General features: G+C 34.5%; 81 protein-coding genes. 33 read left to right on the top strand and 48 right to left on the bottom strand.

Features of this window, described 5'->3' with window-relative positions; all coding sequences use genetic code 11:
* The 3 genes from A8L32_RS21145 to A8L32_RS21135 form a co-directional block, all read right to left on the bottom strand.
* Window positions 1-199 (bottom strand): endonuclease domain-containing protein (locus A8L32_RS21145; RefSeq protein WP_143525188.1); only part of this gene is annotated, 199 nt, incomplete at its 3' end.
* 184 nt (window positions 200-383) lie between these two features.
* Window positions 384-2,837: a beta-galactosidase GalB gene (gene galB, locus A8L32_RS21140; RefSeq protein WP_071797495.1), complete on the bottom strand. Its 2,454-nt coding sequence runs from the start codon at window positions 2,835-2,837 to the stop codon at window positions 384-386.
* Window positions 2,838-2,961: 124 nt separating this feature from the next.
* Complete coding sequence (locus A8L32_RS21135) at window positions 2,962-4,491, bottom strand: sulfatase family protein (protein ID WP_066633160.1); 1,530 nt, start codon at window positions 4,489-4,491, stop codon at window positions 2,962-2,964.
* Between the two features lie 374 nt (window positions 4,492-4,865).
* On the opposite strand from A8L32_RS21135, the gene A8L32_RS21130 reads away from it, so the two are divergent.
* The 6 genes from A8L32_RS21130 (at window position 4,866) to A8L32_RS21105 (ending at window position 13,634) form a co-directional block, all read left to right on the top strand.
* Window positions 4,866-6,158, top strand: a complete 1,293-nt coding sequence (locus tag A8L32_RS21130) for a cytochrome b N-terminal domain-containing protein (protein WP_066633157.1) — start codon at window positions 4,866-4,868, stop codon at window positions 6,156-6,158.
* Between the two features lie 4 nt (window positions 6,159-6,162).
* Window positions 6,163-6,639 (top strand): QcrA and Rieske domain-containing protein, encoded by a 477-nt coding sequence (locus tag A8L32_RS21125; protein WP_158027272.1) that lies wholly within the window; start codon window positions 6,163-6,165, stop codon window positions 6,637-6,639.
* Entirely contained in the window at window positions 6,640-8,940 is a 2,301-nt protein-coding gene (locus tag A8L32_RS21120) for a multiheme c-type cytochrome (protein ID WP_066633152.1), read from the top strand.
* Between the two features lie 314 nt (window positions 8,941-9,254).
* Entirely contained in the window at window positions 9,255-11,183 is a 1,929-nt protein-coding gene (locus tag A8L32_RS21115; RefSeq protein ID WP_066633150.1) for a peptidylprolyl isomerase, read from the top strand.
* 15 nt (window positions 11,184-11,198) lie between these two features.
* The gene (locus tag A8L32_RS21110) at window positions 11,199-12,056 is read left to right on the top strand and encodes a hypothetical protein (protein WP_066633148.1); all 858 of its coding nucleotides are present in this window, start codon (window positions 11,199-11,201) and stop codon (window positions 12,054-12,056) included.
* A 210-nt stretch (window positions 12,057-12,266) separates the two neighbouring features.
* Window positions 12,267-13,634, top strand: coding sequence for a site-specific integrase (locus A8L32_RS21105; RefSeq protein WP_143525187.1), 1,368 nt, complete (start codon window positions 12,267-12,269; stop codon window positions 13,632-13,634).
* Window positions 13,635-13,799: 165 nt separating this feature from the next.
* Here A8L32_RS21105 and A8L32_RS21100 read toward each other — a convergent pair whose 3' ends face one another.
* A complete protein-coding gene (locus tag A8L32_RS21100) occupies window positions 13,800-14,150 on the bottom strand; it encodes a hypothetical protein (protein WP_066633143.1) in 351 nt (116 codons plus the stop codon).
* Between the two features lie 435 nt (window positions 14,151-14,585).
* Between A8L32_RS21100 and A8L32_RS21090 the strand changes: the two genes are divergently transcribed.
* Window positions 14,586-14,885 (top strand): hypothetical protein, encoded by a 300-nt coding sequence (locus tag A8L32_RS21090; protein WP_066633140.1) that lies wholly within the window; start codon window positions 14,586-14,588, stop codon window positions 14,883-14,885.
* Between the two features lie 49 nt (window positions 14,886-14,934).
* On the opposite strand, the gene A8L32_RS21085 is transcribed toward A8L32_RS21090, so the two are convergent.
* The 3 genes from A8L32_RS21085 to A8L32_RS21070 form a co-directional block, all read right to left on the bottom strand.
* Window positions 14,935-15,582, bottom strand: coding sequence for an endonuclease domain-containing protein (locus A8L32_RS21085; RefSeq protein WP_066633138.1), 648 nt, complete (start codon window positions 15,580-15,582; stop codon window positions 14,935-14,937).
* A gap of 155 nt (window positions 15,583-15,737) precedes the next feature.
* Window positions 15,738-17,174: an SH3 domain-containing protein gene (locus A8L32_RS23680; RefSeq protein WP_198931829.1), complete on the bottom strand. Its 1,437-nt coding sequence runs from the start codon at window positions 17,172-17,174 to the stop codon at window positions 15,738-15,740.
* Window positions 17,175-17,200: 26 nt separating this feature from the next.
* Window positions 17,201-17,749, bottom strand: coding sequence for a hypothetical protein (locus A8L32_RS21070; protein ID WP_143525186.1), 549 nt, complete (start codon window positions 17,747-17,749; stop codon window positions 17,201-17,203).
* A gap of 526 nt (window positions 17,750-18,275) precedes the next feature.
* On the opposite strand from A8L32_RS21070, the gene A8L32_RS21065 reads away from it, so the two are divergent.
* Entirely contained in the window at window positions 18,276-19,910 is a 1,635-nt protein-coding gene (locus tag A8L32_RS21065) for a LamG-like jellyroll fold domain-containing protein (protein WP_066633133.1), read from the top strand.
* A 60-nt stretch (window positions 19,911-19,970) separates the two neighbouring features.
* On the opposite strand, the gene A8L32_RS21060 is transcribed toward A8L32_RS21065, so the two are convergent.
* Both A8L32_RS21060 and A8L32_RS21055 read right to left on the bottom strand, forming a co-directional pair.
* Window positions 19,971-20,558: a tyrosine-type recombinase/integrase gene (locus A8L32_RS21060; protein WP_066633131.1), complete on the bottom strand. Its 588-nt coding sequence runs from the start codon at window positions 20,556-20,558 to the stop codon at window positions 19,971-19,973.
* A gap of 123 nt (window positions 20,559-20,681) precedes the next feature.
* Window positions 20,682-20,894: a hypothetical protein gene (locus A8L32_RS21055; RefSeq protein ID WP_066633129.1), complete on the bottom strand. Its 213-nt coding sequence runs from the start codon at window positions 20,892-20,894 to the stop codon at window positions 20,682-20,684.
* A 20-nt stretch (window positions 20,895-20,914) separates the two neighbouring features.
* Between A8L32_RS21055 and A8L32_RS21050 the strand changes: the two genes are divergently transcribed.
* Together A8L32_RS21050 and A8L32_RS21045 are read left to right on the top strand one after the other, a co-directional pair.
* Entirely contained in the window at window positions 20,915-21,253 is a 339-nt protein-coding gene (locus A8L32_RS21050; protein ID WP_066633127.1) for a helix-turn-helix domain-containing protein, read from the top strand.
* A 251-nt stretch (window positions 21,254-21,504) separates the two neighbouring features.
* Complete coding sequence (locus A8L32_RS21045) at window positions 21,505-21,765, top strand: helix-turn-helix domain-containing protein (RefSeq protein WP_066633120.1); 261 nt, start codon at window positions 21,505-21,507, stop codon at window positions 21,763-21,765.
* Window positions 21,766-21,770: 5 nt separating this feature from the next.
* Here A8L32_RS21045 and A8L32_RS21040 read toward each other — a convergent pair whose 3' ends face one another.
* The 4 genes from A8L32_RS21040 to A8L32_RS21025 form a co-directional block, all read right to left on the bottom strand.
* Window positions 21,771-22,625: a hypothetical protein gene (locus A8L32_RS21040; RefSeq protein ID WP_066633119.1), complete on the bottom strand. Its 855-nt coding sequence runs from the start codon at window positions 22,623-22,625 to the stop codon at window positions 21,771-21,773.
* 6 nt (window positions 22,626-22,631) lie between these two features.
* Window positions 22,632-23,078 carry a T9SS type A sorting domain-containing protein gene (locus tag A8L32_RS21035; RefSeq protein WP_075591454.1) on the bottom strand — a complete coding sequence of 149 codons (447 nt, stop codon included), beginning with the start codon at window positions 23,076-23,078 and terminating at the stop codon, window positions 22,632-22,634.
* A gap of 105 nt (window positions 23,079-23,183) precedes the next feature.
* Complete coding sequence (locus A8L32_RS21030; protein ID WP_158027271.1) at window positions 23,184-26,129, bottom strand: sensor histidine kinase; 2,946 nt, start codon at window positions 26,127-26,129, stop codon at window positions 23,184-23,186.
* Between the two features lie 32 nt (window positions 26,130-26,161).
* Window positions 26,162-26,917 carry a LytR/AlgR family response regulator transcription factor gene (locus A8L32_RS21025; RefSeq protein WP_066633111.1) on the bottom strand — a complete coding sequence of 252 codons (756 nt, stop codon included), beginning with the start codon at window positions 26,915-26,917 and terminating at the stop codon, window positions 26,162-26,164.
* A 215-nt stretch (window positions 26,918-27,132) separates the two neighbouring features.
* Between A8L32_RS21025 and A8L32_RS21020 the strand changes: the two genes are divergently transcribed.
* Complete coding sequence (locus tag A8L32_RS21020; RefSeq protein ID WP_066633108.1) at window positions 27,133-27,966, top strand: hypothetical protein; 834 nt, start codon at window positions 27,133-27,135, stop codon at window positions 27,964-27,966.
* A 126-nt stretch (window positions 27,967-28,092) separates the two neighbouring features.
* Here the strand turns inward: A8L32_RS21020 and A8L32_RS21015 are convergent, their stop codons facing one another.
* The gene (locus tag A8L32_RS21015) at window positions 28,093-29,460 is read right to left on the bottom strand and encodes a hypothetical protein (RefSeq protein WP_143525185.1); all 1,368 of its coding nucleotides are present in this window, start codon (window positions 29,458-29,460) and stop codon (window positions 28,093-28,095) included.
* A 1,665-nt stretch (window positions 29,461-31,125) separates the two neighbouring features.
* On the opposite strand from A8L32_RS21015, the gene A8L32_RS21005 reads away from it, so the two are divergent.
* From A8L32_RS21005 to A8L32_RS20995, 3 genes are all read left to right on the top strand, one after another.
* Window positions 31,126-32,484: a peptidylprolyl isomerase gene (locus tag A8L32_RS21005; RefSeq protein WP_066633096.1), complete on the top strand. Its 1,359-nt coding sequence runs from the start codon at window positions 31,126-31,128 to the stop codon at window positions 32,482-32,484.
* A gap of 36 nt (window positions 32,485-32,520) precedes the next feature.
* The gene (locus A8L32_RS21000) at window positions 32,521-32,925 is read left to right on the top strand and encodes a hypothetical protein (protein ID WP_066633093.1); all 405 of its coding nucleotides are present in this window, start codon (window positions 32,521-32,523) and stop codon (window positions 32,923-32,925) included.
* A gap of 260 nt (window positions 32,926-33,185) precedes the next feature.
* Window positions 33,186-34,682 (top strand): OstA-like protein, encoded by a 1,497-nt coding sequence (locus tag A8L32_RS20995; protein WP_233145514.1) that lies wholly within the window; start codon window positions 33,186-33,188, stop codon window positions 34,680-34,682.
* Between the two features lie 121 nt (window positions 34,683-34,803).
* Here A8L32_RS20995 and tpiA read toward each other — a convergent pair whose 3' ends face one another.
* The 5 genes from tpiA to A8L32_RS20970 all read right to left on the bottom strand — a co-directional run bounded on the left by tpiA (window position 34,804) and on the right by A8L32_RS20970 (window position 39,680).
* Window positions 34,804-35,559 (bottom strand): triose-phosphate isomerase, encoded by a 756-nt coding sequence (gene tpiA / locus A8L32_RS20990; RefSeq protein WP_066633087.1) that lies wholly within the window; start codon window positions 35,557-35,559, stop codon window positions 34,804-34,806.
* A 33-nt stretch (window positions 35,560-35,592) separates the two neighbouring features.
* A complete protein-coding gene (locus A8L32_RS20985) occupies window positions 35,593-36,819 on the bottom strand; it encodes a BT_3928 family protein (RefSeq protein WP_066633085.1) in 1,227 nt (408 codons plus the stop codon).
* 3 nt (window positions 36,820-36,822) lie between these two features.
* Window positions 36,823-37,386 carry a DUF1599 domain-containing protein gene (locus A8L32_RS20980; RefSeq protein WP_066633083.1) on the bottom strand — a complete coding sequence of 188 codons (564 nt, stop codon included), beginning with the start codon at window positions 37,384-37,386 and terminating at the stop codon, window positions 36,823-36,825.
* Window positions 37,387-37,640: 254 nt separating this feature from the next.
* Complete coding sequence (locus A8L32_RS20975; protein WP_066633081.1) at window positions 37,641-38,234, bottom strand: hypothetical protein; 594 nt, start codon at window positions 38,232-38,234, stop codon at window positions 37,641-37,643.
* Window positions 38,235-38,459: 225 nt separating this feature from the next.
* Window positions 38,460-39,680: an ammonium transporter gene (locus tag A8L32_RS20970; RefSeq protein WP_198931828.1), complete on the bottom strand. Its 1,221-nt coding sequence runs from the start codon at window positions 39,678-39,680 to the stop codon at window positions 38,460-38,462.
* Window positions 39,681-40,048: 368 nt separating this feature from the next.
* Between A8L32_RS20970 and A8L32_RS20965 the strand changes: the two genes are divergently transcribed.
* The 5 genes from A8L32_RS20965 (at window position 40,049) to A8L32_RS20945 (ending at window position 44,208) form a co-directional block, all read left to right on the top strand.
* Window positions 40,049-40,501, top strand: coding sequence for a C-GCAxxG-C-C family protein (locus tag A8L32_RS20965; protein WP_066633075.1), 453 nt, complete (start codon window positions 40,049-40,051; stop codon window positions 40,499-40,501).
* Window positions 40,502-40,588: 87 nt separating this feature from the next.
* Window positions 40,589-41,818 (top strand): tryptophan synthase subunit beta, encoded by a 1,230-nt coding sequence (trpB, locus tag A8L32_RS20960; protein ID WP_066633072.1) that lies wholly within the window; start codon window positions 40,589-40,591, stop codon window positions 41,816-41,818.
* Window positions 41,819-42,024: 206 nt separating this feature from the next.
* A complete protein-coding gene (locus A8L32_RS20955) occupies window positions 42,025-42,570 on the top strand; it encodes a glutathione peroxidase (RefSeq protein WP_066633170.1) in 546 nt (181 codons plus the stop codon).
* A 148-nt stretch (window positions 42,571-42,718) separates the two neighbouring features.
* A complete protein-coding gene (locus A8L32_RS20950) occupies window positions 42,719-43,756 on the top strand; it encodes a threonine aldolase family protein (protein ID WP_066633070.1) in 1,038 nt (345 codons plus the stop codon).
* A 44-nt stretch (window positions 43,757-43,800) separates the two neighbouring features.
* Entirely contained in the window at window positions 43,801-44,208 is a 408-nt protein-coding gene (locus tag A8L32_RS20945; RefSeq protein ID WP_066633068.1) for an acyl-CoA thioesterase, read from the top strand.
* A 46-nt stretch (window positions 44,209-44,254) separates the two neighbouring features.
* Here A8L32_RS20945 and A8L32_RS20940 read toward each other — a convergent pair whose 3' ends face one another.
* Window positions 44,255-44,551 carry a putative quinol monooxygenase gene (locus tag A8L32_RS20940; RefSeq protein WP_066633066.1) on the bottom strand — a complete coding sequence of 99 codons (297 nt, stop codon included), beginning with the start codon at window positions 44,549-44,551 and terminating at the stop codon, window positions 44,255-44,257.
* Between the two features lie 219 nt (window positions 44,552-44,770).
* On the opposite strand from A8L32_RS20940, the gene A8L32_RS20935 reads away from it, so the two are divergent.
* Together A8L32_RS20935 and A8L32_RS20930 are read left to right on the top strand one after the other, a co-directional pair.
* The gene (locus tag A8L32_RS20935) at window positions 44,771-45,625 is read left to right on the top strand and encodes an AraC family transcriptional regulator (protein ID WP_066633063.1); all 855 of its coding nucleotides are present in this window, start codon (window positions 44,771-44,773) and stop codon (window positions 45,623-45,625) included.
* A gap of 31 nt (window positions 45,626-45,656) precedes the next feature.
* The gene (locus A8L32_RS20930) at window positions 45,657-46,088 is read left to right on the top strand and encodes a MarR family winged helix-turn-helix transcriptional regulator (protein ID WP_066633061.1); all 432 of its coding nucleotides are present in this window, start codon (window positions 45,657-45,659) and stop codon (window positions 46,086-46,088) included.
* A gap of 15 nt (window positions 46,089-46,103) precedes the next feature.
* Here the strand turns inward: A8L32_RS20930 and A8L32_RS20925 are convergent, their stop codons facing one another.
* From A8L32_RS20925 to A8L32_RS20885, 9 genes are all read right to left on the bottom strand, one after another.
* A complete protein-coding gene (locus tag A8L32_RS20925; protein WP_066633058.1) occupies window positions 46,104-46,913 on the bottom strand; it encodes a glycine betaine ABC transporter substrate-binding protein in 810 nt (269 codons plus the stop codon).
* Between the two features lie 56 nt (window positions 46,914-46,969).
* Window positions 46,970-47,767, bottom strand: coding sequence for an SDR family NAD(P)-dependent oxidoreductase (locus A8L32_RS20920; RefSeq protein WP_066633056.1), 798 nt, complete (start codon window positions 47,765-47,767; stop codon window positions 46,970-46,972).
* A gap of 8 nt (window positions 47,768-47,775) precedes the next feature.
* Entirely contained in the window at window positions 47,776-48,228 is a 453-nt protein-coding gene (locus A8L32_RS20915; protein WP_066633053.1) for a hypothetical protein, read from the bottom strand.
* A gap of 234 nt (window positions 48,229-48,462) precedes the next feature.
* On the bottom strand, window positions 48,463-49,128 hold the full coding sequence (locus tag A8L32_RS20910; RefSeq protein WP_066633051.1) for an NAD(P)H-dependent oxidoreductase: 666 nt from the start codon (window positions 49,126-49,128) through the stop codon (window positions 48,463-48,465).
* Between the two features lie 180 nt (window positions 49,129-49,308).
* A complete protein-coding gene (locus A8L32_RS20905) occupies window positions 49,309-50,181 on the bottom strand; it encodes a B12-binding domain-containing radical SAM protein (protein ID WP_066633048.1) in 873 nt (290 codons plus the stop codon).
* Between the two features lie 211 nt (window positions 50,182-50,392).
* On the bottom strand, window positions 50,393-50,860 hold the full coding sequence (locus A8L32_RS20900) for a hypothetical protein (RefSeq protein WP_066633046.1): 468 nt from the start codon (window positions 50,858-50,860) through the stop codon (window positions 50,393-50,395).
* A 63-nt stretch (window positions 50,861-50,923) separates the two neighbouring features.
* On the bottom strand, window positions 50,924-51,796 hold the full coding sequence (locus A8L32_RS20895) for a hypothetical protein (protein ID WP_066633044.1): 873 nt from the start codon (window positions 51,794-51,796) through the stop codon (window positions 50,924-50,926).
* Between the two features lie 94 nt (window positions 51,797-51,890).
* Window positions 51,891-52,247 (bottom strand): LytR/AlgR family response regulator transcription factor, encoded by a 357-nt coding sequence (locus A8L32_RS20890; RefSeq protein WP_066633042.1) that lies wholly within the window; start codon window positions 52,245-52,247, stop codon window positions 51,891-51,893.
* Window positions 52,248-52,404: 157 nt separating this feature from the next.
* Window positions 52,405-53,481, bottom strand: a complete 1,077-nt coding sequence (locus A8L32_RS20885) for a phospholipase D-like domain-containing protein (RefSeq protein ID WP_066633040.1) — start codon at window positions 53,479-53,481, stop codon at window positions 52,405-52,407.
* A gap of 198 nt (window positions 53,482-53,679) precedes the next feature.
* Here A8L32_RS20885 and A8L32_RS20880 point away from each other — a divergent pair, with 198 nt between their 5' ends.
* The 3 genes from A8L32_RS20880 (at window position 53,680) to A8L32_RS20870 (ending at window position 58,951) form a co-directional block, all read left to right on the top strand.
* Complete coding sequence (locus A8L32_RS20880) at window positions 53,680-54,879, top strand: DUF6786 family protein (protein WP_066633037.1); 1,200 nt, start codon at window positions 53,680-53,682, stop codon at window positions 54,877-54,879.
* 72 nt (window positions 54,880-54,951) lie between these two features.
* Window positions 54,952-56,976 carry a DUF3857 domain-containing protein gene (locus tag A8L32_RS20875; RefSeq protein WP_066633035.1) on the top strand — a complete coding sequence of 675 codons (2,025 nt, stop codon included), beginning with the start codon at window positions 54,952-54,954 and terminating at the stop codon, window positions 56,974-56,976.
* A 76-nt stretch (window positions 56,977-57,052) separates the two neighbouring features.
* A complete protein-coding gene (locus tag A8L32_RS20870; RefSeq protein WP_066633033.1) occupies window positions 57,053-58,951 on the top strand; it encodes a DUF3857 domain-containing protein in 1,899 nt (632 codons plus the stop codon).
* A 373-nt stretch (window positions 58,952-59,324) separates the two neighbouring features.
* Here the strand turns inward: A8L32_RS20870 and A8L32_RS20865 are convergent, their stop codons facing one another.
* The 8 genes from A8L32_RS20865 to A8L32_RS20830 all read right to left on the bottom strand — a co-directional run bounded on the left by A8L32_RS20865 (window position 59,325) and on the right by A8L32_RS20830 (window position 74,226).
* Window positions 59,325-61,673: a glycoside hydrolase family 2 TIM barrel-domain containing protein gene (locus tag A8L32_RS20865; RefSeq protein ID WP_066633032.1), complete on the bottom strand. Its 2,349-nt coding sequence runs from the start codon at window positions 61,671-61,673 to the stop codon at window positions 59,325-59,327.
* Between the two features lie 31 nt (window positions 61,674-61,704).
* Entirely contained in the window at window positions 61,705-63,183 is a 1,479-nt protein-coding gene (locus tag A8L32_RS20860) for a sulfatase family protein (protein WP_066633026.1), read from the bottom strand.
* Window positions 63,184-63,327: 144 nt separating this feature from the next.
* Entirely contained in the window at window positions 63,328-64,662 is a 1,335-nt protein-coding gene (locus tag A8L32_RS20855; protein ID WP_066633023.1) for a sulfatase, read from the bottom strand.
* Window positions 64,663-64,688: 26 nt separating this feature from the next.
* Window positions 64,689-66,506: an alpha-1,3-galactosidase-related protein gene (locus A8L32_RS20850; protein ID WP_066633167.1), complete on the bottom strand. Its 1,818-nt coding sequence runs from the start codon at window positions 66,504-66,506 to the stop codon at window positions 64,689-64,691.
* A 40-nt stretch (window positions 66,507-66,546) separates the two neighbouring features.
* On the bottom strand, window positions 66,547-67,425 hold the full coding sequence (locus A8L32_RS20845) for a sialate O-acetylesterase (RefSeq protein WP_158027270.1): 879 nt from the start codon (window positions 67,423-67,425) through the stop codon (window positions 66,547-66,549).
* 126 nt (window positions 67,426-67,551) lie between these two features.
* Window positions 67,552-68,694, bottom strand: coding sequence for a hypothetical protein (locus tag A8L32_RS20840; protein WP_066633019.1), 1,143 nt, complete (start codon window positions 68,692-68,694; stop codon window positions 67,552-67,554).
* Window positions 68,695-68,711: 17 nt separating this feature from the next.
* Complete coding sequence (locus A8L32_RS20835; protein ID WP_066633017.1) at window positions 68,712-70,631, bottom strand: FAD-dependent oxidoreductase; 1,920 nt, start codon at window positions 70,629-70,631, stop codon at window positions 68,712-68,714.
* Between the two features lie 313 nt (window positions 70,632-70,944).
* Window positions 70,945-74,226: a ligand-binding sensor domain-containing protein gene (locus tag A8L32_RS20830; protein WP_083631441.1), complete on the bottom strand. Its 3,282-nt coding sequence runs from the start codon at window positions 74,224-74,226 to the stop codon at window positions 70,945-70,947.
* A 459-nt stretch (window positions 74,227-74,685) separates the two neighbouring features.
* On the opposite strand from A8L32_RS20830, the gene A8L32_RS20825 reads away from it, so the two are divergent.
* The 6 genes from A8L32_RS20825 (at window position 74,686) to A8L32_RS20800 (ending at window position 83,832) form a co-directional block, all read left to right on the top strand.
* The gene (locus tag A8L32_RS20825; RefSeq protein WP_075591451.1) at window positions 74,686-76,398 is read left to right on the top strand and encodes a hypothetical protein; all 1,713 of its coding nucleotides are present in this window, start codon (window positions 74,686-74,688) and stop codon (window positions 76,396-76,398) included.
* A 147-nt stretch (window positions 76,399-76,545) separates the two neighbouring features.
* A complete protein-coding gene (locus A8L32_RS20820; RefSeq protein ID WP_066633007.1) occupies window positions 76,546-78,186 on the top strand; it encodes a hypothetical protein in 1,641 nt (546 codons plus the stop codon).
* A 300-nt stretch (window positions 78,187-78,486) separates the two neighbouring features.
* Entirely contained in the window at window positions 78,487-79,053 is a 567-nt protein-coding gene (locus A8L32_RS20815; RefSeq protein WP_066633004.1) for a hypothetical protein, read from the top strand.
* A gap of 31 nt (window positions 79,054-79,084) precedes the next feature.
* The gene (locus A8L32_RS20810) at window positions 79,085-80,197 is read left to right on the top strand and encodes a hypothetical protein (RefSeq protein WP_066633001.1); all 1,113 of its coding nucleotides are present in this window, start codon (window positions 79,085-79,087) and stop codon (window positions 80,195-80,197) included.
* A 101-nt stretch (window positions 80,198-80,298) separates the two neighbouring features.
* Window positions 80,299-80,835 carry a hypothetical protein gene (locus A8L32_RS20805; protein ID WP_066632998.1) on the top strand — a complete coding sequence of 179 codons (537 nt, stop codon included), beginning with the start codon at window positions 80,299-80,301 and terminating at the stop codon, window positions 80,833-80,835.
* Between the two features lie 468 nt (window positions 80,836-81,303).
* Window positions 81,304-83,832 (top strand): glycoside hydrolase family 2 TIM barrel-domain containing protein, encoded by a 2,529-nt coding sequence (locus tag A8L32_RS20800; RefSeq protein ID WP_066632996.1) that lies wholly within the window; start codon window positions 81,304-81,306, stop codon window positions 83,830-83,832.
* A 96-nt stretch (window positions 83,833-83,928) separates the two neighbouring features.
* Here the strand turns inward: A8L32_RS20800 and arfB are convergent, their stop codons facing one another.
* From arfB to A8L32_RS20785, 3 genes are all read right to left on the bottom strand, one after another.
* Window positions 83,929-84,330 (bottom strand): alternative ribosome rescue aminoacyl-tRNA hydrolase ArfB, encoded by a 402-nt coding sequence (arfB, locus tag A8L32_RS20795; RefSeq protein ID WP_066632994.1) that lies wholly within the window; start codon window positions 84,328-84,330, stop codon window positions 83,929-83,931.
* Window positions 84,323-84,997, bottom strand: a complete 675-nt coding sequence (locus A8L32_RS20790; RefSeq protein ID WP_066632992.1) for a PrsW family glutamic-type intramembrane protease — start codon at window positions 84,995-84,997, stop codon at window positions 84,323-84,325. The genes arfB and A8L32_RS20790 overlap by 8 nt, the downstream gene beginning before the upstream one ends.
* Before the next feature lie 94 nt (window positions 84,998-85,091).
* Window positions 85,092-86,975, bottom strand: coding sequence for a methyl-accepting chemotaxis protein (locus A8L32_RS20785; protein ID WP_066632989.1), 1,884 nt, complete (start codon window positions 86,973-86,975; stop codon window positions 85,092-85,094).
* A gap of 134 nt (window positions 86,976-87,109) precedes the next feature.
* Here A8L32_RS20785 and A8L32_RS20780 point away from each other — a divergent pair, with 134 nt between their 5' ends.
* Both A8L32_RS20780 and fabG read left to right on the top strand, forming a co-directional pair.
* Complete coding sequence (locus A8L32_RS20780; protein ID WP_066632986.1) at window positions 87,110-87,835, top strand: SIR2 family NAD-dependent protein deacylase; 726 nt, start codon at window positions 87,110-87,112, stop codon at window positions 87,833-87,835.
* Window positions 87,836-87,962: 127 nt separating this feature from the next.
* Window positions 87,963-88,709, top strand: coding sequence for a 3-oxoacyl-[acyl-carrier-protein] reductase (fabG, locus tag A8L32_RS20775; RefSeq protein ID WP_066632983.1), 747 nt, complete (start codon window positions 87,963-87,965; stop codon window positions 88,707-88,709).
* 159 nt (window positions 88,710-88,868) lie between these two features.
* Here the strand turns inward: fabG and A8L32_RS20770 are convergent, their stop codons facing one another.
* Window positions 88,869-90,374, bottom strand: coding sequence for an alpha-L-fucosidase (locus A8L32_RS20770; RefSeq protein ID WP_083631440.1), 1,506 nt, complete (start codon window positions 90,372-90,374; stop codon window positions 88,869-88,871).
* A gap of 430 nt (window positions 90,375-90,804) precedes the next feature.
* Between A8L32_RS20770 and A8L32_RS20765 the strand changes: the two genes are divergently transcribed.
* Window positions 90,805-92,334, top strand: coding sequence for a helix-turn-helix transcriptional regulator (locus A8L32_RS20765; protein WP_143525184.1), 1,530 nt, complete (start codon window positions 90,805-90,807; stop codon window positions 92,332-92,334).
* A gap of 55 nt (window positions 92,335-92,389) precedes the next feature.
* Here the strand turns inward: A8L32_RS20765 and A8L32_RS20760 are convergent, their stop codons facing one another.
* From A8L32_RS20760 to A8L32_RS20725, 7 genes are all read right to left on the bottom strand, one after another.
* Window positions 92,390-93,139, bottom strand: coding sequence for a carbohydrate-binding family 9-like protein (locus tag A8L32_RS20760; RefSeq protein WP_066632974.1), 750 nt, complete (start codon window positions 93,137-93,139; stop codon window positions 92,390-92,392).
* Window positions 93,140-93,392: 253 nt separating this feature from the next.
* Complete coding sequence (locus tag A8L32_RS20755) at window positions 93,393-95,174, bottom strand: arylsulfatase (protein ID WP_066632971.1); 1,782 nt, start codon at window positions 95,172-95,174, stop codon at window positions 93,393-93,395.
* 298 nt (window positions 95,175-95,472) lie between these two features.
* Window positions 95,473-95,865 carry a hypothetical protein gene (locus A8L32_RS20745; protein ID WP_066632965.1) on the bottom strand — a complete coding sequence of 131 codons (393 nt, stop codon included), beginning with the start codon at window positions 95,863-95,865 and terminating at the stop codon, window positions 95,473-95,475.
* An 81-nt stretch (window positions 95,866-95,946) separates the two neighbouring features.
* Window positions 95,947-96,411, bottom strand: coding sequence for a protease complex subunit PrcB family protein (locus tag A8L32_RS20740; protein ID WP_075591449.1), 465 nt, complete (start codon window positions 96,409-96,411; stop codon window positions 95,947-95,949).
* A gap of 24 nt (window positions 96,412-96,435) precedes the next feature.
* Window positions 96,436-97,128, bottom strand: coding sequence for an ABC transporter ATP-binding protein (locus A8L32_RS20735; RefSeq protein WP_066632959.1), 693 nt, complete (start codon window positions 97,126-97,128; stop codon window positions 96,436-96,438).
* The gene (locus A8L32_RS20730) at window positions 97,115-98,062 is read right to left on the bottom strand and encodes a hypothetical protein (protein ID WP_066632957.1); all 948 of its coding nucleotides are present in this window, start codon (window positions 98,060-98,062) and stop codon (window positions 97,115-97,117) included. Before A8L32_RS20730 ends, A8L32_RS20735 begins: the two co-directional genes overlap by 14 nt.
* 21 nt (window positions 98,063-98,083) lie before the next feature.
* Window positions 98,084-98,523, bottom strand: a 440-nt coding sequence (locus A8L32_RS20725; protein WP_066632955.1) for an RDD family protein, incomplete at its 5' end; no start/stop codon positions are given.

Below are 98,523 nucleotides of genomic sequence, written 5' to 3'. Positions count from 1 at the left end.
CTCCATCTAATTCTATGGCAAGCTTTAACTCCGGACAATAGAAATCAAGTACATATTTTCCAACAGAATACTGTCTTCTAAATTTTAATCTGCAAACTTTCTTTCCTTTCAAATAATTCCACAGTTCACATTCCGCAGGAGTTGAGTTGTTCCTTAATTGTTTTCTTTTTTTTATAAGTTCAGGCCGGTTACTTTTCATGGTAGTTTTATTTGTTATAATTTAAAATACAAAAATATATCGAACCACCTCCCCTCCGCGTCGCGGACGGACTCCTCCTTAATAAGGAGGAGAGCCTGATTACATAACTTCTAAATTTTAAAACAATAAAAAAACCGCAAGCATAATAAAATACACTTGCGGTTTGTAAAACATTTAGTATGCTCTATTTCGTACTAATAATAAGTTCTGCCTTTTTTAAACCTTCCGATTCAGCTATCAGCTTAACTTCTCCTGTTTCTCCTTCTAAAGAGCGAATTACCACTAAAGCCATACCGTTAAATACCTTTCGGGTAGTAGCTTGAAAAGATTCAAGATTAGTCGCATCGCCATTACCCACTGCAATAATTTCGGCAGGTCCTGTTATGCTGTATGTAACGCTATTATGCGTACGCGGAACCATTAATCCTTTTTTGTCGGCAATTTTAACCGTTACAAAACTTAGGTCTTGTCCATCAGCACTTATTTCATCGCGGTCGGCACTTAACTGAACTTTATAAGCAGCTTTGGTGGTTTTTACTTTTTCTTCGGCCCATTTTTTACCATTTTTATAAGCCACCACTTTTAATTCACCTGGTTGATATTTTACTTCGTCCCAACGTAAACGGTATTCATATTCGCCTTTCTTTTTGCGACCTAATGATTTTCCGTTTAAGAATAATTCTGCTTCATCGCCCGAGGTATATACAAATACAGGAGTTACTTTACCTACGCGTTCTGGCCAGTTCCAATGTGGTAAAATATGTGCCATTGGTAATTCTGGACGCCACTTAGCTTGGTATAAATAATATCTATCCTTAGGGAATCCACATAAGTCAACAATACCAAAGTATGAACTACGTGGCGGAATGTTATTACCCATTTTTTCTAATTGAGCTTTCATTTCAGCTCTTTGTTTAGGATCGGTAAAGTTTAATAGATTGGTTTTATCCTTGTTATAAGGTGTAGGTTCACCAATATAATCAAAGCCAGTCCATACAAACTCACCAAACACCCACGGATATTTATCCTGTGCTTCAAATTCAACATCGGCACGATATGCCCAGTTAGGCGCTGTAAAATCGTAACTACTTACTTGAAAGAATCCACCATTACCTTTAAACTTATCTTCTGAAACAGGGAAAAAGTATTCTCCTCTACTACTGATGGTAGATGCTGTTTCACTTCCGTAGATAGGTAAATCTGGGTTGGCCTTACGCACCTCTTCGTATAAATGTGGTTTGTAATTTAAGCCAAATACTTCTGCTGTTTTTTCGAAACCATTGGTGGTAGCTTCTGGTCGGCTACAACCAAACGTAGTTGGGCGAGTATTATCTTCATCTCTGATAATATCAGCCAACATAACGGCCATTGGCGCATCGTTACCAGAACGTAATTCAATCATTTCGTTACCAGTACTCCACATTACCACGCAAGGGTGGTTTCTATCTCTGCGAACCATGTTGCGTAAGTCGCGCTCGTGCCAAGTACCAAATAAATGCGCATAATCATTATCCACCTTTTTCTTTTCCCAAACATCAAAAGCTTCTACCTGTACTAAAATCCCCATACGATCGCATAAATCTAAAAACTCAGGTGCAGGAGGATTGTGCGCAGTGCGAATGGCATTGGTTCCAAAGGATTTTAAAATTTCAATTTGACGTTCTGCCGCGCGAGTGTTAAAAGCCGCTCCTAAAGGACCTAAATCGTGATGCTGACATACGCCATTCATCCTGATTTTCTTTCCGTTTAAAAAGAAACCTTCGCTGGTGTATTCGATTTCGCGCACACCAAAAGTACTTTCATACGTATCCAATACCTTTCCATCTTTTAATAAAGAGGTTTTTAATTGGTATAGATGAGGACTATCCAGATTCCAAAGACTCGGATTCTGTAATTCTACTTCTGCTTTTAAGGCTGCATTTTGTTTTGTTTCGGCAACTAAGTTTCCATTATCATAAATCTGATATAAAACCTCAAAATCGTCAGCATCACCACCATCAACTTCCGTTTTAACCTGAACTGTTGCTTTATCTTTGGCAACAGCTGGTGTAGATACGAAAACACCCCATTCAGCTATAGCTACTGGGCTTGTTTTTAGTAAACGAACGTTGCGATAAATTCCTCCGCCAGGATACCAACGCGACGATTCTACCTTGTTATTTAAACGAACCGCAATAACATTTTCCTGTCCAACCTTTAAGTAACGGGTTATCTCTAGCCTAAACGAAGAATAACCATAAGCCCATTCGCCTACATATCCACCATTTACCCAAACTTTGGTATTAGACATTGAGCCATCAAACTCTATAAAAACACGTTTTCCAGCATCTGTAGCTTCAGAAGTAAAGGCTTTACGATACCATCCAATACCTGCCCAAGGTAATTTTCCTGTTCGGTTAGGAAGGTCATCTCTAAAAGGTCCTTCGATACCCCAATCGTGCGGTACATTTAAAACCCTCCAATCCGAATCGTCAAAGTCTACTTCATCCATATCTTTGGGTTCCGCTTTGGTAGTTCCATCTGGCATTGTTCCAAAGCGAGCAAATTTCCAGTTGGAATTAAAATTAACGATATCGCGGGCAGACAAATGAATACTTCCCAGCAATAAACATATAATTATTAGAAATTTTTGTGTCATATTTAGATCTTGTTCTTGTGTTAGCATTTACACTATGTACATCATTTTCTTCACTGTTGAAGGGGAGAGCCTAAAAACCTTTTTCGTTTTCCGGTCTCCCTTCTCCTTGTTCCTTCTTCCGATCTTACTTTTTAAACTGTTCGTATTCTGGATTTACTTTAGCATCTCTAAAACGTGGTCTATCTTTCCACATCTCATAGGTTGCTTTAAGCTGAATGGCCGATTCTGGATATTGCACTTCCAAATCATTTTCTTTCAACCACTCATCCATCACCATGCGATGCTTTTCAAGCTCGGCTTTAAACGCTGGGTCTTTAGCCAGGTTATTCATCTCGTATGGGTCTGCAGCTATTTCATATAACTCCTCTTGCGGGCGAATGCCAAACCAATGTTCTTCTTGATAAGGTGTTAATTTACCCTCGGCATATAAACGATGCATATCCTTTACCATGGCTTGATGGTCGCGATAACCTGCTTGCATCATTGGTCTGTCTAAAAAGAAATTACGGATATAACGGTATTTATCTGAACGTACCGTGCGAATTCTATCAATGGTATAATCGCAGCGGTCGCGAGCTCCAAACACATATTCGTTTGGTGTAAATCCTTTAGCAAATAAATCTTGCCCATCGTAATAATCGGGAATTTCAGCACCCCCCATAGCTAAAGTAGTTGCCGTAACATCTAACAACGAAACTAAGTCATTACGCACCGTTCCTGCTTTTAAGGCAGGATGATTTCCTTTTACCATTAAAGGCACCAACATTCCATCCTCGTAACAAAACTGCTTATGACGTAACGAAGTATTACTTCCGTGGTCGGAGAAAAAGAATACAATGGTATTCTCCAACTCGCCATCTACTTCCAGTTGTTTTAATATCTCTTCTACCTGCACATCCGAACCTCGGGCTGCGTTATAATGGGTTGTCCATGCCTTACGTTGCGATTTTACATCTGGAAAATAAGGCGGCAATGGCACATCATTATCGGCTAACTTCTCACCTTCGCGTACATATTTATAATCACGCTTACCACCCATAATCTCTATTTGTCCAAACCAAGGCTGGCTCTTGTCTTTGCGTGCCGTCCAAACATCCTTTGTCCACGATAAAGTATGTTCAGCATGATTTCCTTGCCAACCATTCATGCCTGCCACATAATCGGGCATATTACCCACATCGTATAATTTGGTACGGTCGTAATGAAAGTTATAATCATCCTTACCACTATTAAAGGTAAAATAACCCGCCTCTTTCATCAGTTCAGGCAATGTCTTGATATACTCAGGTAGGTTTATCCTCAATTCTTCAGGAACCACTTTCCCATTCTCTGTTCTGCTCGAACGATGGTTATGCGTGCCTGTTTTAGTTTGCATCACCCCAGTAATTATGGCTGAACGACAAGGTGAACATACTGGTGACATGGCATACGCTCGATTAAATAAAACTCCCTTCGAGGCAAATTTATCGATAGCAGGTGTATGACCTTGGTTGATAGAATCGCCATAACATCCCATAAATGGAGACAAATCTTCTGCAAAAATCCAAAGTACATTGGGTTTAGCTTGCGTATTTTCTTTAGGTGGGTTTGCACACGATACAAAAACCACGGATAATACCAACAGCAATATGAAACTGAGCGCTTTTAACTTCATTGTGTTTATTTATGTTTGACTTTACTTTAAATAATTTGTACTCATACAAAGATGCTGAAAGAATGGGCACGCTATGTACCTTGGGGTAAAATAGATGTACCCGTTTGTTCAATAACATGGAATAGAAGGCAGAATAAACAGTTTATAGTATGCAGCCTGTATTAGTAATAACCAAACACCAATGACTATTGACTAATTACCTGTATTAGTAATAACCAAACACCAATGACTATTGACTAATTAACTAATAGCTCCAATTACAAGGTACTAATATCCACCAGTACATGTATTACACCCGCAACTACAAAAGCTCTTTTGTATTCAAAGCATTTTGACTTTCTTTGTGCATCAATACAAACATCAGATATTCTGAAATGACTAAAAATAATTCAGGAAATAGACTTCCATCATCTATTGAAAAGTTTATACTTCACCTTCATCCTCCAAAAATAGATAAGCGAGCTCTAAAGTTTACCCGAACTTTTGGACTGGGAGGTATTAACGCTTTGCTTTTTGTAATACTATGCTTCACGGGTTTAGTGCTTCGTTTTTCGTACGTTCCTACGGTGCAGCATGCATACGATTCTATTGTAGCCTTACAGTCAGATACTGTATTTGGTCAGTTTATTCGTAATCTGCATCATATTTCCGCTAAACTAATGGTGATAGTTTCCTTTTTACATTTAATCAGAACCTATTATTCGCAAGCTATTTATAAAAAAAGAGCCGAAAACTGGATATACGGTTTAATCATGATGTTTATGGTGATTGTTTCTTCCTTTACTGGATATCTTTTGCCATGGGACCAATTGGCCTATTGGGCGGTGACCGTGATTACACAAATCATAGAATATGTACCTTATATTGGTCACCCAATAGCTAATTTAGTAAGAGGTGGCGAAACAGTAGATGGAAATACTTTATTGAATTTTTACAATTTACATACGGGAATCGTCCCTATTGTGTTTATCTTTTTAATGAGTATGCACTTTTGGCTGGTTCGTAAAGCTGGAGGAGTGGCTCTTCCAGAGATAGATAAGTCTAAAGCAGAAAGAGTGTTTGTTATTCCTAACTTATTGTGGTTAGAGATTATGGTAGCGGCCTTATTAATTGCTGGTTTATTTGTATTCTCCACTTTTTATCATGCCCCATTGTTAGAACAGGCTAATCCTTTAAACAGTCCTAACCCAAGTAAAGCACCTTGGTATTTCTTAGGTGCGCAAGAATTGTTATTACACTTACATCCGTTTTTTAGTGCAGTACTTCTTCCATTGGCCGTTGGTATTTTCTTTTTCTATTTGCCTTATTTTAAATATAGTAATCTAAATACTGGCGTGTGGTTCAACTCTGCACTGGGTAAGCGAATGACTATTCACTCTGCCATTTTCTCCTTTGTATTTACCTTTGTTTTAACCTATTTACTAGAGCATTTTCTACATTTCGACCTTTGGTTTGCGAGTTTAGGAAGTTGGTTTGCTACTGGTTTGGTACCCTTTTTAATTTATACCATTCCATTTATAGCTTATTTATGGTATTGGAAAACCAAACATGGTGCAAAAACAGAAGAAATAGTAATGACCATTACTACCATATTAATGTCATCTTACATATGTATGATGCTTATTTCTCTTTTATTAAGAGGCAAGGGTATGTTAATGATTATCTAACACATTGAAGACACAAGTAATGAGTTTCGATAGAAGAAAATTTATAAAACGATTAATTATAGCCGCTGCAGCCATCGAAGGTTTTTTCCTGATTAAAGGAGGCGTGAGTAAAGTTAGTCATATAGAAAAAAAGAAAGAGCTATTTAACGCAGGTAATGTAAATACTTTCCATAGTAATAAAACCTATCCGTTTGTTACAGGACAGTTTTTCTTACGAAGATTTAAAGATGGTGGCTTTTTAGCCATGTCGGTAAAATGCACGCACTTGGGTTGTATAGTAGACTCTAACCTAAAAACAGGCGGTTATAACTGTCCGTGCCATCGTTCGCAGTTTAACCAATTTGGAGAGGTATTGGCAGCGCCTGCTACCCGACCACTGGATTACTTTCCTATCACCATTGAAAACGGTGAGTTGTTGATTGACACATCCGCCCCTGTAAAGAGAAAATCTTTTGATAAATCGCAATTAACTTACGCATAAATGGAGAATCGTAATAAAATAGAACGCATCAGTTTTATAGCCATGCTTGTGGCTATTGTTACTGTTCCAGCATATATGTTAATCAACACCTATAGCGACACGCCAGATACTTATCATGATAATGAAGCTAAGTATGTTGGTCGTGAAACTTGTGTTGAATGCCATTTGAACGAATATAACGAATGGGAAGGCTCGCATCATGATAAAGCCATGGAGCACGCTAATGACTCCACCGTATTGGGAGATTTCAATAATCAATCTATCGAATACAACGGCATGACACATCGCTTTTATAAGCGAGATGGAAAATTCTTGGTTGAAACCGATGGTGAGTCTGGCGAACTAGAGGAGTTTGAAATTAAATACACTTTCGGTTTTTATCCACTACAGCAATATCTAGTGGAGTTTGATAGAGGAAGATTACAAACCCTAGCGCTTACGTGGGATTCTAAAGATAGTGCTTGGTACCACATGGCTGAGGTTATTTATACGGACGAGATGATTGAAAGCGATAACTGGTTGCATTGGACCAATCAAGCACAAAACTGGAACGGTATGTGTGCCGATTGTCATTCTACCAACTTGGTTAAAGGCTACGATGTTGAAAATGACACCTATAATACTACATGGAGCGAGATTGATGTGAGCTGTGAGGCTTGTCATGGACCTGCATCTAAACACCTTGATTGGGCAGCTAAAGCAGAATATGCCAGAGATGAGCATAACAACTTTGGATTGGAGGTTAAAACCAGTGGCATCGACAATAAGGAATATGTAGATCTTTGTGTTAGATGTCATACACGCCGTGGTTCATTATCCGATTTTGAGCACAGCGCAGATATTTATAATCATACAATTCCTAATTTACCTTCGGGCGAAAATTATCATATCGATGGTCAGATACTAGATGAAGATTACGTATATGGCTCCTTTACACAAAGTAAAATGTTTATGCGAGATGTGCAATGTAACGATTGTCATAACGTACATAGTACCGAGCGTTTATTCGAAGATAACAGATTGTGTACCCAATGTCATCGTGCCGACGATTACGATACCTACGATCATCATTTCCATAAGGATTATGGTGCTACTGGAGAAGCTGTTATTGCAGATGACGGTGTTAAATTCGAAGTAGGCGAAGGGACAAGGTGTATCAATTGTCACATGCCTGCGCAATTTTACATGGGTGTTGATTATCGTAACGATCATAGCTTCCGCATACCTCGTCCTGATTTAACAGAAAAGTTGGGAACGCCTAATGCTTGCAACCAATGTCACCCTAAAGAAGGTACTCAATGGGCTATTGATTATGTGAAAAAATGGCATGGAATTGGTCGCCCTGCACAATATGGAACAGCATTTAAAGAAGCTCAATCTGGAAGCCAGAAAGGTTTTGAAGAGTTAGTTCATATCTATAATGACGAGGTATATCCTGAAATTATACGCGCTACAGCCATCCAACAATTAGGAATGCATTACCAAAGCCAATCGAAGGATATTTTATTAAAGGCTTTGCATAATTTCAATGGTCATATTCGTTTTAATGCCTTACAAAATTTGGTTGTTGATGATAATAAATCCTTAAATGCCGTATTAGATTTACTGAACGACCAAACAAAATCAATTCGTGTAGAATCTGCAAGCAAGTTAAATGCTGTTCCGCAAGATCAAATACCGAGTAAATATAGAGAAGCGCTAAAAAATGCTAAAAAAGAATATCTGGGAGCGTTAAAATACAGTGCAGATTTCCCTACAGGTAAATTTAATTTAGCCAACTTCTATTACAACAATCAGGATTTAGACAAAGCTGAGGAGTTTTATAAAAGGGCTTTAAAACAAGACAAAGAGTTACATGCTATTAAAATTAACTTGGCTCTATTGTATAACAGTAAAGGTGAACATCAAAAAACAGAGTTATTGCTAAAAGATTACCTAGAGCATATGCCTGAAGATGGTAACACGCTATTTACTTACGCCTTGTTTTTATCTGAACGCAAGCGATATGACGAATCAATGGAGTATCTGCTTAAAGCAGCTCAATATTCGCCCAATAATGCTCGTTTGATGTACAACATTGCAATGATGTACGACTTTAAAAATAACTTGAAGGATGCAGAAGATTATCTAAACAGAGCATTAAAACTAAATCCTGATGAAATGAGTTACCATGTGGGCTTACTTAACTTATACATGAAATATAAGGAAACCGCTAAAAGCAAAAAGGTAGCGCAGGAAATACTAACTAAATTTCCTAACATTCCAGATAAAGAACAAATACAAGCTATTATAAATCAATAATGGTGTAATACTAGTATTACCATGAATTAAAACTTATCATTTCACGTTAATACTCTTCTTCTTTGTTGTAAAAAATCAATGTAGCCATGCTATGTATCATTTTTGCATCTTGAACAAGAGCATTAATTCTAAAAATATTTAAGATTTACTTCATCATAAAATAGGTATTATTTAACTAGACTTTAACAGCCCGTTAACTTTTGTTTTTCGGGCTTTTTTGTTTTCTTTAGAGCCCCAAACAAGGGCCTTATACAATAATATAATCCCCTTGTTTGTTTTATAGATAAAATTCCATTTTATAAGTTGTAAGAAAAATGAAACTAAAAAAGTTTATTTCACTATCATTCACCGTTTTAATAACGGCATCTTGTTTTGCTCAAACACCTCAAACCTTGGTTAAAATAGAAGATGAAAATTATTCGATTGAGGAATTTGACTTTATTTATAACAAAAACAACGAGTATACCCAAGAGCCCAAAAGCAGAAAGGAATACATTGAGCTTTTTGTAAACTACAAACTTAAGGTACATGAAGCTGTTGCTCAAGGCTTGGATACTTTGCCATCATTTACAAAGGAATTTAATTATTATAAAGATGAGTTAGCAAAGCCTTACTTATCGGATAAAAAAGTAACAGAAAGCTTGATTCAGGAAGCTTACGACAGGTTAACACAAGAAGTTAATGCAAGCCACATATTAATAAAACTGGCTCCATCTCCGAGTCCTGAAGACACACTGAAAGCATACAATAAAATCAGTTCAATAATAGAAGAATATAACAATGGTGCTGATTTTAATGAACTAGCAAAGAAATACTCTGAAGACCCTTCAGCTAAACAAAACGGCGGTAAACTTGGATTTTTTAGTGGTTTTATGATGGTTTACCCATTCGAGTCTGCTGCGTTTAATACCGAGGTAAATCAGATATCTCCAATCACACGCACTGCTTTTGGTTACCATGTGCTTAAAGTGCACGAAAAAAGAGCCAATCGTGGAGAATTAAGAACGGCACATATCATGCAAATGTTTCCTCCTAACTCACCTGCTGATATTGTAAAAAACAAACGTGCTAAAATAGATTCCATTTACCAATTGGTTTTAAGAGGCGATGATTTTGGAGCTTTAGCTAAACAATATTCTGAAGATAGAAACAGTGCGAATAAAGAAGGAGAACTTCCTTGGTTTGGAACAGGCAGAATGATTCCTGAATACAGCGAACCAGCTTTTGAACTAGATAGTGTAAATAACATCTCAACGGTTATACAAACACCATACGGTTTTCATATCATCAAATTATTAGAGAAAAGAGGCGTAAAACCTTTTGATGAAATGAAAGAAGAAATCACCAACCGCATTTCTAAAGACGAAAGAGCTTACCAAGGTAAAAAAGTGGTGATTACCCGATTAAAAAAAGAATACAGCTATCAGGAAAATACCGAAACAATTGACGACTTAAAAGCAATCGTTAAGGACAACAGCTTAAGCAACGATCAATTATTTGAGAACTTAAGTAAGGAGGATAAAGTATTAGCTTCGATGAACGGTTGGGAATATAAAACGGTTGATTTAGTAGATGCGCTAAAAGAAAACAGACAGTTTACCCAAAACAAAAGAGGCAGCTTAATCGATAAACAAATCACTTCTATTTTAGAAGAGGAGATTTTAGCTTTTGAAAAATCAAAATTAGAAGAAAAATACCCTGAATACAAATACCTATTGAGCGAATACCACGATGGCTTGCTTATTTTTGAAATCAGCCAAAAAGAAATATGGAATAAAGCCATTCAGGATAGTACTGGTATAAGCAACTATTATTCGGCTCATAAATCGGATTACTTCTTCCCTGCCAAGTTAGATGGAAAGGTATTTTTTACGAATGACAAAAAGGAATTAACTGCAGCAAAGAAAGTTATTACCGCCAATAAAGAAATAACTACAGATAGTTTAAAGCAACTTTATCCTAACGCTAAAGTTATGGAAGGAGTTTTTGAACAAGGTGAATACAAGGCTGTAGACAAACAAATATGGAAAATTAAAAAGTCGCAAGGTAAAATAGACGACGATTTTAAATACCTTTGGGCTTTTGGTGAGCTAATTGCTGCCAAACAAAAAGAATTAGAAGAAACACGTGGTCAAGTAATTGCTGACTACCAAACTCAAATTGAAAAAGAGTGGTTAAAGCAATTAAATAGCAAATACGCACCCGTAGTTAACACGAAGGCATTAAAACACAGTAAAAAGTAGATCAAACAACATAACATGCGTACCCTATTTCGATTATCTTTATTAACGATAGCAACATTAGCTTGCTTGTTTTCGTGTAAAACTGTTTCACAGGAGGAAGTATCTAAACCTCTTGCAAAAGTGGATGATCGTATACTAACATTGAGCGATTTAGAAAAAGCGATACCGCATAACTTAAGTAAGAATGACAGCGTAGCTTTTACACAGAACTACATTAATCGCTGGGTTAAATCGCAACTATTGCTGCGTAAAGCTGAGCTTAATTTAACTCCCGAAGAAAAGGATTTAGAGCAAATATTAAACGATTATAGAGCTTCTTTATTGATTCATAAATATCAGCAAAAGCTGATGTTGCAAAAATACACTCCGTTGATTACCACTCAAGAGATTGAGGCTTATTACAACGAAATGAGTGTCAACTTTAAGCTGAATGAACATATCATACAAGGTATATTTATTAAGGTTCCGCTAAATGCACCAAAGCTTAACAAGCTTAAGCAATGGTATCGTTCTGAAAATCCAGAGGATTATATACGCCTAGAGGAATACTGTTATCAAAATGCTCAAAAATTTGATAACTTTTTGGACAGATGGGTAGCGCTACACGAAATTTCGGAGCTATTACCCAAGCCAATGCCTAATCATCCTCAATTTTTGGATTACAATAAATTTTACGAAACTAAAGATAGCACTTCTCATTATTTGGTATCTATTAGAGCTTACCATAAAATGGAAGAAGTAGCACCTGTTAACTATGTAGAGGATAAAATCAAGGCTATCTTACTCAATAAAAAACGTCTGGAATTCATTCAAAATCTTGGAGATGAATTATATGATGAAGGATTAAAACAAAAAGTAATTAAATTCTATTAATTTTATACTGTTGATTTTAAACATTTCACAAAAATAGCAAAACTCTATATAGTAATACATTACAATTATAGACTCCGAATATTTTGCAACTAAATTTGCAACTAATTATCATTTTTTTCGTATTTTGCAACCAAAATTTGCAACCGTTGCACCCAAATTAATAGGTCATATATTTTAAATTATTCCATTTACTTAATTTGGTTGTCATAATTGAAAACTAATAAAATTATGGGCAAACATTTAAATTTTGGTAACTTATCCTTCTACCGCAAAAAAAACGATATAAAAGAAGATGGCACTTTCGAAATATTTATTCGTTACAATTACAGCTTAGATGGTAAATCATTTAGAGCAACCAAAACCACAAAGCAATTTTTATTAGAATCAGAATTTCAATTACTAAAATATGAAAAACTAAAGGGGCAAACTGCAAAGAAGCTTTATGAAATTTTTGACCAATTTAAACTTACAATTGAATCTATTAGAAATCGTAAAGGGGTGTGTTCGATTGAAACTTTTAAAAAATTTGAAGTAGGTGAAATTTTTGAAGAAGATAAAGACCCTGCGGATAGTTTTGATTATTGGGAAAATAGATTTTTGCTCGGTACAAAACCAACATCATCCAGACAATACGGTTCTAACCTAAAGCATTTTAAAAAGTTTCTTTATTTATGCCCTGACTTCATTTATAAAGGATTTTACCATATTATTGATGACAGAAGGATTTTAACCGAATACAAGAACTATATACTTCAATTTAATTCAACTGAGCTATTCAATACGATGGTGAATAAATTAACCACTACAAAGAGGTTTCTTAATAAGATTTATAAAACAAGAGGATTACCTCTACTTCAGGAAAAAATTCCTTCTTTAAAAAACGAAAAAGAGCAGTTAACATTGATAGATGAAGAAGTGAAAATTTTAATAAATTTTGATATTGATAGTATTGATGATGATACAATAAGAGGTAAAAAAGGAAACCCACGAATACGAAGAATAATTTACAAAACATTTCAATCAATAATTAAAATAAACACCTTGTTATCTTTACGAATTAGTGATAACAAGACCATAAAAAAACAACATATCGATTTTTCTGATCCTGAATTTACGGTTATAAAAGTTTACGATAAAAAAAGCAATTCGGATTACAGAGATGTTGTTATTAAAAATAATAAAATGCCAGAAGTTATTAATGAGCTTAAAAAGTTAGTTAAAAATGCTAATGAAGATGGTTTTTTATGGTGGGGAAAATTTCTAGAAAAGACCAGTAAATACGACCAATACCTGAAAGACTATGCTAAATTATGTGGTTTAAATCGTGAAGTTGAATATTACAATACTTATGTTAATGGTGAAACAATCGTACAAAAAGGTAAAGTTTCGGAATTAATTACGAGTCATGCCTTTAGGCGATACGCAATACACAATAACTTAAACGACACTTTTAAAGGTAATATTAAACAAGTTCAAGCGTATAGTGGTCATAAATCACTTGATACTATGACAAAATATTACACAAAAAAATCTAGCGTATCCGACCAAAAGAAAGCTTGGAATAATTTAGAAGAGTAATTGTAAAAATGACAACGTCCCAATAAAATTACTAATGTTTTATCTGAATAATATATAAAAAGCACACCAAACTAATGATGTGCTTCCTACCGATTCCCAAATCGATAATCATCCTAAATCATATCTTACTATCAATTTAAAACAATTAAATTGAATAATCAACACCTACCTCTTCACAACCTCGCTCACCCAAATAAAGGTATCGATCGTATGATAATGAAATTCGTAATTACCGGTCACAATCCTCCCAACCTGTAATCCTTGCTCAGGAAGCTCATTTAAAATACCAAGTTGTTCCTTTAATGGTGTTCGGTGTTCTTGATTTAAAATCAAATCTCTGTAATAAAACTCACCTCTATCCGAACTATAACTAATTTCAGCTCGCAGAACAATCCGATATCGATCGTCAAATGTGAGAACAACATACTTCGAGCATAACTCTTTCTCACCGAATGATAACCCATCATGCACAGCAGAATCAGCTACAGTTACTACATCTTCCCAAAGGTTATACATCGATTTCCATTTTAAATTAACAAGCTACAAACTTAATCATCTTCCACATAAATCATATCCAAAATTCCTGTCCCATCAATATCGTTAAAGGCTACAAACACTCATTTTTATATTATTTTATAAAATCACACTTCCGGAATTCACAATTTATTTTCTCAAAATTTTTAGCTACTTGAAAATTGGGCAACCGAAATAATATTTCAGGAATTTTTCTTTTGAAAAAAATCTTCATGTTGCACCCCTTGGTATATAAAGTACCACCCCCTCCCCCGGGGTGGGGCATCGGATACGATAGTATCCCCCATTGTACGGTCAATGCCACATTTTAAGTAGATTGTACAACCCTACCTATTGTAATTGTATCTCCCATTAAAAAAAGTATTGTCCATCTCTGTCCCAAAACAAATACCTCAGTATTTATATATAAAAACTAAGATGAAAAATACTTATTGCATTAATGGCTGTATCGAATCATTTGATGAGATGATTCTTGATTTCGATAATATTCACACCAAACAGAAAATGGTCTCTGTAGGTCAGAAACTACTCTTTGTCCAAGATACAGGTATCATCCCAGTTGTTCTTAACGAAATTAGCAGGAATGGTGAATATATTTACCTTAAGATGAACAGTTGCATTGATGGGGAAGAGATCCACGCTTCAAACTCCACAAAAGATATTCCGTGGGGTTGGTGTATATACTCCCTTGGTTATTTGAAAGATATAGTTTTTTAATAATATTGCAGGTAATTGATAATAAATCACCTGCAATAATTTAATTTCCTTATTCTTTAAGATTATTCATAATATTCTCCACAACCAAGCCACAGTCTTTTCGTATCTCTTGACCAGTATAACGAAGAACAACGAATCCTAAACGCTGTAATTCTCTATCAATGTTACGATCTCTTAATGCCTGCTTTTCGGTTACGTTGTGATAAGTATGACCATCGGCATAGATACAAAGCTTTACCTCATCCTGTTCAATATAGAAATCAGGAATAGTTAATATGGTATCAAAGTCAATCTCTTTAGGAAACTCATAGAAACTACCATCTTTGTTAAATCTACGTTGCATGACAACTTCAATTTCGTTTTTCCGCAGTTCTAACAAAAGGTTTCTTTCTAGTGGACTATCGCAAGTAACAATGCATGAATAGCATTCTTTCCATTTAAACTTGCATGCATTACACATTTTCCAGTTACTCTGCTTATCCCAAAACTTTTTTATTATTTGAGCTTCCTCACCAGAACAGTTAAATGTATCTGAAATCCTAGATAAACCTGTTGCATCATTAATTTGATTCGTGATATCTGTTAACGCTTTTTCTGATACAATTTTCGAAACCTCCCAATTATCAAGCTTTATGGATATTTTGTATTCGTCTTTTTTTACTAGTTCAATTTTTACTGGATTGTTATTTGTTGCCATATTAAATTTTAGTTACGTATTTATCAATATTAAAATCCTTCAAATCTGAATCATTTCCTAAATATAATGAATAGTGAGGATGCTCTGCTTTACTTCTTTTACCAATCAGTATCCATCGACAACTATTTTTTTGTAGAGTTCATATTATAATAGGGTTAATAATCCTCAATAGGTTGGTGTTTTCCATGAGGACTATTTCGGCAAAAACTGGAAGTAAGTGAACTAATTGTAGAATCATTTTTTCCACAATATTTGCAGGAATATTTACTTTGAACTTTTCCACCATAAGGCTGATGTTTTCCTAATGGACTTATTCTACAAGTACTTGATGTTAATGAACTAATAGTTGAGTCACTTTTCCCACAATATTTACAGTAATATTCTTTTGCAATTTCGCCGATATACGGTTGATGTTGACCTTCTGGATTAACCCTACATGATCCAGATGTTAATGAGCTTATAGTAGCGTCTTTTTTACCGCAATATTCACAGAAAAATTCAGTTTCACCCTTACCTTCATACGGTTGATGCTTTCTATTGGGACTGTACCTACAAGAACTCGATGTTAAAGAACTTATGGTAGAATCCTTCTTACCACAATATTTACAGAAAAATATATGATTAGATTCCCCAATATATGGCTTATGCTTACCACTTGAATTATTCCTACATGCTCCTGATGTCAATGAACTAATCGTTGCATCCTCTTTGCCACAATATTTACAACAAAATTTAAGTGAATCTTTCCCTTCGTATGGTTGATGCTTTCCATTAGAACTGTACCTACAAGAACTCGATGTTAAAGAACTTATGGAAGAATCATTTTTTCCACAGAATTTGCAATAAAAAACTACTTCTTTTTCAACAGTGCTTTCATTATCTACAATTTTTTCCTTTTGCGATGTAGAATAACTCCTTGATGAGCTTTTAGAATTCACATTTGTTGAATGGTGGTGATTTCCAAAATCTGTATCCTGATTATTGATACTTGATTGGTCATCAACTTTATTTGAGGCATCTGAAGCATAATCAAAATTACTGAACGTATCAGAAGAGTAACTTCTTTTTCTTATAAATAGTTTCCTTAATAGAAAAACTGCTCCAGTAATATAAACAATCCAACGCCACCAAACAGTTTTAGTGTTTTTCTTTGTTTGAATATATTTACTAGCTACAAAACCATTACTTCTATTCTCAAGTGATATTTCAGACCAACCTTCTTGCGCTGAAACTACTTTTACAGTATCACCCTTTTCCAATATAAAGACAACAGGATAATCTGTACCTGCACCTTCTCTAACATTTAAAGTAGTTGCATTAACACTTGAAACAATCTCAACACTAGTTCTATTTACGGAGTCAAGTTCTTGAATAATGAACATTATACATACATAAATAAATATATGAATAGGAGGTTTGATATTGAATCTCAGCCTCTTTCTTACCCAAGGAACTGTATAAATCCCCATCAGTATAAAAACTAATGCAAGACCTCTTATCTCATTTGATGTATCCTCAATTAAGTAAAAGAATCCATTTATTATTGCCAATAAGCCGAAAAGCCAAAGTGTGAAAGCTTTTAAAATGGTCATATTTGATGTTTATTTTATTTATTAAATCATTTCGTCCAATTAAATAAATCTAAGGCATTTTTATCAAGTAGAGCACTTTTCAAATCACTAAAATGAGTTTTTCTACCACCTTTAATTTGGAAATAACTTGGGTGTCTAAAGTTTAAAATTAATCGATCATTATGCTTATAGCATACTTCATTCAGCTTTTCAATTTCATCTCCATACAAATGGCAATATGACCGGAAAGTTATGTGATTACAAAGTACTATGTTTGGGTTTATTAACTCAATTTGTTCAATTAACAATTCTTTATCTTCGATTGCAAAACTAAATATTTCTCCATCATTCGATTTTGTCTTGTTATCACATTTCTTTTTAATATTTACATATGCTATATCATCAAGTATGTTCTGATTAAACTTAACTTCAGGCAGTTCATTTTTATCCATAAATTCACAACGCTTTCCATTGTAAATACTATTGATCACATATTTCCAGTAACAGATATTCCACCAGAAATGACTGCCATTTCCAGAAGTTATGTCAATATCTTTTTCTGCAATTTGAGTAAAATCGTCTGCTGATTCTTTCAAAAGAAACATGATTTTTGGCGTAGACTGCTCCCACTTCTTGTAGTTTAATATGCCATCAAAAGTAAAATTATCATATCCTCTTGATTCTATCCATTTATTCTATAGAGTATGTTGTTGTTTAACGATATTGCCCATAAACTGCTAGATAAGTATTTGGTTGTAGAAACTTAATATAAAATATCGTTTTAATACGCACTTTTGTTCCATTATGTTGCAGAATATTTAGTCAAAATTGACGAATGTTTGATATTAATGATCAAGTCTCCAATAATATTTAATCATGTGCTACATATACTAAACTGTCAATTATTATTAATCAATTGTCTTTCTCATTCCCTTTCAGGCATCCCTAAAGGAACGAAAATCTTTAATAAAGCAACGTTTAAAAACCTGAAGTATAAACCGCAACAATTTTAAAAACTTGACGTATCCGTTCTAAGTATCTTTATTAACTAATAGGTAAGCTTCATAACATATCTATTACTAAGAATTTATATTTAATAGAATCAGATCTAAATTTAAACTTATGAAACAAATTCTACTCGTTACAATTGTCGTATTATTTTCAACATTATTCTCATCAGCACAAATTCCAACAGATGGTCTAGTGGGTTATTGGTCATTTTCCGGCAATGCTAATGATGAGAGTGGGAATAATTATGATGGAACTGTAAATGGGGCAACATTATCACCTGATAGATTTGGAAACCAAAATAGTGCCTATCAATTCGATGGAACTGACGATCATATTTTAATTGATAATACAGCAGGTAATTTTGGATCTACTGATTTTGCAATATCTTACTGGATGTATGTAGACCAGTTACCTACTATACAAAATCAAGATATTTTAGGAAAAAGAGCTGCTGGTTCATGGGGAAATTATTTTAATTTTTCCTTAACTACATCAGGTGGAGTTGGTTTAGAAATTAATGAAGCTACAAGTGCTGATAGAAATGTATGTACAACAACTGCTGGAGTAATACTTGATCAATGGAATCACATAACACTAGTGAGGAATGGTTTAGATCTTGATATATACTTAAATGGACAACTGAGCAACTCAGTAGTAAGCAATATAGCTCATGATATAAATAATGATGTAGAACTTGTTTTTGGTTCACGATATTATAATAACGACTTAGTTCATTACTTTAAAGGTGGATTGGATGATATACGTTTTTATTCAAGAGCTCTTTCACAAAATGAGATCTCAAATCTTTACAATGAAACAAACGATGGACTAATTGCACACTACCCATTTAATGGTAATGCTAATGATGAAAGTGGTAACAATAACCATGGTACAATTAACGGAGCAACGTTAACAGATGATAGATTTGGAAAACCTAATTCTGCATATGATTTTGATGGTAATGATGATTACATTGATTTGGGAGTAATAGAAGGATATAGTTCTCACTCTTTTTCTGGTTGGTTTAAGATCGAAGGTCAACAAGACGGTTGGGGTGTTTTAGTTTCTAAATTATATGATGATGGAAATCACACCTTCATGAGTAGTGAAATTCGTATCGATCCAGACTTTGGCTCAGGTTATAAATTTTCTAGTCAATTAGGAACGGGAGCACAATGGGCAGGTAACCGAATTGAAACTCCAATAAATGACTCTGAATGGCAATACTTTGCATATATTTATGATGACTCTGAAAAAAGAATCAAGCTCTATTGGAATAGTAATCTAGTTGACAACATCTCTGTTACAGGATATAACGATACGGAAAACACGCCAACTTACATCGGAGCTCGTCCGTATCACAATGTTCCAATAACTTATTTCTTTAATGGATTAATTGACGATGTTAAAATATACAACCGACCACTTACCGTAGAAGAAATAAATTCTGAATATCAAGAATTTATTACAACTGAAGTAGAAAAGAAAATTAAAAATGTTGAGTTCTCAATTTATCCAAACCCTGCTTCCGAAAAACTATTTATTGATTGTAATTTATTTAAACTAGGTTCTGGTATAAAAATTAAAATATATGATATCACAGGTAATGAAGTTTACGGAACTTCAATAAATCAACAATTAACACGAATTGATTTAAATAATATACACGCAAAAGGAATCTACTTGGTACAGGTAGTGGATATCAACTCTAAAATTTTAGATTCTCAAAAAGTAATTATACGATAGATAATAAACGAAGATTTTTAGTTTGAGAGGTATCCTAGGTGTGGGATGCCTCTTGTTCTTTTAAAAAGATAGAACATCATAAGTCTGCATAAGCTCCTCCTTCGCAATCCCTAAGTACCTGCGTGTGATTAAAGTGCTTGAATGATTAAACAACTGCGATAGCTTAACCAATGCAAGTTCTGCTTGAGTACCTGCTTTTCCGAAAACCTCACGTCCAAATGTTTTACGCATGGTATGAGTGCTAAAATTATTGATGTCGATTTTATATCGTTGTTTAATCTCTTTGAAAATCACATTTATTCTCTGGATGGAATAAACGCTCCCTTTTTGTGAAGTGAAAATATAATCCTCAGAATTATGTGGCGCAATTTTATTGTAACATTCTTTAATATGACGTTGCAGTTGTTGGTTAATTTTAATGTCACGGGACTTTCCGGTTTTCTTCTCCACAAGTTTAAATTCATCCTTATCCAGAATATCATCCCATTTAATCCTAAGAAGATCAGAAATTCTCAATCCCCAAAATGATCCCAATGAAATTAATAATGACATTTTGTGTTCGCCATCATCAAATAACCTTCTAATCAAATTTAGGTTCTGATCCCAACTTAAATAGTCTGCTGTCGTGTTTGAGTATTTCTTGCTCATAATATTCAGTTTTGAGGATTTAACTACATTAGTGAAACCAGTGTTTTCGTTACTTAATGTTTATATGTTGAACTATAGCTTTTTAGCGAATAATATTCACTTTTAACCAATAGTGAATGTTTTTTAGTTCGGACATGCCCCGTAAATAATTTTCCAGCTATCAGATAACTTTAATCTCTCCTTTGCAAACTCAGGCATCTGAACATGATATGCTACTAAATGATTTGGAGACTTTGCTTCAGTTATTAAATAGTATGCTTCGCCGAATTCACGGTAAAGTTTAATCTCTTCATGGTAAACAAACATCTTCCCGTAGCACATATCTCTTATGTCCATAATTATTCCTTCTTAATTAAATGCCTAATATATTAGGCAAATATAACAGCAAATACAATATGCCCAAACTATTAGGCATTATTTATATATTTGTATTAAATATGACAGAAAATAAAAAAGCAAGAAACGAATCCGATCAGAAGGAGAAACTTCAGATTATTGGAGAGCGATTGAAGACTATGAGAAAAGGTATTGCTAAAGTTGGCTACATTGAGTTTTCTGAAAAAGTTGATCTAACAAGGAATACATATAATAACATGGAGAACGGCAGGTTCGAATATAATATTGGTAATCTTATTAAAGTACTTGCGTTCTACGAAATCACACTTGAGCAATTTTTTAAGGATGTTGGATTATAATATTTTATAATTTGCCATCAGATTTAAATTTTGCCCCCAAACCTATCAATGTAGGTGAGACATAATTCCCATATACCACTGCCCATAGGACACGTAAACATATTCAACTTAAATCATAATTTGAAAATCGTACAGATTAATACTGTTATCGGGTGAGTTAGGAACTGATAAGGTACATTCCGGTACATACAGTCACATATTATAATATGTCATATTTTTCCTCTGCTCATCAGTATTTATTATTAAAAGGTATGAAGCAGCAGAAACAGAAATATCACCGTGTCCATTTTGATGGTCTTGCACAAATGCGCATGGAAGCTATTGGAGGTGTCATTCGCCAGTATAGATATGACACGATGCTTTCGAGGGAAGATTTTGCAAAAGAGTATGGGATTTCTCGTAGTTTGGTTGAAAGAATCGAAACAGGTAAGAATGTGAATATCCTGTCCCTGTTTCGTATATGTGATATTTTTATGATCTCACCTGAAGAATTGTTTCAGGGGTGTGATTGATGTTTTTAATCTAGAGTCATATTCAAAGAATACCATGCTTGACCATTGTAAAGGTGTAACTTCCCATCTTCACCGAAGTATAAATCTCCTTTATTTGGATTCGAAGGTGGTGTAGGCAATGGTTCAAGTCGCATTGCATCTGAAACATGTAATAATCTTGCGGGTTTATTAGTTCCTATACCAACATTACCGCCTTCTTTTAAATATAATCGACTCCCACTTTGTCCAGTTTCAGCAAATACTATATCATTACTAACTAATGAAATATGCCACGATGGCTTGTTGAATTCTGGCTTATAGAAACCAATCATATCATATGTTTCAGTATTCGGCACTAGATTGCCGACAAGATTTAATTTAAAATAATGTAAATTAGAAGGTGTAGTTAATCCAATATTAATTTTATAATCTTGATTTGATGATTGACCATTATTACTCATCCAAATTGGATTAATAAGATTGTCCGCAGTCTTAGCATTCAGCGCATAAGGAACACTCAACAATTGACTCGTGCCCATTAACTCATAATTCTCGCCTCCATTTATATCGAGATTAATTTGAATATAATAACTGTCACTTCCCCAATTAATGGTTGAGATATCATCTGTCGATGTTCCTGTGCCGATAACCATATTAACCAGACCTTGTCCGTTAGTTTGGACAGTATGCGTTTCAGAATAAATCGCTGTTCCGTCAACTGCCCCTTGCAGGATGTTGATCTGGAACTTCACATCCTGATTGGTGATTATGTTTCCAGAATTGTCACGCACTACAGCTTGGTAATTGAATGCATCAGGTGCTTGAGCACTTATTGTAAGTGTCGTGATGATCAGTAATATTAATATTAAGAACTTTTTCATTGGTGTTTATTGTTTGATGATTTTGTATGTTTTTTTGTCATTAATTACTAAGAAGTAAACTCCCTTTGAAGCGTTTGAAAAATCAAGAGAATGTTTATTCTCGTTTATTTCTCCAACTTCAATTACATTACCTTCAATTGTGACGACCTGATATTTCAGGTTCTTATTAGAGGTTTCGATTGTAAGGATATCCTTAACCGGATTGGGGTATGCTCTTAACACAACTGATTCTTCCGGTTCTACTAAAGTGCTTATCCTTAAATTTCCTTGCTGAAATCCTTGGTTTAAGGTAACAGTTGGTGATGTAGCTGTTGTTATTACAACTTCTCCGAGTGCCCAGCTAATTTCAACTTCAGAAGCTTTATAACATGTCCCTGATGTTGAAACAACAGTCTGCCCAAACAGAGAAACATAGACAAACATGCTTGCAAAAAGTGTAATTGATTTATTCATTTTGTCAGGTTTTAAAATTTCCCTTTTTTACCTGACTATGACATTATAGTTACTGTTGTTCCCGAACTACTTTCTTAACGTCTATAAATCTTCAATAAACGTAAATTACTTAACCAACATTAATGTAAAATAAACCTTCGTACCTTCACACTTACGATACTCTCCAACAACATCTTCGATCTTAAACGTGTAGTTATTCGTCTTGAACTTTTGATTTAAGAGATTCAACCTTTTTTTGGTAATATCTGTCGCTTTCCCATTTCTTTGGTTATTATCCGTAGCTATTTCTTTCGCTCTCTCCCTTCCAATTCCATTATCTTCGATAATAACCGTTAATGTATCGTCATTCTCAATAATATCCACTTGTACTTTCCCAACCTCGTCTTTGTGCAATAGACCATGTTTGATAGCATTTTCAACGAATGGTTGAATTAACATTGGAGGTACTTTTAATCCTTCTGATTGAATTTTAGTATTAACCTCAAACGTTAGTCTTTCTTTAAATCTCAACTTCTCTAACTCCAGATATTGCTTAATAAACTTAACCTCATCATCCAGTTTAATTAACTCTTCCCCAAGGTTATTAAGGTTTTGCCTAATAACACCAGCTAAATTGCCCAAGTAGGTCAATGCTTCTTCCACATTTTCAACCAGTATAAAATATTGAACGGAATTAAGTGCATTAAAAATAAAATGAGGATTCATTTGACCTTGCAGCGAACGAATTCGGATTTCGTTTAATTGATGATTAAGGTTCTGACGTTCTTCTGCATCTTTTCGTATTCGCTTAATACGCTTATTTGTATGATAATATATAGTTATCCCAACAATAAGTAATACAAGTAGAATAAAACACCATTGTTCCCAGAATGCTCTTCTGATTTTAAATTGGATATTCTTACTGGAAACTGCCCCATCTTCCTTATTAACAATTCTTAAATCAATGGAATATTTATCTGATTGTAGAGATTCTAAACGGATTTCATTACCTACCAACCAATCTCGTTCGTTAATACGATATTGATAGGTCAGGTTCTTTGTAGTAGGAAATCTAAGGCAATTAAAACTTACCAGAATATTGTTACGAGAATGTGATAGCGATATTCCATCTAGCAATTCTAACTCCTCTCCATTAACAAAAAACTTAGTTCTAATTACTAATGACTCTGTACCGATCTCTGGAACATCAATATAAATCAATCTTTCATCATCATAAACGTACAGCCTCCCATCTGAATCAATTTGAGGTTTCTTGGATAAAATATAGTTGTAACCATTATTCTCATTGTAAAACAAAGGTTTTAACTTCTGTTGATTCAATTGATCAACGGGAACAATATTTAACCCCTTGTTAGTCGCTAGATAAAGAAAACCTTGATGGAACTTTAACCAATTAAACTTAGTCCCAATCAATCCACTTTCATAATTAAACTTGCTTCTGACGAATAATGAATCCTTAAAACCTACATTGAATAAATTACCATCTACAGAAGTACACCAAATCGAACCATCAGGTGCAACTTCCATATCTGTTAAAATATCATCTAATCCATGACTGCTGTTCAATTCATATGCTTTACCGTTAACCAAAGAGAACATACCAAAAAAATGCGATGGAAAAAGTAACGTATCACCCTTTTCAACAATGCCCTTTATACTGCGAATAGAATTTGCTTTACTTTCCAATTCTTCGAATTTTAGTTTCGAATTAATATTAGAGCAATGCAACATGGTGTTGTAATCTCTTACCCAATAAGCATTGTTTTCTTCCCATAAAGAGAACCATCCAGATTCGAATGGATAATATCGCATACAATCTGGAAAAGAAATTGATCCGTGATTGGTCATCAAGTATACCTGACCATTAGTTTTAATAAATCTTATTGGTTTAAATTTATACGAAAAGGAAAATATCCTATCTAAACCTTTCATTTCACCTCCTTCTGCTACGTATTTAGCTACCTTCCTTTTTAAAATCTTTTCTAACAAGGAATACGAGAAAACTTCCTCACCATCATCATTGAATATATTTTGATTTGTAAGAAAATACTTCATTCCACTAACCTCAACTACGTCCGAAACATTCCAGTTCTTATCCCAATCTCGATATTCAAAAATACAATTAGGTATAGCGTAAAGACCATCTCCTCCTGCCCAAATAAGGTTATTCACCGAATCATGAATAATGGTCATGAATGACTTACCTTCAATATCAAAAGGAATATTACGTATCATCCCGATACTAGAATCATACTTTTTAATTCCGCCAGTGAATAAATCATGATCTCCCCAACCAGACAATAATAAACTTCCTTCACGATCTTGAGTCATATCCCAAGCCAAAAATGAGGAAGAAAGATCAACAAAGCTTGTGTCCAATTGATTACTATTAAGACTCCATTTATCAATTTTATTTCTATCATTAGAAAAAACTGTATCTTCAATGACTTCAATAGCAAATCTATCACCCTCCATTCTCTGGATCGTTTTTAATGAGTTTTGTTCCGTAGAATCTTTAACTACTTCAAACATTCCTCTTCCGCTGCCATGAACAGAAAAAAATAAATTATCAGAACTCTCCTCAATAGCCAATACAGAACATTTTCTATCATCGGTTCGAGGAGATTTTATTTGTGTAAAAATGGAATCGTTGAAGTAGAATAATCCATCATCCGTACCTACAAATAACATCTTATAGTTTGATGAATAATGTAATTTACGTATCGAGTTGTTGTATTTAGTCAGCTTCATTTTATAAGAAGCAACAACAGAATCATTCCTAATCAAGTTAAGTCCCTCCTTATAGCAACCAACCCAAACATTGTTATTATCATCAACTGCTAACGCCCAAGCATAATTACCTAATAAGCCATCTTTTTTCTGGAAGTTGACAAACTTTTCTCCATCATACTTTGATACTCCATTATTGGTTGCAACCCATAAATAACCTTCCTTATCAATTACAAGGTCTTGGACAGTATTATCCACCAAACCATCAGCTTCAGTAAATCGTTGATAAGGTTTAAATTGAGCCGACAAGTATACTGACAACGATAATATTATGAAGATACAAATCAATCTCATTAGCTTATCAACTTTTGGATATCCTTAGTAAAGTCACTGACATTCCTCACCGATACAGGTATTTTTTCCCCACTGCGTAAAACAACAATACTTTGTTTGCCCTTGATAAATTTTTGTATGTAATAAATATTGATCAAATAAGATTTATGGGTACGGTAAAATTGGTTCTCAGGTAATAATAGTTCCAAATCTTTTAATGGCTTACTAACGGTTATCTTTCTTCCAGAGTACATGACAGCAACAGAATACGCTTGTTCTGCGTAAGCGTATTCAATATTACTTGAATTCTCCATTTCGAACCCGTCTGAAACTGGGAACATTATATTGTTGCCAACATATGAAGCCGGACTAACAGCACTTAAATGCTTCTCAAGGTTCAGCTTCGATTGTTTTTCTTCAATTCTACATCTGACCTTTTTGATTGCCTCTGACAGTTCCATAAAGTTCACAGGCTTTAGTAAATAATCCGCAGCATTTCTCTTCACAGCATCAATGGCATATTCACTATAAGCAGTAGTAAAAATAATCTGGAAATCTGGATTTGGGAAAGTGTTATAAATCTTAAGTCCATTCTTTTGGGGCATTTCAATATCTAGAAATACTAAATCAGGTTTTTGTTTCAAAATTAATCCGATTCCATCATCCAAATTATTTGCTGAACCAACAACTTTAACTTCAGTATCAACAAAATCAGTAATTAGCTTTTTTAAACCATTAACGGCATCTTTTTCGTCATCTATAATTATCGCTTGCATATTATGATTAGTCTAGGTTATGCGAGTATAATCATTTATTAGTTTAGATACAATTTCCAATTTCTTATCGTAGTACTTTGAGGGTTTAACGTTGATTCCATATAAGGAACATCACGGTTAATTGAATATTTCAAACGATAAGAAGGTTGTATCACTATACTAGAAACATAGGTATTCTTTTAACGTTAAAAGTGCTATTATTTAAATAAATTGATATGAAACTATTAAGATTAACATCAACACTTTTAATTACAATTAGCCTATTTAGTTGTAGTTCTGATTTGGAATCAAAGGAAGACGACCCACAACCAGATAAAAAAACTACACTCAGGTTAAAAAAGATGTCAACTCACCCATATTTCGAACTTAGTGAGAATGAATCTACAACTATTTTTGAATATAATGCTAACGGACTACTTACTAAAAGAACCGACAATTATGGTAGTGACAACATAGAATACAATGACAATAATAACCCGACTAAAATTACAAACATCAGCAATTACGATCCAGCCAATAATTATACAGAAACTATAGAATGGGTTAGCAATGGTTTTAATACTCAAAGAACATATAGTGAGGAATCATATGAAAGTAATGAACGTGATAGGTTTGTTTTTGACGATAAAAATATGCTGACATCATTTTACTTAGGTACTGATGAAAAAACTAGTACGTTTAATTACTTGACAGATGATTTTACACACATCTCAAAATCTGTTAAGTACGACTATGAAGATTATTCAACCGTCTATGACATTACAATTGAGTGGAGCGCAGTTTACCATCCTTTTAAGGGTATTAATCCTTCGTTAAAGTTTTATTTATATTGGGATATTGAACATGAAACAAAAATAGGAGCTTTTAGTGATTATTTAATAGCAAAGTATAGTAAAGCTTCATCATCTCCTGATGATGAAAGAGAGATTATCATTACCCCAACTATAATCAACGACAATAACTACCCTACTCAAATTGAAATCAAAAATGGTGTGAACGATACTTCTCCCGAATATTTCTATTTTGACTATGAGGAGGTAGAATTGTAATATTCAAAATCATTCATAACTTAATTGAAACAATCAAACAAGGCTACCGGATAATTTTCTCCGGTAGCTATTTGGTAAATTATGATTTCTGTACTAAATACCAACAGAAAGACAGCTTAAACATAATTAGCTCCATCTTAGTCTTGCCAGAGCCTTAAGATTATTTAAAACCCTTGAATCTTCATTTACAATTGACTTTACAAGCGATCCAACATCATTCGTAATGGCATTTAATTTATCTTCCTCTTTATGCAGTTTAATACATTTGTTTAAAGCATCATATGTAACTCTCTCTCCACCATTAGTCTTTCTATATATATAGTAAGCACTTAAGAAAAATAGTTTATCAAACTTGTAAAATGTAAGCCCAAGATCTGCTGGGTACTTATTGAACTCATCGATAACAATCTCTTTTATTTCATCGGAATTGGCATATTGCGATTTAAAGTAAGGTTTCATGTCATCTTCACATGAAATTATACTATGCTGGTCAGTATTATCATTGATTGAATCATCTTCCAATTCATCACAAGTATCGATTTCACCTACATTTAAGGAACTTTCTTCTTCTGGACACACGTTTATCTCACCCTCGCCTACTGAATCAAAATTTAGAAGCGGATTAGCTTCTTCAAAAACTTTTATAATATGTCTATTTTTTTCTTCATTCTCCACAAAACGAGGTATTTCCCTTGCTCCATTTTTACGGGCATGCTCCAAACCATTTAATTCACTTATCGCTATATTAAATTCTTCTTCTGTTGGAATCTCATCGTCGACTTGCAGATATTCAACATTATGAGAATCCCCGGCATGCAATACCTCATCTGCATCTTTTTGAATATCACCATCGTCATTCATTTGACAATGCTCTTCTATAAAATTGCCATTTTTAAAAGTGGAGACTTCATCTAACTCATTCCGTGCAATAGCAATATCACAACTAAAGGTATTATGTGAATTTAAAACAAGATTCTGATTGTTTTCAGGTGCTTTTATTGGCTTAACTTTTTCTTCAGAAGCAGTTGGCTCAACACTCTTTATTCTGTCTAATTCTGCCTTTAATTGCTCAATCTCTTTATCCTGTTGGCTAATAACCTCTTTAAGGTTGTCCTTGGTATCAAAATTAATGGCTGGTAAATAAGTTGATTGATAGTGAACATATCCAACTTCATTGATTTTACCATGATTTAGGACATACATGTCATCATCTACTTCTAAAAATCCTAATTTATTTAGCTTCTTAAGACTGTCTGATAATGGGTCACGGCTTGCGAATCCCATTGATTTCCATAGTGAAGCTTCAGTATATCTTTTAGGTTTATTATTACACTTAAAGGTCGAAGACCTTCTAAGGTTAGCAATTACTCTGATATCCGTTACATTTAAACCCAGTATATCAATTAAGTAGAGAGGTATTTGCAAAAATTGTTCTGCCTTCTTTTGCTCAAGGCTTGAATCATAATTGATTCTAATTTTTCTTTCATATGCCATTTTAATAACTTTAAGCATACTGTTATTTTTGTGTTCATTATTTTTAGGTATATACGGAATTCTCAAATAAGCAACCTACGGAAAATGAAAACCTTTTACTTGCTTAGAGAGAAACTTAGTCACGTTGGACATTTACTCATTTAAATGTTTCCGCTTTTTAATTTAAATTTCAAAACATTAATCACTCGTTAGTGATCTTTCTTTTTGCTACAAAACTAATTACAATCTAACCAAGGTGCAAGGATTTTTCAATTACTCCATAACAAAAGAAAATTAAAAGTCAAGGATTTTAAACCCAGTTATATTCAGTTGAATTAAATTATTTTCAAATTAGTAGCATAAATTATAAACATTAGATTATTGGTCAGATTATGATTTTAAATTACTGAAATAGATTACTGATTACATTACTAAATTATATTAGTAAATAGATTACGTATTATATTATTGGATTAGATTATTGGATTAGATTATTGGATTAGATTACTGAATAGATTACTTGTTAAATTAGTAAAAACAACCTTCAAAGAGGTGGTTTATTACAACCCTCATGAGGGTTGATTTGATTAACTTAGTAAAGGTTGTTTTTAAACCTTCTTTGAGGTTGTTTAAAACATTAGGAGTGAACGTATGTGAACGACAAATATTAATTCTTCTATCAATCCAATAGTTTTGTTTCTTAATTAGGGTGAGCGACAGCGAACCCATAACCTTTAGGTATTGTTTAAATCATCATAAAACCAACTTGAATATTGTTTAAGTTAGGATTTGTGAGCGAAGTGAGCAAATCTTCTAAATCACATTCCCAAATTTAGTTGTTGAGCGACAGCGCTGTTGAACTTACCCCGCCCTCGAATTAAATTCAATTTTGTTCGAATTTATTAGGAACATAACTTTGGTATTATATACAACCCCAATGCTCACTTTTATCTTTGTTTACATTAGCTTGGATAATCAATATTTTCAGGTAATTACCATGACATCAATCGCAGAAATATCTAATATGCACTTCTGCATTGAGGGAATAACTATTACTGCCGGGGGGAAATCATATGACAATATTATTTTCCAAAGTAATTATACTTCAGAATATTCAAACTCATCTGGATTATATAATTTCTGGCAAGAACAAGGACTAACAAAAGAATTCGGTAAAAAACCAGTGACCATCTAATTGTTTGGGCAACGTTTGATATTTCTGGGGATGATGATGATTAAGAATATTGTTTACTTTCATCCCCTTATTACTAACTAACTAAATGAACACTATTACAACCCCTATTAAAGAGGATGGATCGTGCTTAAATCAAATTTATGAGATTCCATGCTAAGAGATGTCTTATAATATAATTAAATCATACCCTTCGTTTATCACATGCTAATGCTTATTAAAGATATATTAAAATACATGAGCGTTACTTTTCTTGTTTTTAGTTGCAAAATTTGGTTGCAAATAGATAATATAGTTCAGCCACACTTTAAGTTAATTTTAACTATCTTTTTAATTAAAAAATTACATATTTGCATTCGTTATAAAACAAACAAAAATCAAATTTGCAACTAAATTTGCAACCAAACAGCAAATTCAAAACAATATAACATTCATTTACAACACATTATATTATTTTAAATTAAATTCTATTAATTTTGCGAAAAAAAGAAATAATGCACAAAACATCCACTTTATTTATTGCCATCATATCCACCATATTATTTAGTACTCCCCTACTAAGTCAAAAAAATATTATTGATGAAGTTATTGCCGTGGTGGGTGATAATGCCATCTTAAAATCCGATGTTGAATATCAGTACCAACAAGCAGTAATGCAAGGTGTTTCGGCAAAGGGTAACTTAAAATGTAAGTTATTTGAACAACAACTTATCCAAAAGTTAATGCTTAACCAGGCTGTTTTGGATAGTGTTGAGGTGAATGAAAACAATGTTATCAACGAGGTTGATAGAAGGATGAATGAATTTATAAATCGTGCTGGTGGTCGTGAAAAACTAGAAGAGTGGTTTAATAAATCGGTATTGCAAATTAAAAAGGAACAAATGCAGACCGTTCGTGACCAGATGCTAACGGAGAGTATGCAACAATCCATCACTGCCGACATAGAACCAACGCCTTCGCAAGTTCGTGCATATTACAGAAAAACATCTCCAGATAGTTTGCCAATGGTTCCTGTGCAGTACCAAATTCAAAAAATTGCAGTATATCCAGAAATTGAGCAAAAAGAAATTGACCGTATAAAGTCGCGCTTAAGAGACTTCCAAAAACAAGTGGCTGACGGAAGAGACTTTGCCACATTGGCCGTTTTATATTCTGAAGATCCAGGTAGTGCTACCAGTGGTGGAGATTTAGGATGGAGTACACGTGGTACTTTTGTTCCTGAGTTTGCCAACGTAGCCTTTAACATGCAAGAAAAAAATAAGGTTTCAAAAATTGTTGAGACTGAGTTTGGTTACCATATTATTCAATTAATCGACCGCAAAGGTGAGCGTATTAATGTACGTCACATTCTTTTAAAACCTAAGGTTTCTGCAGCAGCATATCAAAAAGCAGTGGAGCGTTTAGATTCGGTTTCTACTTTGATTAAAGATGAAGAGTTAAGTTTTGAAGAAGCTGCGTTATACTTTTCTATGGATACAGATACACGTAACAACGGTGGTTTAATGGTTAACATGCGTACGCAATCCTCAAATTTTGAGCTTTCTGCCATTCAAGAACCACAATTAGCTAAAGAGCTACAAAAACTAAAAGTAGATGAAATTTCGAAACCTTTTAGCATAAAAGATGACAAAGGTAAAGATGTGTATGTGATCATAAAACAGAAACAAAAAATTGAGCCACACCGCGCTAACCTAAAGGATGACTACCAATTGGTACAAAACATTATGACGGACAGAAGACGTCAGGATGCGATTGATGATTGGATAAGAGAAAAGCAATTAGATACTTATATCACCATCCATGATGGATGGAAAGATTGTGAATTTGACTTTAAAAATTGGATTAAGCATTAATTTTTACTAATTTACCCAGAATTAAATGCTTGGAGAATGCAAATTACTGGGGAAAGCAAAATAGTTTTAATTATAATTTCAATGATTTTATGTGCTTCTTGTGCAAGAGAGGCCTATAATATATCGTATAAAGGGGTAATTGTGGACGAAGAGACCAATTGCCCCTTAGCTTTTTCAGAAGTACAGTCTTTCTGCCTGTTCCAGCAAAACATTGACGAATCAGGAACCCAAAAAATCAATACAAAAACAAATACGGAAGGAGAATTTTTATTGAAATTTAATAAAGGTTATAAAATTAGTTTAGCGATTGAAGCTGAGGACTACATCAATCAGTTTATCCAGTTTAAACCACAACCTAACCACGCTCCTGATACTATTTACCTGAAAAGGAAACTTATCTACCATTCTTCTACAGAAACACCAACTACAGATTTACCATAATACTTTCATATTTTAGTCAGCACGTTTGATTTTTTGTTTTGGCTCGATAATTGAATCTAAACAAGCTAAACACCTGCCAAGAAAAGCTTAAAGTAAGTCCAGTTTATTTTCGTTATTTGGGTTTTACTCTTATTTTTGCGGCGTAAATTTTCATTCATTACCTTAAGCAAATGCGTTTACAGAAAAGCTTTTACACTATACTTTTAATATCCTTCTTTCTTATTTCAATAAATACTATTGCGCAAAAAAAGAAACCGCGCATGGTTGAAGTAAACAATGCGGATAACTTTATTGGAGATGAAGAACTTTATGGCAAAGACATTGAAGTGTTAATTGGGAATGTAAAGTTTACCCATGGCACAGCCGTTATGTATTGCGATACAGCCTATCGTTACAAGTTAGAAAACAAAATGAAAGCCAAAGGCAATATTCACATTATTCAAAATGATTCTCTGCACTTATACGGCAAACGATTAAACTACAACGGAAACACTGGTATAGCTGAAGTTAGAGACGATGTTAAACTCATCAACAAAGATGTAGTATTAACAACTGATTACCTAGATTACGATAGGTTCAATAACTTTGCCTACTATTTCAATTTCGGAAAAATAGTTAATAAAGAGAATGTACTTACCAGCAAAAAAGGATATTATTATCCAGATACTGACCAAGTACATTACAAAGACAGCGTAGTGGGAGTTAACCCGAAATACACGATCTATTCGGATACTTTAATTTATCACACCGTAACTAAAGTATCTAAAATAGAAGGACCTACTTTTATCATCAGCGACAGCAATACTATATATGCAGAAGCCGGTTATTACGATATGATGCACGATTTGGCCTTGCTAAAAGAAAACGCCTATGTGGATGGCGAGCAGCTTTTAAAAGGAGATACCATATATTACGATCGCGGCAGTGGAATTGGTGAGATATTTAATAGCATGGAACTTCATGACACCACTAATAATGTTATTATTAAAGGTGATTATGGTTTTTATAACGAAATAACCAAAGATGCACTTGCTACTAAAAACGCTGAGCTATTGCAGATGTATAATAACGACACCTTGTTTTTACATGCAGATACGCTACAAGCGGTACCCTTAGAAGATGGCGAAGAAAAACTGATTAAAGCATATAGAAAGGTAAAATACTTTAGAACAGATATGCAAGGACGTTGCGACTCGATGGTATTTGACTCCAGAGACACCACCAACACTTTCTATTACGACCCTATCATGTGGTCTATGGGTAATCAGCTAACAGCGGATATTATTAAAATGTATACCAAAGATGAAGTAATGGATAAAGTGGATTTAATAGATCGCTCCTTTATCATCTCTGAGGAAGATTCTTGTCGCTATAACCAGGTAAAAGGTAAACTGATGACAGGTTATATCCGTAATAACGAGATTTATAAAATAGATGTAAATGGCAACGCTCAATCGGTTTATTTTCCGATGGATAGAAAGAATGTGATTGGCGTAAACAGAGCAGAATGCAGCAACATGACCCTTTATTTGCGTCAAAGGGCGGTAGAACAAATTACGATGCGCGTATCTCCTAACGGTAACATGAACCCTCCTTTTTTAGTACCTGACGAAAACCTTAGGTTAGATGGTTTTTATTGGTTAGAAGAATTTAGACCCAAAACCAAAGCTGAAATTTTTATTTGGGAAGAGTTACCCGAAATAGATCGTGGCGAAGACTTATCGGAATACGATTTGGATGAATCTTTTAATGAGTAGGCCTATACAGACTAAAGAAATATAGATGGAAAATTCGTAGTATTCAAACGCATAATTTAAAGCATAAAAAAATGGCCTACTCAACAGAATAGGCCATTTTATTTATCTTAAATATCGATGCTTAAAAAGCAGCAATAATTCCGTAAAAGTCTTCAGCTTTTAAAGAAGCACCACCAATTAAACCACCATCCACATCTGGGTTAGCGAATAATTCTTTAGCGTTTCCAGGCTTACAACTACCACCATAAAGGATAGAAGTGTTATCAGCAACCTCAGCGCTGTATTTGTCAGCAATTACCGAACGAATGTAAGCGTGAATCTCTTGAGCTTGCTCAGGAGAAGCAACTTTTCCAGTTCCGATAGCCCATACTGGTTCGTAAGCGATAACGATTTTAGCAAATTCGTCAGCAGAAAGGTGAAATAAAGCCTCTTCAATCTGACTTTTAACAACCTCATTTTGCTTTTCAGCTTCTCTTTCTTCTAATACCTCACCAATACAAAAAATTGGCGTTAAACCGTTTGCTAAAGCTAAATCAGTTTTAACTTTTAAAGTAGCATTAGTTTCACCATAATACTCTCTTCTTTCAGAGTGACCTAGAATTACATGTCCAGCTCCTGTAGACTTCACCATAGCAGCAGAAATCTCTCCTGTATAAGCTCCAGATTCTTGATCTGCACAGTTTTGAGCAGCAACACCAATTTTTCCAGCGTCAACAGCCTTTACTACTTCAGTAATGTGCGTAGAAGGCACACCAACAACAACACCACAGTTGATTGTTTTAGAAGCTAAAATCTCGTTTAATTCAGTGGCTAATTTTACACCTTCTTGAAGTGTTGTGTTCAATTTCCAGTTACCGGCAACAATGTTTTGTCTCATCGTAAAAAATGTTTGTTATTGAAATTATTTTGACTATTTATTTTTTCTCATTAAAACTATAACCACCAATAGGCTAGTAAGTACAGCAAGCCAAACAAACATTTTATTTTGCTTTTGCTCGTGCTCTCCTAAACTATACCTTACGGGATTTTTAAATTCAGCTACTTGCGGAATATCATTATGATGCCACTTCCCTACTACGTTGCCTTTTTGCAAAAGCACTAAACCCGGGTTGGAACGTATAATGGTTTTTAGCATGGTTTCATCAGCATTCAAATACTCAAAACCACCATCTCCCTCAAATTCAAACTTAGTAATATCGTCATCCGCCGAAGCGGTTAAAAAATACGTTTTTACACCTTGCTCGTAAATCGCATCTTTTAAAGCTTTAATCTGCTCCTGTTTTCCTTCGCTCCAGGTTCCTTTTTTAATTTGAGAAGAAACGACTAATAGAATAGGATTATCGTTATTAATAATATTTTGTGTTTGATCTACACCCTCAGCATCCATCAATACAAAATCATGAATTGGGGGTTCGTAACCTTTTTTCAACACTTTGGTTTTACTACTTACAAATACCCAAGTGGAATCAGTATAAGGGTAGTTTTCGGCAGTAAATGTTTTTTGTTCTCCGCCTTTTTCCATTAAAAAGGTAGTTTCGTACTCAGGTTGTTCTGCATCTTCAGGAATAATCATTCCCTCATGTATATTACTTCCCACCTTATAAGGACGAAAATCGAGAACTGGTAAATGCTTTAAACTATACTGTGATACGCCAATAATTCCTAGAGTAAAAAAAGCAGTGATAAGCACTTTATTAACTGCAGAAACTTCTTCATTAAAATTCTTTCTATTTAAATACAGCCATACTGTAGGTAAACAGATGATTACATTTTTAATAAAAGTTTGCCAATTGCTTATTTTTAAAGCATCGCCAAAACATCCGCAATCGGTTACAGGTTCTGCAATAGCAATATAAAGCGTTAATGGTGTAAACACAGCCATAAAGACCAACGTAAAAAACGACGCTGTTTTAATGCGAATACCCAATAATAAATGCAAACCAGTTAAAAACTCTAAAGCAATAATAGCTATAGACGCAATCATAGCCATACTCGAAAGCCCTTCCAGATGAAAAGCACTTAGGTAGTCGGTTATTTTTATTGCATAACCCATTGGATCTACAGCCTTTACAAATCCTGCAAAAATAAATGTAGCTCCAACTAAAATTCTGCTAATTAAAAATAAAACTCTTGTCATTATTTATTCTTTGGGAGTCTCCGTGTCAGGAAAGTCTAACTGTATCATTGCAAAAATGGCATAATTAATCATATCAAGGTAGTTGGCATCAATACCTTCCGATATGATAGTTTGCCCTTCGTTATCTTCAATTTGTTTGGTACGATGAAGTTTCATTAATATCAAATCCGTGAAAGAACTAATACGCATGCTTCTCCAAGCCTCATCATAATCATGATTCTTATTCAACATTAAGTTCTTCGCTTTGTATATATTATCTATATACATTTTTAAAGCTTCATCATTATCCATTTCTGGTTGATCAGATGGTCCTTTTTCAAGTTGGATAATGGCCATTGCGGCGTAATTGATTATTCCTATAAACTCTGAGCGAACACCTTCATCTACCTTAGTTACTCCCTTGGTTTCGATGCTTCGAATACGCTGCGCTTTAATAAAAATTTGATCGGTCATGGAAGAGGGACGAAGAATTCGCCAAGCTGTGCCGTAATCCTTCATCTTCTTTACAAAAATATCTTTGCAGACGTTAATTACATGCTCAAACTGTTGGTCTGTTTTTTGCGACATAATCGGTTTTAATATTGAGCCGTAAAAGTATCAAAAAAACATATAATTATAGCATTTTTATTGGGTGAGTTGAAAAAAAAATATCCTTTTCAAAATGTAGCTACTTGTTGGCAATTCCCCTTTCAATTTACAAAGAAATATGTTTGAATAATTCAACGATAATCAACATGATCATAAACACATACACAAAGCAGCGCCTTGCTTCTGACGAAACAAGGCGCTGTTTAATATATCATTATTATATCTATTTGTTTTTAATCATTATCCGATTCTGAGGATTGAATAGCATTAACTTGCAACACAATTTTAGTAAGGAGAATCGAAATGACTCCGAAACCAATACTATAATAACCTATCATTTCTAAAAAAACAGGATTTATACCTTTCACCAAACTAAAGATAAAAGTCATTAACATCAGCGACAAAATAGCTTCTATAATATAAATAGGCCAGAATTTAATTTTTGCACGAATAAGAGCAAAAGATTCCATCAAATTAAGTACAACGTTAAAACCTACACTTACCATTACCGCAACAATACCTGCAAATCGTGCTCGTTCTATCGTAAAAGCACCTGATTCATAAAAGAAAAAAGCGCGAATTAATACCACCAGTATAAAAACATGAATGATAAACACACCTAATAAAGTTCCTTTTAACTTCGTTTTTTTCATGATAGTAGTTTCTCCTAAAGAAAGCACTACTATAAAACCAATTAACAAAGCCATTATCAATAGCAAAGGTTGAAAAGAGTCGGGCTTTTGAATAATAGCAAAGAGTCCTAAAGCAATATAAGAAATTCCTCGCACTGCCGAGATCCATGGTCGCTGAAAACTAAATGATTCCATAAAGTGTTATTTTGTTTGATTAATATAAATCTAAAAAAGCATATTTTATATATGCAAATTATAAAAAATAGCTGATTATTCGGTATTTCATTTTTAAAACTAACTCAATACTTATTTATCTGTCATATTCACCCAGGTTTAATACCGGCATTTTTAGCTATAAAAAAAACGCTCTTAAGCATAAATAATGCCAAGAGCGTTTTTGTTCAATATTTCTTTGTACAATTAGTAACTATCTCGTGCAATCTCTCCGTGCATAGCTTCATCTAATCCCATTTCTTCTTCTTCAGCACTTACTTTTACTGGCGTTATTTTATTAATAACCACTAACATTACCCATGTAAAACCAAAGGCGTAAACCGAGGAAACCAATATGGCAACTAACTCTTTAACTAAAAAGGAAGCATTACCATAAAATAAACCGTCAGCCCCATTGGCATTTACTGCTTTAGTGGCGAATAGTCCTAGCATAATGGTTCCTAATACACCACCAACACCATGAACTCCCCATACATCTAAAGCATCATCCCATTTAAGACGTTCTTTAAGTTGTACTGCAAAGTAGCATCCAGCACCAGCAACTACACCTATTAACACAGCAGTATTTATGGTAACATAGCCTGCAGCTGGAGTTATAGTAGCTAAACCTGCTATAGATCCGGTTAAAAGTCCAATGAAACTAGGTTTCTTTTTATCGGTTTTAACCCACTCAATAATTAACCAGGTAACAGCTGCAACGGATGCGGCAATATCTGTATTTAAGAAAGCTAATGCAGTAATTCCATTTACAGCTAGTTCTGAACCAGCATTAAAACCATACCATCCAAACCAAAGAAATCCTGTACCTACAGCCACCAAAGGAATACTGTTTGGTTTAGAATCTACATTACGACGCTTTCCAACATACAACACTGAGGCTAGTGCGGCGGCACCTGCTGTGGCATGCACAACAATCCCTCCTGCAAAATCTAAAACTCCCCAATGGGCCAAAATTCCACCACCCCAAATCATATGTACAAACGGGTAGTAAACAAAAATCTGCCAAAAAATAAGAAATAGTAGGTACGCTTTAAAAGTTACCCTATTGGCAAAAGCTCCAGTAATCAATGCTGGTGTAATAATGGCAAACATCATCTGATAGGATACAAATACCAATTCAGGAAATTTTTTGTCTGCAGAATAAAGTGAATCAAGGCCTACACCATTTAAAAAGGCTTTATCTAAATTCCCAATAATAGCGTTCTCTCCTCCGCTAAAACATAAAGAATAACCAAAAGCCCACCATAAAATGGTAGTGATTCCAAGTGACACAAAGCTTTGTATCATTACTCCAAGGATGTTTCTTTTACAGGCCAAGCCCCCATAAAAAAATGCCAATCCTGGAGTCATGAGCATAACCAAGCTAGTGGCCAGCATCATAAATGTTGTTGTTCCAGTATCAAACATGATAATAAATAAAATTTGCGTTAATTTTTCTCAATATGCGCCGCAAAAGTATACATTTAAAAACGTCACCCCTCATGCCAATGGGGTATGTGCATTTTAAAAGCATTAAAAAATACAACAGGCGTAGTTTCTATAAGGTGTATATGAATAGATTACGACTAAATAGAGAAACATGACATTGGTCATAAAAAATACTAATTTAGAAAGATTACAAGTTAGCTACTTTCATCATAATCATTCCTGTAACACAGTAATCAAGTTTGGATATTCATTACTTTTAAGCTCCAATTTTGTAAACAATAGCTAGTGATTAGCATGGTAAATCGAATCAATGACTAATAACTAACGAACCAGTAACATTTATAATTATGACTTTAAAAGACAAACTTAAACTAGCTCAGGATAAATTCAGCAACAACTGCAATTGTGCGCAATCTGCTTTGATAGGACTTGCTTCGGATAAATTAGATGTAAATGCTTTAGAAATGATGTCCTCCGCTTTTGGAGGGGGCATAGCACAGCAAGGAAAAACATGTGGTGCAATTACTGGTGCATTAATGGCATTGGGCGTTTATGAAGGATATACGGAGGCGCAAACTGCTAACAAACCAGCCATGTACAATAAAGCACAAGCCTTTTTAAAGGAGTTTGAAAGGCAAAATGGTTCTTCGCAATGCTGCGATTTATTAGGATATGACATGAGCATACCGGAAGAAAAAGCGAAAGCTGTGGAATCGGGATTATTTAATAGCTTATGCCCTAAGTTGGTTATGTCGGCAGTAGAAATCATGGATGAGATTATCCATTCCAAGCCCGAGTAGATTGTAATCGCTTTTTTTGCTTTGTCGATTTAATCTTTTATTATTGTGTTCACCTTATAATTAATACCAATTTGAATAAATAAGTATATGGAAAAAGTTGATAAAGCATTATTGGATGCTTCTGTAATGCCTGATAAAAATGGCTTTTTTGGCGAATATGGTGGACGTTTTGTTCCTCCAATGCTAGAGCCATTAATGCAGGAAATAACAGATGCCTACCAAAAAATTAAAGACGATCCTGTTTTTAAGGAGGAGTTATTATACTTACAAAAACACTACACTGGTCGTCCTTCTCCCCTATTCTACGCCAAGAATCTTACCAACAAACTGGGAGGAGCAAAAATTTATCTTAAAAGAGAAGACCTTAACCATACTGGTGCACACAAAATAAACCATTGTTTAGGAGAAGCCCTTTTGGCCAAGAAAATGGGCAAAAAGAAATTAATTGCAGAAACGGGTGCAGGACAGCATGGCGTAGCGTTAGCAACTGCTGCAGCACTAGTGGGCTTGGAGTGCGATATTTACATGGGCGAAGTAGATATTAAAAAGGAACATCCTAATGTTGTTAGAATGGGAATTTTAGGCGCCAAAGTTATACCTGCAACACACGGTTTAAAAACATTAAAAGAGGCTGTTGACGCTGCTTTTGAGGCTTACCTAAAAGACCCAGTCAACCAACTATACGCCATAGGTTCTGTTGTTGGTCCACATCCATTTCCTATGATGGTGCGCGACTTTCAATCTATTGTAGGAGTTGAAGCCAAAGAGCAAATATTAGAAGCCGAAGGTAAAGCTCCTGATAATGTAGTAGCATGCGTAGGTGGAGGTTCTAATGCCATTGGTATTTTCTCTGCATTTTTGGATGATGAATCGGTGAAAATTCATGGAATAGAGCCAGCAGGAACTAGTTTTAAAACCGGAGAGCATGCCGCCACCTTAAGTCTTGGCAAGCCCGGTATGATACACGGCTTTAAATGTTATTTATTACAGGATGAAAATGGAGAACCCGCTCCTGTAAATACCGTTGCTAGTGGTTTAGACTACCCAGGTGTTGGACCGCAACATAGTTATTTAAAAGACATTAAGCGCGTAAATTATGATAGCATTACAGATAAAGAGGCGATTGATGCTTTCTTTGAATTATCGCGCTACGAAGGAATTATTCCTGCATTGGAAAGTGCCCATGCTGTGGCCTATGCCATAAAAATAGCAGCTGACCTTCCAAAGGATCAAACCATTGTGGTTAATTTATCTGGAAGAGGAGATAAAGATATTGATTACGTAGTAGAGAAATACGGAAACGATTATGGCTTGTAGTGCATTACTTCCTACAATTTTAAAATCCGATGCTTTTTGTATCGGATTTTTTTTGCTCCTACTCGTCCAGTTCTGATAATAAGTATGGTACAGTGCGCGAGTTACACTTGCCCGTAGAACCAAGTTATTTTGTATCAAATCCTTTCGTACTCTTTAAACAAAATACATATCAATGAGGTTATATGTTTGAATTAAAATTATCCAATATGAAAACATATAAAAGTTTAACATTAATAGTCATGCTTATTGTTAGTGCGATGACACTGCATGCACAACAATCATTTCACGATTTTACAGTTAAAACTCTTGAAGGTGAAGAATTTGCTTTATCTCAGCTTAAAGGGAAAAAAGTACTGGTTGTCAACACCGCTTCTAAATGTGGATTAACAGGTCAGTACGAACAATTGGAAGCTATCTATAAAAAATACGGTGGAGATGATTTTGTAATTGTAGGTTTTCCTGCCAACAATTTTATGAAACAAGAGCCAGGTAATGCGAAAGAAATTAGAGAATTCTGTACACTAAACTATGGGGTTACTTTTCCTATGATGGCTAAAATTTCTGTAAAAGGTGATGATATGGCACCTATTTACCAATGGCTTACACAAAAAGAAAAAAACGGTGTAGAAGACAGTAATGTAAAATGGAATTTTCAGAAATATTTAATTGATGAATCGGGTAAACTAGTTAAAGTAGTATCACCCAAAACAAAACCTGATAGCGAAGAAATTATTAATTGGATTGAAGGCTAAAAATAGTTGAAACTTAAAAGTGTAAAGTTGAAAATATAACCTTTATGCGGATAGAATATTAATAACATGTATTAAAAGTCGAAACCATGCGTTTCGGCTTTTTTTGTTTCAATATTTCTTTGCAAATTCGGACTTTAAATTTTACAATATGTCACAAATTAGAGGTTTTGCCAGCGATAATAACTCAGGTGTTCATCCTGAAATACTTGAAGCCATGGCTAATGTAAATAAGGGTCATGCAGTAGGTTATGGTGACGATGAAGTTACCCAACGAACCATACTTAAGTTTAAGGAAATATTTGGCGAAGCTACCGATGTTTATTTTGCTTATAATGGAACCGGAGCCAATGTTATTGCTATTCAGGCTTTGGCCAGCCCCTATCATGCGGTTATTTGCCCAGAAACGGCACATATCAATGTAGATGAATGTGGAGCTCCAGAAAAACATTCGGGTTGTAAGTTGCTGCCTGTTAAAACTGAAGATGGCAAATTAAGCGTTGAAGGTATCAAAACCTACATGCACGGTATTGGTTTTGAACATCACTCGCAACCAAAAATAATAAGCATTACACAAGCTACCGAATTAGGAACCTTGTATAGTATTGATGAAATAAAGGAAATTGCTGATTATGCGCACAATAATGATATGTATTTACACATGGATGGTGCGCGTATTTCTAATGCCGTTGCAGCTTTAGGGTGTTCATTTAAAGAGATGACTGTTGATGCTGGTGTAGATGTACTTTCGTTTGGAGGTACAAAAAATGGTTTGATGTATGGCGAGGCTGTGATCTTTTTTGGTAAAAATACAGAAGCGGTAAAATACATCCGCAAACAAACCGCTCAGCTGCATTCTAAAATGCGATATACGGCCGCACAGTTTGAAGCCTTATTAAGCAATGATTTATGGAAGCGAAACGCCGCTCATGCCAATACCATGGCTAAAAAGCTAGCCGATAAATTAAAGGATATTCCGCAAGTTAAAATCACTCAAAAAGTAGAGAGCAATGGTGTTTTTGCTATTGTTCCATCTCAAATAATCGAACCTTTGCAACAAGAATTCTTTTTTTATATGTGGGATCCTGAAAAGTCAGAAGTACGTTGGATGACTTCCTTTGATACACAGGAAGAAGATATCAATACTTTTGTACAGCTCATTAAAGAAAAGCTCTCCGTATTAGTTTAAGTAAAGGGCACTTTCGAAAAGTTATAATCCTCAAAACAAAAATCATGGAAACAATATACGATTACGAATTAGAATTTAAAGTTAGAGATTACGAATGTGATTTACAGGGGGTAGTCAATAACTCGGTATACCAAAATTATTTGGAGCATACACGCCATGAATTTTTAGATACTATAGGTCTAAATTTTACCGAATTATTTGAAAAAGGTATTATGGCCGTAGTGGCTAGAGCCGATATGCAATACAAATATCCGCTAAGAAGTAATGATAAATTCGTGGTTAAACTAAGGTGCGAACACAAGGGCGTAAAATATATGTTTTATCAAGATATATATCGCTTGCCGGATGAAAAACTTTGTTTAAAAGGCGTAATTACTTCTACAACTTTAATCAATGGCCGACTAGGTATTTGCCAAGAAATAGTAGATGCCCTAGCTGCTCAGAAAAAATAAAACAACAAACCTCTCAGTCTAATCATAAACTGAGAGGTTTTAACAATTACTCAATATTTGTCATTTCATGAACAATAAACTCCTCCACTGCACCTTCAGTTGCTTTCAAATAATCGGCTAAATGCTGATTACCCATATGCTTTTGCCATAATTCTTTGTTTTTCCAATTCTCGTAAAAAAGAAAAAAGTTAGGATTTTCATTGTCCTGATGTAAATCATAATTGATACACCCTTCTTCAACCCTAGTTACATCAATTAATTTAAGTAACTCCGTTTTTACTAAATCTCTTTTTTCGTCTTTTGCTAATATTCTAGCTACGATTGTTAATTTTTGGTTTTCCATGATTTTTATCCTTAATGGTTTATTGCTGTATAATACCAATTGTATTATGAAATTGGTATAACAAAGATAAACAAGCTCATGCAGTCAAAATTGTACATATAAAGGTTAGAATTGTACTAATACAAGTAATAAACAATACGTATTCAACATTAACAAACAGTTAACTCATTTAAAGATGAATAATACCTATATTTGCACATACAAACCAATATTAATACCATGATTACAGAATCCGTTCATAAAGTATTTGAAATACATGTAGAGGAATTAACTAGTTGGGGTAAGCGACCACACAAGCATAACTTCTTTGAAATTGTATATGTAGAAGAAGGGTCAGGTTTGCAGTGTATTAACCAGCATGAATTTGAGTATCAAGCTGGCAACATATTTCTATTGCCTCCTTTAGATTGTCACTCCTTTAAGATTAAGGAAACTTCTCGTTTTTATTTTATCCGTTTTACCGATAATTATTTTATTACCGATGATGGACTAACTAACTATAATGCTTGGTTTGATAGAATTGCATACATATTAGCCAATTACAATAAAGTTCCTGGAGATATTATTTCAACCGATAGAGAAAGGCAATTTATTATTCATAACATCAAATCCATTTATCAAGAATATTTGGCTTCTGATAGTTATTCAAATGCCATCATTAATGGATCAATCTTTTCTATTTTAAATATTTTGGCTCGTAGCATTGAAAAACGTTATGTAGAACAAGCCAACGAAATAGATAATCGCTTTGGTGAGATACTAAGGTATATTAACACTCATATTTTTGAAGGAGATAATCTTCGTATTCCTGCTTTAGCAGATAAATTTAGCATCTCTAAATCATACTTTTCTGAATATTTTAAAAAACAAGCAGGTGTAAGTTTGGCAGATTATATTATAAAATCGAAATTAAAAATAGTTGAAACTAAAATATTACACACCGATCTAAGCTTAAAAGAAATTGCCTTCCAGCTTAATTTCACAGACAGCAGTCATCTATCCCGTTCGTTTAAAAAGGCATATGGCATGACGGTTAAAGAATTTAAAAAAAGCGGACAGGTTTGCTGTTCTTAAACCAGTGACTATTCACTGTTAACTAAAAATCATGAGTACTTGTAACAGTTCAAACGTAGAGAGTTGCTTATATTTTACGGCAAATTCTTTAACTCGATATTTAAATAAATTGGCAGATGAGGCCTTTAAAATGACAGGAATACCACCTGCATATGCTTATGTTATGTTGGTAATATTGGATGATCCTGGATTAAACCAACACAAAATAGGTAAACGAATGAACCTAGAAGCATCTACCGTAACTCGCTTTATAGAAAAGCTATTAAAAATGGGTTTAATTGAAAGAAAAAAAGAAGGTCGAGTGGTTAGCGTTTTCCCCACAGAAAAAGGGTTTGAGTTTAAAGCGATTATTGAACAGTCATTAAATATTTTACACGATTTATACACCGATAAACTGGGAGATGAAATGGCTAAAAAACTATCTATTTCTATTCATAGCGCAAATGAGCTTTTAGGTAAATAAGTGTTCTACTCTTAGCTAATTCCTATTCCCTAAAATTCCTTCTGCTTGCAAAAACTCTTCACAGAGTTCATCTAACGGGTCATTATAACGGCTCACTCTTTCATCCAGTTTTTCAATAATATCTACCGAAAAGCTCAATCTATCAAGCTGTTCTATTTGGTCTGTTGTAAATAGATCCCTTTTATCTTCTCTTAATAACAAAACCGCAATATCATTGGAGCTGATGATTTTTTTAGGGTCACGTAATTCTCTAATAGGATATTTTAAACGTAAAAAATTAGGCTTCCAGAGCGGAACAACCACCCATTGCTGTTGCTCCACAGCCTGTTCAAAAGCGCCATAACAACACTCCTCTGTTCCTGTATAAAACCGATAACCATTAGAATGAAGTCCGTAGCTATCCATCATTTTTACGGATGATTGGCTGATCCCAGCTCCAGGACAAATACCCTGAATAGCTAGCTTCATTTTTCTAATCACGTGTGGCTTCTTTAAATCATCAATTTCAGCCACCTCATTTGAAGAAATATAATTGGGCACACCCCAAAAAGCTTGTGGTTGATAATGATTACCTAGCTCCAGCAATGGCACCTCCTTCTCCACTTCAGATTTAATCTGACCATCACTAAAAGGAAGCCATGCTGAGGTTATCATATCTACCTCCCCGCTTTTAAGTTTGTCAAAAGCATCTTTATGCGGAGTAAATATTCTATTCACTTCAAAACCCATATGCCGCAACATATGGGTGTGTATAGAACCCATAATTCTATGAAACGATAAATCGATGACTCCAATAGTTAAGACCTTTTTACAATGTTCATTCATTGAGATTTCTTTCTTCACTAGCAAACCACCATTGGTTTACTATTTCTCCTAGGCTTTTAATCAGTAACAATTTCTTCTGTCACCTTTATTAAGCGTTCTATTTTAGCTTCATTATAAGCATCTTGCTGAGCCAAACCAAAATTACCTTGGTCGTTATCAAAATACTTTCCTGTAATACCCTTAAAATTTTCGTGCACTGCTAATTCGTATAAAATATTAGCTCCCTTATCGGCTGGTGACCAAAATTGACCGTAAGCCTCTTTGGCCATATTTGTATTTAAAAGAGAACCAGGATTTACCGCAATAACACTTGTTTCAGGCACTTTTTGTGCTAAATAGAAACTCCACATGGTAAGCGCTAATTTACTTTGTGCATATGCCTCTCCTACCGAAATACTTTCTTCTCCTTTTAAAGCATCCATAGAAACAGGAGATTGAGCAGCTGAACTTAAGTTTACAATTCGCGCTTCATTTCCTTTTTTCAAACTTGGCAAAATACCTTTGGTAAGCACGTAAGGCGCTAAGTAGTTCACCACTAAACGAGAATCTAATCCCTGCTCATTTGTTCCTGGTCCTTTAAAAACACCAGCATTATTAATTAATACATCAATTTTAGCAAGCTCTCCATTAACTTTGCCCGCCATTTCTTTTACAGATTCTAAATCCGAGAAATCGGCCACATAACCTTTGATTGAATCATTTCCTGTTTCCTCAGAAATCTCAGCTACTACTGCATTCAACTTCTCTGCATTTCGCCCGTGCAAAATCACTTCATGTCCATCTTTTGCCAGAAAAACAGCAGTTAATTTTCCTATACCATCGGTACTCCCCGTTATTAATATTGTTTTTTTCATCTCTTCTATTATTTTACAATTTCAATTTCCGTAAAACCTAGATAGTACATTACAGAGCGCACTAATATAATGGTAGTCAGTTTTTCAAGCGAATACTTTATACCTAGCATATGCTCTGGTTCTCCATTTGAGCAATCTATGTATTTATCAAAAGCTAACTCCACATCATCGCGTTCTACCACCTTTGTTTCTTGCACATCCAATACCTCAGCTAGCAAATAATTATCAGTACTTAAAAGCTCATTATTACTTTTCAGTTCCTTATGGTCGGTTAATTCGTATTCGATATAGTTTAATGCTTTTTCAAGCTCACCATTATCTGGATAATGATTGGTAAAGAAATTCTTTACGATATAAGCTTCTCCACATTCTATGATGGATTCTTTGCTGGTATCAGAATCAATAAAGACTAGGTGGTTTTCATCAATCTTTAATTTTTTACGTTGCTTTTGGCTTTCCATAATATTTTAATTTTATGCAGGTTATTATTATTTCAACAATACAAATTTACTCAATTGTTTATATGAATAGATGTAAGGCAATAGTAATAAATAGTATAAAAAAAGGTTGTACATACAAGTAATGGTATATTTATTATTCGAAATTCTGAATTGTATTTTTACCCCATAAAAACAAAAAACCTGACCAGCAATACTGCCAATCAGGTTCCAAACTATAATAACCAAAATAAAATCTTATTTCACCCACTCTACCACTTCTTCCATAGAAAAACGAGATTGTGGAAATGGTGAATCCTCTTTTCTATAACCAAACGCTACCATAGCTGCAACGCCCAATTTAGTAGTATCTACACCAGCTTCTGTTAAGATATTCTCAACCTTCGCTCTATCAAAGCCTTCAATAGGGCAAGAATCGATACCAATTTGTGCAGCTGCAGTCATCATATTAGCAAATGGTAAATACACCTGTTTACAAGCCCAATCAAAAATTTTACGCTCGTTGGTGAGGTCAAACTCATTTTCCATAAACCCTTTGAAGAACTTCAGTTTCATTTCTTCAATGTCAGAAGGTAGCTTATCTACTTGTTGCGACTTATATTTTAAATAATCTGAACCCACCTTCATCTCATCGCCTTTACGAGCCATTAGAATTACAAAATGACTTGCCGAAGCTAATTGCTTTTGAGCACCCCAACTTGGTTCTGCTAATTTTTCGCGTAACTCAGTATTCTGAACCACTACAAATTTCCATGGTTCCCATCCAAAGGAACTTGGAGAGCGTCGACCCACTTCAAGAATGAACTCAAAATCATCATCTGATATTTTTTGCTCTGGCTCAAACTCTTTAATTGCTCTGCGATATGCATGAGCTTTTAAAATTTCTTCTTTTCTAGCTTTCATTATTTTAGTTTTAAATCAACAATATTCAAGTATTCATTTTCTCTTAAGCTGCAGAGAGGCTTTTCACTTTTTAATCAACCAAAAAAGGAAGTAAAAACAATTTCAGAACATCAACTTAACTCCCTATCCAATTATTAGATAGGGAGCTCGTTGATTGAGGTAAATTGATATACTTGTTACTTACCACGAAAATGTTTCGTGCACACTTTCTTTATTGATATCCGGATTTTTAATGGCGTTTTCTACCATGCCTAAAAACTGTTTTTTGTACTTGCGAAAATCTCCTTTTAAGGAAACTACATTATTGCCATGGTCGCCCCAATAAAAAGTATCAAAATCCATGTTTTCTAATAGGTACTTTTCCTCTTCTAACATTTGCAGTCTTGTAGCCTGCACAAACTTGCCACTTTTTACTTGTTCTTCTAGCTCAGTACCTGGCTGAACGGCCAAGGCCATGGGGGCAATTTCTTCTGGCTTAAGTATATTTAACAGCTTAGTTGTTTCTTCTATGTGTTCCTTAGAACGATCTCTGCCACCTAAACCAAAAACAAAAGATGCCAACACCTTAATACCTGCTTCTTTTGCTTTTTCAGCCCCTTCAATGGCTTGTTCTGGAGTCATGCTTTTTTTCACTTCCTCCAAAATCTGCCTATCTCCCGACTCTAAACCAACGTATGCCATTGTTAATCCTGCTTCTTTAAGCAATTTTAAATCCTCCACAGATTTACGTCTAAAATCATTGTATTGACTGTAAAGGGAAATCTTATTGCACTCCGGGAAAGTGGCTTTTATCTTCTGTAATACTTTAAGTATTAAGTCGGTTTTAATAGCCATTACATTACCATCAATTAAAAAGAAAGACTCAATGTGCGAATACATTCTTCGCGCTTCCTCAATATCTTGATAAATATCCTCCACCTTTCTAATGCCAAATTTCTTTTCTCTAAACATATCGCAAAAGGTGCACTTGTTATGGCTACATCCGTATGTGGTTTGTATTAAAAAGCTACTTGCCTCTGGCCATGGTCTATATATTTTACCTTCATACTCCATTGTTATTTCTCCTTTACTTTTTCTTGCTAATTATTTACTGTACAAAACTAACGCAACAAAAAGAGAGAAACATTGTAAGAAAAATGCCAAGAATTGTATTAAAAAAGGTTGTACGTACAAGTATCCCAAAGCTAATTCCAATATATACCAACAAAAAAAAGCTTGCGATACAATACCGCAAGCTCCATTATTATTTAGATTTATCAATCTCTTACTCTACCACTTCAAAAGCTTTAGATTCAACATAACCAGTAACCGTATGAGTAGACTGGCCTATACCAACTTTGCATACACCTGCAAATGAAATTTTACTGCCAGAAACACGTGTAAAAGAACCCGAGGTTGTTGTATAAACCTGTCCTCCATGAATAAATACAACTCCAGGGTCGCCAACAGTTCCAAAAACAACATCATTGCCAATTACTCGAGGAAACTGGTTAACCGAAATAGTTATTTTATCATCTGCTATAGTAACTGTATTCACGTACTCCTGCTTATTATCTTGAACTATACCTACCAAAGGAGTTGTACCTTGGTGTAAAAGTGCATCATCAAGTACCACATTAAAAGTTCCCGTATAATCATCCTTTTTAGGTTTATTCGTATCATCTTTTCCACAAGATGTGATCAATAGAGACATTAGCATAATTGCGGTTGATACTTTAAATAAATTTTTCATTTGTTTTTTTGGTTTTCGTTAAATTATTTGTGCCTTGTTTAATTATATTCCTTTAAACTTTTACTATTTACCCGTTTTTAATTTGAGCATTTGTTGCATCATGTTATAGGTAGCCTTTAATTCTTCATCGCTTAATTTAGCTGCTTCAGGGTCGCTACTTTTTACCATTTTCTTATATTCTTCGTAGCTCATTTTACTGAGCTTTTCCATATCCGCTGCACTCCAATCCTCCTCATCATCCATCTCTCCCATATCTTCAAACATTCCTTGCCCCATAGCTGTAGTAGGCGATTGTTTAATCGGATAGTTTGGTAACTGAAAATGATCCTCAGAAACTGAAATATTAAACTCGGCAGATTGAGCTACAGTTGAGGTAGTAATTCCCATTAGGGTTAGTTCAGCTTTTAACATCACACCATGATAAATCCATTGCTTACCACCTGCAATACTCCAAACCTCACAGTCATATCCTAAAAACTTCTCTGTTCCTATTTTTTGTCCGCCCATGCTTATTAGCATTTGCTCCCCAATCTCACTTGCGTTGGCATTCGCATCTGAAGATTCCATCATCTCTAAAGCCAAATCTTTGTTCACATAAATAGCTTCTACATCAAAATCAACTGTATACGATTTTCCCTTATCCAGTTTGACCAAAGTATGTTGCGAAGTTTTTTCTTCACTCTTTTGCCCAAACATTTTAGTTACGGTGCTTTCTGTAGATTTGCTTTCTTTTAACTCTGTAATACCCCAATCTTTAAAATACAATGCTTCGGTTCCGTTACCATTGGTGGTCGTTCCCATAATTTTACCATTAGTAGAGCTGGTATAAATTACTTTACCAGATTTAACCTCATATCGTTTAATCTGGCTCTTCGTATGCGTAATTCCTAAAAAAAGGAATATTGCAGTAGTTAGGATGATACTTAGCTTGTTCATTTTTAATCTTTTTATTGTGATTTGATTTGTCTTATTATTTAATGTGAAATTACTGTATAAAATACTTACAGAAGGAGATAACTTGAAAACGTGCTCAAGTACTTTGAATTCGCTCCATTTTTGAAATAAACTGCATTAATGTAGCTTTACGCCGAGTGCTTACAGGAAGAACGCTGTGGTTAATGAGCTCAATTTCAACATGCTGATTTTTACGTACACTTAATATATGCATGGCATTTACTATGTACGATTGATGAGAGCGAATAAAGCTGTATTTTGAAAGCCTTTCTTCAATACAACCAATAGGTAAGGATGTAGAAATACGCTGACCATTAATGAGAAAGAATATGGTGGATGAATTATTGCTCTTACAATATAAAATATCCTCGAAATTAACGATGTGATAAGCATCGTGATTGGAGAGCAAAATTTTGTTTTTAAAGGGATTCATATCACGAAACTACTCGCTTATATTTTGTTAATTTCGTAAAATTTGAATCTGCTAAGGTAGTGTTTGAATCCGTGATTAATTCATGGGTATTTGTCTAATGTTATAGCACAAAAAAAGCCACACAAGGTGCAGCTTTTACACTATTAAAGAAACAACATCAATACGTAAACTCTTTATTGATACGCTCTATTTCTTTTAAGGCGTATTCAGCAATTTTAGCTTGATTCTTTTTACCTACTTCTGATGTTTCATCTATATCGCCTATTATAAGTACATTTTCATCATTGAATAAATTAGCTGGTTTGGTATAGTTAAAACTGCCTATAATAACCACCTTTTTATCTATAACCATCAGTTTATGATGAAGTTTGCCCAATCCTTTTTTTCCTTTTTGGGTAAACTGAACTTCAATATTGTCATCCAAAAATTTAGAAGCCGACCACTTTCTATTTTTCTGGTCACCATTTATTAAGCCAGACACTTTTATTCCAGCTCTGGCATTCAAATTCATCTGGTCATCAATCCCTGAGCTTTCGGCAAATGTAAACACTGCAAAATCTATTTGTTCCTTTGCCTTAGCCATTTGTTTCATAATTTCCATCTCGGGGTTATGATTGGGCGCGAACAATGGTTTTAACCTAACCGAATCGGAAATAGCAGGAACGGGTTTTGGAGTGACTTCAGAGTTTTTACCAAACTTACCAGCCATAATTTCCTTAAACTCTTTTTTATAGGCACTTACCACTTTTTTATTGCTTACTACAGCAATATGATTTAAGTTTTTAGAAGTACCCGTTTTAGTAAAATTTGTAGAGCCCATTAACAACTCTTTTCCATCCCTAATCATAAATTTTTGATGAAATATTTTACCATTGAAATCAGTTTTTACATTGATCGCACTTCTAAACAAGGCATTTAAAATAGTTCTGTTATCTCTTAAACTACCGCCTTTTTCAAAAGGTTCTGGATCGGGCTTTATGGCCTGTAAATAATCTCCTTCTAAAACTAAATTAACCGATAAGTATCTTGATTTTCCTGAAACCGTAAACCACTTTCTGTTTTTAGCTCTTATAATTGCCTTGGCAATATCAATATCGTCCAACTCCTGAATAGCAATATCTAAGCGTTTTTCTGTTTTGTCGATAAAATCAATGATTACCTTTTTTAGGTCATCAGGTGCTCCTAGTTCTTGAGGCCCCATATACAAGGCTAATTCTTTTTGCTTAAGTGGCATAATAAAGTGATTAGTTTGATAAATACTGCTTCATACAATAAATTTATAAAATACTTTTATCAAGATAAAGTAAAGTGTATTTATTTTAGGTTATGCTTATGTGAATACAGCTGCATTTGCTACAATATCCAGTAATATTAGATTCTTACATTTTTATTTAAGTAACAAAAACTATCTTAGCTTTTAAAATATGCCCCAATGAAGATTTTTTACGCCTATGTTGTGTTAGTGATGTTAGTATCATGTCATTCCAGCACTAACAATATCGTTTATCACAAATACTCCAGCGATCTAGCATTATTAGCCTTAAATACAAATTACATCGAGCTCGAAGCCAGTTCATATCCTGGTAAAATATGTATTTGCCCTACTTACCAAGGAAGAGTGATGACTTCAACATCTAATTTCCATGAGGATATTAGCAACGGCTGGTTAAATCGTGAAATACTAGCAAGCAACTACCATGGAAACGGTGGTGATGCTGGAGGCGAAGATAGAGTTTGGATAGGTCCACTGGGCGGACAATACTCTTTTTATTATGGACAGCAAAAACCTTTATCTGAAGACAACTGGAAGGTTCCTGCATGCATGAACGAAGAAGCCTTTGAGGTAATGGACCAATCTGTAAAGAGTATTCATTTATCGAAAGAAATGAGCCTGACTAATTTTATTGGAACAAAACTGCATTTTCTTATTCAACGAAATATCAACATCCTTGAGAAAAAAGATATTGAAAATGATTTAGATATAGATGCATCAGATATAGATGTTGTGGCATATTCAAGTGAGCATACATTAACCAATCTGGATTCGATTAAATGGGATAAGTCAACTGGACTGGCCACCATTTGGAGCATGGGTATGTTTGAAGGAAGCGATAAAAGTACGGTTATTATACCCGTTTCAGATTCCATTGTTTTGGATGATATTAATACCTACATGGGACCTCTAAACAGTAGTAAAATTCAACTTATGAACAATGCTTTAATCTACAAAACCGATGGAAAGTATCGTTCTAAAATTGGCATACCATCAGATATTTCTCCTGCTATTTTTGGTAACTATAAACCAGAAACCAATACTTTAACCATTATACAATATCAACATAACGGAGATTCATTATATTTTAATTCGGAGGTTAGCATTCAAGATAATCCTTATAATGGAGAAGCTATTCAAGTTTATAACAATGGTTCTATGGATTATTCGCCTGCAGAAGATGCTAGCTTTTTTGAGCTTGAATCATCCGCTCCTTTTAAAGAGTTAGATTCTCATGAAAAGTTAAATCATTATCACAGCGTATATCATTTTACAGGAAACATTAACAAGTTAAATGTTATTTCTCGCAAACTACTTGGTATTAAACTAACTGCCATCGAGTTAAAGGCACGTATCTAATTTAAAACCATTTTAAATGGAAAAATATTTATATTAGTTGCGAAACACTAGAACTAACTTAATTATTTAACCATGCTTAAACTAAGATCTATTGCACTAATTGCGTGCATTTCTTTAATCACAACCAACGCCCTAGCTGCTAAAGCCTACATGAAGTACGGCAAAATATCTCAAGAAGAAATAGATATGACCGTCTGCCCCAATGACAGTAATGCCAGTGCAGTTGTACTTGCTGATATGGGACATACTTTCTTCGAAATTACCGCTGAAGACATCTTTATGAAATTTGAGAAACACATTAGAATTAAAGTGTTTGATAAAGAAGCTTTTGACAAAGGAAACTTTAAGATTTTCCTTTATAAATCATACTCAGGAGGCGAAGAAAAAGTAAATAGCATAAAAGGCGCTGTTTATAACATGAAAGATGGAAAACTGGAAAAAACAAAACTTTCCAGTAAACAAATCATCAGAGACGAACTGGATAAATCGCACAACATCGTAAAAATAACAATGCCTGATGTTAAGGAAGGGTCAATTATTGAATTATCCTACCTCGTTCAAAGTCCCTTTATTTTCAACCTGCGTAATTGGTATTTCCAATCAGATATTCCAACAATTCATTCAGAATACTTAGCCGATGTAATTGAGTGGTATGATTATAAAAACTGGATGGAAGGGTATGTTCATATCAATAAAACTGAACGTACCACTCACGAAAAATTTAGCTTTAGAACCAGTGCTACCATCGATCAAAATGGTAGAACAGCAGGACAAACGCACGAACTTGAAGCTAAGGTAACCCACATGAAATATATTGCGGATAGTGTACCTGCCTTTAAAAACGAACCTTTAATTACTACTCCTCAAGATTATTTATCTTCTATTCAGTTTGAGTTGAGGTCTACAAAATACCCTTGGAGCACCTACAAAAGTTATACTAAAGATTGGTCAAGTATTAATAAAACATTGCTTGATGATGACAATTTTGGTTTAACCTTAAAAAATGATGGCCACTTAAAAGATATTGCTACAAGTATTTCATCTAAAAGTATATCTGACGAACAAAAAGCCTGTATGGCATACCAACATATTAATCATCATATGTTATGGAATAAAAGTCATAGTCTTGATGCCAATAAAACAATTCGTAAAGCCTACATGGATGAAAAAGGGAATTCAGGTGATATTAATCTTAACTTGGTTGCTCTATGTAAAAAAATTGGATTAGATGCTTACCCTGTCATTACAAGTACCCGAAACCACGGAATGATTCGACCTGGTTTAGTTAGCCTAACTCAGTTTAACCACGTAATTGTCGCCGTCAATATTGACGGAAAATATCTATTGATGGATGCTACTGAGTCTAACTGTCCGTATAACTTACTTCCTGCAAAGTGTTTAAATGGAAGAGGCCGATTAGTCAGAAATGGTATGGGTGACTGGGTAGATTTGTACAGTAATATTCCAAATAAGGAAATGTATATGGCCAACCTAATTATGGATGAAGAATTTAATTTAAATGGAAACATCACCTATAAGGCCGAGAATTATGCTGCAGTTAAATTTAGAAGAAATTACAAATCGAAGGAAAACGAAGAGGAGTTTATTGATATCCTCGAGAAGAGATATAAAGATGCCGAATTGACTGAATTTGAAATTCAAGATTTAGATAGTATTACTAAACCAGTTGTATTAAAAAGTAAAATTAAGCTTACTAACCGTATTAATCAGGCAGGCGATATGGTTTTCTTAAATCCAAAACTTTTTAGTCGTGCTATTGAGAATATTTTTAAGCGTGAAGAAAGAACTTATCCAGTGGATTATAACTTCCCTATTAAAAAACAATTTATAATAAGAATCACCATACCAGAAGGTTATGAAATTGATGAATTACCTGAGAAATTAGTGATGGCATTGCCAAATAACTCGGCCAAATATATATTTGTTACAGCTACACAAGGAAGAACTATTCAGTTGACTAACCAATACATGATTAATCAAACAATTTTCCCTGGCAACGAATATCCAGACTTAAGGAAATTTAATGAAATGATTGTTACTAAAGAAGCTGAACAAGTAGTGCTTAAAAAGATTTAAGCATTCGTTATAAACATATATAGGTTTGGTTCTTTATATGAAGGACTGAACCTATTTTTAATTAAAACCCTATCCCATGCGTATAACACTCGTTTTAATAATTACATTCCTCTCTTTAGTTTCTGCGCAAGCGAAAGAGCTTAAGTATCCCACTTTTTTAATTTCCGATACTTTAAAAACCAATGCTTATGCTGTTGTTCGTCATGAGGATATAAAAGTTGAAATAAAATCTATTTCAAATACCAGAACTACCATAACTAAAGCTATTACTGTATTAAACTACAAAGGAAAAAAGAAAGCATGGGATGGATATTGGTATAATAAAAATAAACGCATTGTTGAAATTAGCGCAAGAATGTATAATTCCTTGGGTACCCAGATAAACAAATGGGGGCGCAGCGAATGGGAAGATGTAAGCTATGACTCATACGGTACCTCCTACTCGGGCATTAGAATGCTTTATCTACAGCCTGTTGAAAAAAAGTATCCATATACCATTGAATACAAAGTAGTATACGAAGAGAATAACACCTATGGTATTAACGATTGGCGACCAATACCAGGCGATAATTTATCTATTGAAAAAAGCACTTTTTCGGTTAAAAATACTTCTGGAATTAAATTGCACCATAAGGATTATAATTTCAATGATAGTATAAGTAAAACCGAATCAGAAAACTCAATCAATTGGGAGTTAAAAAATGCTCTTGCATACGAATATGAACCATACAGGCCTTCATTTGAAAATTTCAGACCATTTGTTAGAGTGAGATTAGAAAAGTTCAAATATGACAATTATGAAGGTTCTACCGCTTCTTGGAAAGAATTTGGTGATTTTATAGCATTAATCAATAAAGGACGAGATGAACTACCCGATGATCGTTTGGCAGACATTGATGCTATTCTTGAAAAATGTAATACTGATACTGAGAAAGTAGAAGCTTTATATAAATATATGCAATCGCATACAAGGTATGTAAATATATCTGTTGGTATTGGTGGAATACAGCCACACTCAGCCACTTCTGTTTCTGAAAATGGTTATGGCGATTGTAAAGCGCTATCAAACTACATGTATAGCATGTTAAAATATGCTGGAATAAAATCGAACTATGCAGTCATAAAAGCAGGTCCTTATAAATATGATTTTGATCCTGAATTTATTTGCCATCAATCTAATCATATTATTTTATGCGTACCAATGGAGCAAGATACCACTTGGCTAGAATGTACCAGCCAAACTATGCCTTGTGGATTTTTGGGTGACTTTACGGATAACAGACATGTTTTGTTAATTACCGAAAATGGAGGTGTATTAACCAAGACTCCTAAGTATAATAAAAAACTAAATAAGGTAATTAGAACAGCAGAGGTACAAATAACAGAAACGGGAACGTGCTCTGCAAAACTACAGTCGGAGTATACAGGCCTACAATATGATGATAAACACAGGTTAGCCGTTGAAGACAAAGAAGAACAATTAAAGCTTTTATATAAGGATTTTAACATCCCTAATTTTAAGATAGATAATTTCTCATTGAATTCTGTTAATTGCAGTAAACCTAAATTAAGTGAAGAAATAAATCTATCGCTTCCGAACTACGCCTCTAAAAGCGGATCGAGATTATTCTTGCCAGTCAATTTGGCTAGCAAGTGGAATAAAATCCCCAGCAAGGTTAAGGATCGAACTTTCGATATTTATAAAAAATCAGAAAGCTGTTATCAGGATTCTATCACATATATTATTCCTGAAAACTTTAATATCGAAGTACTTCCCAATAAAGTGAATATGGAAAGTAAGTATGGTACGTATATAGCGGAAACTGAAGTGGTGGATAATAAATTAATTTACAATAGATATCTGGAATTAAATAGTGGTGTATACCCTGCTAGTGAGTATGATGATTTTATTGACTTTTATAAACAAGTACAAAAAAATGATAATGCGCTGGCTATTCTTAAAAAGATAAATTAGAAATATATAAAAAGCAAAAGCTCCTAAACTATTCGTTTAGGAGCTTTTGCTTTTAGAGTCTCTTTTAAGTTCAATTCACTTCTCTTTTCAAATCATCTAGATGCCTTCTGTAGCATTTAATTCTCTAATTAATCTGATTCTCTCTCGATGTACAATTACAATTCCTACAGTAATAGCAATAATACCAACTATGCTCATAAGTAAATCTTAATTTTTATGTGACAACTATAAAACTATGTCACAAAACTATTAAAATTTCAGTACAAATGTGAAAATATGTAAACATTATTTAAGATTTAACTAATTGACATTTTTATTCAAAACAGCCAAATCTACACAAAACACTCTATTACAACACAATACAGTCTGCTTATTAATTATTACGGAGAACTTCAAATGTTAATTGATTTGATTTCAATCCTTCAGATGATGCCTTAACATTTACACTCTTTGCTTTATTACCTATTTTTATAAGCGCTGTGGCTATGCCGGCTTCAGCTTTAATTTCTCCAACATTCATCACCTCTATTTCTAAATTATGCTCCAATTCTATCAGTCCATCAAAATCAGGAATAATGGTGCCATTATTATCTACTGCGGCAATATATAAAAACAGTACATCGTTACACGCGGCTTCAGCTTGTTTTCCGCTTTCATCTAACCAAACTTTTAAAGCTACTGCTTGACCAGGTGTATTAACAATGGTTTCTTTAACCACCTGACCATTAATTTTACCAATGGCCTTTAACGTACCAGGAACAAAGCTCGGCACCTTAAAAGTAAAAGGCGGATGCGATAAGTGATTAGATACAGAATCACCATCTGGTTGTTGATCAGCAATCAACTCATCATTTAAATACAAAGAAACATTATCACAATTGCTATAAACTTTAACATCTAAACAGGACTCTTTATTCCAGTAAGAGGCAATATTTAAAACTGTATTTTGCTCAGGACTTTGCTGACTTTGGTAGAAATAATAAGCAAATTTTGGTAGTCGGAAAATATCCATGATACCCGATGCTTCTATATCATCATGATAACCTCTATTGTAATCATACATCACCCAATATCCATCTGCAAAAGCAGGTGTATTAAAATTATCGTTATGCGCTTCTTGTACGTTCTTAGATTGCTGCATCAATCGTTTTTCACCATATCGCCTAAATTGTCTGCTACTTGTTTCGTAACGCAACTGTTTATCCAGCTTATGCTGATTAAGGCCTGCATTACTCGAGTAATACTCCCAATCGCCATACTCAGAAACCACATATGGTTTATCTTTTAGATGATGCGGATGCATAATACGATGCTGACGTGCTTGTAGATAAATATCGTATACATCATCCTTCCAACCACACGAATAAGTTGTTTCACTTGGGAATTCACGATGTACAATGTCATGCAATTTCTCCATAAAAAAAATGGGCATTTGCGTTTCGTTTAACGAAACTTCCCAGGCTAATACACATGGATGATTTCGATCTCTATAAATTAACTCCTTTGCCGAACGATAACAATATTCCCTAAAATCATCATTATCTAAATAATATTGCCAACCTAAAATAGCATCAATAACAATTAAACCCAATTCATCGCAGGCATCCATAAAAGCAGGTGACTGCGGATAATGAGACAAACGCACATAATCGAAACCTGCATCCTTAATTTTTTTGGCATCACGGTATTGTGCATTATCCGACAGAGCATAACCAATAAATGGATATTCTTGATGACGATTTACACCCCTAAGAAATGTCTTTTCGCCATTTACGTACAAATCATTATCAATAAAAGTAAACTCTCTAATTCCAAATCTATCTGTTTGTTTATCTACCTCACTCCCATCTACCAAAACCTTTGTTTCCATATGGTATAGGTTTGGATGCGATGGACTCCAGAGTCGTGGATTGTTTAGCTTTATATCTCCAACCGGATCAATACTCGATCCTGCCTCTAGCAAAATGATGGAAGATTCATGTTTTTTTACTACTTGGTTATTCCATAAAATGGTGTTAACCACCTGAACTTTAATATCATACTCTTCAGTATTAACTATATGAGATTTTACATGAACTAAAGATTGCTTTTTGGAAACCTGCGAAGTTGTAATAAAAACACCACCTCCTGCAGTTTTTTGCGCAATTACAGGATGTGATATATGTATCTTTTCTTTATAGCTTATCCAAGCATTTCGATACAAACCTCCATACATGTTAAAATCTAACTTATGCATAGGTTTGGGACCAGTAATGGCATTATCTGTATTGTTTAATCGAACAGCCATAATGTTCTTTTGTCCGAACACAACAAATTCAGAAATATCCAAAACAACTGGTAAATATCCGCCTTGATGAATACTAACCTTGTGGCCGTTAATCCATATTTTGGAATGATTCATAGCTGCTTCTAACTCAATAACCACCTGTTTATTTTGCATGGCAGAAGGAATCTCAAAGGCTTTGCGATACCAGCATGTACCTTGCCATTGATTATTGACCAACAGAGGTTCGATATGGGCAGTGTGAGGTAAACTTACATCTTCCCAACTGGTATCATCATAACTTTTTTTAGAGAATTCCTCCTCATTAATTTCAGCTTCTTCTAATAACTTAAACTTCCAATCGCTATTTATTTTATAACGATTAGTTACAGAATTGGTGCAAGCAAACATGAAAAACATGCTTACCATGAGCAACAACAAATAGGTAGATTTTTGCATAAGGTTAACTTTTATATAGTTATTAGATTGTCTATTTTTTCTTTTTTAGAGATGCTTTATACTCAGTAACCATCTTTTTAAATCCAATCTCTACACCTGCTAACATTTCTTGATAAAGCTCTGGCCTTTCCGATTTAACCCATTCAATTACATCAACAGAATTGGGATGTACAGGATTATAATCATCACCCACAGGTTTCATCTCATCATCAAACTTTTCGGTTTGCTTGCGTAGCTTTAAAAGTTCCTTTTTATACTTGGGGTTACTGGCTAAATTATTTAGCTCTTGCGGATCATTTTCTAAATCGTATAATTCCTCCGTTGGCTTTGTTTGAGCGAAGAATAACTTTTCTTGCTCATTGAGTTTTCCTTGCTCATTTAAAGTACGCATTACATGCACTGCCGGTCTGTAAAACTCTAAATAGGCTTGATGTGCATCAAAGGCTTGCTCAGGTTTATCATTTCTAATATATTTCCACTTATCAGAAGTCACCGCTTTAATATCCTCTTCTATCTCATCCCATAAATCACGAGCTCCATATACATATTCACGCTTAAACTTTTTATCAAACACAGGGCTTCCGGTCATATAATCAGGTACCTTTATTCCAGCAAAATCGAGTACAGTAGCAGTTAAGTCAGTAGCCGAAACTACATCTTTTCGCACTTTTCCTTTTTCGATTCCCTTACCATATATAATACAAGGAATATGCATACCTGGATCGTGCAGATAACCTTTACCGCGAATATTACATCTACCATTATCTCCAATAAAAATTAATATGGTATTATCGGCCATTCCTTTATCTTCCAACTCTTTCCAGATCATACCAATTTCATTATCCATATATTCTACTTGATCGAGATATTTGGCCCAATCTAATCGAACCACAGGATGATCGGCCATAAACTTTGGCAACTCCACCTCAGCCGGATTAACAGGATGCTTTGACTCTTGGCGTACTTGATTCCACCAATCGCCTCTGTGTGTAACCACCAACTGAATTTGAGCAAAGAATGGTTGATCTTCCTTTTCAAATCTATCGTACTTATCAAACAAGCCAAACTTGCTTTTTCCATCCCATTCGCCAATAGCTTCTGTTTTAAAATTGCAATCAATTTTACGCCCTTTTTTCATGACTGCATGATTACCTAAAACGCAAGTATAACCAGCATCTCTAAGCCAATAAGTAAAAGGTTTGTAATTTTCGTTTAAAGGCACATCTCGATTACTGCGATGATGATGTGCATTTATTTTTACCTGATGCGTACCCACCATCATGGCCGAACGACTAGGTGAACAAATGGGGTTGGTTACAAAACAATTGTCGAAACGAATTCCTTCGGCAGCCATATTATCCAACACTGGAGTTTTAACCGCTTTGGTTCCATAACAAGCTAAATCTACACTCATATCTTCGGCCATAAGCCAAATAATATTAGGTTTATCTTGCGCTACCGCTGTATTAATAAGAAAAAAGGATAATGCTAGGGTGATTAATGTTTTCATGATTAAATTATTTCTATAGAAAATCTAACTATTTATTTTGAGTACAAGAATTAAAGAGCCTAGGTTCAAGGTTAGTCCTTTTTAGTAAAAAACTGCTTTTAAAAAGAAGTAACGAAGAAACTAGACTTTTCGGGCAAATACTATTTAATAACTTGGTACAGCTTCTTTCTCCCAAGCTGCTAATCTGTCCTTTAACTCTTTAGTTTTTTGAGGATGTACAAAAACAAGATTACTTACTTCTCCTGGATCCTTAACAACATTATATAATTGAACGTTTCCAGAGTGATATTTAATTAATTTCCAATCTCCTGAAATAACAGCTGCATACTGATCTTCGTATGAACGATGGAAGTATAAATCTCTATCCTCAATATTATCACCCTTTATTAGCGGCATTAAACTAACACCATTTACCTGCGGATCTTTTTGGTCTTTTCCTGAAGCAATTTCCACTAGCGTAGAATAAACATCTAATGTTTGAATAGGAGTGTTAATTTTAACTGGTTTTGATACGCCCGGATAATACACAATAAATGGAATACGAGCTCCACCTTCGTTTAACGTATACCCTCCATTTTTCTTGCCTCGCAAAGGATAGTTGGTAAAATAACCACCTTGATCAGAGGTGAAAATTACTACAGTGTTATCTGAAATACCTTTAGCTTTTAAAGCACTTCGTACGCGGCCAACGGACTCATCCATGGCTTCAACCATTGCTCCATAGTTGGCATATCTATTATCCATTCCTTTTGCCTCATACTTTCCAATTAAATCTTTACGACCAATATGAGGTCCATGTACATTATAGTACCAAAGGGATAACATAAAAGGCTGCTTCTTTTTATAAGTCTCAATAAAATCTACGGCCTTGTCGGTTAGCACATCCGTTAAGTAATCCTCTTTAATATCTTCTAGTGGGTTTCCATGCGCAAAAAATGGAGGATAATAGCTTTTAGGATGACCATGATTACCGGTACCATATTGCTCATCAAAACCTTGATGAATAGGATGGTAATCTTCGGTTCCCGAATGCCATTTACCAATAAACATGTTATAATACCCAAACTCCTTTAGACGTTCGGCATAGGTAACCTCCTCCAGTGGCAAATGGTTAATGGAAGGCATTTGAACTGGATCTTTTTTCCACATATTAAAATCGCCCTCGATGGAAGCCAATTTATTTTCACCTTCAACAATATGACGCGCCATTTGAAAACGCACAGGCTCCTTACCTGTTAAAATAGAAGCACGACTAGGACTGCATGACGGTGATGCAATATAAGCACGTTCAAAATCGCTTCCTTCTTTACTTAACTGATCGATATTAGGTGTTTCAAATAAAGTGTTTCGATAACCTAAATCGGCCCATCCTAAATCATCTACAAATAGCAATACAATATTTGGTTGTTCTTGCTTTTTTTTAGCTGAAACCACCACTACTATTGCTAGTAATAATGTGATAAATATATTTCTCTTCATCATATACTTGTTATAATCAGTATGTATTACTTTTTATACTTAAATCCTTTATTCCCTTTTACTTTTAAGCTTTCTTCCGAAGATGCATCTACCTTAAATGCTTTTTTATATTCACCTTGATAGGTATTGTTTAAGATTTGTACATTCTTACAATTTATCAAATCAAATAGTGGAGCATCAGGATATAAGGCTGGTCGTGCGTTATTTTGCGTAATCTTATTGCCTTTAAACAATAAACCATCTACCCTATCTGCAATTACAATACGTGTATCAAAAGTGGTGATTGTGTTATCAACAAATTGAATATTTCTATCGTAAGAAGCGGTTGGATCATAATTTTTTCCCAAGCGTGGTGTTACGTACATTACAGCATGTTCCGAACCACTGTAAGCACAATAATTAAAGGTATTATTGCGGATTAACACATCCTCAACCACACCCGATTCGTACCAATAAAAAGTCTCACCACGAAAAAGTATCGATGACATCATAGATGAAAAATAATTATCTTCAATCACTGTTTTTAAAGGTGTTTTTAGCACCACATTTCTGGCTCTATGATTTTGAATAGTACATCCACGCATGGTAAAAGTTGGATTCCAGGTTTTATTTTCCAACAAATCACCTTCTTTTAATTGAGCAGGAAGCTTTTCTTCAAAGCTTATTTCTGCAAATAAATCGTTGATAACCTTTACCGAACTCACTTTATTTACAGTCTTTCTATCGGGACTTGGTTGATGAATAAACCATATTTCGTCACCTTTACCAGCAAACTCGAAACCAGCTTGCTGAAAATGCTTTAACTCGTATAACAAGGTATAATCATCTATCTTTTTGTTTACCTCAACATAGGTTCCGTGCACGTTGGTTCCATCGTCAAGCATATTCTCAAAACGACAATTCTCTACAACAATATCTCCTTTACAATTACAAAAATGAGTAGCATCTGCTATGATAGAAACCACCCTTGGTGAACCTTTACGAACATAAATACCCGAATTAGAAATACTAGCTGTTTCTGACCTTTCTAACAGGAAGCCCATACCCAAGGCGTGATGAATAACCACTTTATCAAACTTTATATTTTTAGATGAAATAACATGAAAAGCAGGTGCATAACGGTTTTCTCCTTTGGGTCCTTTATAGTTAAGAATAGTACCTGGCTCAGGGTAATATTTCATTTTTTCGTAAATACGAAGTACACCATTAGGGCGTTTCTCTACTCTTTCTGGTCGCGACGATAAATCCCATGCGCCATGTGCCACTTGCTTGTTGGCAGGCTCAAAGGGTAGTGTACTTCCTAAAGAAGAAAACTTAAATCCGTAAATATTCGGGAAGGTAATTCTTCCTCGCTCCAGCTTCCACGAAAAACCATCCGTAAAAGGTTTAATATCTCTCCATCCCTCTTCTTTATTCACCGCTATCAACTCACCTTGAAATAAAAATGGAAAATCCCAATCAATGGTTAATCCACTCACCGAAACCTGATTGCAATCCTCAAACAAAAAGGGCATTACCTGACCATTAAAAATAAGTTCTGCTCCATTTCCAACAATCTCCACTGAATTTAATCCTTCAAAAGGAAAAATAATTCGTTTATATCCGTTTTCGTGATTCGTAATAAAACAATACTTACTATAGGCCAAATCAGGCTTAAAGTGATACGTTCCTTTTTCAAATACTATTTTAATATCCTTATCATTGACACCTTCAATGGCTTCTCTAACCACCGAAGTCATATCCCCTTCGATAGGTTTAAGTTGAATTACTTTTGTAGCACTTGCATTTACAAACACTGCTAAAAACAGAATGCTTAAAAGTGCTTTTGCTGTTAATTTGATCATATTTATATTTTTAATTGTCATTTATTTATGGATTCGTACACTAATCTTGCAAGCGCACTAACTCTTCTGCAAATGCAAAGCCTAATCGTTTTTGTCCTTCTGTGTTATAATGTGTATTATCGCTATGTTTAGGATAATCACTCCACGTACTATTTGTTGATGTTTTTACAATACCCACCTTATTATCTGCTGCAGCCACTTCTTCCATGGCTTTACGAACCACCGCAGGCCCTTCCTTAAACCTACCGTAAGTAGAGTTTATTTGACCTATGATAAAAGGTAGTTCATTATTTCCTACCACATCGCGATAAGCACTAATTAATTCTTGTAAGTTTTCTTTATAGCTGATTGCAGAGAACTCCCTTGCAGCATCATTTTCGCCTTGTAACCAGCCCATAGCAATAATCTCGTATTCTTTTCCTTGTTGTTTCAAACGTTCCAGATTCTCTTTTATCTGTGTAGTATGTAAAGAGTATAGTTTAAGCTTCTTTTTAAAATCCTTATTTTCTGCCATATCGGCTTTTTCTGCATCCCAATTAGGATTCCAAGCACCGTATAAAGAAGTTCCTCCCTGAGCATATTTAATAAATAAGTATTCTCTATCAGGATTGGCTGCTGCCAGATCCAGAGCCATCATCATTTCTGGACCAAAACGCTCACCAAAGCCATACTTTTCTTTATGATGTTTTGAATATTGAAACGAGATAGAAGCTGCTTCTTTACCCCCATTACTAAGCATCACTCTGCTCGATATCTTTTTTATCCGTGCCAGCGTTAATGAATCTAACGCATTAAAATTACCCGCACCTTCCATATTAGATTGACCGGCCAATAGTATTACATGTATTTTTTCATCTTTACATGACGAGAAAAGAAGTAAAATAGCGACTACTAAGCAGCTCAAAAATCGGTTGTTCATATTTGTAAATTTCATCGTTTACTCAAAAGAACAACTAATAGCTATAAATGCTTTGTCTGTGCGTTCAGGAAATGTATGGAGGAGTTAATAAACCCAAAGGACGACCAATAGAGACAAGATATGTACCTACAAGTACTCCTTATTCTTTTTATAAAATCTCTTATAAACTTTGTATTGTGAGGGGGTTAGGCTCTTATCTTCGAGAAACCAATAAGCACGTCGGGCAACCAGTATATCTTTGGTTAATAGTTTTATTGCCTCTTCAGTTATTTGTACAGATGACGCTTTTTGTTCTTCAATAATACTCAATAATAGGTTCACTTCTCTATATGAACTGAAGTTTGAAAGGTATTCGCTTAAATTAATTAGTGTACTTAAAGGTACTTCGGTTTTATATTTAGACAGTGAGCTTAAAGCACAAATGCGCAGTTCTTTGTTTTCTTGAGCTACCATCTCTAATATACTTTTAAAATACATCTCAGTTGGTCCTTGCTCCAAATAATTAAGGCTAGCTTTTATCTCCTTTGAGTTTGCTATTGTTGTATGCGATAATAATTGATGATAAAATTCAACACTATAATAATCCTTCGCTCCCATTTGCTCCAAAGCAAATAACCTAAAAGCCAATTCCTGATGCTGAAATAATTCTTGCAACTGTTGCGTATTACAAGCATCGCCCGTTATCCTTCTAATTGAATCTTGAATAGATCCATTGGCCCAATGCCATAAGGTAAAACAGGTTAAAGCTGCACCTTCAACAGATTCCGAAGAATGCAAATTTAAGGTTGTAGCACCAGAATATCCGTCTACCTCTTCACCGTGCACTGGTATTGAACTGATGATTTCGTCAATACCAACTGTTTTAAAGGGAGAATTATTATCTGCTAAAATCTTATCTAAAAGAAGATAATCTTTTTCTTCAAAAAATTCACCATCCCCCTTCTCCAGGCTTATATCCTCAGCAAGTTCATACTTTTTATATTCACCAATATTATTCCAATACAAACGAACTGGTACTACCTGACACACATCTTCTAAACAAATTACGGATTGAACATCTATATAAAACTGTTCAGGCATGCCATCATCACCTTTTAGCTCGTGCAGTGTGTATGATGTATAAAAATCGTCTTTATTGCCTGGATGCCTGTATTCTACCTCATGAATAACACTATTAGTTGGAGTTAGAGGCGTACCTGCTCTCATCCCTAAAAAAATAGGGATGAGCAGGCCAATACTCCAAACTATATATAATTGTTTTCCAAACATTTAATAGTTACATCAGATTACGAATAACAACGTACTTCATACAATTTGGCGTTCTTATAACCCCAAGTTTCGTTCAACTTAATGCGAACAGCAGTCGTTTTAACTTGTTCAAAACTTGTTTTCATTAAACGGGTAATATTATCTTCAATTTTGGCAACTTCTACCCATTTACCTTTGATACGAGCCTCAACAGTAGCTGTTTTTATTAATTCTGGCGGTACAGCATTTATTTGTCCTTGCTTCGTATATTTTTCAGGATTTTTGTGCATCATCATTTTGCGACTTACCACTGTTTCTCCCTTTAACTCAACCTTAGAAATGCTGACCGGCTTTTTCCATTCTAACTGCAATTCTGCATTTAAACCATCCGCTTCCCAATGGTGAATCTTATCGGCTCTATCGCGAGACATACCATCCACAAGGTTTTTAGCATCTCCCGAAATAGTAGAAGAACCCATGATAGCATCTGCTTTTTTAGCTAAATCACTTTTATCAAGCGCTGGTCTGCGTGGAATAAAAGCATCATCGCGAAGCAATTGCTCCTGTAATTCTTTAATATGTTTTTTACGTAATTCGCAAGGGTTAATTCCCTTCTTAACACACATTGCTGCTGCCGTTCCAGTTGCTTGTCCCATAGTTGAGCAAGTACCAATAATACGTGTTGACGATAAGGCCATATGGGTTACACTAATATTACGTCCTGAGAAAGAAAGATTCTGGATATTTTTAGAATATAATGCACCATAAGGAATTTGATACAACTCTTTAACGCCTTTATGGAAATAACTTGCTGGCTGCGATAAATCTTCAATTCCACCTGGATTATGCTCATCAAACGACCAGCCACCAAAAGCAACTGCATCATCAAAAGTTTTGTTATTGGCCAAGTCCACTTGATTTAACAAGATATCGCCCATAAACCTACGCGACTCTCTTCTTCCTGGAATAGAACCAACCCAATCCAAAGCAATATTATCTGCTTCGGGATGATCCCCGGAATTCTTAATATAATCCCACACCCCATAAAAATAGGCCATCAATTTATGACGGATATTTTCACGGTTAGCAATAATATCAAAATCGTCGCCAACTTCAACCCACCAATAACCTTCTTTTACCTGTTTAATTCTTCTGTGCTTATCTTTAAAGGCAGCTTCATAATCAAACGGAATAGCATAATGCGGCGCTTTAAACGGAACGGGCTTGCCCATATCCTTTGTAACCATCATAATGCAATCTCCCATTGTCCAGCCATCCGCTTGCTCCGGCGCATGATCCTCACCAAACTCGTTTCTACTCTCACGACCTGTTCTGTACTCTGCACCTGCAGTGGCAGCTAATAAACCATCTCCCGAACAATCAATAAATTGCTTAGCGTTAATCTTATATTCTGTTTCGTTGGTGATACCCCAACAAATAGCGGTTTTAATCTTATCGCCATCCATCTCGGCACTAATAGCCTGTGTATTTAGCATTAGTCGAAGATTTTTTTCGCGCGTTACATAGCCATATAAAACATGATCCCAAACATTGTAGGAGTCCTGCGGATTATATACCCAGTTCTCAATCAATATTTCTTCTACAATACCCGATTCACGTTCTTTATGACTTCCTTGATTGACAGTTACACGCATCTCACTTGAAGCATTACCTCCAAGCACAGGACGATCTTGAACCAAGACTGTATTTGCCCCGTTACGCGCAGCGGATACTGCAGCCGAAATACCAGCCATACCGCCTCCTAAAACAAGGACATCACAATCGATAGTTTCTTGTCTATCCGGAGTTCCCATTTTTCCTTTGGCCACTTGATACCATCGGTCGTTTTCTCTATCAACAACACCTTGATTATGGTTGGCAGCATTTCCTACAACAGGTACCAAACTTGCACCTACTGCTCCAACCGTTGCTTTTCTAAAAAAATCTCTTCTTTTCATATACGCTAATTTAGTATCCAGACATTTATGACGAGACACAAGACTGATTACATTTTTTTATAGTTGAACTCATATCGCTCAAAGCTCTAATACAAAGAAATTTTAATAAACACGATTTAGAGTACCTGAGGATAAAAGTTATATGTCTGGTAGTACAAACTTACCATTGCAGTCCATAAAAAAAGGCCTCTCAGTATATGAGAGACCTTGTCAGTATTTAAACTAATATGTGTTTATGACTTCACAAGCCTTGTATTTGAATTTTATAACTCAAACCCTTTATCATATCGATAGACACTAAATAAATCAAAAATTAACCTTCTAGAGATAATGATTTTATCGCTTCATCTAATTGCTCGGCTAAATTAGCAGTATCACTTACATAATTGGATATTTGCTGAATGGCCGTATTAACATTAGAGGCTTCGTAAGATTGACTTTGCGTTGAGCTTCTGATTTGCGAAATCAACCCGACAATATCCTTGATATATTCTTGCAACGCAACAATTTTTTCGTTGGCTTCGTGTGATAAATCTAGCCCGTTATTTGAAAGCTTTTTAATTTCCACGGCCACTTCCTGCGAACTATCAGCTAGTTTTTTCACTTCATTAGCCACTACACCAAAACTTCGTCCATGCTCTCCTGCCTTAGCAGCCTCTATAGCGGCATTTAACGATAGTAAGTTAGTAGTACGTGCAAACTCAGTAATGCTTTGTATTCCCTTCGCCACATCTTCAATAGAATCAACCGCTTTAGAAAAAATACTTACACTTTCGGCTGAATTATTCTCCACTACTTGTGCGTTATCAAACATTTTAGCTGTTCCCGAAGCATTTTCGTTAATCTCATTAACCATTTGGTCGATGGATGCAGATACTTCCTCTATACTAGATGCCTGACTATTGGTAGCCTCTAATAGTTTTGTGGATGTTTTTCCTAATTTAAGCTTTACATCTTCTATCACACCACTCAATTTCACCTGTGCATCTGCTAACTCAGCATTTTTTCTATCCGACTCAGCAGTAGCTTCTCTTACTTTTTCTTCCAGCTCTTTTCTACGTTCTTTAGCTTCTTGCGTTCGACGCCTTACTATATAATATACTGCACCCGAGATAATGATTAATACTAATATTCTAAACAACCAAGTGTTCCACCATGCAGGATGAATAACAATGGAGAGTTCTGTTGGCTCATCATTCCAAAGTCCATCATTATTAGAAGCTTTTACCATAAAAGTATACTCTCCTGCTGGTAAATTAGAAAAGTTAGCTTCTCTTCGTTTACCTACCTTATTCCACTCTTTCTCATGACCATCTAATTTGTACATATACTCGCATTTTTCTGCTGCATTAAAATTTAAAGCAGAATACTCAATAGTAAACGATACTTGTTTATGGTTTAACTCTAACTCTTCGATATAGGCAATATCCGCCTTTAAAGGAGAATCTTTTGTGCCAATTTCAACTGCTTTATTAAACAGCTTAAATCCAGATAAAGTAACTCTCGGCTTAATGGTGTTAGTAACAAGATTAGTTGGTTCAAAGGAGTTCATTCCATTCATACCGCCAATATAAACCAAGCCATCCTCTGTAATATAGTTACAGTTGGTAGTAAAGGTGTTTCCTTGCAGACCATCTTCAACAGTGTATGTTTTAAAATCTGAAAAGCTTTCCGATTTTATTTTAGCCTTAGAGTTGTATTTAAAACTAGTCAGTCCTTTTATAGTCGTTATCCAAACTAAACCATCCTCATCAAAGAAAACATTGTGAATTTCGTTGGTAGGCAATCCATCCCATTCGCCAAAGCGAATAAAATCTGCGCTATCTTCTCTAAAGATATGCAAACCATCAGCCGTACCCACCCAAATTCTACTATCAGCATCCTCAGTTACACAATTAATAAATTCATTGCTCAATGAATTTTCATCTCCTTCAATGCTCACAAAGTGCTTTTGAAACTTAACAGTATCCGTAAATAGTTTAAGACCATAACTAGTTCCTGCCCACATTCTATCTTTAGAATCTTTGAATATAATACGAGCGTTTTTATCTATGCTCCTGTAGTCTTCATCTTTATATTTAGAAGGGTCAAGTCCCTTTTCTGAAGTATCTAAGATATACAAACCTTGTTGCCCCGCTACCCATAGGTTATGATCTTTATCAAACTCAACATCTCGAACGGTATTCTTCCTTAAGTTAGTATGAAATATTTCTTTGTTCTCATCAAAAAAAGCTACACCGTTGTTTGTACCAATCATTACATATTTATTGTCAAATATTTCCACCCTTTCAACAGTTATAGATTCTATACCTTTGGTATTCTTTTTATAATCGGGTTTAAAATATTTGTACCTTCCTGTGTTCAGGTTCATAATATTTAATCCTCCACCCTGGGTTCCGATATAAAGATTACTATTGTGCCTTGTAATACATCTCACAAAATCCTCATTCAACGTAAACACATTATCTTCTATACTTGGATAATACTTAAAGTTGGTTCCTTTGGTATTTACAAAATTTACTCCGTTACTCCACGTTCCAACCCAAAAATCACCATCCCTATCCTCAGTTACCGTATAAAGCGCGTTTTGGCTAAGACTGTTATTATCATTAATATTTTGCTGATATTTTTGTACCCAAGGTTTATCATTCTTTAGTTCAGCCTTAGAAATAAGACTAATTCCTCCAGGTCCTGATATCCATAAATCGCCATTTGAAGCCATCACCATGCCCCGAACATCATTATGACAAATGGTATTTCTGTTTTTAGGATCGTGAACGATATGTGTAAATGTATCTGAATTTATATCGCTTAAGCGATTAATTCCTGCCTTACTGGTTCCCACCCAAATTTGACCGTGATTATCCATGATGAGTGAGGACAGTTTATCCGAGTTAAGTCCTTGAGGATTTATTGCATCATACTTCCAATGCTTTACCACTTCTTTAGTTTCAGAATTCAATAAGAATAAACCATCCGCAAGAACAGAAACTAAAATATGTTGATCATCAACATGGATAATACCCGAGATATTTTTAAAATAGGTATTCTTCTTTCCTTTTACTTTATATATTTGTTCAAAATTATCTCTATCAGGATGATACAAACATAGACCCCAACTTGTTCCAACCCAAATTTGACCAAGTTTATCTTCACACAAACTTAATACTGACTTACTACATAATGCGGTACTATCATCTTTTACGTAGGCATAATTTTTAAATTTTTTGGTACGAGGATTATAACGGGATAAACCCCTATCTCGTAATCCCACCCATATATAACCTTTACTATCTTCTATTAAAGTGGCTACATGGTTACCTGCTATGCCGTCGGGATTGTAAGGATTATATCTGTGATGCATAAAAGTATAACCATCAAAGCGGTCTAAACCTCCTGTTCGCATACCTAACCAAACAAACCCTTTACTATCCTGTAAGATTTTATGTACCGTATTTTGCGCCAGACCATCCTGCTCCTGAAAAGTACGCGCTTTAAAACCTGCTAGCTGAGCAGTAATAATTTGAAAAGTGATAAGAAATAAGATGGTAAAAAATAGTTTATGTGAGATGCCTTTAAACATTATGAGTCTCATTCAAAAAATTGTTAATGAAGTTCGTAAAATACACTTGGACTTTGTACTGATACCAGCGCCTAAAGTTACATTTTTAAACACATTTTTAAACACTCTTTAACAATCAATAATCCTAGTGTTTTTATACGCTTTAAAAGCCATAAAACTTCTTAAAACATAACAACATATGTGTTAACACATTATACAATAAACAGTGAGCAATTAACAATTACTCAAATTATCAAATACTCAACAAGTATTCTTATTTCTTTCTACTTTCTTATGTTGTGTAAGTCTATTTTTAATATAATTCATCCCAATATATTCGAACATACGACTTATTAAGTCCTTATTATCATCCTAAAACACTAGTATAATTATTTATCGCGCGCAACAATAAAAGACATACTTATCTTTTATTGTTCGTAGCTTTGAAAGCGACTAGAAACAGGTCTTTTCTATCATTTAAATCCATCATCTATGAACATGAAATATATAATATTACTCCTTATAGTTATTTTATGCGGTTGTAAAATTGAATTACTTCAGGATGTTGAAGAAGCAGCTGAAGAATTAACCAACAGTGCTGGTGGAATAGTCAATGAAATATCTGAAGAAACCTTGAAATCTATTCCTATAGACCAAGGTGAAATTGGTTTTTCGATAGATACGCGGTCCTTGGCCTTATTAGGTTATTATCCTACTACAGCAAATGTAAAAATTGAGGGTGACCTCAGTGCTTATTCTCAAAACGATATTGTGGTAAATGAGTATACCCATTTTGCACAGTTTAAAATTAAACGACAAGAGCTGAACGAAAATCAATTGAAAGCTTTTGCCAATGGTTTACCCATTGAAATAACTGTATTTGATGAAATGGGAGATGCTTTGGAGGATTTAAGTATTTCTCGTTACATAATTAACACCACCGCCAGAACCTTAAAAATAACCTCCAACCGCCACCGTATATTAAAACCCTTACATTATAACCCCAATGTGGTTCATTACTTTAAAGTAGCCTCAGAAAATAGTTTTGAGTTTTTAAGTGTTAGACCCGAGGGAGGCGACATTTTTTATTGCTACGACCCAGAGAATTGGGAAACCTCTTGTAGGTATGGAGAACAAACATCGGGAAGTTTAAATTTATACTCAAGATCTAAACCCGAAGGACGTCCCTTTTATTTTGGTGAAGCCCGCTTCAGTATTATTAAATCTCCCAACTTTAATAACGATTCAAGTTATTACATCCGTAACGAAATAACGCAAAGATTTTTACAGGCTGACATATACCAAGAATATAGTAATGGTGATTATACTCAACTATACTGGACTCAACCAAATTTCGACGACATTTATTATCCTGATTACGGTAGATTTAAGCTTATACAAACCCAAGGTGGAAATGTAAAAATACAAGAACCCGAAACAGGTGAATACTTAAGCGTTCAGTATCCCAATAGTAATCATTCGTTTATCTTTTTTGATGATGACGCTTCAAACGATGTAGAATTTAAAATTTTTGCCGATAATATTTCTTGGGATTATGACGAGTTAGGCACCAAATATTCGCCAGCTATCATTCCTCCCGCACAAATGGATTTTGCCTTTCAGCAGACCATCGTCAACTGCTCGGGAGCCACTGGCGATTACAAAGTGGGTATTTCTAGTAGCGAAAAGAAAAGAACCACCATGGCCTTTGAAGAAAGTCTGAATATGTTTTCGAGCTCTACAGATAGCAAATCAGCCACTATCGAAGCCTCTGCCTCAGGTTCCTTTTTTGGCGTTGGAGTTAGCGTTTCTGCCTCAGGCACTTTGGCCTCCTCCTCTACCACTGAATTTGGTAATGATAAGCAAAGTAGCCAAAGCATTACTTTTGATGAAACACAGCAGGTATCATCCAGCAGAACCATTACCGTGCTGCCTTATAGTGCAGTTGAGGTATTTGATGCTATTCAAAAATTAGAAAATGTACAAATACCGTTTGTGCAGCGTTTTATTGTGCGAGGTTCCATAGAAGCCTATCATTTAACGGGTACTGAAATTGAAGCACAATTAATAGCTAACCAGTTCTCTGGTCATATTGAAGAAATAGGTAGCGACTATGCAGTTGTTGGCATCAGAGGCTCGGTAAATGTGGCCAATTACTTTGAATACAACAATAGTTTGCACGACATTGAAGGTGCTTGTAATTAGCGCTTGCCTATTAGGCTAATTAATTGCAAACACGGATAAACGATTAAATTTTAATGAGATAAAACAAGCCTATTAAGGATGATGCATAAAGCTCAGTACTGTGTTCATCAGTCTTAATACTTGTGAGTCGACACCAAATTCAAACAAATGAAAAATATACTCTATATAGTCTTAATAAGTTTTGTAACTGCTTTTAGCAACTGTACTTTTGAAGTAGTAGAAAAACCCCAACCGAAGGATGTGGGAGAAACTGATGGAACTACACGCTTTGCGGGAATTTCAGATTCTACAGTTAACACCATTCCTGTGGATGCAGGAGAAATTGGAATTGGAATAGATACACGTCTATTAGCCGTACGTGGTTATAAACCCACTACAGTAAATGTGAGTATTGGAGGTGACCTAAGTGCTTTATCGCAAAATAATATCGAGGTAGATGATTATACACATATGGCCTTATTTAAAATAAAACGTGAAAACCTAAGTGCCGACCAAATATTTCTTTTCAGCGAAGGGGTTGCGATTGAAGCTTCTGTATATGATGCTCAAAATAATTTGATTGAAACAGAATCCAATACCAAGTTTATCATTAGTGGAAGTAACAGAACCTTAACGGTTGAAACAGAAAAACCAAGGTTATTCCAGGCCATTAAATTTAACCCTAACGTTCCGCATTACATCCTATATAACAATAGATACTTAGGGGGTAATAGGATCAATTTTTCAAGTAAATCTTATGATAATATCTTTATAGTAAGTACCCTTTTCAGAGATAGTCCGAACAGTGACCATCATAAAATTCAGCAATTCTACTTTATACCTTTAGGTGATGATGTTTATGCCATAAAAACAGCATTTAAAAACTGCTATTTAGAATTATACGATGGTGTATTAAGATGGAATGCCAATTATAGCGATGACAATGGTGCCGTTACCCTTGAAGACAAGCATAAGTTTAAATTTGAAGGTACTCGTGATGGACAAGTAAAAATAAGACCTGCTAATGGTAGCGATTTCTTTAAACAAAAATGGGTGAACATTTATGGGTATCATCAAGCTGCATTGTCCAACACATTGAGTACTGCAGAAGATTTAGCATTAAATGTAGTTGCTGCAAATATTACCTGGCAATACGAAGATTTAGGTACAGAATACTCAGCAGCTATAGTGCCGCCTGCACAAATGGACTTTGCATTTGACCAAACCATTCATAATTGCTCGGGGGCCACAGGGCAATACTTTGTGGGTAATAATCAAACCGAAACTAAAACTGTATTAATAGGCATGCAAGAGAGTGCTAACTTATATTCCAGTCAAACCGATAGTAAATCGGCTACCATTAGTGCCTCAGCCAATGGAACCGTATTTGGGGTGGGCGTAAGCGTATCGGCATCGGGAACCTTATCAAACAGCAATACAACTGCTTTTGGGCAATCAAAAACCAACAGTAGCAGTACTTCATATACCGAAACAGAAAAAGTTTCTAGCAATAGAAAAATAACTGTTCCTCCCTATACTTCGGTCGAGGTATTCGATGTCATTCAAAAGTTTAAATATGTGCGTATTCCATTTGTTCAACGCACCTTATTACGCGGTACCGATGATATAGGTATTCCGTTAACAGGCCCTGAAATTGAAACACAGCTACTGGCCAACGGATTTAATGGTGTTATACTAGAAGTTGGATCCGATTATATTGAGTTTAGTGTTAGAGGTTCGGTTGGTGTAAGCAACTACTTTGAATATAAAAACACGGTAAATGATATTAAAGGTATTTGTGGTAATTAAAACAGGGAACAGTGAACCATGGGTAACTAACAATAAATCAAACACACAGCTCATTAAATGACGATACTTTAAGTTTACATCGCTGATGCAAACCATTACACAGCTGCTGCAGATTTGCATTGCTGACGCAAACCATACTCCCATAAAATACATATCTACTTGCTCTAGATTAAAGCATCCTTTTTCTCTCATATTAAAGTAGTACTTATAGCATAAGAAGTTTTTATTGTTAAATTTGGCTGAGCTAATTAGTAGGCTTTATTAAAAACAGTTTAGATACATATTCTATATAAAACAGAAATGCAGGATTCATTCTATAAGATTGTAGTTTTAGTGATAACATTAAATTTATCAGCTTACTTGATTAAGTATATTTTAAAAACTAAAGGATATCCAATTAATTGGTTTAGTGGTTATGTAAGAGATATCTGTAACTTGTGGAAGCTATTTATAAAGACAAAAAAAATAATTGAGAAATTAATATATTTTATTTTAGGGACAGCGTTTCCTCTATTAACTATAGTATTTATAACCTCCGTATTTTCTTACACGAATAACTTTTCGGAAGTAGATCGGTGTGAATATGAAGAACAATTTCGTCAAACACAATGGGCTGGTATTATAAGCAACAAATACATTGATAAAATCAATCATTCTTATAAAACAATTGAAATTGAAAATGATGGTAAACTTCAAAAAATACAGAACTGGGTTCTTTTTCAGAATGGAAACTTTGAACAAATTGAAATTGGAGATTCAATGGTTAAAACACAAGGGTTAGTGAATGTCAAATTATTTAAAAATGACAAAGAGTTAGAACTAATTGTTGATTACGGGTGTGATGAATCAAATACTAGCAATAACTAATTAAAATGAAAAAACGAAAGCCTAAAAAATAATGAAATACATTTTTGTACTCTTATTATTAATAAGTTTTGCTAAATCCTATGCTCATACAGATAAACACTTTACATACAAGTTTGATAAAGTAACTGTAAGGTTTAAGACAGGTTTTATGTTTGAAGAAATTAATAATGCAAGAATAATTGGGGAATATGCATCTTTACTCTGCAACCACTTGAATTATAACGAGCCTGTCTTCCTTGACTTCATCCATGATTATGGCAATAGTTATAAAGGACACAATTTTAGCTTCATGAACATCGGCAAAGGCAGCTATAGATCCAAAAGTTATTTCACTTCGGTTCATGATAGTACATTAAATGCAGATGTATATCAAATGGTTCCTTATTCAATGTTAAATGAACTAGACCAGAATAACATCAATAAAGAAATTTACAGTATAGAACCTACGGATTCTCTCGAAAAGATAGTTATCCGACAATTTGGATTTCATTTCGAGGTAAATAACACACTAAACCTTCTTCATTATGCCATCAGTAACCTAAATGAAGTGGTTAACTCCGCAAAACAAGATAGCTTATGTAGTTATTTACCCAATATGTATTATGAATTTAATACCATTTCAAAACTAAAAATAGATTCAATAAAGGCTTTGAAAATAAAAGATGTTGAACAGGTAATGCAACAAAAGGTATATGCGAAAGAAGGTTCGGTTACTACCAGCCAACTTTCTTATTCATACTTCGCAAAAAATAACACCTATTTCATATTTGCAGCGCACCAAGAAAATGAAGTAGTTTTAGACACATTAAGCCAAATTTATTCCATAAACTTAATTACTGATAATTTGCAAACCTTATTTGTTTTTGAAACACCCTATAGTTTTAAAAGTTATGAGGAGGTTGGCTTTGATAATGAGTTTAAAAAATCAAAACTTCATAAACTACCAATAGAAAGGGATGAAGCAATCGTATTTTATAATGTAAACTGGATTTTGGATGACATTTATTTTATCAACTTAATTGATTCATTTACAATGTCCCCTTCAAAGATTTATCCGTACCTATTGAATGAGGATATCTTAATACCAGATTTTGAGAATTATATTAATTCTAATCGAAGGAATACAAATAACAACGGACAATAATAAGCAACGAAAATAACACCTACCGATGGGAATAAATCAACTTACTACAAATACAAATTGAATTAAAGCACTAAATACCTAACAAATAAGGCAAAAATATTATGAACCCAAATATCGATTTGAAGAACCATTACCTATTAATACTATGCTTTGTAACTAGCATAATTACATACTGGGGGTTATCTCAACTAAATGCTTTGTTTTCAAATCTGTTTTTCGGAGTTGTGAAACTATTGGATTTGCCAATAATGACAGTTTTCATTACAGGCAGAATAATAGACGGATTAGTATTGATAGGCCTTATTGTTTTTATTATTAACTTTAGTAAAATGGATAACTTCAGTACTGTACAGAAAATTCCTGACCTTATACTTGACAGAAAAAAACTAAGAATATTCGGAATATTAGTTTTAGTTCTTTTGATTATTGCTCCATTTTCAAACTTCCTAATTCAAGACTCTTTTCTCTTAAGATGGCAAGAATATTTAAGTGCTAAAGGAAACAACGTCCTTTACTCATTATATTTCAACATAATACCAAGCATAATTGAAATAGTTAGTGATTTATTAATTATTGGAGCTTTCTTTATTTTGATTAATAAACTTCCTAAGGTTAACAAACGTGCAGAGACTCCCTAAAGAATTTATGATTCTTTATACTAAGCCTCAATTAAAATTTCTCATATTATAATCAGTTTTCCACTTAAACCCTATAGAGTGTATTTGATAACTTACCCAATCTAAAGGCCTTTTATTACATTAATAAAGGGGAATTTTTGTCGTTCTGCATAAATATTTATTTACCCTTTATTCAAAAATATAACTTGAATTCATTCATCTTAACCAACTAACAAAACATGTATCAAGGTATGATACACACGTATATAACAATCACTTACCTCCCACTACACAATAACACATTAGAATTTGTTCAAGTAATGTTCAAGTATCAAAATACCATGTCAAGTTTTTGTCTACGTGTAAAAGTGAACTTTAAATAGTATCTTGATTATACTTGTATTGCTAATTAGGGTTTATAAACAGACAATGACTAAATAAGCGAAGACAGAATCGCAATTGTTTCAAATATAAAAACACAATTTAAACATGAACAAAATCTTATTATTTCTAGCTTTTGCATTGATATTAGTATCGTGTGGAACAGAGAAAACAGAATTTAGCAGAGAAACAGACTTCAACTTTGGTTGGAAGTTTGCATTACAAAAAGATACAGCCTTGCCTACGCAAGTTCCGATGGCAGATGCCGATTGGCGCGATGTTCGTTTACCACACGACTGGAGTGTAGAGGCTTCTTTTGATTCAACACTCGAAGGATGTACTGGTTATTTACCAGGTGGTGTTGGTGTATATCAAAAGCATTTTCAAACGCCAGCTAAAAAAGAAGAGAAAAGCACCTTTGTATTATTCGATGGGGTTTATAACAATGCTACCTATTGGTTAAATGGTCACCTATTAGGCGAAAATCCTTATGGTTACTCTCCTGTATACTGGAATTTAACGGAGTATTTAAATACAGATGGTAAGGATAACGTATTAACCGTACATGTAGACCATTCGCGCTATGCCGATAGCCGTTGGTACACAGGTAGCGGTATCTATCGTAACGTTAAATTAATTACCGTAGATAAAGTACGTATTCCTATTTGGGGAACTTACATAACAACACCTGAGGTAGCTGCAGACAAAGCTACTGTAAAGCTTGAAGTTACAGTTGAAAACGAATTAGATACAGAAAGTGCATTTATTTTAACTACTTCGTTAATTGATGCTAACGGTGCTCCAGTGGCCAGTGCTAATACGGATTGTGTGGTTAAGAAAAACAACAAAGAAGCTTTTGTACAAAATTTTGAAGTAAGCAACCCTGGTTTATGGTCGCCAGAAACACCCAATATGTACAAGGCCATTACCAAAGTAATTAAAGATGGTGTTATTGTAGACGAGTACACCACTCCGTTTGGTATTCGTTCTTTACGATTTGATGTTAAGTCGGGCTTTTATTTAAATGGTGTTAACACCGATGTAAAAGGTATCTGTATTCACCACGATGGTGGTTTAGTGGGTGCTGCTGTTCCTAAAGGAGTTTGGGCAAGAAGACTACAAAAACTAAAAGAAGCTGGCGTAAATGCTATTCGTATTGCGCACAATCCATATTCTCAAGAGTTCCTTGACCTATGTGATGAAATGGGTTTCTTGGTACAAGACGAAATTTTCGATGAGTGGGATTACGCTAAAGATAAGCGCCTAAACTATCACGATAGAAACGAGGATTATATTACTCGTGGTTATGTGGAGCATTTTCAGAAATGGGCTAAAAGTGATTTAACACGTACCGTAATGCGCGACCGCAACCACCCAAGTGTTTTCCAATGGAGTATTGGTAACGAAATTGAGTGGACTTATTTACATTACCGTTATGTAACTGGATTCTGGAAAGACCCTGAAGATCCTCAAAACTCAGGTAAATATTGGGGAAGCGCTCCAATGTTCTCTGCTGAAGAGATGAAACAGCGTTACATTGAGTCGGAAAAAGGTGAATATATTTTAGCTGAGACTGCTAAAAAATTAAACGCCTGGGTAAAAGAACTTGACCCGAGTCGTGTAACAACAGCTAACTTAGTGGTACCACAAACAAGTATGGTAAGTGGATATGCGGATGCTGTTGATTTAGTAGGATTTAGCTACCGCAACAAGGATATTCCTTGGGCACTAAAACATTTCCCCCACAAACAAATTACCATTAACGAAAACCCAGGAACTTGGGATGATTGGAAACAGGTGATTGAAAACCCTGGTGTATTCAGCATTTTTATGTGGACTGGTATTGGTTACATAGGAGAACGTCATGGTGATTGGCCTTCAAAAAGTGGATGGTCAGATATGTTGAACATTGCTGGCTTTAAAGTTCAAGGTTGGAACTATTTTAAAAGCATTTGGGTAAACGAACCACATATCTCAATTGGTACCTTACCATTGAGTGAGTCTGGTTTTAAGAGAACTAATATTTCAGGCCAGCAATTACCAGAAAACAGCGGATCGTATCGTTGGAGAGATTCTAATATGCACTGGAACTACGAAGAAGGTGAAATGGTTACTGTAGAAGTATGTTCGAACCACACCATTGTCGAATTATTACTAAACGGGCGCTCCATTGGAAGAAGAAGTATGTCGGAATGTCCAGATCGTATTTTCCGTTGGACGGTTCCTTTTGAAGCTGGTACATTAACAGCCAAAGCAGGTTTTGACGGTCAGGAGGTAATAGCTGAATTACATACTACAACTAAACCAACCGAATTTACTTTAACGGCTGATAAAACATCGCTTGAAGCAGATGCTTATGATGTTTCGCATATTGTAGTTCAGTTAGTAGATGAAGAAGGTCGTACTGTAAAAACAGACAACACTAAAATTGAATTTGAAATTGAAGGACCTGCTAAGCTTTTAGGAGTAGATACAGGTGAAGATGATAATATCAATGATTTTCAATCGAGCAGCATTACCACTGCTAAAGGAAGATGTTTAGCAATAATCCAGTCGACCAAGGAAGCTGGAACTATAAAAGTAACTGCTAAGTCAGGAGATTTTAAATCGCAAGAAGTAATCATCACTTCAAAATAAGATTTATAAATCACACTCAAGCATGAGTGATAAAATACAACAGGCTGCTTCTAGAATAGGCAGCCTGTTGTATTTTATCAAATTCTTATCTTAAAACTAATAATCAGGCTTTCTTCTATTGGCCTTTTTCTCGCCCTTAATTTTCTTGCTTTGTAGTCTTTTCAGTTTAGAAGAACGTGTTGGTTTTGTAGCTTTTCGTTTCACCACAGGTTTTAACGCTTGCTGCACTAATTGATGTAACAAATCAACTGCGATCTCCTTATTCCTCAACTGAGACCTAGTCTCTTCGCAAGCTATAACTAACTGACCTTCTTTATTAATCCTGTTTTGTAGCTTATTAAATACAATCATCCGTTGCTGTTCGTTTAAAACCTGCGAATGAAGCACATCAAAGTGAATAATAACCCTGGTATTTACCTTGTTTACATTTTGTCCTCCTGGCCCTGAACTGCGAGAAGTTGTAAAAACTAATTCGTGTTGAAGATTTATATTAATCATATTTAAATACCGAATTTTCTTCGTGTTCCTTTAGTTTAATTTTTACCCGATATACCATGTAAAACAGAAATGGCAAAAAGAATAAAAGAACCCATTCAATTTGAACCATTAATATAAAATCGTATATACCATGAAAAAGAATCGGTACTAGAATAGCTAATAACATATATTTTGACCTCGACTCTTTGATAAACTTGGCTAATCCCAAATAATATCCCATTACAATACCAAACATAGCATGAGCAGGAACAGCCGTAAATGCTCTTGAAATTCCCACACTAAGTCCGTTAGAAAATACATACATAATATTCTCCACTAAGGCAAAACCAAGCGAAACAAAAACCGCATATACTATTCCATCAAAACGTTCATTAAAATTAGGATTCTTCCAGATAAGAATATATACGGCCAATAACTTAAAAGCCTCTTCGCTAAATCCGGCTACTAGAAATGCATTACCAAAAGCCATCCCTATTTTCTCCGAGAATATATAAGGCAAACCTGCCGAAATAGCTCTTTCCACAACTATAACAGGAAGAACAATCAGCATTCCAGCTACTAAACCCTTTAATAAAAGAGAAATAGGTTCTTTTTCGTACTTATCACGATAGTATATGTAAACAAGAATTATAGCAACTGGTGCTATAGATATTAAGAGTAGGTTCATTATGTGCTATTTATAGTTTGCCCGAAGATAGTAATCAAATTATAAAAATCAATTACTTACCTTCAGTTCATACTATACCTATTCTTATAAACGATTAAACCTGAAAATAATCGATAGTATCATTCATCTTATGCGTTTCAGCCGTTAGCTTTTCTACATATTGTCTCATGTACTCTGCCTGTGTAGCATTTTGAGTAGTAATTTGGTTTAACTGTGCCAAGCCCGAATTAATCTGGTCTACCGCCACACTTTGGTTTTCCGAATCTTCGGAAATTAATTTAACCAACTCTGCCGTTTTTATAATTTCAGGTGTGATAGCTTCTAATTTCTCGGTGGCTTCATTAGAGTTACTTCTTCCTTGTTCAGCTACCACCTCTATCTCATCGGTGAGCATTTTAATACGTTCTGCTAACTTACGAACTTCGGCCGCTACTACAGCAAAACCTTTTCCACTCTCTCCTGCCCTGGCTGCTTCTACCGCAGCATTTAAAGCTAAAATATTGGTTTGAGCCGCAATATCTTTTACCTCATTCACTTTGTCGGTAATTTCAATCATCGAATCATTAGCTTTCTTCACCGTTTCTAGGCTTACCGAAATATCAGAAGCAGCCTCTTTAGAAATCTGCCCCGTTTTTAAAGCATTTCGAGTGTTGGCCTTTACGCCTTCCATTACCTCCGACATAGAGCTACTGATTTCTTCCATACCAGCCGCTTGTTCTGCAGCACCTTCAGCCAATTTATTGGTTTCTGCGCCAATTTCATTGGATGTATCATCTATCGTGGTTGAGATACCATCAATATTTTTAATTACCTGATTAAATCGCTGTCCCATGGATCTTAAAGAATTCACCATGTTACCAATTTCATCCTTTCTCTTGTAATTAATCGTGGCTGTTAAATCTCCTTGTTCTATTTTGGATGCAAAATTAGCCGTCGTATTTATAGGCCTTGCTATATTTCTGATTAAACGAACCAAAAAGAAGGTTATAAAAATGGAACTTATCAGCAACAATCCTATTAGTATATACTTAATAGTGTTAGCTTCTTCCATCACTAACTCTGTAGGAACACTATATGCTAAGCCCCAAGGTGTAGGACATTCTCCAATATTAATTTGAGAATATGAGAAATAGTCTGCACTATCACCACTAGTATATTCCTGTGTAAAACATCTGGCCTCCCCCATCTGCTCAAAAATATCATCCGATGATTCAAAACCATGATTTAAGTCCAGTATATTCTTGCCTAACCAAAACTCATTTTTAGAAGCAATTATATCACCGTTATTAGAGAATAAAATGGCATTACCTCCTTCTAAAGTTTCCAAATTAGCTAATCTGCCCTGATAACTATCCAGCTCTAAATCGAAGCCTGCTAAACCAATAAACTCACCATCACGCTGAAGCGGAATACAAACGCTAGTTTCCATGATAGGCTTATCAAGTTTTCCTTCATAATCCTCGAAGTAAGGATTTGTAACGTATTCCGTGTTAATATTATGAATAGTATGAAACAGTCCATTAGGATCTTCTCCATCTATATCTAAAGTATCCACTTGACGTGTAATATCTCCATCATGGTTAAAATACGTGCTTCTTAATCTGCCATATTTCTTGCTTCTGTTATCATCAAAGGTAAATAGTTGCCAATTATACCAAGCTCCTTTATAGCGAGGGTTATTAATCGTTAAGGAATATATAATATCATCTGAGGTTTGAACTCTTTCTTCAAAATCAAGGTGATGTAACGATTGAAGAGCCTGAGCCAACGATTTGGCCATGTACAAATCCTTGTTTAGGTTTTCAGAAATTTGCGAAGAATATAACTGTGCAATATCTTCTGTACTATCAATCGCTTTTTGCTGACTATATTTATTAAATTGATAGGCTATAAAACTAAATGCCAATAAAAATACGATGATTAATGGTAATATTACATTTGTAAAGATCCTTTTTCGTAAACCGCTACTCTTCGTCATAAATTAAATCCTTTTTTTTAGGTTGATGTAGGTATAAATAATAGGGATTTCATTATTTTAAACGTAAAAAAGTACATAAAGGTTATCTGTTTTAGGGGTGTATTATGTGAAAAAACGTTATAAATCCAATTTATATGTTAGAACAAGTTGTTAATTTGTTAAAAAAGTCGAAACATGCCATAGCTTTTACTGGTGCTGGTATTTCTGTTGAAAGTGGCATACCTCCTTTCAGAGGAGAAGCAGGTATTTGGAATAGATACGATCCTGAGCTTCTTGAACTAAACTACTTTTTAACTCATCCAGAAGCATCATGGAAAGCTATTAGAGAGATTTTTTATGATTTCTTTACTGAGGCAAATCCCAATGCTGCACATATTGCTCTGGCAAATTTAGAAAAACGAGGTATTTTAAAAGCTGTTATTACTCAAAACATTGATGATTTACATTTTAAAGCTGGCAGTAAGGAAGTATATGAATTTCATGGAAATTCGCAGCATCTAAAATGTACACAGTGCAAACATGTAGTTGCAGCTAAAAATACCAGTTTAGAAAGTTTACCACCATTATGTGAAAAGTGTAATAGCGTATTAAAGCCTGATTTTATTTTCTTTGGAGAAGGGATTCCTCCACTCGCTTACGACAAAAGTTTTGCCGCAGCAAGAAAAGCAGACTTGGTAATAGTTATAGGTTCTACGGGTGAAGTGATGCCTGCTTGTCAGGTACCATTTGAAGCCAAAAGAAATGGAGCCACTATTGTAGAAATAAATCCTATTGCTACCCAGTTCACTCCTCAAATTACCGATATTCATATTAAAATGGAGGCTGGCAAGGCAATGGAACAAATTATTGAAAAGGTTTAATTTATTTTACCAAAGGAATATTCTAGATGGCAAAGTGATCTGAATATTTTATTATTATTATAAATTATTACATTTGTCACTTTAAAAATAAGAAAGAGAACAAATTTCTAATATAAAAACTTTTAAAATGAAATTATTAGAAGGAAAAACTGCAATTATCACCGGTGCTGCTAGAGGAATCGGTAAAGCCATTGCTTTGGTTTATGCACAGAATGGTTGTAATGTAGCTTTTACTGATTTAGTGATTAACGAAGCTGCTGAAGAAACTGAGAAAGAACTAACTGCTTTAGGTATTAAAGCTAAAGGTTATGCTTCGGATGCAAGTAATTATGAAGATACACAGCGTGTAGTGAAAGAAATAGCTGCAGATTTTGGTAGTGTTGATATTTTGGTAAACAATGCTGGTATCACTAAAGATGGTGCATTAAAAAGAATGACTGAAGAGGCTTGGGATTTAATTATCTCTGTAAACTTGAAGTCAGTATTTAACTTTACCAAAGCGGTTCAACCAATTATGTGGAAACAAGCTGGTGGTAGCGTAATTAATATGAGTTCGGTGGTAGGTGTTTCTGGAAACGCTAACCAATGTAACTACTCTGCTTCTAAAGCTGGTATTATTGGTTTTACCAAATCGGCTGCTAAAGAAATGGGTGCTAGAGGAATTAGACACAATGCTATTGCTCCTGGTTTCATCATTACTGAAATGACTGGTGTTTTACCAGAGGATGTGAAAAAAGAATGGGAAGCACGTATTCCATTAAAAAGAGGCGGTACTCCTGAAGATGTAGCAAACACTTGTGTTTACTTAGGTTCAGATTTATCTAAATACGTTACAGGACAAACTATACACGTTTGTGGTGGTATGAACATGTAGTAAATAAAGTAGAAATACTTGATTTATATGATATAGAAAAGGCTCGCAAAATTGCGAGCCTTTTTAGTTATGTATAATCTAAATTTTATCTAACGAATACGGTACCAATTATAACCTGAGTTAGAATTAACTGCATACTCAGATCACTTACAATTACCTTCAGTTGCGCTCCACCTTAACTACATAGGCAAAATCACAAGGTTTTTCTTTTGGAAAATCTAATTCAAGTCCAGCTTCTGTTTGTTCCCATTTTATCTTTTTAGAAGAACCTAATAGTTGTATCGACTTAATATCTCCAGGGTATAATTTACCATTTTTACCTAAAGCTCTTATCACTGCTTTCTCTCCTGGCCAGTCCATTACAATGGCATATAAGCTTTTACCATTCTGCGTAAAGCGAATATCCTGAGCAGTATATTTAGGAATGAACTCTCCCCTATTTTTACCTTGTCCGTGATGCCCTGGATGGGTTACTTCAGTAGGTCCTTCGCCAAAGAGTACCCATGGCATGGTATTATAGATAGCCTCTCCATTTATTTTTAACCAAGCGCCCATATCTAGAAGCTCTTTTTGTACTTCAGGCGAAAAGGTACCATCGGCCATAGGAGGTACATTTAATAACATACGTCCGTTTTTACTGGTCATATCTATTAACATATCCACCAAGGTAGCTGCGTCTTTAACTTTATTTACAGGGTTATAAAACCAAGTAGATTTCCACTCGAAATGACGCTGCATATTTACATCTGACACCCAAGGGTCATATTGCAAACCAATCAGATTGCCGTCTTCAATATCACGCATTCCAATACCTGTTGGAATATCGTGAGTTTTATAAATTACTTCTACTTCCTTGCCCCATTCAAGCCCTTTATTAAAAAAATGGCTAATCATCTTTTGCTGATATCTTTCTGGAGCACTTCTTAACTCATTGTTTCCTTCAGGTAATAAGCGTCCATTTGTAGCATGTCCTCTAAGTTCAGCAGGAACCGTTCCTCCAAAACCAGTATCAAACCAAATCATATCTGGTTGATATTTATCAACAGCTTCAGCAATTCTACTATACCATGCATCAAAAATTGGATCTCCAATCCTACCATTATTCATGGTTGCATATGAAGAGTTATCAGCATTCGGATCTAAAACCGTTGTATCTTCAAGCGAAATTTGTCCCCACATACGACTCCAAAAATCACCTGTATGAAAGGACGAAACAATAGGCATATTACGCTTTCGAAGTTCCTTGGCTAAACTCCCGTAAATATCAACCTTAGGTCCTTTATTTACCGAGTTCCAATCTGTCAAATCACTATCCCAATTTACTAAACCACTGCCGTGCCAGGCAACCGGCCCTCCGAACTGAGCTCCTGCTCTCTGGAATAAATCAACCCAAACCTTGGCATCAAAATTTTCCCCTTTCCACTGCTCAATGGCTTCAAGACGTGTCATCTCCTCATCATCTGAGCCTACCTGAACGGTTTGTGGTCCCCAGTGACAATAGATTCCGAATTTCATACCATCGAGCCACTCAGGACTTGAATGCTTTCTTAACGACGACCAATCTGCTTGGTATAGTTTTTTCTCCTTAGTAGATTGTTTACTTGACGCTGGTTTACAAGACCACAATAAGGTAATGCAAAACATGGATAATAGAATATTTCTCATTTTTATATCGAATTTTTGTGACGATTAATATTTTACAGACAAAGGAAAACCATGAATTATTTTGTCATCTATACCTTCCTTTATTCACGGAAATTATATGATGTTTGTATAACTAATATACCAGTTAAAAGAGAGTTCAGTAATATAACATTGACTATCTTTTATTATAATATGAGATTTTAATAAACTATACTTACGCTAGTAAATATTTTCTTAGAAACTCAAATAAAATCATCTTAACAAACTAATAACCAATGATTCAAAAATACAATGCGATTTTTAAAACAAACTACTTACCCCCTACATATGAACTATATAGTCTCCAAACACCACTACATTTTAACTACATTTGTACTATAAATTCAAGAACCAATTGAGGCAATATAACATGAGGCACAAAAAATATACAACATGCCTAATTATTTGTATTTTGTTACTTGTTAGAGTGACTAACATTCTGGCCAACATTAATGATCCTACAGATACCTCAATCTACATAAGTCCTACCTTTCCTGGTAAGGGTTATAAATTATATAGAACAAATCCTCAACAATCATTTCAGTATTTTAATGACGCCCTTAGCTATTTTAAACAAAAAGGGGATACAGCTAATTACATAACATGCTTGTTGGGGCTGTCAGATTTAGAAAGAAGAAAAGGGCAATACAACAAAGCATTTGATATATTGAATGATATTCAGAAGAATGTAATTCGAAAAATAGATACCACTGCTTTTACCGATTTAAATACTCGTTTGGGTAGATTGTATGGAATCTTTGGTAAAGATAGTATTGCACTTTATCATCACAAAAAAGCGCTTGAAGTTTGTAAAGCACAAAAATACGATAAAACGGGTTCTAGCTATTACGCCATTGCTGAGCAATACGCTAAAATGAATGATTACAATACCTGCATAACATACCTTGATTCTTGTTATTTAATATCGACAAACAACAATAGGCTCATTTATGTGGATGCCTACTATGCTTACGCTTACATTAAAAAAAGTAACTATCGTAAAGCCGACATTTACCTCAAGGGTCTGATACAAAAGTTTGATGAAAAAAAATTAGGTTTTGCGTCTAAAGTATATACTTTTCATGCAGAACTTAAAAAAGCATTAAATCAACCCGATAGTGCTATATTTTACTACAACAAAGCTTTGAGTACGGTTAACTCCATGAAAATGCATTATGATATTAAACCCATGATTCTGGAGCAGCTAGCTCTGCTAAACTATGAAAAAGGAAATACACATAAGGCTTTTTCATATATGCAGAAGCAAAAAGCAGTTTCGGATAGTTTGTTTCACTTGCAAAGTAAACAGAATCAAGAACTCTTTGAAGTTAAGAGAGAGTATCAGAAAAACTTATTTGAGAAAGATGAGCAAATCAACCAACAACAATACCTTATTAACTTAAAAGATAAGGCTAGTTTTAGATTAAAATTATTGATTAGTATTTTGATATTATTGGCCGCTATTGGTCTGCTTATGTTTAGACAGCGTTTTTTAATGAAACAAATGATTTTAAAAAAGGAAAAAAACGAAGCTATTTTAGAAACTAAAAACAAGGAACTAACCGCTAACGCATTACAGATAATTGAAAAAGAACAAGGGATTAAGGAACTATTGGAAGAAATTAAAGATAGTAAGCCTGAAAAATTCAAGACACTAAGCAATAAATACAAACAAGGCAATGCAAAAATTTGGGACGACTTTCATTTAAGGTTTACCCAAACCAATAATAAGTTTTACGAACAGTTAATGAAGTTATACCCCAGCTTAACACATACCGACTTAAAATACTGTGCTTTAATAAAACTCAATTTCGATAGTAAAGAGATGTCTCATATTTTAGGAATATCTCTTCACAGCGTTCATATGGCACGGTCGAGAATTCGTAAAAAAATTGGCTTGAGCCGAGATGAAAGTCTGGGGGACTATTTATCGTCTATATAACCTACATAATGAAATACGCTTCAAACTATACAGTGTAACTTTATAAATACCTTTTTCAATCATTTGTAAATTCCAACACTCCAAAAGTCTTTGGATTATGCACATCCTTATAATCGGTAATCATTGGAAATAAAGTAGAGGTAGAAACACGCTGACCTTCTACTTTATTTCTATCCTGACGCAAAGCTAAAAATGTCCATTGCGAACCTTCTTTCACTTCTTCTACTGGTCCTGCTGTATGAAAAGCAGCAATAGGAATAGCCATTTCCATGCACCAACCTTTATCTATATCAGAATTATCATTTAAAGTTCCATCAATATTTACCTCAACTTTAAAATCTGGATTATAAGCTTTAACCACAAATTTCTTTCCTGGATAAATCTCATTAATAAAAATAAAATCGTTGGTGGCCTTATACAAGTTAGTCTCAAAACCAAAGTGCATTCCTACTTGGTCGCGCATAGGACTCAGGAAAATCTCGGCGCAGTCATCTACAAAAGTCCAACCATCACGTTCCTTCATGCGGGCAGTGATGTATTTATCTTCGCACTCAAAAAGTAAATAGATATGCTGCTCATCCCAAAGCATTTTAAAACTGGTACCTTGCTTATCATTCTCTTGATCTGATCTATAATAATAATTGAAGGTAAGTGATTTTGCATTTTGCCAGCTTTGTTCATTAGCTATACCGTCTATAGTAATGGGTGAATTGGCTTTAGGTACTTGTATGATTTTTTTAGATTGTTGTGAGGTACATGCACTGATAAGGCATATTAATACGGATATATAAAATAGTTTACTCATTTTTCTGTGATATAGTTCGTCACCTATTGACCGAATATTGTTTGTATGAAATCAATTATATTTTTCTTCATATTTAACCTCTATGCACTTGCATAACAAAATACAACTGTACAACTATTATTCTTAACCATTATTATCTGGTAAAAATAATAATACGAACTAATACTATCTCCATGTCTCTAGCCGACGGGCTTTTACTTTCTTTACGCTTTTACATTAAGGTGGATAAGTTACCCCTACCAAACAATGATTCTTATTCCAACTTTTTAACGTAGGTATAATATACGCCGTAAATATTCTTGTCTTCGATAAAATCGGTTACCAATAGTGTTTTTCCTTTGTTGAGTTCAACTTTAAAAACAACTGCTTCTTCATCGCCTTTAATATCCTTTTCTAATATTTGGTTAGCAATACTAATGCGCACTTTATTGGGTTTTATACTTTCGTAACTAAATAAACCTTTCGGATTTTTTTGTGGTACTCCCCATAGAGCTCCTGGACATTCCTTAGGCCAACGACAACAAGCAACCTCGTAAATACCTTCTTCATCTACCTCCAAAGCATGCGTATTATTGGTATTCTTCATGCCTGCCGCTACTTGCTCGCATTTCCATATCCCACCATCTTCTCCAATAGCATGCTGAATGGTTAAGGTAACTTCTTTTTGCGCTTTATGCCCTACCACATGAACAGGCAATTCATTATACTCCGGATTCTTTTTGGTGAAATCAATAAATTTGGCATTCTGAGCTAAAAGGTCTTGCACCACTTCTGGATATTCATTGGCTAAATCATTCTTCTGTTTTGGATCCTTTTCTATATCATAAAGCTTTGATCCATTAATTAAACGCCAATTATTTTTTAAAATACAAGTTTCGTTTTCATCCATAGGAGGTCTCCAATCCTGTCGGTTATGCACAAAAACAGTTCTTTCGGGTAGTTGATAATCATTATTACTTAAAGCTGGCGAAAAGTCTATTCCATCTAGGTTTAAATTTTGCGGAAGAGATAAATTACACAAGCCTGCCAAGGTGGGAATTAAATCGACATGAGCCACGGCATCATTAATATCTTTACCTCCTTCAATCTTTCCTTGAGGCCAACGCATAAAAAATGGCACACGATGACCACCCTCCAGCTTACTGCCTTTAATTCCGCTATATCCTTTGTTGTATCCTAACTTACCACTATAATTATATCCATAACGCGTTCCATTATCACTCATAAAAATAAGAATGGTATTCTCCTCCAGGTTTTTATCCTTTAAATATTTCTGAAAACGCCCCATATTCTCATCTATATTGGCAATCATACCATATAGGTTAGCACTAATGATTTTTTCTCCTTCCAGATGTTTATAAGGTGCAGCATACTCCTCTGCTACAATTAGCGGGTCGTGTGGAGCATTGGTGGGTAAATAAATAAAGAAGGGTTCATCCTGGTTTTCATCGATAAACTTCATGGTTTCATTAAACCAAACATCGGTACAATAACCTTCAAATTGTTTAGGTTCGTTATTGACGAAATAAACATCATCAAAGTAACTATTACCCCAATAATCGGACAACTCTCCTACTCCTCCGGCCAAGTGATGAATGGCTACATCAAATCCTTTATCGGTAGGACGAACAGGATAATTATCGCCCAAATGCCATTTACCAAACAAGCCCGTTTTATAGCCATTTTGCTTAAATATATTGGCCATGGTTATCGAGCTCTCGCTCAAAGCATCTCTGCCCTTAAAAGTAGCCCAAGCTCCATTATTAATAGGATACCTGCCCGTCATGATAGCGGCTCTGGTTGGCGTACAAAGGGGGCTGGCATGAAAATCGGTCATACGAACGGATTCATCGTAAAATGCATCTATATTGGGAGTTTTTATCCAGGGATTACCTTGACATCCTAAATCTCCAATACCCAAATCATCGGTTAAAATTAAAATAACATTGGGTGGACGTTTATCTTTGGCTTGCACGATGCAGGCTGATAAAATTTGAAGAAGAACAAAAAAACTGAATAATATAAACTTATGCATTCTGATAGGGTTATGATGATTTCTAATAATCAAAAGTTGAAGACTATTTTACCTGAAAACTATAGGGATTTTATACATAAAACCTTAGTTTATTCTCGCCAAATAAGGTCAAGGCAAAAACAAGTCAGTATTAGTACATTTTCAACTTTTAAATTACATTTTCTATTAATTTACAAAAACAAAAATATAATCTTACACGGGGATAACAGGGTACAAAAACATTAAATTTCCACATGTATAGGGTTTGAGTAGTATCTATCAGTCTCGCACAATTGCACTACGCCCTGTGTAAATTCAGTTAACTAGACTTTAGTTTTCTTCTTATCAGATTACATATTGACAATATTATTCCTGCCATAAACAGGAAATAATGATCCCAAAATAAAATTATAAACGAACTAAGTGTTTTTACACCTTCTTCTGATTGAGGATGTAGCCCTTCGTAAAATATAGCTATCCTTAAAGTATAAATTATTGAGATAAATAGATTACTAATAAATTCAAATAGTTCGTCTTGCTTCCTAACCTTATTGAATATTATCAATCCAATAATTAAAGTTATAATCAAAAGAAAGTTTTCTATGTTTTCTTTTGATGACCATAGAATCATAAATCCACCAACGAAAGATAAAACAACGCCATATATAGTTGATACAGCAAACAGTTTTATTACATATTTTTTATCTGTCATATTGTTTTCTGAATCTAAATACTTGCCACCATAATAACTAAAATCGATTTAGTCATTATTAAGAGCCTATTATAACCTTACCTATCTCATTTCTTTTCCATCCTCATAAAACAGAACGGACTTAATTGACTTAGATGTTTGAATAAACCTATAGGGCTGTGTCATAACCGTAGTGGCAATTCCATCAGGTGCTTTTACCGAGTAGTAGACTTTAATATGCTCCTTATCTTCTTCTATTTTATCGATTATAATTTGATAACCTCCCGAACTTCTTTCACCAATATAAATGGCAATCAGCATGTTTTTACTAAAATCTATTTCATCTAATTTATTCTTTTGAATAAAGCTAGCTCCATGTTTCTCTTCATATACATCTATACTGTTTGAAACAAGTAATACACGTTCTCTCAAGTTAGAGAAATCGCCATGGGATATCTCTTCAAAATTCCTAGTTTTAGGTACGGAAGTATTGGTTTTACTACTAGTTGAACATGATGAAAAAAGTATCATCAGTAATAGACTGGAAATTAATAATGGTGTTTTCATTTTTTATAGTTTAATCGTTTGTAGTTAATGGTCATTAATTAATTCACACAATGCTTCTTCATTCTTAAGCTCAATTTCTTTAAATAATTCCTCCTCAAATAATTGAAACTCGCTTTTATCACAGCTATGTGTAATTTTTCCATATTCAAGATAATGAATATGGTCGCATAAATTAGTTAATGTTTCTATAATATGAGAAGTTATAATAATCGTTTTACCTTTTTCTTTTAACTTAAGTAATATGGAACGAATTATACGACAGGTCTCTATATCTAAGCCATTAAAAGGCTCATCCAAAATCATAATAGCTTTGTCCTGTTTTAACGAACCTAAAATAGCCAGTTTCTTTTTCATACCTGTAGAATAAGTATCAACCAACTTATCTAATGGTAGCTTAAATAAGGCATTCCATTTTTCTATATCAAAATGAATATTCTTAAATAAGGACAAATATTCTCGAGCTGTTATATTGGAATAAAAGAAGTTTTCACTGACTAAATACGAAACACTCTTTTTATTTAAATCACTTCCATTAAAAAGCACCTTTCCTTCTTCTTGCTTCTTTAAACCGTAAATTGTGTTTAATAAAGTTGTTTTTCCTGCTCCATTTAATCCAACAATGGCATGAATTAAACATTCAGAAAGGGATAATTGAAGGCCATTAATAATTCGGCTGTCTTTTTTATAAGAGACGCTAAGGTTTTCAATTAAAATCATTCAGATAATTGTTTAGTTTATGTTTGGATTTAAAATAAAATACCACACTCGCACCCCATACAAAGGGTAAGAAAACAGGTATTATAACGCTCATCACCCCAATTGCACCCATACTTTGAGCTGCAGGCAATTTTTCATTGGGTTGATAATATGCATACTTGGTGCATATTATAAAAATATGAAGTGTTGTTAACAGGAAATACGCCACCACTGGAATATACCAATATGTACTATGAAACACCATATATGCAAGCAGTAATGGAAACGTTATAAATGTATAAATTACAATTTGCAGTTTTATTTTGTGCAAGATGAATTTACCCGCGCTTCTTTCTGAAGCTATAATGAATTGATAAGGTTCGCAGCGTTCGTAAAAGCTTAAAACAACAAAACCAATAATTACCATTACAACAGGAACACTAGCCATAACAAACGAAGTACAGAGTCCAGTAATCCACAAAGGTAATATGAGCCATAGTAGTTTTCTAATTCCAGCTTTCCACTCGTAACTATCATCAGGTATTAAAGTTTGTAACTTTGTATTGAGACTTCTTTGTACAAGACTATAATTCAGAAAAGGAATCAAAAAAATACCTAACACAAGCATTATAAACGGTTCCCACTTTTGATGAAATAACAGGCAAAGGTGTACTGGCAAAGCCAATAATTGATACTCGACAAAATAAAGTAATTGATAAGATGCAAAATGAGTCTTTAAAAAAGTTTTATCCTTTCTGCGAAGTTGAATTAGGCTAAGTACAAGGATAAAACCTGCACTACTATAAAAGGCATATATTGCATTGACACAAGAATTAAACAAGCTTATGCCTGCAAAAACTATAAGGGATAATACAAATAATAAACGAAACAAACCTACTCCAATCAGGTTACGAGATATCTGTTTTAATCGTATTGTAATAAATGCTTTTATCATTTTTCTTGAGTCACTTATAACTTATTCTTCCTTTTTAAACTCCGAGGTTTCAATAACAATGGTATTAGCCCAAATATCTCCTAGGCGTTGGTTTTTGTCGGTATTTTTTATGGTTATAATTCCTATCAAACCAAAAAAGAACATATCCAAAGGGTCTAGTAAATGTCTTTTAAGCGATTGCCCGAAACTTATTTTTTCATTTTGAATAATGGCATTTTCAATATCAACATAGCCTCGAATAGAAATGGGCTTAAGTCCTACTAAAGCATTACCAATGGTTGCTCCTATCCATTGCTCAAACCCAATAGTCATGATACACCAAAACGCAACAGGAATAATCCCACCTATTCCATTCACGGTATACCCTCCATCTGCATTCGGTTCGCCAAATGCATAAACATAAGCATATGAAAATCCATAAATGATAATATAATCGATAAATCCTGCTGTGAATCTGTTAA

The sequence above is a fragment of the Labilibacter marinus genome, assembly GCF_001659685.2.
Lineage (GTDB): Bacteria > Bacteroidota > Bacteroidia > Bacteroidales > Marinilabiliaceae > Saccharicrinis > Saccharicrinis marinus.
Note: the sequence above shows the minus strand (reverse complement) of the source record. Positions and strands in the feature narration are given on the sequence as shown.

Excerpts from the sequence above, each read along its gene's own strand:
- galB (WP_071797495.1), bottom strand. The coding sequence starts at position 2,837 with ATGACACAAAAATTTCTAATAATTATATGTTTATTGCTGGGAAGTATT.
- A8L32_RS21135 (WP_066633160.1), bottom strand. The coding sequence starts at position 4,491 with ATGAAGTTAAAAGCGCTCAGTTTCATATTGCTGTTGGTATTATCCGTG.
- A8L32_RS21130 (WP_066633157.1), top strand. The coding sequence starts at position 4,866 with ATGACTAAAAATAATTCAGGAAATAGACTTCCATCATCTATTGAAAAG.
- A8L32_RS21120 (WP_066633152.1), top strand. The coding sequence starts at position 6,640 with ATGGAGAATCGTAATAAAATAGAACGCATCAGTTTTATAGCCATGCTT.
- A8L32_RS21115 (WP_066633150.1), top strand. The coding sequence starts at position 9,255 with ATGAAACTAAAAAAGTTTATTTCACTATCATTCACCGTTTTAATAACG.
- A8L32_RS21110 (WP_066633148.1), top strand. The coding sequence starts at position 11,199 with ATGCGTACCCTATTTCGATTATCTTTATTAACGATAGCAACATTAGCT.
- A8L32_RS21100 (WP_066633143.1), bottom strand. The coding sequence starts at position 14,150 with ATGTATAACCTTTGGGAAGATGTAGTAACTGTAGCTGATTCTGCTGTG.
- A8L32_RS21090 (WP_066633140.1), top strand. The coding sequence starts at position 14,586 with ATGAAAAATACTTATTGCATTAATGGCTGTATCGAATCATTTGATGAG.
- A8L32_RS21085 (WP_066633138.1), bottom strand. The coding sequence starts at position 15,582 with ATGGCAACAAATAACAATCCAGTAAAAATTGAACTAGTAAAAAAAGAC.
- A8L32_RS23680 (WP_198931829.1), bottom strand. The coding sequence starts at position 17,174 with ATGACCATTTTAAAAGCTTTCACACTTTGGCTTTTCGGCTTATTGGCA.
- A8L32_RS21065 (WP_066633133.1), top strand. The coding sequence starts at position 18,276 with ATGAAACAAATTCTACTCGTTACAATTGTCGTATTATTTTCAACATTA.
- A8L32_RS21060 (WP_066633131.1), bottom strand. The coding sequence starts at position 20,558 with ATGAGCAAGAAATACTCAAACACGACAGCAGACTATTTAAGTTGGGAT.
- A8L32_RS21055 (WP_066633129.1), bottom strand. The coding sequence starts at position 20,894 with ATGGACATAAGAGATATGTGCTACGGGAAGATGTTTGTTTACCATGAA.
- A8L32_RS21050 (WP_066633127.1), top strand. The coding sequence starts at position 20,915 with ATGCCTAATATATTAGGCAAATATAACAGCAAATACAATATGCCCAAA.
- A8L32_RS21045 (WP_066633120.1), top strand. The coding sequence starts at position 21,505 with ATGAAGCAGCAGAAACAGAAATATCACCGTGTCCATTTTGATGGTCTT.
- A8L32_RS21040 (WP_066633119.1), bottom strand. The coding sequence starts at position 22,625 with ATGAAAAAGTTCTTAATATTAATATTACTGATCATCACGACACTTACA.
- A8L32_RS21035 (WP_075591454.1), bottom strand. The coding sequence starts at position 23,078 with ATGAATAAATCAATTACACTTTTTGCAAGCATGTTTGTCTATGTTTCT.
- A8L32_RS21025 (WP_066633111.1), bottom strand. The coding sequence starts at position 26,917 with ATGCAAGCGATAATTATAGATGACGAAAAAGATGCCGTTAATGGTTTA.
- A8L32_RS21020 (WP_066633108.1), top strand. The coding sequence starts at position 27,133 with ATGAAACTATTAAGATTAACATCAACACTTTTAATTACAATTAGCCTA.
- A8L32_RS21015 (WP_143525185.1), bottom strand. The coding sequence starts at position 29,460 with ATGGCATATGAAAGAAAAATTAGAATCAATTATGATTCAAGCCTTGAG.
- A8L32_RS21005 (WP_066633096.1), top strand. The coding sequence starts at position 31,126 with ATGCACAAAACATCCACTTTATTTATTGCCATCATATCCACCATATTA.
- A8L32_RS21000 (WP_066633093.1), top strand. The coding sequence starts at position 32,521 with ATGCAAATTACTGGGGAAAGCAAAATAGTTTTAATTATAATTTCAATG.
- A8L32_RS20995 (WP_233145514.1), top strand. The coding sequence starts at position 33,186 with ATGGTTGAAGTAAACAATGCGGATAACTTTATTGGAGATGAAGAACTT.
- tpiA (WP_066633087.1), bottom strand. The coding sequence starts at position 35,559 with ATGAGACAAAACATTGTTGCCGGTAACTGGAAATTGAACACAACACTT.
- A8L32_RS20985 (WP_066633085.1), bottom strand. The coding sequence starts at position 36,819 with ATGACAAGAGTTTTATTTTTAATTAGCAGAATTTTAGTTGGAGCTACA.
- A8L32_RS20980 (WP_066633083.1), bottom strand. The coding sequence starts at position 37,386 with ATGTCGCAAAAAACAGACCAACAGTTTGAGCATGTAATTAACGTCTGC.
- A8L32_RS20975 (WP_066633081.1), bottom strand. The coding sequence starts at position 38,234 with ATGGAATCATTTAGTTTTCAGCGACCATGGATCTCGGCAGTGCGAGGA.
- A8L32_RS20970 (WP_198931828.1), bottom strand. The coding sequence starts at position 39,680 with ATGTTTGATACTGGAACAACAACATTTATGATGCTGGCCACTAGCTTG.
- A8L32_RS20965 (WP_066633075.1), top strand. The coding sequence starts at position 40,049 with ATGACTTTAAAAGACAAACTTAAACTAGCTCAGGATAAATTCAGCAAC.
- trpB (WP_066633072.1), top strand. The coding sequence starts at position 40,589 with ATGGAAAAAGTTGATAAAGCATTATTGGATGCTTCTGTAATGCCTGAT.
- A8L32_RS20955 (WP_066633170.1), top strand. The coding sequence starts at position 42,025 with ATGAAAACATATAAAAGTTTAACATTAATAGTCATGCTTATTGTTAGT.
- A8L32_RS20950 (WP_066633070.1), top strand. The coding sequence starts at position 42,719 with ATGTCACAAATTAGAGGTTTTGCCAGCGATAATAACTCAGGTGTTCAT.
- A8L32_RS20945 (WP_066633068.1), top strand. The coding sequence starts at position 43,801 with ATGGAAACAATATACGATTACGAATTAGAATTTAAAGTTAGAGATTAC.
- A8L32_RS20940 (WP_066633066.1), bottom strand. The coding sequence starts at position 44,551 with ATGGAAAACCAAAAATTAACAATCGTAGCTAGAATATTAGCAAAAGAC.
- A8L32_RS20935 (WP_066633063.1), top strand. The coding sequence starts at position 44,771 with ATGATTACAGAATCCGTTCATAAAGTATTTGAAATACATGTAGAGGAA.
- A8L32_RS20930 (WP_066633061.1), top strand. The coding sequence starts at position 45,657 with ATGAGTACTTGTAACAGTTCAAACGTAGAGAGTTGCTTATATTTTACG.
- A8L32_RS20925 (WP_066633058.1), bottom strand. The coding sequence starts at position 46,913 with ATGAATGAACATTGTAAAAAGGTCTTAACTATTGGAGTCATCGATTTA.
- A8L32_RS20920 (WP_066633056.1), bottom strand. The coding sequence starts at position 47,767 with ATGAAAAAAACAATATTAATAACGGGGAGTACCGATGGTATAGGAAAA.
- A8L32_RS20915 (WP_066633053.1), bottom strand. The coding sequence starts at position 48,228 with ATGGAAAGCCAAAAGCAACGTAAAAAATTAAAGATTGATGAAAACCAC.
- A8L32_RS20910 (WP_066633051.1), bottom strand. The coding sequence starts at position 49,128 with ATGAAAGCTAGAAAAGAAGAAATTTTAAAAGCTCATGCATATCGCAGA.
- A8L32_RS20905 (WP_066633048.1), bottom strand. The coding sequence starts at position 50,181 with ATGGAGTATGAAGGTAAAATATATAGACCATGGCCAGAGGCAAGTAGC.
- A8L32_RS20900 (WP_066633046.1), bottom strand. The coding sequence starts at position 50,860 with ATGAAAAATTTATTTAAAGTATCAACCGCAATTATGCTAATGTCTCTA.
- A8L32_RS20895 (WP_066633044.1), bottom strand. The coding sequence starts at position 51,796 with ATGAACAAGCTAAGTATCATCCTAACTACTGCAATATTCCTTTTTTTA.
- A8L32_RS20890 (WP_066633042.1), bottom strand. The coding sequence starts at position 52,247 with ATGAATCCCTTTAAAAACAAAATTTTGCTCTCCAATCACGATGCTTAT.
- A8L32_RS20885 (WP_066633040.1), bottom strand. The coding sequence starts at position 53,481 with ATGCCACTTAAGCAAAAAGAATTAGCCTTGTATATGGGGCCTCAAGAA.
- A8L32_RS20880 (WP_066633037.1), top strand. The coding sequence starts at position 53,680 with ATGAAGATTTTTTACGCCTATGTTGTGTTAGTGATGTTAGTATCATGT.
- A8L32_RS20875 (WP_066633035.1), top strand. The coding sequence starts at position 54,952 with ATGCTTAAACTAAGATCTATTGCACTAATTGCGTGCATTTCTTTAATC.
- A8L32_RS20870 (WP_066633033.1), top strand. The coding sequence starts at position 57,053 with ATGCGTATAACACTCGTTTTAATAATTACATTCCTCTCTTTAGTTTCT.
- A8L32_RS20865 (WP_066633032.1), bottom strand. The coding sequence starts at position 61,673 with ATGCAAAAATCTACCTATTTGTTGTTGCTCATGGTAAGCATGTTTTTC.
- A8L32_RS20860 (WP_066633026.1), bottom strand. The coding sequence starts at position 63,183 with ATGAAAACATTAATCACCCTAGCATTATCCTTTTTTCTTATTAATACA.
- A8L32_RS20855 (WP_066633023.1), bottom strand. The coding sequence starts at position 64,662 with ATGAAGAGAAATATATTTATCACATTATTACTAGCAATAGTAGTGGTG.
- A8L32_RS20850 (WP_066633167.1), bottom strand. The coding sequence starts at position 66,506 with ATGATCAAATTAACAGCAAAAGCACTTTTAAGCATTCTGTTTTTAGCA.
- A8L32_RS20845 (WP_158027270.1), bottom strand. The coding sequence starts at position 67,425 with ATGAACAACCGATTTTTGAGCTGCTTAGTAGTCGCTATTTTACTTCTT.
- A8L32_RS20840 (WP_066633019.1), bottom strand. The coding sequence starts at position 68,694 with ATGTTTGGAAAACAATTATATATAGTTTGGAGTATTGGCCTGCTCATC.
- A8L32_RS20835 (WP_066633017.1), bottom strand. The coding sequence starts at position 70,631 with ATGAAAAGAAGAGATTTTTTTAGAAAAGCAACGGTTGGAGCAGTAGGT.
- A8L32_RS20830 (WP_083631441.1), bottom strand. The coding sequence starts at position 74,226 with ATGAGACTCATAATGTTTAAAGGCATCTCACATAAACTATTTTTTACC.
- A8L32_RS20825 (WP_075591451.1), top strand. The coding sequence starts at position 74,686 with ATGAACATGAAATATATAATATTACTCCTTATAGTTATTTTATGCGGT.
- A8L32_RS20820 (WP_066633007.1), top strand. The coding sequence starts at position 76,546 with ATGAAAAATATACTCTATATAGTCTTAATAAGTTTTGTAACTGCTTTT.
- A8L32_RS20815 (WP_066633004.1), top strand. The coding sequence starts at position 78,487 with ATGCAGGATTCATTCTATAAGATTGTAGTTTTAGTGATAACATTAAAT.
- A8L32_RS20810 (WP_066633001.1), top strand. The coding sequence starts at position 79,085 with ATGAAATACATTTTTGTACTCTTATTATTAATAAGTTTTGCTAAATCC.
- A8L32_RS20805 (WP_066632998.1), top strand. The coding sequence starts at position 80,299 with ATGAACCCAAATATCGATTTGAAGAACCATTACCTATTAATACTATGC.
- A8L32_RS20800 (WP_066632996.1), top strand. The coding sequence starts at position 81,304 with ATGAACAAAATCTTATTATTTCTAGCTTTTGCATTGATATTAGTATCG.
- arfB (WP_066632994.1), bottom strand. The coding sequence starts at position 84,330 with ATGATTAATATAAATCTTCAACACGAATTAGTTTTTACAACTTCTCGC.
- A8L32_RS20790 (WP_066632992.1), bottom strand. The coding sequence starts at position 84,997 with ATGAACCTACTCTTAATATCTATAGCACCAGTTGCTATAATTCTTGTT.
- A8L32_RS20785 (WP_066632989.1), bottom strand. The coding sequence starts at position 86,975 with ATGACGAAGAGTAGCGGTTTACGAAAAAGGATCTTTACAAATGTAATA.
- A8L32_RS20780 (WP_066632986.1), top strand. The coding sequence starts at position 87,110 with ATGTTAGAACAAGTTGTTAATTTGTTAAAAAAGTCGAAACATGCCATA.
- fabG (WP_066632983.1), top strand. The coding sequence starts at position 87,963 with ATGAAATTATTAGAAGGAAAAACTGCAATTATCACCGGTGCTGCTAGA.
- A8L32_RS20770 (WP_083631440.1), bottom strand. The coding sequence starts at position 90,374 with ATGAGAAATATTCTATTATCCATGTTTTGCATTACCTTATTGTGGTCT.
- A8L32_RS20760 (WP_066632974.1), bottom strand. The coding sequence starts at position 93,139 with ATGAGTAAACTATTTTATATATCCGTATTAATATGCCTTATCAGTGCA.
- A8L32_RS20755 (WP_066632971.1), bottom strand. The coding sequence starts at position 95,174 with ATGCATAAGTTTATATTATTCAGTTTTTTTGTTCTTCTTCAAATTTTA.
- A8L32_RS20745 (WP_066632965.1), bottom strand. The coding sequence starts at position 95,865 with ATGACAGATAAAAAATATGTAATAAAACTGTTTGCTGTATCAACTATA.
- A8L32_RS20740 (WP_075591449.1), bottom strand. The coding sequence starts at position 96,411 with ATGAAAACACCATTATTAATTTCCAGTCTATTACTGATGATACTTTTT.
- A8L32_RS20735 (WP_066632959.1), bottom strand. The coding sequence starts at position 97,128 with ATGATTTTAATTGAAAACCTTAGCGTCTCTTATAAAAAAGACAGCCGA.
- A8L32_RS20730 (WP_066632957.1), bottom strand. The coding sequence starts at position 98,062 with ATGATAAAAGCATTTATTACAATACGATTAAAACAGATATCTCGTAAC.